Source organism: Novosphingobium sp. BF6, from assembly GCF_058273105.1.
This window is the reverse complement of sequence record NZ_CM177776.1, coordinates 1,903,428-2,018,770: the sequence shown is the minus strand read 5'-3', so window position 1 is coordinate 2,018,770 and position 115,343 is coordinate 1,903,428. Positions and strand designations below refer to the sequence as shown.

The 115,343-nt window shown below is 65.5% G+C and carries 92 protein-coding genes and 1 riboswitch (2 of these 93 cut by a window edge); of the genes, 37 read left to right on the top strand and 55 right to left on the bottom strand.

The window, feature by feature from the left end; translation table 11 throughout:
* From AC4D6D_RS23760 to AC4D6D_RS23745, 4 genes are all read right to left on the bottom strand, one after another.
* A protein-coding gene (locus AC4D6D_RS23760; RefSeq protein ID WP_491327964.1) for a DUF4178 domain-containing protein crosses the window boundary here: on the bottom strand, positions 1-934 show its 5' portion. Its footprint begins 335 nt before the window's first position; 934 of the gene's 1,269 nt are visible here — the first part of the coding sequence; its start codon is at positions 932-934; its stop codon lies off the left edge, out of view.
* The gene (locus tag AC4D6D_RS23755) at positions 931-1,542 is read right to left on the bottom strand and encodes a DUF4178 domain-containing protein (protein ID WP_491327963.1); all 612 of its coding nucleotides are present in this window, start codon (positions 1,540-1,542) and stop codon (positions 931-933) included. The genes AC4D6D_RS23760 and AC4D6D_RS23755 overlap by 4 nt, the downstream gene beginning before the upstream one ends.
* 76 nt (positions 1,543-1,618) lie before the next feature.
* The gene (locus tag AC4D6D_RS23750) at positions 1,619-2,602 is read right to left on the bottom strand and encodes an SPFH domain-containing protein (protein ID WP_491327962.1); all 984 of its coding nucleotides are present in this window, start codon (positions 2,600-2,602) and stop codon (positions 1,619-1,621) included.
* A 107-nt stretch (positions 2,603-2,709) separates the two neighbouring features.
* A complete protein-coding gene (locus AC4D6D_RS23745) occupies positions 2,710-3,906 on the bottom strand; it encodes an MFS transporter (protein WP_491327961.1) in 1,197 nt (398 codons plus the stop codon).
* A 92-nt stretch (positions 3,907-3,998) separates the two neighbouring features.
* Between AC4D6D_RS23745 and AC4D6D_RS23740 the strand changes: the two genes are divergently transcribed.
* Together AC4D6D_RS23740 and AC4D6D_RS23735 are read left to right on the top strand one after the other, a co-directional pair.
* Positions 3,999-4,949, top strand: a complete 951-nt coding sequence (locus AC4D6D_RS23740; RefSeq protein WP_491327960.1) for a LysR family transcriptional regulator — start codon at positions 3,999-4,001, stop codon at positions 4,947-4,949.
* A gap of 71 nt (positions 4,950-5,020) precedes the next feature.
* Entirely contained in the window at positions 5,021-5,677 is a 657-nt protein-coding gene (locus AC4D6D_RS23735) for a homogentisate 1,2-dioxygenase (RefSeq protein ID WP_491327959.1), read from the top strand.
* A 19-nt stretch (positions 5,678-5,696) separates the two neighbouring features.
* On the opposite strand, the gene AC4D6D_RS23730 is transcribed toward AC4D6D_RS23735, so the two are convergent.
* Complete coding sequence (locus tag AC4D6D_RS23730) at positions 5,697-6,077, bottom strand: winged helix-turn-helix domain-containing protein (RefSeq protein WP_491327958.1); 381 nt, start codon at positions 6,075-6,077, stop codon at positions 5,697-5,699.
* Positions 6,078-6,216: 139 nt separating this feature from the next.
* On the opposite strand from AC4D6D_RS23730, the gene AC4D6D_RS23725 reads away from it, so the two are divergent.
* The 4 genes from AC4D6D_RS23725 to AC4D6D_RS23710 all read left to right on the top strand — a co-directional run bounded on the left by AC4D6D_RS23725 (position 6,217) and on the right by AC4D6D_RS23710 (position 10,855).
* Positions 6,217-7,335, top strand: a complete 1,119-nt coding sequence (locus AC4D6D_RS23725; protein WP_491327957.1) for a Rieske 2Fe-2S domain-containing protein — start codon at positions 6,217-6,219, stop codon at positions 7,333-7,335.
* Positions 7,336-7,376: 41 nt separating this feature from the next.
* Positions 7,377-8,105 (top strand): GntR family transcriptional regulator, encoded by a 729-nt coding sequence (locus AC4D6D_RS23720; RefSeq protein ID WP_491327956.1) that lies wholly within the window; start codon positions 7,377-7,379, stop codon positions 8,103-8,105.
* 143 nt (positions 8,106-8,248) lie between these two features.
* The gene (locus AC4D6D_RS23715) at positions 8,249-8,920 is read left to right on the top strand and encodes a YitT family protein (RefSeq protein WP_491327955.1); all 672 of its coding nucleotides are present in this window, start codon (positions 8,249-8,251) and stop codon (positions 8,918-8,920) included.
* A 51-nt stretch (positions 8,921-8,971) separates the two neighbouring features.
* On the top strand, positions 8,972-10,855 hold the full coding sequence (locus AC4D6D_RS23710; protein ID WP_491327954.1) for a potassium transporter Kup: 1,884 nt from the start codon (positions 8,972-8,974) through the stop codon (positions 10,853-10,855).
* 42 nt (positions 10,856-10,897) lie between these two features.
* Here the strand turns inward: AC4D6D_RS23710 and AC4D6D_RS23705 are convergent, their stop codons facing one another.
* Both AC4D6D_RS23705 and AC4D6D_RS23700 read right to left on the bottom strand, forming a co-directional pair.
* Positions 10,898-12,892 carry a TonB-dependent receptor domain-containing protein gene (locus AC4D6D_RS23705; protein ID WP_491327953.1) on the bottom strand — a complete coding sequence of 665 codons (1,995 nt, stop codon included), beginning with the start codon at positions 12,890-12,892 and terminating at the stop codon, positions 10,898-10,900.
* Between the two features lie 105 nt (positions 12,893-12,997).
* Positions 12,998-13,921 carry a LysR family transcriptional regulator gene (locus tag AC4D6D_RS23700; protein WP_491327952.1) on the bottom strand — a complete coding sequence of 308 codons (924 nt, stop codon included), beginning with the start codon at positions 13,919-13,921 and terminating at the stop codon, positions 12,998-13,000.
* Between the two features lie 292 nt (positions 13,922-14,213).
* On the opposite strand from AC4D6D_RS23700, the gene AC4D6D_RS23695 reads away from it, so the two are divergent.
* Complete coding sequence (locus AC4D6D_RS23695) at positions 14,214-14,993, top strand: energy transducer TonB (RefSeq protein ID WP_491327951.1); 780 nt, start codon at positions 14,214-14,216, stop codon at positions 14,991-14,993.
* A 6-nt stretch (positions 14,994-14,999) separates the two neighbouring features.
* Here the strand turns inward: AC4D6D_RS23695 and AC4D6D_RS23690 are convergent, their stop codons facing one another.
* Positions 15,000-15,638 carry a cysteine hydrolase family protein gene (locus AC4D6D_RS23690; RefSeq protein ID WP_491327950.1) on the bottom strand — a complete coding sequence of 213 codons (639 nt, stop codon included), beginning with the start codon at positions 15,636-15,638 and terminating at the stop codon, positions 15,000-15,002.
* 27 nt (positions 15,639-15,665) lie between these two features.
* On the opposite strand from AC4D6D_RS23690, the gene pncB reads away from it, so the two are divergent.
* Positions 15,666-16,970 carry a nicotinate phosphoribosyltransferase gene (gene pncB / locus AC4D6D_RS23685; RefSeq protein WP_491327949.1) on the top strand — a complete coding sequence of 435 codons (1,305 nt, stop codon included), beginning with the start codon at positions 15,666-15,668 and terminating at the stop codon, positions 16,968-16,970.
* A 43-nt stretch (positions 16,971-17,013) separates the two neighbouring features.
* On the opposite strand, the gene AC4D6D_RS23680 is transcribed toward pncB, so the two are convergent.
* From AC4D6D_RS23680 to ku, 7 genes are all read right to left on the bottom strand, one after another.
* The gene (locus tag AC4D6D_RS23680) at positions 17,014-19,107 is read right to left on the bottom strand and encodes an AsmA family protein (protein ID WP_491327948.1); all 2,094 of its coding nucleotides are present in this window, start codon (positions 19,105-19,107) and stop codon (positions 17,014-17,016) included.
* A gap of 95 nt (positions 19,108-19,202) precedes the next feature.
* Positions 19,203-19,769, bottom strand: a complete 567-nt coding sequence (locus tag AC4D6D_RS23675; RefSeq protein ID WP_491327947.1) for a chemotaxis protein CheB — start codon at positions 19,767-19,769, stop codon at positions 19,203-19,205.
* Entirely contained in the window at positions 19,766-20,608 is an 843-nt protein-coding gene (locus AC4D6D_RS23670; RefSeq protein ID WP_491327946.1) for a CheR family methyltransferase, read from the bottom strand. The genes AC4D6D_RS23675 and AC4D6D_RS23670 overlap by 4 nt, the downstream gene beginning before the upstream one ends.
* Before the next feature lie 28 nt (positions 20,609-20,636).
* Entirely contained in the window at positions 20,637-24,122 is a 3,486-nt protein-coding gene (locus AC4D6D_RS23665) for a response regulator (RefSeq protein WP_491327945.1), read from the bottom strand.
* A 273-nt stretch (positions 24,123-24,395) separates the two neighbouring features.
* Entirely contained in the window at positions 24,396-24,629 is a 234-nt protein-coding gene (locus AC4D6D_RS23660; RefSeq protein WP_491327944.1) for a hypothetical protein, read from the bottom strand.
* A gap of 126 nt (positions 24,630-24,755) precedes the next feature.
* Positions 24,756-27,272: a DNA ligase D gene (gene ligD / locus AC4D6D_RS23655; RefSeq protein WP_491327943.1), complete on the bottom strand. Its 2,517-nt coding sequence runs from the start codon at positions 27,270-27,272 to the stop codon at positions 24,756-24,758.
* A gap of 26 nt (positions 27,273-27,298) precedes the next feature.
* The gene (gene ku / locus AC4D6D_RS23650; RefSeq protein WP_491327942.1) at positions 27,299-28,174 is read right to left on the bottom strand and encodes a non-homologous end joining protein Ku; all 876 of its coding nucleotides are present in this window, start codon (positions 28,172-28,174) and stop codon (positions 27,299-27,301) included.
* 250 nt (positions 28,175-28,424) lie between these two features.
* Between ku and AC4D6D_RS23645 the strand changes: the two genes are divergently transcribed.
* Positions 28,425-29,486: a BON domain-containing protein gene (locus AC4D6D_RS23645; protein ID WP_491327941.1), complete on the top strand. Its 1,062-nt coding sequence runs from the start codon at positions 28,425-28,427 to the stop codon at positions 29,484-29,486.
* 208 nt (positions 29,487-29,694) lie between these two features.
* Here the strand turns inward: AC4D6D_RS23645 and AC4D6D_RS23640 are convergent, their stop codons facing one another.
* Genes AC4D6D_RS23640 through coxB form a run of 5 tightly spaced genes read right to left on the bottom strand, consistent with a single transcriptional unit; the run spans position 29,695 to position 35,195 of the window.
* Complete coding sequence (locus AC4D6D_RS23640) at positions 29,695-30,702, bottom strand: c-type cytochrome (protein WP_491327940.1); 1,008 nt, start codon at positions 30,700-30,702, stop codon at positions 29,695-29,697.
* Positions 30,699-31,295 carry a cytochrome c oxidase assembly protein gene (locus AC4D6D_RS23635; RefSeq protein ID WP_491327939.1) on the bottom strand — a complete coding sequence of 199 codons (597 nt, stop codon included), beginning with the start codon at positions 31,293-31,295 and terminating at the stop codon, positions 30,699-30,701. Before AC4D6D_RS23635 ends, AC4D6D_RS23640 begins: the two co-directional genes overlap by 4 nt.
* The gene (locus AC4D6D_RS23630) at positions 31,292-31,672 is read right to left on the bottom strand and encodes a hypothetical protein (protein WP_491327938.1); all 381 of its coding nucleotides are present in this window, start codon (positions 31,670-31,672) and stop codon (positions 31,292-31,294) included. Before AC4D6D_RS23630 ends, AC4D6D_RS23635 begins: the two co-directional genes overlap by 4 nt.
* Entirely contained in the window at positions 31,669-34,191 is a 2,523-nt protein-coding gene (gene ctaD, locus AC4D6D_RS23625; RefSeq protein ID WP_491327937.1) for a cytochrome c oxidase subunit I, read from the bottom strand. Before ctaD ends, AC4D6D_RS23630 begins: the two co-directional genes overlap by 4 nt.
* A complete protein-coding gene (coxB, locus tag AC4D6D_RS23620; RefSeq protein WP_491327936.1) occupies positions 34,188-35,195 on the bottom strand; it encodes a cytochrome c oxidase subunit II in 1,008 nt (335 codons plus the stop codon). The genes ctaD and coxB overlap by 4 nt, the downstream gene beginning before the upstream one ends.
* Positions 35,196-35,624: 429 nt before the next feature.
* Here coxB and AC4D6D_RS23615 point away from each other — a divergent pair, with 429 nt between their 5' ends.
* Both AC4D6D_RS23615 and AC4D6D_RS23610 read left to right on the top strand, forming a co-directional pair.
* Complete coding sequence (locus AC4D6D_RS23615) at positions 35,625-37,793, top strand: TonB-dependent siderophore receptor (protein ID WP_491327935.1); 2,169 nt, start codon at positions 35,625-35,627, stop codon at positions 37,791-37,793.
* 154 nt (positions 37,794-37,947) lie between these two features.
* Complete coding sequence (locus AC4D6D_RS23610; RefSeq protein WP_491327934.1) at positions 37,948-39,009, top strand: class I SAM-dependent methyltransferase; 1,062 nt, start codon at positions 37,948-37,950, stop codon at positions 39,007-39,009.
* 3 nt (positions 39,010-39,012) lie between these two features.
* On the opposite strand, the gene AC4D6D_RS23605 is transcribed toward AC4D6D_RS23610, so the two are convergent.
* The gene (locus AC4D6D_RS23605; protein ID WP_491327933.1) at positions 39,013-40,827 is read right to left on the bottom strand and encodes an ATP-binding protein; all 1,815 of its coding nucleotides are present in this window, start codon (positions 40,825-40,827) and stop codon (positions 39,013-39,015) included.
* Positions 40,828-40,833: 6 nt separating this feature from the next.
* Positions 40,834-41,958 (bottom strand): redoxin domain-containing protein, encoded by a 1,125-nt coding sequence (locus AC4D6D_RS23600; RefSeq protein WP_491327932.1) that lies wholly within the window; start codon positions 41,956-41,958, stop codon positions 40,834-40,836.
* A gap of 203 nt (positions 41,959-42,161) precedes the next feature.
* Here AC4D6D_RS23600 and AC4D6D_RS23595 point away from each other — a divergent pair, with 203 nt between their 5' ends.
* Genes AC4D6D_RS23595 through AC4D6D_RS23585 form a run of 3 tightly spaced genes read left to right on the top strand, consistent with a single transcriptional unit; the run spans position 42,162 to position 44,698 of the window.
* A complete protein-coding gene (locus AC4D6D_RS23595; RefSeq protein WP_491327931.1) occupies positions 42,162-43,445 on the top strand; it encodes an epoxide hydrolase family protein in 1,284 nt (427 codons plus the stop codon).
* 26 nt (positions 43,446-43,471) lie between these two features.
* Positions 43,472-43,885, top strand: coding sequence for an organic hydroperoxide resistance protein (locus AC4D6D_RS23590; protein WP_491327930.1), 414 nt, complete (start codon positions 43,472-43,474; stop codon positions 43,883-43,885).
* A gap of 48 nt (positions 43,886-43,933) precedes the next feature.
* The gene (locus AC4D6D_RS23585) at positions 43,934-44,698 is read left to right on the top strand and encodes an alpha/beta fold hydrolase (RefSeq protein WP_491327929.1); all 765 of its coding nucleotides are present in this window, start codon (positions 43,934-43,936) and stop codon (positions 44,696-44,698) included.
* A gap of 7 nt (positions 44,699-44,705) precedes the next feature.
* Here AC4D6D_RS23585 and AC4D6D_RS23580 read toward each other — a convergent pair whose 3' ends face one another.
* Positions 44,706-45,707, bottom strand: coding sequence for an LLM class flavin-dependent oxidoreductase (locus AC4D6D_RS23580; RefSeq protein WP_491327928.1), 1,002 nt, complete (start codon positions 45,705-45,707; stop codon positions 44,706-44,708).
* Positions 45,708-45,860: 153 nt separating this feature from the next.
* On the bottom strand, positions 45,861-48,218 hold the full coding sequence (locus AC4D6D_RS23575; protein ID WP_491327927.1) for a GH92 family glycosyl hydrolase: 2,358 nt from the start codon (positions 48,216-48,218) through the stop codon (positions 45,861-45,863).
* Positions 48,219-48,490: 272 nt separating this feature from the next.
* On the opposite strand from AC4D6D_RS23575, the gene AC4D6D_RS23570 reads away from it, so the two are divergent.
* Positions 48,491-50,680: a TonB-dependent receptor gene (locus AC4D6D_RS23570; RefSeq protein WP_491327926.1), complete on the top strand. Its 2,190-nt coding sequence runs from the start codon at positions 48,491-48,493 to the stop codon at positions 50,678-50,680.
* Positions 50,681-50,744: 64 nt separating this feature from the next.
* Here AC4D6D_RS23570 and AC4D6D_RS23565 read toward each other — a convergent pair whose 3' ends face one another.
* Together AC4D6D_RS23565 and AC4D6D_RS23560 are read right to left on the bottom strand one after the other, a co-directional pair.
* Positions 50,745-51,365 carry a class GN sortase gene (locus AC4D6D_RS23565; protein WP_491327925.1) on the bottom strand — a complete coding sequence of 207 codons (621 nt, stop codon included), beginning with the start codon at positions 51,363-51,365 and terminating at the stop codon, positions 50,745-50,747.
* Positions 51,362-53,521 carry a marine proteobacterial sortase target protein gene (locus AC4D6D_RS23560; protein ID WP_491327924.1) on the bottom strand — a complete coding sequence of 720 codons (2,160 nt, stop codon included), beginning with the start codon at positions 53,519-53,521 and terminating at the stop codon, positions 51,362-51,364. Before AC4D6D_RS23560 ends, AC4D6D_RS23565 begins: the two co-directional genes overlap by 4 nt.
* Before the next feature lie 158 nt (positions 53,522-53,679).
* Between AC4D6D_RS23560 and AC4D6D_RS23555 the strand changes: the two genes are divergently transcribed.
* Complete coding sequence (locus AC4D6D_RS23555) at positions 53,680-54,459, top strand: helix-turn-helix domain-containing protein (protein ID WP_491327923.1); 780 nt, start codon at positions 53,680-53,682, stop codon at positions 54,457-54,459.
* A 7-nt stretch (positions 54,460-54,466) separates the two neighbouring features.
* Here AC4D6D_RS23555 and AC4D6D_RS23550 read toward each other — a convergent pair whose 3' ends face one another.
* A complete protein-coding gene (locus AC4D6D_RS23550; protein WP_491327922.1) occupies positions 54,467-55,933 on the bottom strand; it encodes a CYTH and CHAD domain-containing protein in 1,467 nt (488 codons plus the stop codon).
* A gap of 199 nt (positions 55,934-56,132) precedes the next feature.
* Here AC4D6D_RS23550 and AC4D6D_RS23545 point away from each other — a divergent pair, with 199 nt between their 5' ends.
* Positions 56,133-56,612, top strand: a complete 480-nt coding sequence (locus AC4D6D_RS23545; protein WP_491327921.1) for a carboxymuconolactone decarboxylase family protein — start codon at positions 56,133-56,135, stop codon at positions 56,610-56,612.
* A gap of 46 nt (positions 56,613-56,658) precedes the next feature.
* On the opposite strand, the gene AC4D6D_RS23540 is transcribed toward AC4D6D_RS23545, so the two are convergent.
* Positions 56,659-57,147: an RrF2 family transcriptional regulator gene (locus AC4D6D_RS23540; RefSeq protein ID WP_491327920.1), complete on the bottom strand. Its 489-nt coding sequence runs from the start codon at positions 57,145-57,147 to the stop codon at positions 56,659-56,661.
* A 72-nt stretch (positions 57,148-57,219) separates the two neighbouring features.
* Positions 57,220-59,508 carry a TonB-dependent receptor gene (locus tag AC4D6D_RS23535; protein WP_491327919.1) on the bottom strand — a complete coding sequence of 763 codons (2,289 nt, stop codon included), beginning with the start codon at positions 59,506-59,508 and terminating at the stop codon, positions 57,220-57,222.
* Positions 59,509-59,762: 254 nt separating this feature from the next.
* Between AC4D6D_RS23535 and AC4D6D_RS23530 the strand changes: the two genes are divergently transcribed.
* Positions 59,763-61,997 carry a TonB-dependent hemoglobin/transferrin/lactoferrin family receptor gene (locus tag AC4D6D_RS23530; protein WP_491327918.1) on the top strand — a complete coding sequence of 745 codons (2,235 nt, stop codon included), beginning with the start codon at positions 59,763-59,765 and terminating at the stop codon, positions 61,995-61,997.
* A 70-nt stretch (positions 61,998-62,067) separates the two neighbouring features.
* Positions 62,068-62,667 carry a biliverdin-producing heme oxygenase gene (locus tag AC4D6D_RS23525; protein ID WP_491327917.1) on the top strand — a complete coding sequence of 200 codons (600 nt, stop codon included), beginning with the start codon at positions 62,068-62,070 and terminating at the stop codon, positions 62,665-62,667.
* Positions 62,668-62,673: 6 nt separating this feature from the next.
* Here AC4D6D_RS23525 and ubiM read toward each other — a convergent pair whose 3' ends face one another.
* The 3 genes from ubiM to AC4D6D_RS23510 all read right to left on the bottom strand — a co-directional run bounded on the left by ubiM (position 62,674) and on the right by AC4D6D_RS23510 (position 65,939).
* The gene (gene ubiM / locus AC4D6D_RS23520; RefSeq protein ID WP_491327916.1) at positions 62,674-63,900 is read right to left on the bottom strand and encodes a 5-demethoxyubiquinol-8 5-hydroxylase UbiM; all 1,227 of its coding nucleotides are present in this window, start codon (positions 63,898-63,900) and stop codon (positions 62,674-62,676) included.
* 13 nt (positions 63,901-63,913) lie between these two features.
* Entirely contained in the window at positions 63,914-65,455 is a 1,542-nt protein-coding gene (locus AC4D6D_RS23515) for an MDR family MFS transporter (protein ID WP_491327915.1), read from the bottom strand.
* 211 nt (positions 65,456-65,666) lie between these two features.
* A complete protein-coding gene (locus tag AC4D6D_RS23510) occupies positions 65,667-65,939 on the bottom strand; it encodes a DUF6356 family protein (RefSeq protein WP_491327914.1) in 273 nt (90 codons plus the stop codon).
* A gap of 152 nt (positions 65,940-66,091) precedes the next feature.
* On the opposite strand from AC4D6D_RS23510, the gene AC4D6D_RS23505 reads away from it, so the two are divergent.
* Entirely contained in the window at positions 66,092-69,226 is a 3,135-nt protein-coding gene (locus AC4D6D_RS23505) for a glycoside hydrolase family 2 TIM barrel-domain containing protein (protein WP_491327913.1), read from the top strand.
* A gap of 247 nt (positions 69,227-69,473) precedes the next feature.
* Here the strand turns inward: AC4D6D_RS23505 and AC4D6D_RS23500 are convergent, their stop codons facing one another.
* From AC4D6D_RS23500 to AC4D6D_RS23485, 4 genes are all read right to left on the bottom strand, one after another.
* Entirely contained in the window at positions 69,474-69,854 is a 381-nt protein-coding gene (locus AC4D6D_RS23500; protein ID WP_491327912.1) for a DUF779 domain-containing protein, read from the bottom strand.
* A gap of 74 nt (positions 69,855-69,928) precedes the next feature.
* Positions 69,929-70,960, bottom strand: a complete 1,032-nt coding sequence (gene adhP / locus AC4D6D_RS23495; protein ID WP_491327911.1) for an alcohol dehydrogenase AdhP — start codon at positions 70,958-70,960, stop codon at positions 69,929-69,931.
* A gap of 97 nt (positions 70,961-71,057) precedes the next feature.
* Positions 71,058-72,578: an aldehyde dehydrogenase gene (gene adh / locus AC4D6D_RS23490; RefSeq protein ID WP_491327910.1), complete on the bottom strand. Its 1,521-nt coding sequence runs from the start codon at positions 72,576-72,578 to the stop codon at positions 71,058-71,060.
* A 147-nt stretch (positions 72,579-72,725) separates the two neighbouring features.
* Positions 72,726-73,697, bottom strand: coding sequence for a GAF domain-containing protein (locus AC4D6D_RS23485; protein WP_491327909.1), 972 nt, complete (start codon positions 73,695-73,697; stop codon positions 72,726-72,728).
* Positions 73,698-73,949: 252 nt separating this feature from the next.
* On the opposite strand from AC4D6D_RS23485, the gene AC4D6D_RS23480 reads away from it, so the two are divergent.
* The 3 genes from AC4D6D_RS23480 to AC4D6D_RS23470 are packed head-to-tail and all read left to right on the top strand — an operon-like array spanning position 73,950 to position 77,529.
* A complete protein-coding gene (locus tag AC4D6D_RS23480; protein ID WP_491327908.1) occupies positions 73,950-75,536 on the top strand; it encodes a toll/interleukin-1 receptor domain-containing protein in 1,587 nt (528 codons plus the stop codon).
* A 9-nt stretch (positions 75,537-75,545) separates the two neighbouring features.
* Positions 75,546-76,040: a nucleotide synthetase gene (locus AC4D6D_RS23475; RefSeq protein WP_491327907.1), complete on the top strand. Its 495-nt coding sequence runs from the start codon at positions 75,546-75,548 to the stop codon at positions 76,038-76,040.
* A gap of 4 nt (positions 76,041-76,044) precedes the next feature.
* Complete coding sequence (locus AC4D6D_RS23470; protein ID WP_491327906.1) at positions 76,045-77,529, top strand: TRAFs-binding domain-containing protein; 1,485 nt, start codon at positions 76,045-76,047, stop codon at positions 77,527-77,529.
* A 22-nt stretch (positions 77,530-77,551) separates the two neighbouring features.
* Here AC4D6D_RS23470 and AC4D6D_RS23465 read toward each other — a convergent pair whose 3' ends face one another.
* Entirely contained in the window at positions 77,552-78,055 is a 504-nt protein-coding gene (locus AC4D6D_RS23465) for a Crp/Fnr family transcriptional regulator (RefSeq protein ID WP_491328805.1), read from the bottom strand.
* 27 nt (positions 78,056-78,082) lie between these two features.
* On the opposite strand from AC4D6D_RS23465, the gene AC4D6D_RS23460 reads away from it, so the two are divergent.
* The gene (locus AC4D6D_RS23460; RefSeq protein WP_491328813.1) at positions 78,083-78,208 is read left to right on the top strand and encodes a hypothetical protein; all 126 of its coding nucleotides are present in this window, start codon (positions 78,083-78,085) and stop codon (positions 78,206-78,208) included.
* 663 nt (positions 78,209-78,871) lie between these two features.
* Here the strand turns inward: AC4D6D_RS23460 and AC4D6D_RS23455 are convergent.
* From AC4D6D_RS23455 to AC4D6D_RS23440, 4 genes are all read right to left on the bottom strand, one after another.
* Positions 78,872-80,539 carry a M28 family metallopeptidase gene (locus AC4D6D_RS23455; RefSeq protein WP_491327905.1) on the bottom strand — a complete coding sequence of 556 codons (1,668 nt, stop codon included), beginning with the start codon at positions 80,537-80,539 and terminating at the stop codon, positions 78,872-78,874.
* Positions 80,540-80,641: 102 nt separating this feature from the next.
* Entirely contained in the window at positions 80,642-81,517 is an 876-nt protein-coding gene (locus tag AC4D6D_RS23450) for a LysR substrate-binding domain-containing protein (RefSeq protein ID WP_491327904.1), read from the bottom strand.
* A gap of 179 nt (positions 81,518-81,696) precedes the next feature.
* Positions 81,697-82,812, bottom strand: a complete 1,116-nt coding sequence (locus tag AC4D6D_RS23445; RefSeq protein WP_491327903.1) for an aminotransferase class V-fold PLP-dependent enzyme — start codon at positions 82,810-82,812, stop codon at positions 81,697-81,699.
* A gap of 4 nt (positions 82,813-82,816) precedes the next feature.
* On the bottom strand, positions 82,817-83,563 hold the full coding sequence (locus tag AC4D6D_RS23440) for a tryptophan 2,3-dioxygenase family protein (RefSeq protein ID WP_491327902.1): 747 nt from the start codon (positions 83,561-83,563) through the stop codon (positions 82,817-82,819).
* Between the two features lie 134 nt (positions 83,564-83,697).
* Between AC4D6D_RS23440 and AC4D6D_RS23435 the strand changes: the two genes are divergently transcribed.
* Complete coding sequence (locus tag AC4D6D_RS23435; protein WP_491327901.1) at positions 83,698-84,180, top strand: Lrp/AsnC family transcriptional regulator; 483 nt, start codon at positions 83,698-83,700, stop codon at positions 84,178-84,180.
* A gap of 3 nt (positions 84,181-84,183) precedes the next feature.
* Here the strand turns inward: AC4D6D_RS23435 and msrB are convergent, their stop codons facing one another.
* From msrB to AC4D6D_RS23420, 3 genes are all read right to left on the bottom strand, one after another.
* Positions 84,184-84,630, bottom strand: coding sequence for a peptide-methionine (R)-S-oxide reductase MsrB (gene msrB / locus AC4D6D_RS23430; protein WP_147220970.1), 447 nt, complete (start codon positions 84,628-84,630; stop codon positions 84,184-84,186).
* Between the two features lie 180 nt (positions 84,631-84,810).
* Positions 84,811-85,113 carry a UBP-type zinc finger domain-containing protein gene (locus AC4D6D_RS23425; protein WP_491327900.1) on the bottom strand — a complete coding sequence of 101 codons (303 nt, stop codon included), beginning with the start codon at positions 85,111-85,113 and terminating at the stop codon, positions 84,811-84,813.
* Positions 85,110-86,741 (bottom strand): FAD-dependent oxidoreductase, encoded by a 1,632-nt coding sequence (locus AC4D6D_RS23420; protein ID WP_491327899.1) that lies wholly within the window; start codon positions 86,739-86,741, stop codon positions 85,110-85,112. Before AC4D6D_RS23420 ends, AC4D6D_RS23425 begins: the two co-directional genes overlap by 4 nt.
* 292 nt (positions 86,742-87,033) lie before the next feature.
* Between AC4D6D_RS23420 and AC4D6D_RS23415 the strand changes: the two genes are divergently transcribed.
* The 3 genes from AC4D6D_RS23415 to AC4D6D_RS23405 all read left to right on the top strand — a co-directional run bounded on the left by AC4D6D_RS23415 (position 87,034) and on the right by AC4D6D_RS23405 (position 90,029).
* Positions 87,034-87,711 (top strand): sensor histidine kinase, encoded by a 678-nt coding sequence (locus AC4D6D_RS23415; protein ID WP_491327898.1) that lies wholly within the window; start codon positions 87,034-87,036, stop codon positions 87,709-87,711.
* A 138-nt stretch (positions 87,712-87,849) separates the two neighbouring features.
* Entirely contained in the window at positions 87,850-89,361 is a 1,512-nt protein-coding gene (locus AC4D6D_RS23410) for a sensor histidine kinase (RefSeq protein WP_491327897.1), read from the top strand.
* 20 nt (positions 89,362-89,381) lie between these two features.
* Positions 89,382-90,029 carry a response regulator transcription factor gene (locus AC4D6D_RS23405; RefSeq protein WP_491327896.1) on the top strand — a complete coding sequence of 216 codons (648 nt, stop codon included), beginning with the start codon at positions 89,382-89,384 and terminating at the stop codon, positions 90,027-90,029.
* Between the two features lie 33 nt (positions 90,030-90,062).
* Here AC4D6D_RS23405 and nhaA read toward each other — a convergent pair whose 3' ends face one another.
* Positions 90,063-91,265 (bottom strand): Na+/H+ antiporter NhaA, encoded by a 1,203-nt coding sequence (gene nhaA / locus AC4D6D_RS23400; RefSeq protein WP_491327895.1) that lies wholly within the window; start codon positions 91,263-91,265, stop codon positions 90,063-90,065.
* 227 nt (positions 91,266-91,492) lie between these two features.
* Between nhaA and AC4D6D_RS23395 the strand changes: the two genes are divergently transcribed.
* A complete protein-coding gene (locus AC4D6D_RS23395) occupies positions 91,493-91,882 on the top strand; it encodes a response regulator transcription factor (RefSeq protein ID WP_491327894.1) in 390 nt (129 codons plus the stop codon).
* A gap of 19 nt (positions 91,883-91,901) precedes the next feature.
* Here the strand turns inward: AC4D6D_RS23395 and AC4D6D_RS23390 are convergent, their stop codons facing one another.
* Positions 91,902-93,032: an MlaA family lipoprotein gene (locus tag AC4D6D_RS23390; RefSeq protein ID WP_491327893.1), complete on the bottom strand. Its 1,131-nt coding sequence runs from the start codon at positions 93,030-93,032 to the stop codon at positions 91,902-91,904.
* Positions 93,033-93,244: 212 nt separating this feature from the next.
* Positions 93,245-93,351, top strand: a riboswitch (SAM-I-IV-variant riboswitch).
* Positions 93,352-93,388: 37 nt separating this feature from the next.
* Here AC4D6D_RS23390 and AC4D6D_RS23385 point away from each other — a divergent pair.
* The 4 genes from AC4D6D_RS23385 (at position 93,389) to AC4D6D_RS23370 (ending at position 98,380) form a co-directional block, all read left to right on the top strand.
* Positions 93,389-94,330 carry a homoserine O-succinyltransferase gene (locus AC4D6D_RS23385; RefSeq protein ID WP_491327892.1) on the top strand — a complete coding sequence of 314 codons (942 nt, stop codon included), beginning with the start codon at positions 93,389-93,391 and terminating at the stop codon, positions 94,328-94,330.
* A 149-nt stretch (positions 94,331-94,479) separates the two neighbouring features.
* Positions 94,480-95,187, top strand: coding sequence for a TorF family putative porin (locus tag AC4D6D_RS23380; protein WP_491327891.1), 708 nt, complete (start codon positions 94,480-94,482; stop codon positions 95,185-95,187).
* A 22-nt stretch (positions 95,188-95,209) separates the two neighbouring features.
* Complete coding sequence (locus tag AC4D6D_RS23375; RefSeq protein ID WP_491327890.1) at positions 95,210-97,357, top strand: methyl-accepting chemotaxis protein; 2,148 nt, start codon at positions 95,210-95,212, stop codon at positions 97,355-97,357.
* A 135-nt stretch (positions 97,358-97,492) separates the two neighbouring features.
* Complete coding sequence (locus AC4D6D_RS23370; RefSeq protein WP_147216873.1) at positions 97,493-98,380, top strand: ROK family protein; 888 nt, start codon at positions 97,493-97,495, stop codon at positions 98,378-98,380.
* A gap of 4 nt (positions 98,381-98,384) precedes the next feature.
* Here AC4D6D_RS23370 and AC4D6D_RS23365 read toward each other — a convergent pair whose 3' ends face one another.
* Positions 98,385-99,011 (bottom strand): LysE family translocator, encoded by a 627-nt coding sequence (locus AC4D6D_RS23365; RefSeq protein ID WP_491327889.1) that lies wholly within the window; start codon positions 99,009-99,011, stop codon positions 98,385-98,387.
* A 96-nt stretch (positions 99,012-99,107) separates the two neighbouring features.
* Complete coding sequence (locus AC4D6D_RS23360; protein ID WP_491327888.1) at positions 99,108-99,881, bottom strand: class I SAM-dependent methyltransferase; 774 nt, start codon at positions 99,879-99,881, stop codon at positions 99,108-99,110.
* A gap of 80 nt (positions 99,882-99,961) precedes the next feature.
* Between AC4D6D_RS23360 and AC4D6D_RS23355 the strand changes: the two genes are divergently transcribed.
* Complete coding sequence (locus tag AC4D6D_RS23355) at positions 99,962-100,744, top strand: helix-turn-helix transcriptional regulator (protein WP_491327887.1); 783 nt, start codon at positions 99,962-99,964, stop codon at positions 100,742-100,744.
* A 49-nt stretch (positions 100,745-100,793) separates the two neighbouring features.
* On the opposite strand, the gene AC4D6D_RS23350 is transcribed toward AC4D6D_RS23355, so the two are convergent.
* The 5 genes from AC4D6D_RS23350 to AC4D6D_RS23330 are packed head-to-tail and all read right to left on the bottom strand — an operon-like array spanning position 100,794 to position 108,036.
* The gene (locus AC4D6D_RS23350; RefSeq protein WP_491327886.1) at positions 100,794-102,251 is read right to left on the bottom strand and encodes a GH1 family beta-glucosidase; all 1,458 of its coding nucleotides are present in this window, start codon (positions 102,249-102,251) and stop codon (positions 100,794-100,796) included.
* Complete coding sequence (locus tag AC4D6D_RS23345) at positions 102,248-104,614, bottom strand: glycoside hydrolase family 31 protein (RefSeq protein ID WP_491327885.1); 2,367 nt, start codon at positions 104,612-104,614, stop codon at positions 102,248-102,250. Before AC4D6D_RS23345 ends, AC4D6D_RS23350 begins: the two co-directional genes overlap by 4 nt.
* A 40-nt stretch (positions 104,615-104,654) precedes the next feature.
* Positions 104,655-106,277 (bottom strand): alpha-L-fucosidase, encoded by a 1,623-nt coding sequence (locus tag AC4D6D_RS23340; protein ID WP_491328804.1) that lies wholly within the window; start codon positions 106,275-106,277, stop codon positions 104,655-104,657.
* Positions 106,277-107,071: a GDSL-type esterase/lipase family protein gene (locus AC4D6D_RS23335; RefSeq protein ID WP_491327884.1), complete on the bottom strand. Its 795-nt coding sequence runs from the start codon at positions 107,069-107,071 to the stop codon at positions 106,277-106,279. The genes AC4D6D_RS23340 and AC4D6D_RS23335 overlap by 1 nt, the downstream gene beginning before the upstream one ends.
* Positions 107,068-108,036 carry an alpha/beta hydrolase gene (locus AC4D6D_RS23330; RefSeq protein WP_491327883.1) on the bottom strand — a complete coding sequence of 323 codons (969 nt, stop codon included), beginning with the start codon at positions 108,034-108,036 and terminating at the stop codon, positions 107,068-107,070. The genes AC4D6D_RS23335 and AC4D6D_RS23330 overlap by 4 nt, the downstream gene beginning before the upstream one ends.
* A gap of 321 nt (positions 108,037-108,357) precedes the next feature.
* Between AC4D6D_RS23330 and AC4D6D_RS23325 the strand changes: the two genes are divergently transcribed.
* From AC4D6D_RS23325 to AC4D6D_RS23315, 3 genes are read left to right on the top strand one after another with little or no spacing between them, the layout of a single operon-like run.
* Positions 108,358-111,162, top strand: coding sequence for a TonB-dependent receptor (locus AC4D6D_RS23325; protein WP_491327882.1), 2,805 nt, complete (start codon positions 108,358-108,360; stop codon positions 111,160-111,162).
* A 27-nt stretch (positions 111,163-111,189) separates the two neighbouring features.
* Positions 111,190-111,534: an L-rhamnose mutarotase gene (locus tag AC4D6D_RS23320; protein WP_147216895.1), complete on the top strand. Its 345-nt coding sequence runs from the start codon at positions 111,190-111,192 to the stop codon at positions 111,532-111,534.
* 15 nt (positions 111,535-111,549) lie between these two features.
* A complete protein-coding gene (locus AC4D6D_RS23315) occupies positions 111,550-113,169 on the top strand; it encodes a DUF5597 domain-containing protein (protein WP_491327881.1) in 1,620 nt (539 codons plus the stop codon).
* Positions 113,170-113,189: 20 nt separating this feature from the next.
* Here the strand turns inward: AC4D6D_RS23315 and AC4D6D_RS23310 are convergent, their stop codons facing one another.
* Positions 113,190-113,957: a ThuA domain-containing protein gene (locus tag AC4D6D_RS23310; RefSeq protein ID WP_491327880.1), complete on the bottom strand. Its 768-nt coding sequence runs from the start codon at positions 113,955-113,957 to the stop codon at positions 113,190-113,192.
* On the bottom strand, positions 113,954-115,343 hold the 3' end of the coding sequence (locus tag AC4D6D_RS23305; protein WP_491327879.1) for a glycosyl hydrolase family 28-related protein. Its footprint extends 1,670 nt past the window's final position; 1,390 of the gene's 3,060 nt are visible here — the last part of the coding sequence; its start codon lies off the right edge, out of view — the gene reads right to left on this strand; its stop codon occupies positions 113,954-113,956. The genes AC4D6D_RS23310 and AC4D6D_RS23305 overlap by 4 nt, the downstream gene beginning before the upstream one ends.

Below are 115,343 nucleotides of genomic sequence, written 5' to 3'. Positions count from 1 at the left end.
TGGTACGGTCTACCAGCCGGTAATCGAGTTCGATCCAGCGATTGTCGAAGTTGTCGCCGCTGGCGGTGACGGTGACGTATTGCCAGGCGCGCCGGACCGTGATCGCGCCGATTTTCTGGCCTTCGCGCGTAGCTCCGAAAGGCGCGGTGACCGTGCCGCTCGCGCGTTCGACAGGCCCGGCGATCACGATCATCGCCAGCAAGGCAAGGATCGCGCTTGCCAGCACGAGCAGGCAGACGCGGCCGAGATCGTCCGGTTTCCGGGTCTCTTCGCCACGCGCGTAGAGCGCGGAACGGCTTTCCCGAGACAGACGGGGAAGTGCGATGCCGAATGCCGTTTCGACATGACCCGGCGAAAGGGCCACGAGCTGGGTCCAGTTGACTTCCCCGTCCGTGTCCTCGCGCGAGAGCGTGAAGTCGCGGGATGTGTAGGACGTGGCGCGCGCGCTGTCGCCCTTGGAGACGCGCCAGTAGAACTCGCCGACCAGCGTGCCGGTCACGGCCTCGCTCTCGTCGTCTTCCTGGCGGAAGCGCTGGCCGCGCCAGAACACGGAATTGCCCTTGGCGTCGGGGCGGCCCAGCAGCGGAGTGCCGAATTGCCACTCGCCATCCCACTCGACCAGCCAGCGATAGCCGACGTAAGGATTGAAAAGCAGATATTCGCGCCAGCGATCCGTCGGGCCGCGCCGGTTCATCGCGCCGACCACTTCCCATTCGTTCTCAAACAGGCTTCCGCGCGCGCCGAGCGGCAGCGAGAACTGCCCGGCGGCGCGCTTGTGGCGCTCGATAATCTGGACCTCGGGGCGCGAGACGTCGAGGATCGAGCCGCAATAGCGGCAGGCCAGATTGACCGACCAGCCTGCCGCGCGCACTTCCAGCGTGCCGCCGCAAGCGGGGCAGGCCAGCGTGCGGGTGCTTGCCTGAGTTCCGGTCATTGCAGCGCTGCCGGGAGCGGCCAGCCCTCGATCTCACGCAAGGCGCGGGGCGAGAGGCCGGAAAGCTCGTGCCAGGTGCCGAGCCAGGCGCTGGTGCCCTCGGCGTCGCGCTGGAGAGAGAGCGCTTCGCCGCCGGGGGCGCGGAAGTCCACATTGGTCATCGACCAGCCCGGCAGGGTTGGAAAGGGCAGATCGCCTTCGCTGCCAAGGCATTCGGCCTGCTTGATGTCGGAAACCTCGAAGGCGATGCCGTCTACCTCAAGGCCCTGTCCGACAAGTGGGTCGCGGCCTTCGGCAAAGGCGCGCGCCAGCGGATCGGCCATCACGTCAAGCCGCTGCGCCGTCAGCATGTACAAGCCCATGGCCTCGCCCAGCCAGCGCCCTTCGCCGCCGGGCGTCGTCAGCAGCCATTCGTTCCAGGAGCCTCCACTCCAGCCCCAGCGCACGCGGCCCGCTGCGGTGTATTCGATGCCCGCAATCGTCAAGCGCGTGCCCAGCCGGATCGGCGAGATGTCGAACGGCACTTCGGCCACTTTGCCGATCTCTTCGAGCGCCTGCCCCTTGCGCAGGATCAGCGACTGGCAATGCGTGCAGGTCGTATAAGGCACCGATAGCCCGCGCACGGGCAGGGCGGCGCCACACGACGGGCAATGAATCACGCTGTCGCTCCCCCCGAAACGCGGATCAGCGAATGCGCGACAGCAGTTCGGCCTTCTTGGCGTCGAACTCCTGCTGGCTGAGCGCGCCGAGCGTCACGAGCTTGTGCAGCTTCTCGATCGTGGCGATCGGGTCTTCTTCCGCTGGTGCCGAAGGTACACCAGCAGCCCCGAGACCCGCCGACATTGCCCCGCCCAGCGCGGTCGCCGCCGCGACGCCCGCGCCGATCCCGGCGACGCCGCCATCGACCCCGGCCGCCCGTTCGATCGCCTCTGCCGTCTGGAAACGGGTATATTGCCCCAGATCGCCGAGCACCCGCATCGACGAACCCTTGTCGAGGTGCGCCTGGACTTCTTCCGGCAGCGACACGCTTTCGACGTAGAAGCTCAGGCATTCCAGGCCCCACTGCGCGAAGGCCTTGTCGACTTCACCCTTGATGCGGTCCGACAGCGCCTGCTGGTTGGCGGCCAGATCGAGGAACGGGATACCGCCGCTGCCCAGCGCTGTTGCGATCGCGGTCTGGATCGCAGCGCGCAGCTGCGGCTCCAGCGCCGAGACGTTCAAGCCCTCCAGCGTGCCGACGACGCGCGACACGAACGGTTCGAGATCGGCGACGCGGAAGGAATAGGACCCGAAGGCGCGAATGCGCAGCGCGCCGAACTCGGCATCGCGCACCGTCACCGGCTGGGCAGTACCCCATTTGAGGCCGTGCTGTTCCTTGCGCGAAAGGAACACGACGTCGGACTTGAACGGCGACTTGAAGCCCTTGTCCCAGTTCATCAGGCTGGTGAGCACCGGCAGGTTCGCGGTGTTCAGCGTGTGCAGCCCGGCCTCGAAGAAATCGGCGACGCAGCCTTCGTTGACGAAGACCGCGACTTGTCCCTCGCGCACCGTCAGCTGGGCGCCGTTCTGGATCTCGCGGTCCTCGAACGGCACGCGCCAGGCGAGTTGGCCCGGCTGTTCGAGCCATTCGATGACGTCCACGAGCTGCTTGCGAAGAAATCCGAACATGACAGACCCCGAAAAGATGGTCTGCCGAGCGTAGAGAGTTTGCCGCTTTCTGAAAAGGACGGAAACAAACTCTCTGCGGTTCGGAGGAACAGGGCTTCGCTCGACTGTCAGGCTTCTGCCAGATGGGGCTGCCCGATCTTCATCGGCCGGGTGCCGAACAATACGAGCAGCAGTCCCGTCATGGCCAGGAGGCTGCCGGTAACGGAGACCGCGCCATAGCCGAGACCGAGCTTGACGACGGCTGCGCCGGCGGCTGCGCCCAGCGCATTGCCGAGATTGAACGCGCCGACATTGATCGAGGAGGCGAGGCCCGGCGCTTCAGAGGCCGCCGCCATGACCCGCATCTGCACGGGCGGCACCAGAGCAAAGGCGGCGGCGCCCCAGACGAGCAGCCCGATCGCGGCGCCGATCTGCGAGGTCAGCGCCAGCGGCAGGACCATCATGACCACGGCCAGCAGCGCGAGGAACAGCTTGGTCGCGCCGTCGAGCGACCAGTCTGCCAGTCGTCCGCCTGCCCAGTTGCCGATGGTGAAGCCGACACCGATCAGCGCGAGGGCGAGGGTCACGAAGGCGTTCGAGGCATGGGCGAGCTGGGTCAGGGCGGGCGCCACATAAGTATAGAGTGTGAACATCGCGCCAGCCCCCATGACCGTCGTGGCCATGGCGAGCAGGACCGGGCCGCGCGTCAGGACCCTGAGTTCGCGTGCGACGTCCGGCCGGGTTCCGTTGCTACCCTTGGGAAGCGCGGCCCAGAGCGCCAGAATCGCGGTGAGGCCGATCAGCGCGGTGCCCCCGAAGGCGGTTCGCCAGCCGACCTGCTGGCCGATCCACGTCGCCGCCGGTACGCCGCCGATATTGGCGATGGTCAGGCCGAGGAACATCGTGGCGACGGCACTGCCCTGCTTGTCCTTCGGAACCACGCTTGCCGCGACCACGGCGCCGAGGCCGAAGAAGGCGCCGTGATTGAGGCTGGTGACAAGTCTCGCCAGCAGCAGCGTATAGTAGCCCGGCGCCATGGCGGACATCAGGTTGCCGAGGGTGAAGATGCCCATGAGCAGCATCAGCGCGGTCCGTTTCCCGAACCGGCTGAAGGCCAGCGTCATGACCGGCGCGCCGAGCATGACGCCGATGGCATAGGCACTGACGAGCAGGCCCGCCGTGGGGATGGAGACCTTGACGCCCTCGGCGATGACCGGGAGCAGGCCCATCGGCGAGAACTCGGTCGTGCCGATGCCGAAGGCCCCGATCGCCAGGGCGAGCAGGACTCGGCGGGGATGGAGTGAGTCTGGGCTGCTGGCCGTCACGGAAAAGTCCTTCGATCGATCGTCATACGGGGATGGGAGTGGTGAATGATGCAAAAATGGACTGTTCCAGCCCGGCGCGGTAGGCTGCCCGGATGCGAAAGATTTTTGAATCAGATGCAAAGGTTCCGCTCGGCGCGGATCGGGCGAGGGCGCTGGAGGTCTTCGCGGCGGTGGTGTCCGAAGGCAGCTTTTCCGCGGCGGGACGGCTGCTCGACCTGACCCCTTCGGCCGTCAGCCGGACGGTCGACCGCATCGAGGCGCGGCTGGGCGTGCGGCTGCTGCTGCGCACCACACGGGCGCTGTCGCTGACGGCCGAAGGGCAGGCCTATCTCGGTGCGGCGCGGCGGATCCTGGCTGACCTCGACGATGCCGAGCAGTCGATCGCCGATCGCGGCGCGCCGCGCGGGCGGCTGCGGGTCAGCGTCTCCCATGCCCATGCCCGCTTGACCGTGGTGCCGCTATTGGGCGAATTCGCGCGGCTCTATCCGCATATTCTGGTCGATGTCGGCGTCAGCGACCGGCTGGTCGACGTGGCGGCGGGAGAGGCCGACGTGGCGATCCGCTTCGGGCCACTGGCGGACAGTTCGCTCACTGCGCGCAAGCTGGGCGAGAACCGCCGCGTCATCGTTGCCGCGCCTGGCTATCTGGCGCTCCGGGGCATGCCGCAAGTGCCGGAGGACCTGCTGGAGCACAATTGCCTGAACTTCAATTTTCGCCGCGCCGAGCCGGTCTGGCCGTTCCGCAAGGACGGACGCGACTATGCGCTGAGCGTGCGCGGCTCGATCGAGGCGAACAATGGCGAGACGCTGGGCCAGCTCGCAGCGGACGGCGTGGGCATCACCCGCGTCGGCCGTTTCAGCGTGGTGGAGGAGATCGCTTCGGGACGGCTGGTTCCGGTGCTCGAAGACTACAACCCCGGCGACGTGGAACTCGTCCACGCGGTCTTCGTTGGAGGGACGAACATGCCTGCGCGGGTGCGGGTCTTCGTGGATTTTCTGAGTGATCGCCTGAACGGCCAGATGAATCGCAGTCCGCATTTTTGACCTGTCGGGCGGGCTGGGATCGGCTATATCGCCAAGCTTGAAGAGACCTCTGCAATGAAGGAACCTAGACGATGACCCGGCCTCTCCTGCCCCGCGCCGCCTCTTTGGCATCGGTGCTGACGCTGGCCGCCGTTCTGCCTGCGGGCATGGCCTTCGCGCAAGTCTCGCCCGAGCAGTTCCCGATGCAGTCGCCGGTCGGCGCGCCCAGCGCGCCGTCGCCGGAGGGCAAGCCCTCAGGCCCTGCGGATCACATGCCCAGCCCTACGGCCTGTCCGTCCGACCCGGTGGACCTGCCGCCCGAACTCGCGGCATGGACATCGCGCAGGCCCTTGCTGGCAGCCCGCGACACGCGCTCGCTGTCGGGCGCAAAAATCGACACCGGTAAGGCGATCGAGGGCGGCCTGCGCCCGACCTCCGAAATGCGCTATGCCCAGCGTCCCGAGAAGCCCGGCGGTTCGGTGAGCTTCGGCGGGCTTTACACATTCTCCGTGGCTGATGCGGGCAGTTACCGCGTGGCGCTTGGCGCGGCGGCCTGGATCGACGTGGTGAAGGCCGGAGCCAAGGCAGGGAACGGTAAGGTCATGCCTTCGACCGCGCATGGCCATGGGCCGGATTGCTCGGGCATCCGCAAGATGGTGGATTTCGCGCTCCAGCCCGGCACCTATCTGCTCCAGATATCGGGCAATGCCGTGGCCCGGCTGCCCCTGCTGGTCACGCGCCTGCCCTGATACCGTTCAGTCGCCCCGTTCAGTCACCTTGTGCGGGGAGCGGCTGCTCGCGCACCGCGCCTTCCAGCGCCCGATATTCGGCGGACCGGCCCAGCGCGCCCATGAGCGCCTGAAGGCCGCGAAACTGCGCGAGCACTAGGCGACCGGTGTCCGTCACTCTGGCACCGCGCTCGCGGCTGCCACCGGCCACGGTTTCCACCAACGGCGCCTGCCAGCAGCGGTTCATCGCATCGACCAGCAACCAGGCGCGGCGATAGCTCATGCCCATCGCCCGCCCGGCGGCGGAGATCGAGCCTTCGCGGTCGATGGCCTCCAGCAGGTCGGCCTTGCCCGGACCCATTGCGATCTCGTCTCCGCAATAGATGCGGGCGTGCAGCTTCAGTTTCGGTTTGGCGGTCATGCTCGATCGGCGGAAGAGAATTCGCGCGATCCTACATCGTGTTGAAGGTTCGGGCGAGCATCATTGTTTGGTCTTGACTGATTGGATCCAATGCGACAAATTGGATCCAATAACGACGCCCCAGAGGCTGGAGAGGACCATGACCGAAGACACCCAAACCTTTACCCGCGATGCATCCGTTCCCGAGGCAGCGCCTTCCAGCGATTCGGAGCGCGCTGCAGCGCCTTGGCCGCGCAATGCCTGGTACGTCGCCTGCACGCCCGACGAGATCGACGGCAAGCCGCTCGGCCGGAAGATCTGCGGCGAACAGATGGTGCTGTTCCGCGGGCAGGACGGTCGCCCGGCGGCCATGGACGATTTCTGCCCCCATCGCGGCGCGCCGCTTTCGCTGGGCTTCATGCGCGAAGGCAATCTGGTCTGCGGCTATCACGGTCTGGCGATGGGCTGCTCGGGCCGCGCTGTGGACATGCCCGGCCAGCGCGTGAAGGGTTTCCCCCCGGTGCGGACTTACGCGGCGGTGGAGCGTTACGGCTTCATCTGGGTCTGGCCAGGGGATCAAGAGGCCGCCGATCCGGCGCTCATGCACCATCTGCCCTGGGCTGAAAGCGCGGAATGGGCTTACGGCGGTGGACTTTACCATATCGCCTGCGACTACCGGCTGATGGTCGACAATCTCATGGACCTCACGCACGAGACTTATGTCCATGCCAGCAGCATCGGCCAGAAGGAAATCGACGAGGCCCCGGTGAAGACCCGCGCCGAAGCCGATGAAGTCGTGACCAGCCGGTTCATGGACGGCGTCCAGGCGCCGCCGTTCTGGCGCATGGCCTTGCGCGGGGCCGGGCTGCCGGAAGATGCCGTGGTGGACCGCTGGCAGATCTGCCGCTTCTCGCTGCCCAGCCATGTCATGATCGAGGTCGGCGTCGCGCTGGCCGGGCAGGGTGGCTACGATGCGGACGATGCGGCGAAGGCCTCCAGCATCGTCGTCGATTTCATCACGCCGGAAACGGAGACCTCGCACCATTACTTCTGGGGCATGGCGCGCAAGTTCGCGGTGGACGATGCCGCGCTCACCGATACCATTCGCGAAGGTCAGGGCAAGATCTTCTCCGAAGACCTGGAAATGCTGGAGCGTCAGCAGGCCAATCTGCTGCGCTATCCCGACCGCAAGCTGCTGAAACTCAATATCGATGCCGGTGGTGCCCGGTCGCGGCTGATGATCGAACGCGCCATCGCGGCGGAAACGGTGCCTGCATAGGCTTCTTCCTCGGTCGGAAAAACACGGCTAGGCTCCCGGCGATGAGTAAAGGAATGAAGCCGGGCCAGCATGTGATCGTCTCGCTGCGGCGCATGATCGCCTCGGGCGAACTGCAGGATGGTGAGCGGATCGCCGAGATTCCGACCGCCGAGGCCCTCGGCGTCTCCCGCATGCCGGTGCGGACGGCGCTGCGGGCGCTCGAACAGGAAGGCCTGGTGGCGAAGCTGGGCAACCGCGGCTATGCGGTGCGTGGGCCTTCCGCCGTGGAGATCGAGGCTGCCGTCGAAGTGCGCGGCGTGCTGGAAGGCCTTGCGGCGCGGCGGCTCGCGCTGCGGGGGCTTTCCCCGCGTGAAGAGCGGACCTTCGAGCAATGCCTGGCGAGCGGCGATGGGCTCTTCGCCAAGGGCTATCTGTCCGATGAGGATCTCGAAGGCTTCCACGCCTATAATCTGGCCTTTCACGAGCAACTGGTGCGGGCCAGCGGCAACGGCGCGATCGAGATCGCGCTGGCCCGCAACAACCTCCTGCCTTTCGCGTCGGCGGCGGCGCTCGCGCTGGACTGGGAGGACGACCGCGAGGCCGAATTCGAGCACTTGCGCAAGGCCCATGTCCAGCACCGGGCAGTCCTTGCCGCGATCCATGCCGGAGATGCCGATCTGGCCGAAAGCATCATGCGCTCCCACGCCCATGCCGCAACCGGAAGCGCACGGGTGTTCGAGGGATTGGGGCTGGGGACCGCGATTATTGCACCTGCGAAAGAATCCCGCTGAGCGGCCGTCCCGGGAAGGGGTCTCATTGCGTTGCAATGCCCCGAAAATAGCGGGTTGTTGCGTGCGTTTTCCGGCTCTCGACAGCGCCTTCGCAACTGCATAAACGGCGGGCGAATCACCCCTCCTGACGAGGATCTTTCGCCATGACCGCCATTCGCCACGGCCGCATCGAGGACATTTACGCGCTTGCGGTGGGCAGCCTGCTGATCGGGCTGGGCCTGACGATCCTCCATTCGGCGGGATTGGTGACGGGCGGCATGGCCGGTCTCGCACTGCTGGTCGGCCATTTCGCGCCGCTCCCGCCGGGCCTGCTGTTCGCGGCGCTCAACCTGCCGTTCCTGTTCCTCGCGCTGCGGGCGATGGGCTCGCTGTTCACCTTGCGCACGGTCGTCGCCAGCGGCGGCATCGCGCTGGCCTCGGTGCTCTCCGAACATGCCCTGACGATCGAGGTCAAGGACCCCTTCGCCGCCGCCGTCGGGGCGGGCACGCTGCTCGGCATGGGAACGCTGGCGGTGGTGCGCCATGGGGCGGGCGTCGGCGGTGTCGGGATCGTCACCGTCTGGCTCCAGCAGAGGCGCGGCTGGAACATCGGCCGCTCGCAGATCCTGATCGATTTCGCGATCCTCGCGGCGTCCTCGATCTTCCTGCCGCTCGACAAGCTGGCGTGGTCGGCGACGAGTGCGATCGGCATGGGCGTGGTGACGGCGCTCTGGCTGCGTCCCGGTCGCTATGCCGGTTTCTCGCCGCTGCGCAAGGTGCGCCCGGTGGAAGCGGTCGCTGCCGGGAATTGCGCCGTTCGCCTAAAAAATTCATAAGCATCGCGGCGCCTATGCGCGCGTGACTTACGTGAGAACAGGCGCCCTTTCATGAGCGAGACTTCCGGGCACCATGCCCCCAATGAAAGCCTCACGGCGCTGTCGATCGGCGCCATCGGCGTCGTGTTCGGCGATATCGGCACGTCTCCGCTCTATGCCCTGAAGGAGAGCTTCATCGGCCATCACCCGCTGGTGGTGGACCGCCTCCACATGTTCGGCGTGATCTCGCTGATGTTCTGGACGATGATGCTCATCGTCACGATCAAGTACGTCTTCATCATCCTGCGCGCCGACAACAACGGCGAGGGCGGCAGCCTGGCCCTGCTGGCGCTGATCGGCCGCACGATCGGCAAGAACCGCTGGACGCCGCTGATCGCCATGCTGGGCGTGACGGCGACTGCATTGTTCTACGGCGACGCCATCATCACCCCGGCAGTCTCGGTGCTTTCGGCGGTGGAGGGGCTGACGGTGGTGAACCCCGGCTTCGCGCGCTTCGTGCTGCCGATCGCGGTGGTGATCCTGATCGCGCTGTTCTCGGTCCAGTCGCACGGCACGGCGATCATGGGGAAGTTCTTCGGCCCGGTCATGATCGTCTATTTCCTGGTGCTGGCCATGCTGGGCATATCGTCGATCCTGCGCGCGCCCGAAGTGATCTCGGCGCTGAGCCCGCATCACGCGGTCGAGTTCTTCGTGGCGAACCCCAAGCTGGCCTTCCTGGCTCTGGGTTCCGTGGTTCTGGCGGTGACCGGGGCCGAGGCGCTCTATGCCGACATGGGGCACTTCGGCCGCAAGGCGATCTCGATCTCGTGGCTCTATGTCGCTTTTCCCTGCCTGCTGCTCAACTACCTCGGGCAGGCCTCGCTGGTGCTGCGCAATCCCGAGGCGATCAGCAATCCGTTCTTCTTCATGGCGCCGGACTGGGCGCGCCTGCCGCTGGTGGCGCTGGCGACGATGGCCACGGTCATCGCCAGCCAGGCGGTGATCTCGGGCGCCTTCTCGGTCTCGCAGCAGGCGGTGCAGCTCGGTTTCCTGCCGCGTATCAAGATCCTGCACACGAGCGCCAAGGCGGCGGGGCAGATCTACGTGCCGCTGGTCAACTGGGGCCTGCTGGTCATGGTGATCCTGCTGGTCTTCGGCTTCCGCAGCTCGGGCAACCTGGCGGCAGCTTACGGCATCGCGGTGACCGGCACGATGGTCATCACCGCCTGCCTGCTCGGCGTGCTGACCTTCACTGTCTGGAAATGGCATCCGGCGCTCGCGGGCGCTGTGACGCTGGGCCTGCTGGTCATCGACGGACTATACTTCGCCTCGAACGTCACCAAGATCCCCGACGGCGGCTGGTTCCCGCTGCTGGTGGCGGCCGTGGTCTTCACCTTGCTCACCACCTGGGCAACCGGCAGGCAGCTGGTACGCACGCGCCTGAAGGAGGATTCGATCCCCTTCGGCGTCTTCCTCAAGTCCGTGGGCGAGCGGGTACGGCGGGTGCCGGGAACGGCGGTGTTCCTGGCCTCCACGATCGAGGGTGTGCCGCCGGGGCTGCTGCACAACCTCAAGCACAACCACATCCTGCACGACCGCGTGGTGATCCTGACGGTGTCCAACCGCGGCGTGCCCCATGTCGCCCCTGAGGACCGCTGCGAGGTCGAGGACATGGGGCAGGGCTTCTACCGCATGGTCCTGCACTACGGCTTCATGGACGAGGCGGACATTCCCGCCGCGCTCGCGGTGGAGGACCGCGCGGGCGGGCCGTTCAAGGCGATGGAGACCAGCTATTTCCTTTCGCGCCAGACGCTGATCCCTTCCGCGCGGCCGGGCATGGCGCTCTGGCGGGAGAAGCTCTTCGCGCTGCTGGTCCGCAACGCCCAGAGTGCGATGGAATTCTTCAAGCTGCCCACCAATCGGGTGATCGAACTGGGCAGCCAGCTGGAGATCTGAAAAAGGCGCTCCCGACTGTCGGGAGCGCCTTTTCTCAGGTCGTCAGAAGCGGGCGGTCACGCCCATCCAGACGCGGGCCGGGTCGATCATGTAGCCGGCCTCGCCGTAGTTCAGGCGCTTGTCTAACAGGTTCTGCACGCCCGCATGGAAAGTGAAGCCGGACGAGACCTTGTACGATCCGCCGAGCTCGACGGTCGTATAGGATTCGACGACGAGGTTGTTGCCGCTGATCTGCGCCTCGGTCACCGCCTCCTCGCCGCGATAGACGGCGCGGGCGTATAGGCTGAGGCGGTCGTCGGGGCGCCAGTTCAGCGAGGCGCTGGCCTGCTGCTTGGGCGTGTCGTTGAGCGCCATGCCCGCGCTGGCGCCGGTCAGCTGCTTGGAATCGGTCAGCGTACCGGTCGCGTTGAGGCGCAGCGTAGGGGTGAGATCGAGGGAGACGGTCGCCTCGATGCCGCGCACTTTCGCCTTGTCGACGTTCACGTAAGTCGTCGGCGGACGGCCGATCGAACTGAGCGGTTCGTTGATGCACCAGGCTCCGGCCTGCTCGCAGGTAAGCCGCGTGATCTTGTCGTTGAAGCGGGTGTCGTAGGCGGTCAGGCTGGCCTCGAAGCCCTTGCCTTCGTACATCGCCACCGCCTCGATCGTGCGTGAGGTTTCCGCTTCGAGGTCGGGGTTGCCGTAGATCGTGCCGCCGCGGCTGGCCTGGCCCCAGTCGGGCAGGGTCTGGCGCAGGTTCGGCGCGCGGAAGCCCTGCGAATAGCCGCCCTTCAGGGTCAGGCGTTCCGTGGTGTTCCAGACGAGGTAAGCCCGTGGGGTCCAGTGGTTGCCGTACTGCTCGTCGTTGTCCATGCGGATGCCGCCGGTCAGGCGCAGGCTGTCGAGGATCGACAGCTCGTTCTCGGCGAACAGCGCCCAGTTGGTGCGGCTGGCGCCGCCGCGGGTCGAGCCCGGCAGCAGATTGCCGACCGTGTCCGTAAGATCTTCCTTGCGGAAGAAACCTCCGAGACTCAGCATGTTGGACGGCAGCTGCACCGACCAGATCGACTGCGCGACGGTGTTCTTGATCCGCTTGGTGGTTTCGAGGTTCTTGGCGTCTTCGTACTGGACGTAGCTTTCCGAATTGGCGAAGCCCCAGCGGCCCGAATGGCTGAGCGCGGCGACGTAGCGCTCCTGGGTCTGGGTATCGAGGGTGCCTTCGGGAACGGTGGCGGTCACTTCCACGGTCTTGCCTGCCGTGGCGGTCACTTCCTGGCGATAGTAGCCGCCCTCGACGAGGAAGTCGTGGTCGGGACCGGCGGAGAAGCCGATCTTGCCGCCCAGGCTCTCGTCCTTGCGCTCGGGCGTGCCGCCGACGACGCGGTCTTCGGTGCGACGGTTGAGCGAGCCTTGCAACTGAAGGCCGACGCCTTTGGTAATGGGGCCGGAAAGATAGAAGTTGCCGTCTTGGAAATTGCCGTAGTCGCTGCCGAGCTGCATCGTGCCGTTGACGCGCACGCTGCCGCGCCATTCGCTGGCGATACGGCGGGTGATGACATTGACGACGCCGCCCATCGCATCGGAACCGTAGAGTGAGGACATCGGCCCGCGCACCACTTCGATGCGCTCGATCGATTCCAGCGGGGGCAGCATGCCGCCCTCGGAGTTGTTGCCGCCGTTGGTACGGGTTTCGCGGCTGTTCAGGCGTTTTCCGTCGACCAGGATCAGCGTGTACTGCGGCGACATGCCGCGGATCGAGATATCGCGGCTATTGCCTTCGCCGGGCGTGACGGTGACGCCGGGAATTTCCATCAGCGCATCGGTCACTTCGCGGTAGGGCAGGCGCTCCAGGTCCTCGCGGGTGATGACGCTGATCGAAGCAGGCGCGTCCTTCACTTCCTGCTCGCGGCTGGTGGCGGTCACGACGATGGTGGAAGCGCCGGTGGTGCTTTCAGCTTCGTCGGCAAGGGCAGGCCGGGCAACCAGCGCGGTGCCGAGCGTGGTAGCGGCAAGGCTCAGGGTGGCCGCGCTCGCGCGCAGCCGGAACTTGTAGATCACGATTACCCCCCTTTGGGACACGAATACAGAGCTAATGCGAATGCTTTGCAGTAGCGCCCTTGGCGTGGGGGTGTTCGCAGGCCAACAATCAAGATCGGATATCGACTATTCAGGCAGCGCGCGCGGCGGCTGTCGCCTGCAGATCTGCGCCAGACGGTCCCGCAGCCATTGCGAGGCGGGATCCCGATGGCTGCGCTCGTGCCAGAGCAGCCAGTATTGCAGAAGGCCCAGTTCCGAAGGTGCCGGGCGCGTGGCCAGTCCATGGCGCGGATCGAAATGCACGGCGGCCCGAGAGGGCAGGACCATGACCAGATCGCCTGCGGACAGCATCGCGGGGGCCAGACCGAAATAGGGCAGACTGGCGACGACCTGGCGCGCGGCGGCGGCGCTGCCCAGCGTCATTGCCACCCGGTCCAGCTCCGCTTCGCTCACCGTGAGGCCGAGGTGCGGATGAGCCAGGAATTCATCGATCGAAACGGGAGCTTCGCCTCGTGCCAGCGGGTGGTCGGCGCGGGTGACGCAGAGGAACTCGTCCTCGAACAGCAGGGCGCGGTGAAGCTGCGAGGGGTCATGGTCGAGACCCGAGATTGCGAGGTCGATATCGCCTTCGGCCAGCGCGCGGTGGGTGGCGTGGCTCAGCGGTACGATGTCGATGGCGATCGCAGGGGCTTCCTCGCGCAAAGTCGCCATGGCCGGAAGCAGCACGGACATGACGCCGAAATCGGTGGAAGCCACGCGGAAGCGGCGTTCGACGCGGGCGGGATCGAAGCGGTCCTCCACCAGCAGGGCGGATGTCGTTGCCATCCAGTCGGCCAGCTTCCCCACCAGTTCGTCACCCCGGCGGGTGCGGGCCATGCCGCTGCCCGAGCGGACCAGCAACGGGTCCTTGAGTGCTGTGCGCAGTTGCGAGAGCGAACGGCTGACGCTCGGCTGGCTTACTCCAAGCGCAAGCGCCGTACCACTGACGCTCTTGGTCTTGAGCAGCAAGGTCAGCGTGAGAAGCAGGTTGGGCGAGATCGGCAGGACCATGGCGCGCGAGTATTGCAACTTCGTCTCAGTCGCAATGACCCCGAATCGGTATGGAAGCGCTTTGTTGCGGTCCGATCATGAGGTGAAGGGGGTGGGAAATAGAGTGGAAACAACACGTTTGCAGTCCGTCGCGCGTTTCGGGAAGCGGCAATAAGCCTGGATCGGAGGAATTGCGCCGGAGCGGTGCCGATTCATACTCGACCGATGTGCCCGTATAGGCTATGCGAATGACTCGCATTAGCCGGGTCGACAGGGCGGCCCTGTGGGTTCGTTGGGGTTAGATCGCTTGACCATGTACGCCACCATTCATCACCCGGACGCACTGGCGCCGGATCTCCCGGCAAGTACCTCGATCCCGCAGTCGCGACCTCCGGCGGAAGTCGTTGCCCTTCATGCGCCCCGGACCGTCTCGCGCTATGGCGAAAGCCGCAAGCCCAATCTTGCGGCCATGCTGGGGGCCACCGCGATTGTCGGCGGCATGATCGCCTCGATGCTGGCGCTCAACATCGTCAACGCGCATCGCGAGACGCACAAGCGGCTGGTCGTCGCCGACCTCCAGCAACTCAAACCGCCGCCGCCTCCCCAGCCGCCCAAGCCTCAGCCGCAGCCGGAAAAGGTGACGGTGCAGCCGGTCTCGCCGGTCGTGGCGCCGCCGCCTCCGATCGTGCTGACGTCCGCCCCGGCAACGATCAGCACTTCGCCCGAGCCGCCGGTCGTGCGCGTCGCGGTGCCCGGTCCACCGGCGCCGCAGACCCAGAGCGTAGCGGTGGCTCCGGCCCCGCGCATCGAGAATGCCGGGGACCTGTCGTCGAAGATGATCTCGGCCGAGCCGCCGCGTTATCCGGTGGAATCGCGGCGCAAGCACGAGCAGGGCACAGTGGTGCTGATGGTGATCCTGGGCACCGACGGCACCGTGGCGGATATCTCGGTTTCGACGAGCAGCGGTTTCGACCGGCTCGACAAGGCTGCGCTTTCCTCGGTACGGCGCTGGAAATGGTCGCCCACCAAGCGTGACGGCGCGCTGGTCATGGTGCGCGGACTGGTGGAGATTCCTTTCGTTTTGCGAACCTGATCGTCGCTATCCGGCGGGAACCTCGCGTTCCTCGCCGCGCAGCTGTGCGACCACGGCGCCGGCGTCCATGCCGATCCCGCGCGTCAAAGAGGCCGGAAGTTCCACGCGGAATCCGCGTGCCAGCAGGCCCTCGATCGCCCATTTCACGCAAAAATCCGCTGCGACGCCGACCACGGTAACATCGCGAAGGCCCTCGGCGGCGAGGTTTGCGAAGAAAGCCTCGCGGTCGATTGCCTCCCCGCCGAGCGGTTTCAGCGAGAGTCCGGACTCCGCCCACATATCGAACACGCCCTTGTCCAGAGTATAGACCGGGATGGACGGTGCGATCGCCCCCGCGTCAAGGACACTTTCCCAGCCTGGCGTGTCGTGAATGCAATGGATCGGGAACTGCGCGCTTTCGGGCGAACCGGCGTAGACTTCGGGAACGTGGGTGTCGAACGTGAGCAGCACGCCCGCCGTGGTTTCCGGGGCGAGCGCGGCGAGCCAGTCCTGCACGGGCGCAACGATCGCCTCGGCATCCGGAACCGGCAGGGCGCCGGAGGCGTGGACGAAGTCGCCCTGCATGTCGACGACGATGACGAAGCGCTTCTTGCTGGAAACCGGAAGCGGAGTTGCCGAAAGTTCGATCGCGGGAAGGTTTGTCATTGGCGCATATCGTCCTAAGACTGGGTCATGGTCTACACGGATATTGCAACCCGCACCTACAATCACAACTGGCGGCTCGATCCGATCGTGCGCAGCCTGCTCGATACGGACTTCTACAAGCTGTTGATGCTGCAGATGGTCCGGCATCTCTATCCGGACGTCCGGGCAACCTTCGAGCTGATCAACCGCACGAAATCGGTGCGGCTGGCAGAAGTGATCGACGAGGCGGAACTGCGCGCCCAGCTCGATCATGCGCGCACGCTGCGGTTCGGCAAGAAGGAGCTGATCTGGCTGGCGGGCAACAGCTTCTACGGCAAGGCGCAGATGTTCAGCCCGGACTTCATCGCCTGGCTTGCCGATTTCCGCCTGCCCGAATACGAGCTGCACAAAGTTGACGGCCAGTACGAGCTGCGTTTCGAAGGGCCGTGGACGCATACGATGATGTGGGAGATTCCCGCGCTGGCCATCGTCAACGAACTGCGTTCGCGGTCGGCGATGAAGGATCGCGGCCGTTTTGCGCTCGACGTGCTCTATGCCCGCGCCAAGGCCAAGCTCTGGGAGAAAGTGGAGCGGCTCGCCCAGCTTCCCGACCTCGTGCTCTCGGACTTCGGCACCCGGCGGCGGCATGGTTTCCTGTGGCAGCGCTGGTGCGTGGAGGCGCTGAAGGAGGGCTTGGGCAGCCGCTTCATCGGCTCGTCCAACGTCCTGCTGGCGATGGATGCCGATCTGGAGGCCATCGGCACCAATGCCCACGAACTGCCGATGGTGCTGGCGGCGCTGGCGGAGAGCGACGAGGAACTGCGCCAGGCGCCCTACCGCGTGCTCAAGGACTGGAGCGATCACTACGGCGGCAACTTGCGGGTGGCGCTGCCCGATGCTTTCGGCACCGCCTCGTTTCTCGAACGCGCGCCGGACTGGGTGGCGGACTGGACCGGTTTTCGCCCCGACAGCGCCCCGCCGATCGAGGGCGGCGAGCAGATCATTCGCTGGTGGCAGGAAAAGGGCCGCGATCCGAAGAGCAAACTGCTGATCTTTTCCGACGGCATGGACATCGACAGCATCGAGGCGACCTATCGCCATTTCCACGGCCGTGTACGGATGAGCTTTGGCTGGGGCACCAACCTCACCAACGACTTCCGAGGCTGCGCGCCGTTCGAGACGGCGGACCTCGACCCGATCTCGCTGGTCTGCAAGGTCGTCTCGGCGAACGGGCGCCCGGCGGTGAAACTCTCGGACAACCCGGCGAAGGCGACAGGCAGGCCGGAGGAGATCCAGCGCTATCTGCGTGTGTTCGGCGAGGCCGGCCGGGTGGCGAGCACGGTTTCGGTCTAGGTATCTGGACCCATCCCCGAACATCGCGGAAGACCAGACTCAACTAACGCTTGTGGGCGGATTTCCCGTGTTCGGAGCGAACGTCGTCGCGAGGCTTGCCCTTGCTGGTACGTTGCGCCGAGGCGGGAGCGGCTGACAGTACCGGACCGCAGGCGGCTGACTTTGCATCGCCGACATCGACGAAGGCCAGAAGCCCGGCGACCGGCGTTGCCGCCACGGCGAGGCCCAGCCCCACTCCGGCACGGCCGAGCAGCTGGGGGCTTACTACGCGGAGCGAGGGCTGGGCAAAGTGGCCGCCGATTCCTACCGGGGACTGGCCCGAGAACAGGCTGAATTTCTTTCCGTCTGCACGGATTGCCAGATCGATCGCTTCTGTTCCGAAGCTGAAGCCGCCGCGTCCGGTAATCACGTTCTTCGAAGTATCGATGAGGATCGGGTCTGCCGCGGCTGTGCCGCTGCGCACGGTGAAGGCGATGAGGCCGCAATTGATCTCGACCGGCTTCTTCAACTTGCCCTCGAACATCTTCGAGGCGAAAGTCCCGAGATCCAGTTCGGCCAGTTGCACGTTGCGCGTCCAGAAGGTGCCTCTGGGCATCACGAAAGCGATGCGCCCGGATGCGGAAGCGAGCGAGTCGTGGATCGTGTCGCCCCTGCCTTCCAGCTTGATACGGCCACTGATGGTCCCCGTGGTGCCGGATTCCGCCACGCCGTATCCTGCCAGGAGGCGGCCCATCGGCGTCGGCGAGAGGCGGATATCGTAGCTCGTCGCGGCGGGTCTCTGTCTGGTGTCGAACATCAGGTTGGACGATACGTCCCCGCGCGCCATGGAGAACGTCAGCGGCGAGAGGGCAAGCCGCCCATGGTCGAGCGAGAGCTTGAGCGCGATGTTCTGCACCGGGACGTTGCGGGAGCGGATGACGCCGATCTTCCAGTCCAGCCCCGCGTCGAAGCGCTGCATCGTCTCGACCGGCAGCGCGGCATCGGGCAGGACCCGGCGCGCTCCGGCGCCCGTCGCGGCGGCGGCGGCAACCGCGCCTTTCGCGGCGACGATGTCAGGATTGTAGCCGATGAACGGCGCCGCATCGACGATGTCGAGCCGTCGCGTCGCGAGTGCGGCATCCATGCGCAGGCGCTCGGCATTGGTGACGGTCAGCTTGCCGGCGATGTCGGATTGGCCGAACGTGCCATGCAGACCGGTGAAGCGGTAGGTCTCGCCGTCCTTCACGAGTTGCGCGGCGAGACCGTAACGGCGGGTTTGCGGAATGGCGACGTCGATGATGGCGAGTAGGTCGGACAAGTCGTCTCCGCGCGCCCGGACCTTGAGGGGAACGTCCTCGAAATCGGCGATCGAGGGCAGCGTGCCGGAAACGTCGATCCGGTTTCCGGCGGCCCAGGCGGTGAGCTCCAGTGCATTGCGTCCGCGATTGACGGTGGCGTCCGGGGACAGCAGGCGCGCGGTCACGCGGAACGGGGTCTTGCGCAGGATGCCGTCGCCCCGAACGCCCACGGCCTTGCCGATCCGGGCATCGGCGGAAGCGATCGGGTCGACCCGGAGATCGGCCAGCAGCGGCATGCGGGGATCGGCATAACGGATGCGGGTGTCCGCCACGACGGCGCGGTCTATGCGGGGAAACTCGAAGGGCTTACCGCCTTCGCCGCTGCCGAACGTCCAGGTGTTGCGGTCATGCCCCTCGTCCCATTCGAGGTCGACGGCGCCGCCTTGAAGATCCAGCGAATGAACGTGCTGCCGGCCGAACAGCAGCGAGAGCGGGGCGATCCGGGCGTCGATGCGCCTTGCCGAGAAGAAGTGAGGGCGAGCGGCCCAGGCCGGATTGGAGACACTGAGCCCTTCGGCCACGAACTTGATCCGCAGCGGTGCGAAGTAGAGCTGGAAGTCCCCGCCGACCTGCACCTGCCGTCCGGCCAGAGACCCTGCCGTGCGCTCGAAAGGGTGCTTCAGGAACCGTCCCTTGGTGATGAAAAGGACGAGCCAGGCGGCGAATACCGCGATTACGATCGCGAGCAGGATGTTGCGCAGGATGTGCAGGCGCCGCCTCGAGCGCCGTTGCGGAGGTTTCGCTTCCGTCGCCGCTGCGCCGGAATCGGTCCGCGCATCGCTTTGCGTCGTTGCATCCATATCGCCCTAAACGACGGGAAGCCGTTTGGTTTCGCAGAAAGGCGCAGACCCGCCACGACCGGACGATAACCTGCTCCAGCCATTGAACGATATCTCTACCCCGCCAGATCCAGCAATCGCTGCGCAAGTGCATCGAGGGGCAGGCTCTCGGCGCCCGGCACGAGGGCCAGGGCGGCGCGCGGCATGACCGGATAGGCGGCGCCTGCGGGATCTTCGACCAGCGCGATGCCTCCTGTCTCGAAGAGGGCGCGCAGGCCCTCGGCACCATCATGGTTGGCGCCGGTCAGCACCGCGCCCACCAGACCGGAGCCATAGGCATCGGCGGCGCTCTCGAACAGCACGTCGATGGACGGGCGGGAGAACTGTACCGGTCCCTCGACCGAAAGCGAGACGGTGCGGTCGGTCTCGACCAGCATGTGGTAGTCGGGAGGGGCGAAGAGGATCGTGCCCGGCGCGATCGGTTCCTTGTCGTCCGGTTCGCGCACCTCGAGGTTGCATTTGGCGGCGAACAGTGAGGCCAGCACGTTCCTGCGGCCGGGCGGTACGTGAACCACGACAAGAACCGGCAGCGGATAATCGCCGGGCAGGATCGGAAGAAGGCGGGAGAGCGCCTGCACGGCGCCCGCCGATGCTCCGATAACGACGGCGCGGGGTCGGGTCACGGATCGCGCCGCTGGTAGATCTTCTCCTCGCGCACGAATTCGCCGAACGACCCGGCATATTGCGAGAAACGCAGGCTTTCCTTCGCCCCGAGGCCGAGGAAGCCCTTGCGTGCCAGCGAGCCGCGAAACAGCCCGACGGCGCGGTCCTGCAAGCCGCGGTCGAAGTAGATCATGACATTGCGACAGGAAATCAGGTGCATTTCCGCGAAGACCGCATCGGTGACGAGGCTGTGGTCGGAAAAGACCGCGCGCTCGCGCAGGCTCTTGTCGAAGGCGGCGTGGCCGTAGGCGGTGGAATAGTAGTCCGAAAGCGAGGACTTTCCGCCCGAGAGCTGGTGGTTCTCGGTGAACGTGCGAAGGCGGTCCAGCGGATAGATGCCCCGCGCCGCGGCATCGAGTGCATCTTGATTGATATCCGTCGCATAGAACAGCGTGCGGTCTTCCAACCCTTCCTCGCGGAACAGGATGACGAAGGAATAGAGTTCCTCGCCGCTGCTGCATCCCGCGATCCAGACCTTGAGCGAAGGATAGGTGCGCAGATGCGGCACGACTTTCTCGCGGATGGCGCGGAAGTAGGCGGGATCGCGGAACAGTTCGCTGACCTGCACGGTCAGGAAACCCAGCAGGCGGGAGACGGTGGCCGGATCGCGCAACAGGCGGTCCTGGAGCGCCGAGAAAGTCGGCAGCCCCATCTGGTCGCGTGCCTGTCGCAACCGCCGCTTCAGCGAGGCCTGGGCGTAATTGCGAAAGTCGTAGTGATAGCGGCGGAAAAGTGCCTCCAGCAGGAGGCGGATCTCGATATCCTCGATCTGCTCCCCATCCATCTTTTCTGTGCCCATTTGCTCCTTGACCATCAGGGCCTCCGCATCATCGCGGCATCCACACGCGGACCAGCGAGAGCAGCTTGTCCACATCGAGCGGCTTCGACATGTAGTCGTTGGCGCCCGCCTCGATGCAGCGCTCCTGATCGTCCGGCATGGCCTTGGCGGTGAGCGTGATGATCGGCAGTTTCGTCCAGCGCGGGTCCTGGCGAATTTCGCGAGTGGCGGTGAGGCCGTCCTTTACCGGCATCATCACGTCCATCAGCACGAGATCGATGTGGCGGGCGTTGTCCTCTGCGAAGCGGTCGAGCGCATCGATGGCCTCCTGCCCGTTGCGGGCGATCTCCACCACCGCGCCCTGCGGTTCGAGGATGTTGGTGAGCGAGTAGACGTTGCGCACGTCGTCCTCGACCACCAGAATGCGGCGGCCTTCGAGGATCGCATCGCGATTGCGGGCCTGCTGGATCATCGTCTGCTGCTCGGCCGGCATTTCGGTGACGACCTGGTGCAGGAACAGCGAGACTTCGTCGAGCAGCCGCTCGGGCGAGCGCGCGCCCTTGATGATGATCGAATCCGAATAGCGGCGCAGGCGCTGCTCGTCGTCGGCAGTGAGGTCGTGGCCGGTATAGACGATCACCGGCGGGAAGGCATAGCCACCCTCGCGGCTCAGGGTTTCGAGGAGTGTAAAGCCGCTGGCGTCGGGCAGGGCGAGGTCCAGAACCATGCAGTCGAAAGACTGGCAGGCCAGCAGTTCGAGGCATTCGGCGGCGGTGGCGGCGGCAACCGTCTCCACGTCGCCCGAAGTCAGCAGCCGTGCCACGGCGTCGCGCTGGACCGGATCGTCCTCGACGATCAGCACCCGGCGCGTGGGGGAATCGAGCCGGGCCGCCAGCGTTTCCAGTACGCCCGAAAGGTCTTCGCGTTTCACCGGCTTCACGAGGTAGCCGACGGCGCCCAGCGACAGCGCCGTCTGGGTATGGTCGCTGCCGGACACGACATGGACGGGGATATGCCGCGTCTCGACATCGCGCTTCAGGCGGTCGAGCAGGGCGAGGCCGGACTGGTCGGGCAGCCCGATGTCGAGCACGACGGCGTGCGGACGGAAGCTGCGGGCAAGCTGGAGGGCTTCCTCGGCGGTTCCGGCAACCAGACACTGGAAGCCCATTTCCCGCGCCATGTCGCGCACGATGCCCGCGAAGGCGGAATCGTCCTCGACCACCAGCAGGACACGCTGGGCGGCGGTGGCCGTATCGCGATCGTCCTCGACCTGCCGAAGCAGCACGGCCGGTTCCGGGGCGGGTTTGGCGCTGGGTGCCGGGGAGGGGATGGTAGCGACGGGCGCGGGACCGTTCGGCTTGATCTGCGCCGATCCGGTCAGGGCGGGATCGTAGGCCAGCGGCAGCCGCAGGGTGAAGCGGCTTCCCTCGCCGGGCACGCTCGCCAACGAGATCGCACCGCCCAGCAGGCGGGCGAGTTCGCGCGAGATCGAGAGGCCGAGGCCGGTGCCGCCGTACTTGCGATTGACCGTGCCGTCGGCCTGCCGGAATGCCTCGAAGATCGCGCGCTGCTGGTCTTCGGGAATGCCGATCCCGGTGTCGGTCACGGAAAGCAGCAAGGTGCTTGTGCTCTCCGGGGCGCCGTCCGGTTCGATCTCCAGCCTTACGCAGCCCGTTTCGGTGAACTTGAAGGCATTGGAGAGCAGGTTCTTGAGCACTTGCTCCAGACGTTGCCGGTCAGTGTCGAGCGTGGCCGGGCAATCCGGCGCGACGCGGATTTCGAAATCCAGCCCCCGATTCCGTGCGACCGGCTGGAAGACTTGCCGCATGTCGCCCGCAAGCCGCTCCAGCAGCACCGTCTCGGGCCGGATCTGCAAGTGTCCCGCCTCGATCTTGGAAAGGTCGAGAATGTCGTTGATCAGTGCCAGCAGGTCGTTGCCGGAGGACTCGATGGTGCGCGCGTATTGCACCTGTTCGTCGGTGAGGTTGGCCTTGGGATTGTCGCTCAGCAGCTTCGACAGGATCAGCAGCGAGTTGAGCGGCGTGCGCAGTTCGTGGCTCATGTTGGCGAGGAAGTCGGACTTGTAGCGGCTGGCCTGCTCCAGCTCCTGCGCCTTGAGTTCGACCGCGGCGTTGGAGCGGGCAAGATCGTCGCGCTGGTGCTCCAGTTGCTGGGCCTGTTCCTCAAGCTGCGAATTGGTCTGCTCCAGTTCGACCTGCTGGTGTTCGAGCCGGACCTGCGATTCCTTGAGGGCGCGGCCCTGTTCTTCCAGCTCCTCGTTGGAGACGCGCAGTTCCTCGCTCTGGACCTGGAGTTCTTCGGCATGGTGCTGCAACTCGGCCCGGTAGCGGGCCGAGCGAAGGGCAACGCCCGCCGCGTTCGAGATTTCGGCAAGGAAGGTCAGGACATGCTCGTCCACCGGTTGAAGGAAACCGAGTTCGATCACCCCGTGGACCGCGCCGTCGGCCATGGCCGGGGCGATCAGCAGGTGGCGCGGCTTGTCGCTGCCGAAGGTGGAGCCGATCGTCAGGTAGCTGTCGGGAATGTCGGCCAGCAGCACCGGTTCACCGTCCGCCGCGACCTGGCCGAGCAAGCCTTCCCGCAGGGCGAAACGCTCGACAATCCCGGCATCGGCGGGCACGCCGTGGGAGGCGATCCGGCGGAACAGGTGGCCGTCGCCCGAGAAGACCGCACCGGCCTGCGCGCCCACGAACTTGACCAGGAAGGCGAGGATGTTCTCGCCCAGTTGCTCGACCGGCTGGTCGCCCAGTATTGCCGAGGCGAGCGCGACCTGTCCCGACTGGAGCCATTGACGGTTCCCGGCGGCGATCGCCGCGCGGCGGATCAGGAAGCCGATCGCCAGCGTGAGGGCGATTCCCAAGAGGCAGGAAGCCATGCCGCTGGCCCAGGCCGAGCGATAGGCCTGCTCCATTTCGGCAAGCCGCTCCGCCCGCAGCCGCGCTTCTTCCTGCTGCATCAGGCCGAGCTGGGCGCGGATCGCGTCCATTTCGGTCTTGCCGCGATCCGAGGCGACCAATGGGAGGGCAGCTTCCAGGCCGCCGCTCTTGCGGGTCTCGATCGTTTCGCGCAGTTCGGCGAGCTTGGCGTCGATATGGCGGCGCAGCGGCAGGAGGCGGTCCTGCTGCTCGGGATTGTCGCTGGTGAGACCGGCAATCGCCTCGAACTGCCCACCGACATCGGCAAGCGCGCTGCGATAGGGATCGAGATAGCTCTCCCGCCCGGTCAGCAGAAACCCGCGCTGCCCGGTTTCGGCATCCTGCACGGCCGAAAGCAGACGGTTCAGCGCGACGATGACTTCATGGGAATGGACGATCTTGCGCGTGTCGTCCCGCAGGACGCGCACGTTGAGATAGGCCACCGTCCCGCTGGCCAGAAAGAACAGGACCGCGATAGCAAGACCGAACGCGGTCTTGGGGTCCAGTCCCGGCGCCGACCGCCGTGCCCCTCCGGAATATTCGTGAGAACCGTCGAGCGTTAGTTTGGCAGGGGCTGCCTGCTTGAAAGGTGAGTGCATGAGCCTGCCAGAAAAGGAGTGCGCCGGGAACCGCCGAGCTTCCCGCATGCGGGGAAATTCACCAGCGATCAAGGCGTTCCATCATGCTCGCACGATCAGGAAAGATTCTTTCCGTGCAGGCCTTGGCCCTCTTTCAGGAAGCGCCGTTTCCGGCCGGCGGCGGAGACGGACTCTGCATGCCGGGTTGCTCCTGCGGCGTTGCATCGCCTTGCTCGACGGCTTGCCGGGTGTCGTTCACCCCGCCGGTATCGCCGGGAGCTTGAACGGCCCGAACTATATGCCGGGTTGCTCCTGCGGCGTTGCATCGCCTTGCTCGACGGCTTGCCGGGTGTCGTTCACCCCGCCGGTATCGCCGGGAGCTTGAACGGCCCGAACTATCCAGATCAGCGAGAGCGCTGCAATTGCCAGTACCAGGCTGATCAGCAGAATGTACCGGACTGTGCCCGGCGTCGAACCGGCGCGGGCTTCATCCTTTTCGAGATGCACTTTCTCGTCGCGGCTATCCATCCTGCACCTTCCAAGCTGAGGGTTCTGAAACCGGGGGTTAGCGGTCAACGCATGCCGACCATCGACGTTCCCCCCTGCGATCCCGAGTCTTCGGCAGCAGCCGGCGATGCGGCGATGGAAACATCGTCACAGGCCGGGCAACGACTGTTCGACGAAACCCCAACCGCGCAGGTCCCGCGCCCTCTCGGTCAGCTTGGACGCGTCGCCGATCGAGAAGGGATGGGCGTCCTTCATGCCGTCCAGTTCGTCCCATGAGATCGGCACCGCGACCGGCGCGCCTTCGCGGGCGCGCGCCGAATAGGGCAGGACGGCAGTGGCGCCGCGCTGGTTGCGCAGCCAATCGATGAAGATGCGCCCCTTTCGCTTCGCTTTGCCCATGGTGGCGACGTAGCGTTTCGGCTGTGCCAGGCTCATGGCCTCGGCAAAGCGACGGGCGAAGTCCTTGTGAGTGTCCCAGTCGTGCCCCCGCTTCAGCGGAACGACGACATGCACGCCCTTGCCGCCGGAGAGCATGGCGAAGCTCACCAGACCGAGATCGGCCAGTCGCGCCCGAATGTCCTTGGCAGCGCGGGCGCACTCGGCGAAGTCCAGGCCCTCGTCGGGATCGAGATCGAAGATCATGCGCTCGGGAAATTCCACCTCGTCGGCGCGCGCACCCCAGCCGTGGAACTCGATCGTGCCCATCTGCACGCAGGCGATCAGCCCTTCCGCATTATCGAGGTAGAGATAGTCCTCCACGCCGCCGTCCTTTTCGCGGATCGGCACGTGATGGACATGGTTGCCGAAAGTGCCGCTGTCGTGTTTCTGGAAGAAGCACTTCTTCGCCCGCCCCTGGGGGCACCGGACCAGGCTGATCGGGCGATTGGCGGCGAAAGGCAGCATGAGGGGGGCTACGGCGGCGTAATAGTCGGCAAGGTCGCCCTTGGTTTCGCCGCTTTCGGGGAATATCACCCGGTCCCGGTTGCTGATCTTCATGTCGATCTCCGCTGCGGGCGCGGGCTGGGCGCGTTCCGGGGTGACGGACTTGGCGTCCTTGTCGGACCTCAGGCCGAGGAAACTGCCATGACGCACGCGCCCTTCGCCGGTGAATTCGGCGAAGGCGACTTCGGCCACCAGCTTCGGCGTGACCCAGCTCGCCCCGCGCGCTTCGGTGCGTTCGACTTCGACAGGCGCCGTCTTGCGTGCAAGCTTCTCCAGCTTCGCGGCCATGGCGGCCAGGCTCTCGGCATCGAAGCCGGTGCCGACCTTGCCGCGATAGACGAGATTCTTGCCTTCGTATTGTCCCAGCAGCAGCGACGAGAAGGGACGCCCCTTCGCGGTCGACCGGGACCAGCCGACGATCACGAACTCCTGCCGCCGCGTGCATTTGACCTTGACCCAGTTCTTCGTGCGTCCGGCGCGATAGGGGGCGTCCACCCGCTTGGCGATGATGCCCTCCTGCCCGGCCGCGCACATGGCATCATGAAGCTTCTCGCCGGAGCCGATCACGTGGTCCGCAAGGAAGACGGGCGGCTGCACTTCGGCGAGCAGGGCTTCCAGCCGTTCCTTGCGTTCGATGTTGGGCATCGGGGCAAGATTCTCGCCATCCAGTTCGATCAGGTCGAAGGCATGGAATTCCAGTGCATCCCGGTCGGACTGGCTGCCTTGGCCGCGTTTGAGCACTGCCTGGAGGCTGGAGAAATCGGGATTGCCGTCCTTGCCGCGCGCGACGATCTCGCCGTCGATCAGACAGGGCGGCAGGTTCAGCGCGGCCAGATGCGCGGCCAGCGGTGCGAACTTGTCCGTCCAGTCGAGGCCGCTGCGGGTATGGACCACGATCTTTCCACCCGCCGCGGCGACAAGCGCCCGGTAGCCGTCGAACTTGATCTCGTGCATCCACAGGTTCCCGGTCGGCACGCTGTCGACCAGTGTTGCGAGTTGCACCGGGCGGAATTTCGGCGGCTTGCCGCTGTTCCGGCGGGCGGGGCGGGACTTGCGCGCATTGCTGGTCGCCGCCGCTTCCATGATCTGCGCAAAGGCATCGCCCTTCTTGCCCTTGAGCGAATGGACGGCGCCCTTGTCGGCCTCGATCTCGGCCATGGTGCGCCCGGTCAGGACACTGGTCAGCGCCTGCTCCACAAGGACATCGCCGTCCTGTGCGAAAGCATCGCCGACCTTGCGCAGGAGCCAGTTCTCGCGCTTTTCGCCGGGACGGGGCTTCATCCGCACGAGCAGCCATTCACCCTTCATCCGCTCGCCGTCGAGCATGAAGTGAAGGTGTCCCTCGTCGATATCCCGCGTACTCTTGCCGGCGACCGGCGCCCAGGTACCGCGGTCCCAGAGCATGACCGTGCCGCCGCCATACTCGCCTTTGGGAATCCCGCCTTCGAAGGTGCCGTAGGATAGGGGATGGTCTTCGGTCCGCACTGCCAGGCGCTTGTCGTCGGGATCGGCGCTCGGTCCTTTCGTCACCGCCCAGGACTTGAGCACGCCGTCTATTTCGAGGCGAAAGTCCCAGTGCAGCCGCGTCGCCGCGTGCTTCTGGACGACGAAGCCGTTTCCGCTCTTCCTGCCGCGCTTTCCGGCAGGTTCGGCGGTCCTGGCGAAATCGCGCTTGCGGTTATATTCGGCAAGCAGGTCGGTGATGGGTTCTTGCTTGCTCACGGGTCATACCTGTTTCGACAAGCCTGTCAGGCGTGCTTGCGGGTGCGGGACGAGGAGGTCGGCTTCTTTGCTGCGGGCTTGCGGGACGAGGAGGGCTTCGCAGCCTTCGTCCCGCTTTCGCCGACCGACTTCTTCAGTGCCGCCATCAGGTCGATCACATTGCCCTTGCCGCTGGAGGGTTCTTCCACGTCTTCGAGAATACGCTTGTTGCCCTTGGACTTGGCCTTCTTGTCGATCAGGCGGTGGAGCGCATCGACGTAGCGATCGTGAAACTCGGCAGGCTTGAACGGGCCGGTCTTCTTCTCGATCAGGGTCGTGGCAAGATCTAGCAGGTCGGCGTCGGGCCTGGCATCTTCGATATCGCGAAAATAGCCCTGCGCCTTCTGGACCTCGTCGGCGTAGCGCAGCACTTCCATGACGAGCCCCCGCCCGCAGGGCTTGATCGAGACCAGCTGCTCGCGTCCGCGCACCGCCAGTTGACCCAGCCCGACCTTGCGGGTCCGGCGCAGGGCTTCGCGCAGCACGGTATAGGCCTCTTCCGCCAAGTCGTCGGCAGGCACGACGAAATAGGGCTTTTCGTAATAGAGCACGTCGATCTCGTCGGCATCGACGAACTGCACGAGTTCCAGCGTCTTGCGGCTTTCGATCTTGACCGCCTCGATCTCCTCCTCCTCAAGCAGGATGTAGTTGCCCTTGGAAACCTCGAAGCCCTTGATGATCTCGTCGCGGTCGACCGGGCCGACGCCGGGCGCGACTTTCTCGTAGCGGATACGCTTGCCGCTGGGTTCGTGGATCTGATGGAACGAGATGGCCGCGCCGGATCGCGTCGCCGGATAGACTTCGATCGGGATCGAGACGAGCGCCAGGCGGATCTGGCCTTTCCAGTATGCGCGTGCAGGCATGGGCGCGTCCTTTCTCGTCTGGAGAAAGACGCGAGGGACCGAGGAGTTCCCCGGCTTTGCGTTCCACCCGGCTGCGGAGGCAACCGAGGTCCAGGCATGGATGAACCCTGCGGCGAATGCCTCCGGATGCGCGCCGGGCAGTGGATCGTCCGGGGCCTTGCATCGTTTCCCTATCAGTCGACGCAAGGACGGCCCGGCAACTCGGTTGGGTCGGTCTCGGCATAAAACAGCGACATCAAGGAGAGCATCGATGAATCGGCGTGATTCAAACCCGGCCAGCCGTCAGTCCGGCGGATATCGTGACGAAAGCTCCGATTGGGAATCGCCGCGTCAGGCGAGCAAGTGGCAGGACGACGCGCCCCGACAGGCCGGCGGTGGTTGGGGCAATGACGAAGGGAGTACGCACCGCGATGACGCGGCGTCCCGAAATTCCCGTTGGGACGAGAACGATAGGCGGTACCGGAGCGACGACCGCGGAGCTTCGGGTTATCGCGAGCGTGGAGGCTATGGCTCGCAGGCGCGTGGTCAAAGCTACCGCGAAGGGCGTTACGGTAACGACCGTCGCGAGGCGGGAAGCGAGCGAGGCTATCGTTTCTCAGGCGAGCGCGACGTCTATCCGATCCGGGAATACGACGCGAGCGGCGGCAACGACTTTGCCGATTTCACCAGCGAGGACTACGGCGGCCGCGATTTCTATGCCCGGCGCGGCGGTGGCGGCGGTTTGAGTCCCAGTTTCAGCTACCGTCCGACATTCGATACTTTTGGTAGAGGCTATTACGGCTCGCGCGATTCCCGGACGGATAACGAGCCTGGTCGGCGCGATTACGGCGACTGGCGTGAATATGGCGAGGAGCGCGGCTTTTTCCAGCGGGCGGGCGACGAGATCGCCAGCTGGTTCGGCGACGAGGATGCGGCGCGTCGCCGTGAGCAGGATCATCGCGGTCGTGGCCCTTCGGATTATACGCGATCGGACGAACGCATCCGCGAAGACGTGAACGATCGCCTCACGCAAGACTGGCGCGTGGATGCTACGAACATTCGGGTGCTTGCCAAGGACGGCGAAATTACGCTGGACGGTACGGTCGGCAGCCGCCATGCCAAGCGCCGCGCCGAGGACCTTGCCGACGATGTCTCCGGGGTGAAGCACGTGCAGAACAATTTGCGCGTGACCGGCGGGACGGGTTGGAGCGATACCGGTCAGGCCAGTTCGACCAGCCCGGCTGCAAGATCGAGCACGACGAGCGGGTCGGTGACCGGCACGAGTACGTCTACTTCTCCAACGACCGGATCGACGACGGGTAGTTCCTCCTGATCCTTGGCAATTAACTGAGAATGGCCGTGGTTCCCTTTGGAAACACGGCCATTTTCGTTTTCGAAAGACTTCGGGCGTCAGGCTTTCCCACTATTTCCTGGTCGGGGCCGAGCATTGCGAAATCGACGACCGTCATCCTGCCGGAAGGCTTCCGAAGAGGGCACGGTTGAAGAGACGACGCGAGATCCATGCATTCGATGCGAGATCGCTAACGGGAAAGGGCTTCGGCGAGGCCGTCGATTTCCGCTTCCGGGATGCGGCGGGCTATGACCGCCATCGGATCGCGCGGTTTTCGGGCGTCGATCACGGCTTCCTCGCCGCGCCATTGGCGCAAGCGCGCGGCGAGGTATTCCGGGCGCTGGCCGGACAGGACCGGAGCCGCCTTCCCCGGCGCGTGACAGGAAAGGCAGGCGGGAAGCTGCTTGCCGGCCAGGCCACGGTCGGCGATCGGATGCGCGGTGGCGAGCGAACCGGAGTGAAGGCCGGGCAGGTTTGCGAAGTATCGTGCTGCCGCGCGCATCTCGGTCTCGGTCATCCCGCTGGCCGCGCCTTGCATGACGGCCCCCCGGCGCTTGCCGGATGCAAAGTCGCGCAAGGCGGAAAGGAGGAATTGTTCTTTCTGCCCGGCAAGGATCGGGATGTCGGTTTGTCCGCGTCCCTTTCCGTCGCCGCCGTGACATCCCGTGCAGCGCGCGAGCGGGCCGGGAGGAGCCGCCGTCAAGGCCCTGTAGTCCTCGGCGCTCATGCCGGGCAGGCGGCGCAGGAAACCGACCATGCGGCGCACTTCGTCGGGACGCTCGACGGCGGGCCAGGCGGGCATGCCGGTGTATTTCACGCCGTGGCGGACGATCCAGAAGAGTTCGCGGTCGCTGTAATCGCCCACCGTCTTCGCAAGATCCGGCGCGGGCGGCGTGGCGGCCTGCATGACCGGCGAAGGCGGCGTGCCGGGTGCGCCATGGCAGACCGCGCAGGACTGGTGGAAATGCCCGGCCGCGCTCACCAGGGCGCCGTCGTCGCGCACCTCTTTCGGGGTCTGGAATGTGCTGTAGGTGCGTGCCGAATTCTGCATGGTCCAGTGCAGGAACCAGTCGGTGATCGCCCAGTGGCCCGACGAGGCGGCGATCGGAAACAATCCCGACCAGGCGAAGCCCATGCCGAACAGGGCAAGAGCGACAAGGCCGAGCACAAGGCGTTTCCAGGTCAGTCTGATCGTCATGTCGAGGTTTCCGGTCGGACCTTGAGCAGCCCGGCGAGCAGGGCGAGGCCGCCGAGAAGGTAACTCGCGCCGCCGATCACCAACATGACCACGCCGCCGAGCTGCTGGTCGGCGAGGGCATCGAGACCGAGGGGTACGGCATGGTGGTGCATGGCATAGAGCGGACGCGGTGCAAGGCCGATCAGCACGCCCAGCAATGTCATGTGCATCGAGGTCAGGAGCAGTGCCCCGATCCCGGCGGCGCGGTTCGGAGCGTGGATCGCCGCGCTCCAGAGCAGGACTCCGGCGGCAAGAAAAGTGGCGTGTTCGGCAGCGGCGATGGCGGGGAAGTCGACGGTCAGGCGGCGCAGCACAGGCAGGTGCCAGGACCAGACCGCTAGAAGTTCGAACAGCATCATCGCCATGGGGGTCACCACGCGGGGCCAGCGCCGCGCGGGATCGAGCGGGCCTCCTGCGAGGCCGAAAGCCAGCAGCGGTGCAGAGACGGCGACCGCGATCATGTGCCCGGTCATATGGCCGGTCATCCCCATCGGCGCGATTGCCCAGCCCGGCGGCAGCAGCGCGAGACCCGCAACGAGCGAGGCCCGCTTCACCGGCAGTCTCCGATGAAGACGACGGGCAGGGCGGTGAACAGCACGCCGACGAAGCTCAGGCCTGCCAGCAGCAGCGTGGATTTTGCGAGGAAGCGCAGGCGGTCGATGTCGGTGCCTTGTTCGTGCGGAGGCGGATCGCCGCGCAGGCGTGTTTGCCGATGGGCGATCCAGCCAGAGAGCGCGATGGCTGCCAGCGCCAGCACGGTCCCGGCCGTGAAGAGCGTGGGGAACTCGGCGAAGAAGCCTGCCTTGGCGCAGGACACGGCGGCCCAGAGGTAGGAAAACAGGAAATGGGCCGCCCAGACCGTCGGTGGGACGATCAGGGTCCAGAGTGTGACCTGCAGCCGCTCGTGCCACTTGCGCTTTTCTTCGCTCATGCCACCTCCGGGAATAGGCCGATGGTCGCGTAGGCGACCACGGCGGTGAGCGCGAAGAAGTGCATGTAGACCGCGACGTTGCGGATATCGGCGTCGTGGCGGGGCGTCATCCGTCCCGCGAGGCTGCGTGCCAGGACATAGGCCAGCATGATCGCGGCGACCGCGGCATGGAGGCAGGTCCAGATCGTCAGGGTCCAGACGATGGCCGGATAGCTGTGCGCGGTGGGGTCCATGCCGGAGATCCACGGCCCGGCAAGGCCTGCCGGAATGCCCGCGAGGCTGGTCGCAAGACCGAATAGCAGGAAGACGCGCGCCAGGCCGACAGCGCCGCGCGCATGGACCTCGCGCGCCGCGATCGTCGTAAGCCAGCCCGCGAGACCGAGGGCGAGCGCCAAGAGGGGCCAGACCATCCCCGGAGCCGAGGCCATTTCTGGCGGGGGAAAGGCCTCGTGCCGGGTCCAGAAGAAGAAGTAGCCGAAGACCAGCCCGGAAAAGGCAGTCGCGTCCGCCATCATGGTGATGAACATCGCCCACCACCCCGGCGAGGCGCTGCCCGAGATGTAGAGCGGTAGCTCCATCCCGTGTCCGATCGGCTTGCAGGGCTTCTCGGGGATTTCCGCCGTACCGGTCCAGAGCCACCAGAGCACCATGGCGAGCGTCGCTGCGCCCGAGAGAAGCGCCGGCCAGTAGAGGTGATAGGTCGTCAGGATGAACACCCCGCCCAGCGCGAGCGCCGTCAGCATCGGTTTCCAGCTCGGCGCGCCGAGGCGGATGACCGAGACCGGGCGTGCATCGAGCACCGAAGTGATGATCGTCTCCCGTCGGCCTTCCTCGGCGTCGGGCAGGAAGTAACGGCCTTCATCCACTTTGCGTACGAAGTCTTCCTGGTCCCAGATGGGATAGCGGCTTTCGATCAGCGGGATCGAGCGGATGCCCCAGTTCTCGTCCTCTGGGTGGGCGAGCCATTCCAGCGTTCCGGCCTGCCACGGATTGCGCGGCGAACGCGGCCGCCAGGGCGAGCGGGCAAGGTCGAGCACGATCACCGCAACCCCGGCAGCGATCACGAAGGAGCCGATGGTGGAGGCGAGATTGAGGCCGCCTAGGCCCAGGTCCGCAGGATAGGTGAAGACCCGGCGCGGCATGCCTTCGAGGCCGGAAAGGTGCATCGGGAAGAAGCACAGGTTCGCGCCGACGAAGATGAGCCAGAAAGCAGTGCGGCCCGCCCGGTCGGACAGTTTCTTGCCGGTCACCAGCGGCCAGTAATAGTAGAGCCCGGCAAAGAGCGGCATCAGCGTGCCGCCGATCAGCACGTAATGCAGGTGCGCGACGACGAAGTACGTGTCGTGGGCCTGCCAGTCGAACGGGGCGAGCGCGACCATTACGCCGGTAAGGCCGCCGATCACGAAGATTGCAAGGCTCCCGGTCGCGTAGAGCAGCGGCGTCGACCAGACCACGCGGCCCGCCCATAGCGTGACGATGAAAACGAAGATCTGCACCGCCGTCGGGATCGCCACGGCCTCCGAGGCAGCCGAGAAGAAGCCGAGGCTGATCTTCGGCAGTCCGGTCGCGAACATGTGGTGGACCCAGAGGCCGAAAGACAGGAACGCGGTCCCGACCGCCGCTAGCACGATCCACGGATAGCCCAGCAGGTGGCGCCGGGCGAAGGTTGGCACCAGCATGGCGAAGAGCGCGATCGAGGGCAGGAAGACGATGTAGACCTCGGGATGGCCGAAAATCCAGAACAGGTGCTGCCAGAGCAGCGGATCGCCGCCGCGCGAGGCGTCGAAGAAGGGCCAGTCCAGCAGGCGCTCCATTTCGAACAGCACGTCTCCGGCGATCAGCGGCGGGAAGGCGAACAGAATCATCACCGCCACCACCAGGATGTACCAGGCATAGAGCGGCATGAGATTGAGCCGCATGCCGGGCGGACGGCACTTGAGCACGCCGACGATCAGTTCGACGGCGGCGGCGACCGAGGAAACCTCGATGAAGGACAGGCCAAGCATCCAGATGTCGGCGCCGAGGCCGGAGAGGTCGGTCCGCGTCGTCAGCGGCGGGTACATGAACCAGCCGCCGTCCGGCGCCGCATCGAAGAAGATCGAGCCGGACACGAACACCCCGCCGAGCAGGAACGACCAGTAGCCGAAAGCCGAAAGACGCGGAAACGGCAAGTCGCGTGCGCCCAGAAGCTGGGGCAGCAGGATGATCGAGACCGCCTCGAACATCGGCACAGCGAAGAGGAACATCATCACCGAGCCGTGCAGGGTGAAGAGCTGGTTGAAGGTGCCGGGGCCGACGAGGTCGTTGTCGGGAACAGCCAGTTGCGTCCGCATGATCAGCGCCAGCACGCCCGCGAAGAGCATGAAGGCGAAGGCTGTGAGCACGTACCAGTTGCCGACCTGGTTGTTGTTGGTGTCCGTCCAGCGCAGGAACAGGCCTTTCGGCGGCGCCCAGACTTCGCGCAGGCGCTGCTCCTGCGCGGCGCGGAGGGTTGGGTCGTCCTGATCGTGGAGGCTCATCGTTCCGGTTCCTGCGTTTCCGGAGTTCCGGCTCGCTTGAGCCAGCCAGCCAGGGCCAGGGCCTCGTCCTGCCGCAAGTGGCGATAGGCGGGCATGCGGGCGCCGGGCTTGAAGCGATGCGGATCGCGGATGAAGGCGGCGGTGTTCCCGGTCGTCGGCGCGAGGATGCCGGCGCCGAGCGTCAGTCTCTCGCCGTAGCGGGTGAGATCGGGGCCGATTTCGCCGGACGGAACGCCACTTGCGGAATGACAGCTCCCGCAGCCTTCGCGGGCGAAGAGCAGCGCCCCCCGGTCGCGGATGGCGCTATCGGTTTGGTGCGGCGGAACGCGGGCAGCCGCCAGCCAGGCGTCGAAGGCAGCCGGTTCCATGGCGATGACGTCGAAAGCCATGAGGGCGTGGCTCAACCCGCAGAATTCGGCGCAAACCCCGCGATAGGTGCCCGGCTTTTCGGCTTTCACGACCAACCGGTTAGTGCGGCCGGGGATCATGTCCATCTTGCCGGCGAGGCCGGGTATCCAGAGGCTGTGGACCACGTCGGCTGCGGCGAGTTCGAATACCACTGTGCGTCCCACCGGCAGACGAATCTCGTTGGCGGAAAGGAGCGGTTCGGATCCTGCCTGCCGATAGGCGACGCGCCACCAGAACTGTTCGCCTTCCACCCGGATGTGCAAGTCCTTCTCGGTGGCGGGCAGGGGGCGCATGGCGGGCAGCGACCAGATCAGCAATGCGGCCAATACCACGGTGGGAAGAACCGCGCCAAGCCACAGCACCAGACGCATTCCGCGTTCGTGCGTGAGCCTCCCTTCCGGCGCGCGGGCAGCAATCCCGTAAATCACCGCGACGCCCAGCGCTATGACCAGACCCCCGGCGGCGAGTACGATCGTAAGCCACAGCGTTGAGCGCGCTTCCAGTCCGAATGGGGCCAGCGCCGACTGGTGGCGGTTGCAGCCAGCCAGCATCAGCGGCCACAGGGCCAGGAATTTTCCGGCAACCGATCTTCGCAAGAGGCTTCTTCCCTGAGGCGTTCGGGAGCAACGCGTCAAGAACAGGACGGTTCGCCGTTATCGATCGATTGCCGCGTTACAAATAGTTGCTGCGCTTCTGCAACGGGAGCGACTTTCAGGGGCAGGCCAGCCCATCAACTGAGTCAACCAATGACCGCAGCGCGGCGGGCACACCAAAAATGCGGGGACACGGCTCGATGTCAGCGCGCTCGTTCCTGAAGGCGGGTGAGCAGCCTTCTGAGCGCCGGGAGCAGGGCGCCCCTGCTCGAATTCATCCTCGGTCAGGGGCCAACGCCGATCGTTGCGCGCATAATGACTGTTGGAATGCGAAACGTTTCTGCGATGTTGCATATGATATTCATTCGCATTAGCTGCCGCGTGAAGTCGGTGCCCGATTCTCCGAAAGCACCATCATGAGGGGGCCAGAGAATGTCCGTCAGAATGAATATCCGTGCACGCCATTCCGTTTCGTCGGTGTTGGCGTTCAGCTTGTTATCCGCCGCCGGTCTGATCGCCCCCGTCGCCCATGCGAAGGCCGCGTCGGAGGATCCCGATCCCGACGCCATCGTCGTGACGGGCGCAACGGAGGCGACCGGTCTCAGCCTTTCCTCCCGCGAAACGCCGCAGTCGGTCACCGTGCTCGACAGCACGCGGATCCAGGAGCAGGGGCTCTTTGACATTTCCCAGGTGATGGAACAGATCGTCGGCGTCCAGACCAACCGGACCAGCGCCCTGGGAACGGATGGCACGAACTACACTTCGCGCGGGTTTCAGATAAAGAACTATCTGGTGGACGGCATTGCCCGCCCGGCGAATATCTATGGCTTCACCGAGGATACCGCCGATCTCATCGCTTATGAGCGCGTGGAGGTGATCCGCGGCTCGGCAGGCATGATGACCGGCACCGGCCAGCCTTCCGCGGCGATCAATATGATCCGCAAGCGTCCGGGCGCCGAGACCCACGCCAGCCTTTCGGCCACGGCGGGATCCTGGGACATGTACCGCCTTGAAGGCGATCTGGGCGGCGCGCTGACGTCCGACGGGCGGATCCGCGCGCGGGTCGCCGGGGCCTGGCAGGAGAACGATACCTTCATCGACCGCGAGCACGTCAAGCGCCATGCCCTCTACGGCGTCGTCGAGGCGGACCTCACGTCCGATACCCTGCTGACGGCGGGCGTGGAATATCAGAACTTCAAGAACACCGGCGCTTCGCGCGGGGGCCTGCCGATCTACTTCACCGACGGTACGGAGACGAACTTCGCCCGCTCGACCAACGGCGGCGCAGACTGGTCGGACTTCCGCCGGAAGAGTACCAATGTGTTCGCCTCGCTCAAGCACGCCTTCAGCCCGAACTGGAATCTGGAGATTGATGCCGAGCACAAGTCCGGCTACTACGACGAAACCATCGGCTATTTCTTCGGGAATGCGATCGACAAGCAGACGGGCCTTGGCGGCACGCTCTATTCCACCCGCTGGGCATCCAACCTGAAGCTTGACGCGATCTATGCCAACTTGCGGGGCAGCTTCGAAGCGCTCGGACAGGAGCAGCATGTCGCGCTGACGCTCAGCCATACGCGGTTCGACGACAAGGGACCGCTCTATCCGGGCTGGTGGGATGGCCCGGACTACATGAAGTCGATCAACGCGCTCGAATTCTTCGAGACGGGTCAGACCCTCAAGCCCGATCTGGAGGCGACCGGGGGCGGCACCGGCAAGCGCATCGAGACCAGCTCCGCCGCCGGTGTCGCGCGGCTGAAGCCGATCGCGCCGCTGTCGGTGATCGTCGGCGGGCGGCTTACCTGGTGGAAGCAGGAGACCTATTCCAGGGATACCGCCGGGGTCGGAACCTATACACCCGAACTCAACGAGAAGGCAGTGGTGACGCCCTATGCCGGTCTGGTGTTCGACTTCAACAAGGTCATCTCGGCCTATGTCAGCTATGCCAGCGTCTTCGAGCCGCAGACCTATCGCGACCGGAACAACAAGATGCTGGCGCCGCTGGAAGGCAATACTTACGAAGCCGGTCTGAAGGCGGACTTCTTCGACGGCAAGCTGAGCGCCAGCGCGGCGGTTTTCCGCATGAAGCAGGACAACTATGCCGACGCCGACGAAGGCCCGATCACCCTGCCGAACGGCAGCACCGCCTATCATGCGGTGTCGGGCATGAAGTCGTCCGGCTTCGAGGTGGAGGTCAACGGCGAAGTCCTGCCCGGCTGGCGCGTGGCAGGCGGCTTCGCCAATGCCCGGGCGGAAGACCGCGACGGCCTGCGGCAGTTTCCGCAAGTGCCGAAGAACAGCTTCAAGATGTTCACGACCTATCGCCTTCCGGGCGATCTCGACGGGCTGACGCTGGGCGGAAACCTGCAATGGCAGGGCAAGACCCGCGCCGAATATGCCGGACCGAACGGCGTGTTCTACACCCAGGACAGTCTCGCCACGCTCGATCTGATGGCCAGCTATCGGTTCTCGGAGCGCCTGTCGCTGACCGCCCATCTGGATAATGTCTTCGACGCGACCTATTACTCCGGGCTGGCTACCGGCAGCGCCCGCTATGCGACGCCGCGCAATGTCTCGGTAACGCTGCGCGGCACCTTGTAGGGATCGCGACCGGGAGTCGCCCGCCGATGTGTGTGTGGCTCCCGGCCTACCTCGGAATAGTTAGGGTCGTGGGCTCGCCGCTGTCCCGCTGTCGGTCCCGATATGCTATGTCCTCCGGCCGGGGGTTTTCTGCGAAATCGACGCGGAGGATGCCATGACGGAACCCATCGACGAAGCGAGGCTTCATGCCTTCGTCGGCAAGATGCTGGGCGATCTCGGGGGAGCGCTGGCCGTTCCCACGGTTCGGATAGGATTGCGGCTCGGTCTGTTCGACGCCCTGTCGCAGGGGCCTGCCACGGCGCCGGAACTGGCCGCGCGTGCCGGTGGGCTGCACGAACGCTATGTCCGCGAATGGGCGATGGCGCAGGCGGCGAACGGCTATGCCGACTATGACGCGGCGGCGGGGGCTTTCAGCCTTTCGCCTGAGCAGGCGATGGTCTTCGTCGTGAAGGACAGCCCGGTCTATCTGGCCGGAGCCTTTGAACTGGCCGCCGCGATGATCGAGGCGGAAGCCAAAGTCGAGCATTGCTTCCGCACCGGCGAGGGGGTGCGCTGGGGCGACCATGCCGGTTGCCTGTTTTGCGCGACCGGCGCGTTCTTCCGCCCCGGCTACGCCAACAATATCGTCCAGAACTGGATACCCGCGCTGGAGGGCATGGAGGACAGGCTGCGCAGCGGGGCGAGGGTGGCGGACGTCGGTTGCGGGGTCGGCTTCTCGACCTTGCTGATGGCCGAGGCCTATCCGCAGAGCCGCTTCACCGGCTACGATTTCCACGAACCCTCGATCGCGGAGGCGCGCCGTCACGCCGCCGAGCACGGGCTTGGCGACCGCGTCGATTTCCAGGTGGCGACGGCCAAGGACATTGCCGAGCGCGGTTTCGATCTCGTCACCATGTACGATTGCCTGCACGACATGGGCGATCCGCGCGGCTGCGCAGCGCACATGCGCGAGATCCTGGGGGACGGCGGCAGCTGGATGATCGTCGAGCCGATCGCCGGGGATTCTCCGCAGGACAACCTCAACCCGGTCGGGCGGCTCTACTACAATGCCTCGACGATGATCTGCGTGCCGACTTCGCTGGACCAGGAAGTGGGCGAAGGGCTCGGTGCGCAGGCGGGGGAAGCGCGGCTTGCCGGGATCGTGCGGGAAGGCGGCTTCGCCCATGTCAGGCGCGCGACCGAGGGGCCGTTCAACATGGTGCTGGAGGCGCGCTGAAGTTCAGGCCAGCATGTCCTCCGCCGCGCCGAGGGCGTCGCTGAGCGTGCGCTCGACCATGCCGCCCTGCTGTTTTGCATCGAGGCCGGAGAGCGCCTTCATGCACCATTTCCGGCACTCGATCACATGCGACATCGCGAGGAAGACCGGCGCGCTGGCGGCTGCGAGGCGCACGCCGGTCGCGATCTCGCCGTCGGCGCCGAAGCACCAGTCGAGCGCGCTGCGGATATTGCCGAGTTGGGGGCGCAGGGTCTTGAGGTCCCGCAGGGCCTCGGCATCGCGCTCTGCCGCCGTTTCCAGTTCGCCGAGGAAGAATCCGGCGTGGCGCCGGGCCGCCGCGCGATAGTACGCCGGGCCGCGCGTGCGCAGCTTCTCGCGCGAATAGGAACGGGTCATTTCGAGCAGGCGATAGGCGCCGGTATCGAGCGCGCGATTGGTCGAGACCAGTGATTTCGTGACGAGTTCGTCGAGTGCGAGCGCAACGTCGTCGAACCCGATTTCGGCATCCGCGCCGACGTCCAGCGCCGCATCTATAGAGAACGGGCCGACGAAGATCGCCAGCCGTTCGAGCACGGCCTGCTCGGTTGGCGAGAGGAGGTCGTAGCTCCAGTCCAGCGTCGATTGCAGCGTCTGCTGGCGCGGGCTGGCGGTGCGCCTGCCGGGCCATGCGAGGCTGAAGCGTTCTCCGAGTTGCCGCGCGGTGGCGGCGATGCCGTGGGTGGCGATGCGCACCGCGGCCAGTTCGATGGGCAGGGCCATGCCGTCGAGACGGCGGCACATGTCGGCGATGAGCCGGGCGGCCTCCTCGTCGATCTCCAGCGCGCTGTCCGCCGCACCGGCCCGCTCGCAGAACAGGTCCACCGCCGGATAGGCGAGCAGTTCGGCGCGGCTCAGCGTCTCGGGATGCTCGGGATAGTCGAGGGCTTCCAGGCGATGGACGTTTTCGTCGCGGATGCGCAGCGGCTCGCGCGAGGTCACGAGGATATGGGCGTTCGGCGCCTGCTCGACGATCCGCTCGACGATTTCAGCGGTGGAATCGACCAGATGCTCGCAATTGTCGAGCACCAGCAGCACCTGCCGGTCGCCGATGTGGCGCAGGATGACCGAGAGCGGGTCCTCGGTGGGCACGGCAAGACCCATGGCGCCCGCGATCATCGAAGGCACGATCGCCGGATTCTCCAGCATGGCGAAGTCCACGAAGGCGACCCGGTTCTCGAAGTGAGGCGCAAGTTCGTGGCCGAGCGCGACAGCGAGCGCGGTCTTGCCGACGCCGCCCGGCCCGGCGATCGTGAACAGCGGCGACTGCGCCACCCGGTCGGCGAGCCGTTGCAGCTCCTTGTCGCGCCCGATCAGCCGGGCGAGCCGGGGCGGAAGGTTGGTGGGACTGGGCACCGTCGGGGCCGGGGGCGCATCAGGCACGATAGCCATCCCGGTCCGTTCGAACGGCGCGACGAAAGCATAGCCGACGCCGACTTGCGTGGCGATGTAGCGGGCGCCATCCTCGCCGTCGCCCAGCAGCTTGCGCAGTCCTGCCATGTGGAAGCGCAGGCTGCCGTCCTCCACGACGACATCGGGCCAGACCCGCTTGAGCAGGTCGCGCTTGGACAGGACCTGCCCCGGCCGGTCGGTCAGGGCGACGAGCAGATCGAACGAGCGCCCGCCGATGTCGACCGGCTGGCCGTGCTTCAGGAGCAGCCTTTCGGCGGGGGCGAGGCTGAACGGCCCGAAGGAAATGCGGTCGCCCGGTCCCCGATTGTCGCTGGTCGTATCCGCCAAGAGTTCGTCGTCCCGTTGATCGATGTCGTTGCAATCGCTCATACACGGTCAGCCGAAGGTGAACACATAGGCGCGCACGCCGGGGCGGGAAAACTCGATGGTGACGGTGCGGTCCCCGATCGGGCCGGACTGGCGGATGAGCTGGTAGAGCCGGTCTTCCCCGACTTCGCCCCAGCCCTGCGCGTCGATGTCGCTGCCGTGGTTCGCACCGGGCGCATCGCCGTCGAGCAGGACGCGGAAACGCACGGGCTTGCCGTCCGGCGCGCCGCCCAGCACGAGATGGGCATCGCGGGCATGGAAGCGGAAACGGATCGACCCGCCCGGCGTGTCGAGAGTGGTGAACTCGCGACCTGCCGTCCAGTCGCCCGACAGGTCCCAGCGATTGAGCGGCAACCGGTCTGCCGGGCTATAGATGCCGGGCGCATCCCTGACGAGACCGCCGGGGGACGAGAAGCCCTGCGCCTTGGCATAGCCGAGATAGGCCTCGGGCGAGCGCAGGTCGGCCCAGTCCGCTTCGGCCTCGATGCCCTGTCCCGTGATCGGCGTGACGGGGATATCGGCAGGATCGTGTCCGGCTTCGGCGAGAAGCTTGCGGATCAGTTGCTCGCTCTGGGCATAGTCGCCTTCGCCGATCCGGTAGCCGCGCACCCGGCCCTTGGCATCGATGAAATAGAACCCCGGCCAGCCCTCGTTCGCGAAGTCCTGCCAGACGGCATAGTCGTTGTCCTGAAGGTTGGGATAGCGCACGCCGAGGCGCCTTGAGGCGAGGCGGATATTGGCCGCCTCATGCTCGAACTGGAACTCGGGGGCATGGACGCCGACGACGACCAGACCCTTGTCGGCGTAACGCTCGCTCCAGGCTCGCAGGTAGGGCAGTGCCCGGATCGAGTTGATGCACGAATAGGTCCAGAAATTGACGATCACCACTTTGCCGCGCAGCGACTGCGGGCCGCCGGGGACGGGGGTGATCCAGGGCGTGGCATTTTCCAGCATGTCGATGGGCCTCGTTATGGCGCCGAAAGGGGGAGAGGGCAGGGCGACGACGTCCCGCAGGTCGAAGATCTCGGACCCGGCGGGGGCCAGTCCCAGCGCTTCGGCGCAGCAGAAGGCGGTCGTTGCCATGGCGACGAGGATCGACGTGGCGATGACGCCGGTGGAGCGGAGTTTGGGCATGTCTTCGAACCTTCCGATGCGGATGAGCGGACTCGTCTTCATCTAGGCCTGCCGCGCGGAGGATCACGTTAGGGCTCGCTGTGCGGCGTTAGCTCCCGTGAGCACCGTCTAACGCCGCATAACCCCACCTAACGAGCGTCGCCGAAAGGCCTCCGCTATCTCCCTGGCAACCCGATGAGGACATCCGGTCGAGGAGTAATAGCGTGATCCCAACCCTTTCCAGTTCCCGCAGGCAGTTCTTTGCCGGTGCCGCCGCGAGCGCGGCAGTCGCCGGTGCGCTTGGCGCGATGCCCGGCATTGCGAATGCCCTGACCGGTTCCACCGCCATCCGTCCGTTCAAGGTCGCGATCCCCGCTGCGGACATCGCCGCGATGAAGCGCCGTGTCGCTGAAACCCGCTGGGCCGACGCCCAGCCCGCACCGGACGACAGCCAGGGCGTGCGCCGCGAGACACTGGAAATGCTGACGCGTTATTGGGTGAAGGACTACGACTGGCGCAAGGTCGAGGCCCGGCTCAACGCGCTGCCGATGTTCATGACCGAGATCGACGGTCTCGACATCCACTTCATCCATGTCCGCTCGCGCCATGAGAACGCCCTGCCGATGATCCTGACCCACGGCTGGCCCGGCTCGATCCTGGAGTTCCTCAAGGCGATCGATCCGCTGACCAATCCGACCGCTTACGGCGGCAAGGCGGAAGATGCGTTCCACCTTGTCATCCCCTCGATTCCGGGCTTCGGCTTCTCGGCCAAGCCGACGAGCGTGGGCTGGGGGTCCGACCGCATCGGCCGGGCCTGGTCGGCATTGATGCTGCGGCTCGGTTACGACCGCTACGTCTCGCAGGGCGGCGACTGCGGGTCGGTGATCTCGCAGCGCATGGCGCTTCAGAAAGTGCCGGGCCTGATCGGCATCCACCTCAACATGCCCGCGACGGTTCCGGCCGATGTCGTCAAGATCCTCGCGGCCGGAGACCCGGCGCCTGCCGGCCTCTCGCCCAGGGAGCGCGCGGCTTTCGACCAACTCGAAGCCTTCTACCGCGACAATTCCGCCTATGCCGCGATGATGAACACCCGGCCGCAGACGATCGGCTATTCGCTGGTGGACTCGCCCGTCGGCATGGCCGCCTGGATGTACGAGAAGATCGCGCAGTGGGTTCAGGCCGACGGCCATCCCGAGCGCGTGCTCGGCGTGGATGCGATCCTCGACGACATCTCGCTCTACTGGCTGACCGGCACCGGGGCTTCGTCCGCCCGGATCTACTGGGAAGACCATACGAACAACTTCAACGCGCGCGGCGTGATCGATCTGCCGGTCGCCGTGAGCGTGTTCCCCGGCGAGATCTACCGCGCGCCGAAGTCTTGGGCGGAGCGTTGCTACACCGACCTCATCTACTTCAACGAAGCCGGTACCGGCGGCCATTTCGCTGCCTGGGAACAGCCCCGCATCTTCGCCGAGGAGGTCCGTGCGGGCTTCCGTTCGCTGCGCTGACCCTCATTCATAAACGGAGAGATATCATGTCCGACATCAAGACCCTCTATACCGCCAATGTCCATGTCACCGGAGGCCGCGAAGGCCAGGCCCGCAGTTCGGACGGACGCCTCGACGTGAAGCTCTCGCCGCCGGGTACGCCGGGCGAGGGGACCAATCCGGAACAGCTCTTCGCCGCCGGCTGGTCCGCCTGTTTCGAGGGCGCCATGGCCATTGCCGCGAGGGCGAAGGGGATCACCCTTCCGGCGGACCTCGCCATCGATGCCGAAGTGAGCCTGCGTCACGGTCCGGACGGCTATTCGCTCTCCGCGGAACTCCATGTGAGCCTGCCGGACGTGCCGGAGGACGTTGCCCGCAGTCTCATCGAGACCGCCCATCGCACCTGCCCTTATTCGAAGGCCGTCAGGAACAACATCGAAGTGCTGGTGGCGCTGGCCTGAGCCGCGTTCCTTTTTCGGAGACACATCATGAAAACATTGCTTGCAAGCATGCTTGCTCTTTCCGCAGGGCTTCTCGCACCGGCCGCACAGGCTCAATCTGAAGCGTCCGGAAAACCCACCGTCGTCCTCGTCCATGGCGCCTTTGCGGATTCGTCCAGCTGGAACGGCGTCATCACCGTCCTCGAACGCGACGGCTACAAGGTCGTGGCAGCGGCCAATCCCCTGCGCGGCGTCCGTTCGGATGCCGACGAAGTGGCCGACATCGTGAAAAGCATCGACGGGCCGGTGGTGCTCGTCGGCCATTCCTACGGCGGATCGGTCATCAGCGAAGCCGCCGAAGGGCAGGGCAATGTGAAAGCGCTCGTCTACGTTTCGGCGTTCGCACCGGAAGCCGGGGAGACGGCGCTGGGCCTCACCGGCAAGTTCTCTGGCAGCACGCTCGGCCCGACGCTGGCGCCGCCGGTCCATCTGAGCGGCGGCGGCGACGACCTCTATATCCAGCAGAGCCGGTTTCCCGCCCAGTTCGCCGCCGACGTGCCGCTGGCCGCCGCCCGGCTGATGGCGGCCGGACAGCGGCCGATCGCCCAGGCGGCGCTTTCGGAACCCTCGACCGCGCCTGCCTGGAAGCAGGTTCCCGCATGGTTCGTCTATGGCGACAAGGATCGCAACATCCCGCCTGCGGCCATGGACTTCATGGCCGAGAGGGCGCATTCCCGCGAGACCGTGGTGGTCAAAGGCGCCTCGCACGTCGTGATGGTGTCCAACGCGCCGGTGGTCGCCGCGCTGATCGAGCGAGCGGCCAAGGCAGGCTAAGGCACTGTCAGGCCGCGATCGCCTCGCGCAGAGCGGGCATCGTCGCTTCCAGCAACCGCAGGCTCTTCCAGCCCTCCTCGGGAGAAAGACCCCCGAGCAAGGGCTGGAAGCCGATATTGCCGCCTTCCGTCTCGCGCACCCGGTCGAGCAGCATCCGCGGTGTCCAGGCGGCGAACATCCCGGCATGGCGCAGGGTGGCCGGATCGGTGAGACCCTTGAACGGCGAGTTCGAACCGTCGCCTTCCGCTTCGGCCCATTTGGCATATTCGGTGATGACGTGGACGGCATGGGGGGCGATGGCCTCCCATCCCTGATCGGGATCCTCGCACAAGTGGACGGCCTGCGGCATGCCGGGACGCGGGCGGAAATACTTGCGCGGCGCGTGGCCCAGACGTTCGCATTCGGAAAGATAGATATCGACGAGTTCGCCCTTCATCGGCCCGAACCCGACGCCGAATTTCGCCGCGCGCTTCGCCGAAGCCGGAACGCCGCCGCCGACGAGAACGATGTCTTCCGGTTCCTGCACCGGCAGCGGGCGCACGAACAGCGGCCGTCCGTCGTGCTCGAAGCGCTCTCCCTTCAGCGTGCGCAGGATGATCTCCAGCCCTTCGTCCATCAGCCGCGCCCGGTCCTTGAGCGACTTGCCGAACATCGCGAACTCGTGCGGCACGTAACCGGCCCCGAAGATCACCCCGAGCCGTCCGTTCGACAGGTTGTCGACCACCGCGATCTGTTCGGCGAGTTCGAGCGGATCGTGCAGCGGCAAAATCACCGCGCCGAGCAGGAAGCGGATGCGGCTTGTGACGGCCGCCATGCCTCCGGCCAGCACGAAAGGTTGCGGCAGATAGCCGTCTTCGGAGCCGTGATGCTGCATCAGCCCGATCTGGTCCGTGCCGATCCGGTCCGCGAAGGCCGCCATCTCGATCGCCGCACGGTAGAGCTGCGGCGTCGGCGCCGCCCATTCGGGAGAGCGCATGTCGAACGAGACGGAAATCGTGAAGTCCTTCATCGGCATCTCCCCGTGCGGACGGCTTGGCGCGGCGGGGGCTATGCTCCCGCCGTCAACCGGCCTCCATCGATCGCGTTCAGTAGAAGCGGAAGCGGACCGGCAACAAGCCGTCACCGCAGTTTGCCGCCCCGGCGATGCCGATCCGGATAGCCGTCAGCTATCGGGGGCGGACATCGAATAGGGCCTCGCCGCCCGCGGGGTTCCCCACGCCTTGTCGGGCACGGCCTGCATGGTGAAGCGCAAGGTTCCGCCGCCGCGCACTTCGGCATCGGAAATCCATGTGCGGTCCAGCGCCCTGCCGTTCAGTTCCACTTTGCCGACATAGCGGTTCGCCTCCGACAGGCCTTCGGTTTCGACGGTGAACGTCTTGCCGCCGGGCAGCGTGATTGCCGCGTGGCGCACGAAAGGACGGCCGATCACGTACTGGTTGGAGCCGGGCGTCACCGGGTAGAAGCCGAGCGCGGTGAAGACCAGCCAGGCCGACATCTGGCCAAGGTCGTCGTTGCCCGAAAGCCCGTCCGGCGTCGGTTTGTACTGGCTCTCGACGATCTGCTTCAGCCGTTCCTGCGTCCGCCAGGGCGCTCCGGCATAGGCATAAAGATAGGCGACGTGGTGGCTTGGCTCGTTGCCGTGGATGTACTGGCCGATCAGGCCGGAAATGTCCTCGGCATGGCTGTAGTCCAGCTTCGAGTTGTCGAAATCGAACATCGCATCGAGCCGGCGGACGACCTTTGCGTCGCCGCCGAGCATGTGGAACAGACCTGCCTGGTCCTGCGGCACGAACCAGCTGTATTGCCAGGCATTGCCCTCGGTATAGTCCGATCCGTAGTTGATTGCGGTGGGATCGAACGGCGTCCGGAACGTGCTGTCGCTCTTGCGCGCGCGCAGCCAGCCTGTCTTCGCATCGAAGGAATTGCGCCAGTTTCCCGCGCGCCGCTCGAACCGGGCGGCGATGTCCTTGCGGCCCATGGTCTCGGCCATGCGCGCGATGGTCCAGTCGTCATAGGCATATTCGACCGTCTTGGAGGCCGCTTCCGGTTCCTTGTCGATCGGCACGTAGCCGCGTGTCATGTATTCGCCGAGGCCGCCGTAGGGCGCATAGTCGGCGCTGGCGACCATCGCATCCAGCGCCTCGGCCGGATCGAAGCCGCCAAGGCCCTTGAGATAGGCGTCGGCCATCACCGGCACGGCGTGATAGCCGATCATCGTCCAGGTCTCGCGCCCGGCGAACTGCCAGACCGGCAGGATGCCCCAGGGGCTGTGCTCGCGGCTGGCGATCAGCGAATTGACGATGTCCGAGGTGGTCCGTTCGGGCTGGACCAGCGTGAGCAGGGGATGCTCGGCGCGGAAGGTGTCCCAGAGCGAGAAGGTGGAGCGGAAGGTGAAATCTCTGGCGAGATGAACCTGATCGTCGGGGCCGCGATAGCGCCCGTCGGCATCGCTCCATACGCTCGGGGCGAGCAGGCTGTGGTAGAGCGCGGTATAGAGATTGGTGCGCATCGGTGCGGGCGCGTCCATCTTCACGCGACCCAGCGCTTCCCGCCACTGTCCCTCCGTGCGGCGGCGCACGGTGTCGAAGTCCGCGCCTTCGGCATCGAGGTTGGCGATGGCTCCTTGCTCGTCCACGCCCGAAAGCGCGACCCGCACTTCCAGCGGCCGATCCAGCACGCCGAAGTCGAGCCGCGCTTCCAACGCCTTGCCCAGTTTCTCGGCCATGCCATCGGCGCCGCGGCCCGGCAGGGCCTGCGGGGCGCGGAAGCCCTTGTAGGCGACATGTTCGTCGCGGTCGAAAAAGGCATGGTCCTTCAGTGGCGCGGAGAAACGCATGGCGAAGAACAGTTTGCGCCCCGGCGCCCAGCCGCGCGTCTCGCGAAAGCCGGTGAGGGTGCCGTCCTCGTGCAGGTGCAGGCCGGACCACAGGATCTTGCCGGGATAATCGTAGAGACTGCTGCGCAGATCCAGCACAAGGTGCACTTCGCTGCCTTCGGGGAAGGCGTAGCGATGGATGCCGACGCGGGTTCCGGCAGTCAGTTCGGCGCGCACACCGCTATCGGCCAGGGTCACGGCGTAGTAACCTGCGCTCGCCATCTCGGTCTCGTGCGAGAAACGCTGGCGATAGCCGGAACCGGGCTGCTCGGCGCTGCCGGGGTCGAGCTTCACCGCGCCTGCCGGGCCGATGGCGGGCATCACCAGGATATCGCCGAGATCGGAATGTCCGGCGCCCGAGAAATGGGTATGGCTGAAGCCCTGGATCGTGCTGTCGTGGTAGCTGTACCCGGCGGCGTGGGCATAACAGTCGCGAATCTGGCAGGTGGCATCCGTGTCGGGCGAGAGCTGGACCATGCCGAAGGGAGCGCTGGCGCCGGGGAACGTATGGCCTTCCGGTCCGGTGCCGATCATCGGGTCGACCCAACGCAGCGGATCGTCGGCTGGAAGCGGGGCCGAAGGCGCAGCGTCGAGAGGTTGGATCAGCAGGGAGGCGAGCAGCGCCGTCGTCGCGAGCAGTCTCATCGCGTCAGGATGGCCGCTAATCTTCCCTCTGTCCAATGGCTTGCCGGAGATCGTGCGGTTCGGAACAGGGACGCTGGTTCCGACCATATGGATGATGCGGTGCAAAATGGACGGCACTTGGCGCGGCGCCTGACCTTGTTGTAATTCAGCAACAACTCCGGGCTATCTGATTTTTGCAATGCAACATGGAGAACATTGCGTTTGCTACAACTGTCCAAAGCCCCTAAGCGCCCGCGCCATCAGGTCCAGGGTAATCAGGGTTTCATAAAAACATGCACCAGAGCCGATTCCGCCGCAGCGCCGCCGTTTCGCTTCTTGCGATCGCCTTCGCCACTCCGCTCGCCGCTGAGGCCCAGAGCGCGGCCGCTTCGGCCGGTGACAGCGCCAGCAGCACCGACATTGTCGTCACCGCGACTCGCCGTGAGGAACGCGCGGTCGACGTGCCGATCGCGGTTTCGGCGCTGAGCGGAGAGAAGCTCGCCGCGATCAATTCCAGTGGTCAGGACATCCGCTTCCTCTCGGGCCGCGTGCCCAGCCTGCTGGCGGAATCGTCGTTCGGCCGCACCTTCCCGCGCTTCTACATTCGCGGTCTGGGCAATACCGACTTCTCGTCGGACGCCGCGCAGCCGGTTTCGGTGGTCTATGACAACATCGCGCTGGAAAGCCCGTTCTTGAAGGCGTTTCCGGCCTTCGATCTTGAGAACATCGAAGTGCTCAAGGGCCCGCAGGGCACGCTGTTCGGTCGCAACACGCCCGCAGGCGTCATCAAGCTGACCTCGGCCCGCCCGACCGACCACTATACCGGCCACGCCAGCGCCTCGTGGGGCACCTACAACACGGTGAACAGCGAAGTCGCGCTGAGCGGACCGATCACCGAAACCCTGCGCTTCCGCGTTGCCGGCAACCTCCAGCACCGCGACGACTGGGTGAAGAACGACTACGCCGCGACGCTCAACGAGCACAGCTTCGACGGCTACGACGATCTCGCCGGCCGCGCCCTGCTCGAATACGATAACGGCCCGCTCAACATTCTCGCCAATGTCCACGTCCGCCACTTGCGCGGTTCGGCCCGCGTGTTCCGCGGCAACTCGATCAAGCCGGGCACCAACGATTTCGTGGACGGCTTCGATGTCGAGCACACCGCGCAGAACGGCTCGAACCCGCAGCGCCTCGACGGCTGGGGCGCCAATATCCAGGCCAGCTACGACTTCGACGGCCTCGGCACCCTGTTCTCGGTGACCGGCTGGGAGAAGGTCAACGTCTTCTCGCGCGGCGACACCGACGGCAGCTATCCCGCCGCCGTGCCGTTCTCGGTCGAGACCGGCAGCAAGGCCCGCCCGCGCGAATTCACGCAGGAACTGCGCTTCGCTTCGGAGAAGTTCGGCGATGTCAGCTTCCAGGCCGGCGCCTACTACTTCAACCAGAACCTCAACACCGCGGCGGTGAGCTGGGGGACCGACAATACCCGGACCAACGGCAATACCGCCCATCTCGACAACGAGACTTACGCGGTGTTCGGCTCGGTCGAATATACCCCGATCGAACAGCTGATCCTGCGCGGCGGCCTGCGCTGGTCGCATGACCGCAAGTACAGCGTCCTCAACGATGTCAACGGCGTTCAGCTGTCGGACGGTCGCGCCAAGGGTTCGAAGGTTTCGTGGGACGCCAGCGCGACCTACAAGCTGGACGACGATCACTCGCTCTATGCCCGCGCGGCATCGGGCTATCTCGGCGCCTCGCTGAAGAACGACGTCGTCGCCGGTGTCGCCACAGTCGCCAAGCCGCAGACGACCACGTCGTTCGAAGCCGGTTTCAAGGGCGAAGAGCGCGGCCTGGTCAGCTATTCGGCCGACGTGTTCTATATGAACACCCGCAATATCCAGCTGACCGCCGTCGGCGGTGCCTCGAACACCACCACGCTGATCAATGCCCGCAAGGCGATCGGCTGGGGTGTGGAGAGCGAAGTCACGCTGACCCCGGTCGACGGCCTCGTGCTGACGGCGGGCGGCAGCTACAACTTCACCAAGCTCAAGGATCGCAACCTGGCGGTCGCGCCCTGCTCGGGCGGCTGCACCGTGCTCGATCCGATCGTGGCCGGGACTTCGTTCGTCTCGATCGACGGCAACCGCCTGCCGCAGGCGCCGCGCTGGATCGCCAACTGGACGGCGGGCTACACCTACCCCGTGTCCGAGAACCAGGAAGTCTTCGCCTATACCGACTGGGCCTATCGCAGCTCGGTGAACCTGTTCCTCTACGATTCGATCGAGTTCACCGGCAAGCCGTCGCTCGAAGGCGGCCTGCGTGCCGGTTGGCGCGACAACAAGGTGGGTGTGGAAGTGGCGGCCTTCGCTCGCAACATCACCAACCAGATCCGCATCGTCGGCGCGATCGACTTCAACAACCTGACCAGCATGGTCAACGAGCCGCGCATCATCGGCGGCGAAGTGAAGTTCCACTTCTGATCGAATGGTCTCGCCGGTCCGGTTTTTTGAACCGGGTCGGCGAGGCTGGCGATTGTCCGCGGGTTTACCGCGTGACCGCCTCGGCGTGAACGACGTAGCGCCACGGCCCGCGCCGGATAGCGTCGAACGGGAAGCAGGTCACCAGATCGAGCCGCTCCCCCACGGGCGCATCGGCCACCGCATAGCCATCCCACCTTACCACTTCCATGCCGGTCACCCGGTAGCGCCGTTCCACGCCTTCGCGGGTCTGGACGAACAGCAGGTCGCCCTCCTTCAAATCGCGCAGGAAGCGGAAATGCGTGTCGCGGTGGGCCGCGATCACGGCGGTTCCGGACTGGCCGAGCCGCGCCCCGCCGGGCAGGAGCGTCGGGCCGAATGCCAGCGCCTGACCCGATCCGCTGTCCAGTACGATACTCGAAGCCCCGAGGCCCGGCACCACCAGTCGCGCCATCGGCGTCATGTCGGCCCAGGGCCAGGGCTTGCGGGGGGCATGGTCGATACGGCTGCGGTCGAAGGCCCGGTCGAGCAGGACTTGCGCCACCGCCGCCTTCGCCGGGATATAGAGCCCGCGTCCGATCTCCGCCGCGCCGGACAAACACAGGGCCAGCGCCAGCAGGGCGAGGAGGCCGCGCTTATGCGCGACCTCCCGGATGCGGAGCGGCATCCGCAGGGTCGCCGCGTTCATGCCGCCCTCCGGCGCAGGACCAGCGCGAGGCCGGTCATGCCCGCTAGCAGCAGGGCGAGGCCCTTTCCGACGACCCCGAGAAAGCCGGTGGCGGTCTGCGGCAGTTCCAGCGCCTGGGCCTGCATCGCGGCAAGGTCGCCGGAGCCGTCCTTCGGTGCTTGCTGGACGGCATCCTGCCCGAACAGCGTGTCGAAATCCCAACCGGCGGGCAGGTTGATCGGCAGTTCCTCGCGCGTCAGCCGTGCGCCGGCGGGACGGGAGGGGGTCTCGTCCACCGCGACGAGGCTGGTGCGGCTGGTGACGATGCCGCTCTCCATGCCGATCCGCTCGACTTCGGCATCGGCGCGGTCGTCCTCCAGCTTGCCGAGCGCGCGGTCGGCTTCGACATCGGTGATCTTGCGATGCGCCCAGAGCTTCTCGATGGCCGGGCTGGGCAGGGCAGAGGCCAGATCGACCCGGCGCTCCCACGGCTTGTTGCCGATCCTGCCGCTGACGGTCAGCGTGCCCGCCAGCTTGTCGCTACGGCCGACCAGCACCAGCGGGCGTCCTGCGTAGACATCGGGCAGGCGCGAGGGCGTCAGGTCGAGCGAGCCGCCTTCGACCCGCACCGAGAGATCGCGCACCGCCGGATGGCTGAGCACGTCGAGCAGCGGCATCATCTTGGCCGCGACTTCGCCCGGCGCGCCGACATGGGTGTAGACCCCGCCGCCGATCGTCGACATCCGCTCCATCAGGAAATCGTTCGGCGCGGAGCCGATGCCGACCATGAAGACGTGGCTGCGCCCGCCGTCGGTGCCGATCGCGGCCATCATCTCGCGCTCGTTGGAGATCTCGCCGTCGGTCAGGAACACGATCTGGCGCAGGATGTCGGGATTATCGCCGCCGCCGGTTCCGGCATCTTCCAGCGCCGACTTGAGCGCGGGCAGCATCTCGGTGCCGCCCCGGGCCTCCAGCGATTCCGCGAAGCGGGTGGCCAGCGCCACCTGGTCCGGCGTGGCGGCGACGCTGTGTTCGAACAGGCGGGTCATCGTGTCGTCGAAGCGGATCACGTTGAAGTGGTCCTGCGGGCGCAGGGTGCCGAGCGCGTGGATCAGGCTGGCCTTGGCCTCGTCCATCGAATCCCCGCCCATCGAGCCGCTGTTGTCGATCACGAAGACCATTTCGCGCGGAGGGCGGGGCAGGCCGTCGAGATTGGCAGGCGGGGTGATCGAGGCCATCACGTAGTCGCCCTTGGCGGTCTTCTGCGCGAAGAGGCCGAGCGTGGGATCGGCCGAAGCGGAACGCCATTCCAGCACGAAGTCACGGTTGGCGGGGACGGTTGTATCCGCCAGGCTGACGGTGCGGTCGTCGGTCGCGCCGGTCACGTTGATCTTGTGGTAGCGGCTGACGAGGTTGGCAACGTTAAAGCCCGGCGCGAGGTGGACCGCGATCGACGTGGGGTTGAGGCCGCTTCCGAGCCTCGGATCGAGCACCGGCGCGGCGGTGACGGCATCGGCGTCTTCCACGGCGGCGGCGGAAGTAAGGGTTTGGGGCGGCGTGTAGCGCGGGCCGACGACCAGCGGCAGGCGCAGCGAGAAGGTGCCGTTCGCCTGGGAAACCGGCGCCTGATATTCGATCGAGATCAGCACGGTCTCGCCGGGGCCGACATTGGCGACCGACGTGCTGAACATGTTGGGCCGCTGCTGTTCGACGAGGCCCGCCTTGCGGCCGCTGGCCTTGGCCGCCTCGTAAGTCTGGCGGGCCTTCTCGCGTGGTTCGATATGGCCGACGATGACGCGCTGGCCGACGACCATCTTCAGCGAGTCCACCGCACCGTCTTGCGGCAGCGGGTAGAGATAGCTCGCCTCCATCCACTTGTCGGACGTGTTGCGGAAGGCCTGCGTGACCCGCACCCGCGCGACCTGCCCGGTCACGGTGACGTCCATGTCCGTGCCGAGGCGCACGGCGGGGAGGCTCTTGGCGATACCCTGTCCGCGCAGCATCAGCGTGCCTGCCGCCGGACCGTCATCCGAGGCGGCATCCTCGGAAGCGGCTTCGTCGGCGACCGCGGTGGTGGCGTGAACGGCGATGGCGACAGGGGCGCCCAGCGCCAGAACGATCGCGGGGATCAGGGCGCCGCGCAGCAGGGGCGGACGGAAAGCGGGGGAAAGCGGCATGGCGAGGCTCCAGTTCAATCGGGAGCCTTTCCTCTATGCGCAGGCCGTACCGTACAGCCACGAGCAGTCCTGGCCGGTTTTCGCCATGCTTGTGCGCAAATGCGCGGGCCTACGAAGCTATTGACGAAATGTGCGCATTTGTGCGGAAAGAGGCGGTGATGACATTGCCCCAAACCGACCCGACCGATTCCGAAGCGCTTTCGCCCGAAGGCGCCGAAACCGCGCGCCTCGTGCGCGAGGAGATCGCCCGCCGCCGCATCTCGCGTCAGGCGCTGGCGGACATGGCGCGGATCAGCCTTTCGACGCTGGAAAAGGCGCTGGCGGGCAAGCGCTCCTTCACGCTGGCGACCTTGCTGCGCATCGAGGAGGCATTGGGCGTCAATCTGCGCACGAACGGCGGCGCGCCCGCTGCCACCGCGACGGCAAGCGATGTCGCACCGGAAACGATGGGCGCCTATGCCCGTTCGGCGGTGACGTGGATGGAAGGGCGCTACCTGACCTTGCGCCCCAGCTTCGGCACGCCGGGCAGCCTCTTCGCCTATCTCACCACGATCCGCTGGGTCTCGGAGAAGGCCTGCCTCGGCTTCGCGGAATCCGGCCGCTCGGATTCCCGCTTCGAGCAGGCCGGGCACGTCTCCATGCCCAACCTGTCAGGCCACATCTATCTGGTGACGAACGAGCAGGGCCAGTACCGCCTCGCCATCCTGTCGCGGCCGACCATCGACGGGCAGCTCTTCGGTATCCTGACCACGCTGGAAGTCGGCAGCGGATCGCAGCTCGTGCCCGCCGCGGCTCCCGTGGCCCTGCGCAAGCTGGCGGAAGCGGAGGAAGCGCCGCTGGGTCTGGTCACGGCGGACATGCCGCATTTCGAGACGTACCGCGAGATGCTCGCCCGCTCGACCGGGAGCGACTTCGCCCGACTGCACCTTCCCTGCTGAAAGTGGCTCAGCGCCAGAAGCGCTTGGCATCCACGAAGTTCTCATAGGCTTCGGCGGCCTGCTCCAGCAGCTTCGCCTTGTGCGCCTTTCCGAACAGGTCCGACGCTTCCGGCATGTCGAGCAGGTCGAGTGAGGCCAGCAACCTGGGCGCTCCGGCGAGATCGTTGAGGGTGCCGAGCCGGTCCTGTAGTTCTTCCAGCGCCGCGACGAAGCGTTTGCGCCGCCGCTTTTCGCGCTTCTCGGGAAAGAGCGCGGCGAAGAAATCCACCGCATAGCGCAGCTTCTTCGCGGTTTTGCGGACCTCGTGCCGGGCGTGATCGTCGAGCTTTTCGAGCTTGCGGCCGCTCTTCTTCGCCTTGCGGCGGAAGCGATCGAGCACTTCTGCTGCGAACTCGCGGGCGGGCATCTCGCGGATGTTGCGGTTGTCCGCGTCCGAGCGCCAGTCTCCGGTCGAGGTCCATTCCGCGATGCTGAGCAGGAGCACGCGGGTACGGGGCGAGTCCAGTGCCTCGATGGCGGTTGCATAGGCGCGGTCCTGCGCGGCGAAGAGGCGGTCGCGCAGCATACCCGGCGCGGCCCGCCCGATCAGCACGTCGAGTTCGCGGGCCTGCCCGAGCCGTCCGGCGAGCCAGCGCAGTTCCCTGTTGAGCGCGTGGCGCGTGCCTTCGTCCAGCATGGGCTTGAACAAGGTCATGGCGGAGCGCAGGCGCCGGATGGCAACGCGGACCTGATGCAGCGCCGCGCCGTCGCGATGGTCGAGGACGAGCGGCTCGTTGCGCCGGAAATGGTGGAGACAGTCCGCCACTACCGCCTGAAAGGCTTCGGCTGCGGTCATCTTGCTGTCGAGCGCGATGCGGTGGGCCTTGGAAGCTGACGCAACCGGCGCGAGCAGGCGGTAGCCGCGCTCCGCCTTGCTGGCGATGCCGAGACGTACCGGCACGATATCGGCGATGCGGTGGGCAAGGGCGAAGAGGGCGGCGGCGTCTCCGTGCTTCAGTTCCAGTTCGATCTCGCAGAACGCGATCTCGCGTTCCGACGCAGCGATCCTGCTGCGGTCGAGGGTGATCTCGATCCCCTCGTGGAGCCAGACAAGACGCTCGTTCTCGACCGTGAAGACAGGCGCGATGTCGTCCGGTGTCTCGCCCAGCAGGGCCGGGATCGGTGTCGTATGGTCGATCACCGGGGTGTCGTCCGCAACCGTTCGCTCCCATTCCGGGCGGATGAAGAGACCTGCGGCCTTGCCGTCCGCCTTGACGGTCTGCACGCGCCGGATGGCGTCTCCTTCGCCTGCCTTGCGGATGCGCAGCGAGAGACCGGCCTCCGACAGGGCGCGGCCCGGCGTATCGAAGTAGATGGAATGCTGGCGGATCACGCGTGGTTCGCCCGGGAACAGTCCGGCAGCTTCAAGCCGGTCGGCATCCTCGTGCGCGAGGTCCAGCTTCAGTTCGGCTTCCTGATCGGCACTTGCCGTCATCTCGATATCTACTCCGATGCAAGATTGCGAACACGCCGCGCTGCGATTTGTTCGCGAAGGATAATTCTTCTGCAGCCGTTGTGCACGAGAGGAATGACCGGGGCGCTACAAAGGGCGGCGAAAGTTTGACGCTTTACAGCACCGTTAATTACGGATAAAAAATATCCGCATAAAGAGTCGGTAATGAGGACGAAGCGAAATGACCCAGCGTATCGATTATGCGAAGCAGTCCCCCGAACTGGTCCGCAAGATGAACGAGCTTTCCATGGCCGTGAAGAACAGCACGATCGAGCAGAGCACGCTCACGCTGGTTGATATCCGATCCTCGCAGATCAACGGCTGCGCCTTCTGTCTCGACATGCACGTCAAGGAGGCGAAGATTCACGGCGAGCGCGAACTGCGCGTCCACCACGTCGCCATCTGGCGGGAATCGGGGCTGTTCAGCCCGCGCGAGCGGGCGGCGCTGGCCTGGACCGAGGCCCTGACGACGCTGGCACCCGGCGGGGTGCCCGACGAAATCTACGCCCGCGTCCGCGAGGAGTTCTCGGAAAAGGAACTGGTCGACCTGACTTTCGCGGTGATGACGATCAATGCGTGGAACCGTCTGTCCATCTCGTTTCAGGCAGTCCCGGGTTCTGCGGACAAGCTCTACGGTCTTGAAAAGGCCGGGCTCGCCTGAACCCGCGGCAATGACGAAAAGGGTGGCTCCATAGGGAGCCGCCCTTTCAGCCTGCGCGCTCCAGAAGCCAGTCGAAACTGCGCTTCAACATGTCCGGCGCGAGATCTTCCGCAAGCATCTCCTGAAGATCGGCGAGCGTGACTTCCGCCAGCGACCGGCGCCACGCTTCGTCTGCTCGCCACATGATCCTGGCGACCGCGCAGGGCCTGTCGTCACAGGCGTCGGACGGGCGGCAGGGGTTGTTGGCGCGGATTTCGCTACACTGGAACGTGGACTTGCGTCCCTCCACGGCCTCGACGATGTCCAGGAACGTGATCTGCCCGGCCTCGCGCGCCAGCCGGTAGCCGCCGCTCGGTCCCAGCGTCGTGAGCACCAGCCCCGCTTTGGAGAGGCCCTGAAGCGCCTTGCCCAGATATTCCTTTGGCACACCGTGGAACTCGGACAGGCTGCGCGTTGAAAGATAGCGCCCTTCCGGCAAGGAACTCATTAACGAGCAGCAGTGCAGCGCCCATTCGACTTGGTTCCTGAACTTCATGCGTGGGGCGCGCCAATCATGGACATTCCATATCCTAGATTGGCGCAGCCCCGTCGGCAACGGTGAAAGCGCTCAGTATTTCATCCCCAGCGTCAGGCCATAAGTGATCGGCTCGGCCCAGACGCTGCCGATCCCGAGCGAAGCATAGTTCACGGCGGAGCGATAGCGATGGTTGGTGACGTTCTCGCTGAACAGGGCGATCGAGATTGTCTCCGAGGGATCGACCCATTCCGCGCGCAAGCCCAGCAGGGCGTATTGGCGCTGCCTGAACTGCTCGGCGATGCCGAAGTAGAACGAGGACGTGTAATAGAGATTGCTGGAAAGGTTCAGCCGTCCGCCGCCCATGTCGATCCCGTAGGAGACCGCGATATTGCCGGTCAGTTCGGGCGTGCGCTGCATCTTGAAGCCGCTGGCGTCGGTGACGGTCTCGACGAGCGCGCCCGGCCCGAGGCCGCCGAGGCTGGTGGGCGTGCAGGCCACCGGCGAGGCGCCGAACACGGCGCCGGGATCGCAGAACTGGTAGAACGGCGCGTTGGGGAACGACTTGTAGCGGGCATGGGTCCAGGCGAGGCCGCCGCTGACCGTCAGGTCGCTGGTGATCCGGGCGCTCGCCTGGCCCTCGATGCCGTAGATTTCCGAGCTGGCGGCATTGGTGATGCGCGCGGTCCCGGCCTGGAAGCTGGAGACCTGAAGGTTGCTGTAGTCGTAGTAGAACCCGGAAAGCTCGGCGGTGAAGCGTCCGTCGCCGTACTTGTAGCCGAGTTCGTAGGCATTGATCTTCTCCGGCTTGACCGGCCGGTAAGAATAGCCGCCAACATTGAGCAGCCCGGCCTTGTAGCCTTGCGTGAACGAGGCGTAGAGGCTCGATTGCTCGCTCGGCTTGTAGCGCAGCACGACGCGCGGCGTGACGCGGTTGTTGGTCAGCTTGGGGACGTCGAAGCGCGTATAGAGCGGCGTCGCCGGGTCGAAGGGCACCGGATTGCCGTTCGCATCCTCATAGACCGAAGCGGTGAGGGCGCGCTGGAAATAGGCCTTATCGACCCAGTCGCGGCTGTAGCGCGCACCGGCGGTGAGGAAGAGTTGCGGCGTCACTTCGTACGTCGCATCGCCGAATACCGCGATCGATTGCGACAGGGTACCGGATGCGCCGTTGCGCACGAAGGGCGCGGTGCCGAGCTTGGCTGCGGTCGGCCAGGTGTCGCGGTTGCGGAAATAATAGACGCCGGTGGTCCATTGGAGCAGCGATCCGGCCTTGGAGTTCAGCAGGACTTCCTGCGTGAAGGTCTTCGAGTTCGATCCGATGCCGATGGTGAAGATCGGCAGGGCGGTGGCGTCGAGGTCCTGAATGCTGGTGACGCGCTCATCGCGGAACTGGGTGTAGGACGTGAGGTCGGCAAAGCCGAGATCGGCCTTGATCGTGCCCTGGATAACATCCGTATTGGTGCGCGCGCCGACGCCGTCACCCGGATTGAGAGCGACCTCGTTGGGTCTGGTGGCATAGAAGCCGGGCGGCGTGAACTGGTAGATCCAGCGCGTGCCGTTCCCGTCGACGAAAGCATTGTGCATCAGCGCGGAAGGATCGTCGGTCTTCGAATGGGTGTAGCGCAGCAGCACGCTGACGTCCGGCGTGACGTCTACCTTCAAGCCGGTGCGGATCGACCAGCGGTTGTACTTGCCGACCTGATCGTTGCCATCGACGATGTTGCGCTGGAAGTTGTCGCTGCGGCGGTAGAGGCCCTCGATATCGAAGGCCATGCCCTCGGTCAGGCGCGAGGTCGCATAGGACTGGACTTCGACAGTGTCGAAGCGGCCATAGGAAATCCGCAGTTCGCCGGAAGGGTCTTCGCTGGGTTCCGCCGTCGAGACCAGGATCGCGCCGCCCGTGGTGTTGCGGCCGAACAAGGTCCCCTGCGGACCTTTGAGCACCTGGATGTTCCGGACTTTCAGAAGCTGGAAATCGGTGGCCGCCGCGCTCGGCAGGAAGAAGCCGTCGACGTAAGTGGCGACATTGGGGCCGCCGCCGGAGGTGGCGATCGCGGTGCCCACGCCGCGGATCGTCGGCTGGGTATAGACGCCCGACTTGTCGAAGCGCAGCGCGGGCACGACTTTCGACATGTCCGAAAGCTGGCGCACGCCGGCATCGGTCAGGGTATCCTCGCTCAGCGTAGTGACCGTGATCGGCACGTCGAGCGAGCGTTCGGCGCGGCGCTGGGCGGTGACGATGATCTCGCCCGTCTCGGCAGGTGCTGCGGAGATTGGCCAATTCCCTTCCTGCGCGGCGGCCTGACCACCGAGCAGGGCCGATGCCAGCGCTCCCGCTCCGGCGCCTGCCGAAATCAGGCCTTTCATCGATTTGCGCATTGCGTTCCTCCCCTTGCCCTACCGATCCGGCTTGACCGCCGGTTGGCGCCATTTTCCATGAACGGGCTGGCGGCGAAATCGCCGTGGACGCGATATCGCGGAGGCGTTGAGGCACCGCCCCGGCGACCGGCGCGACGGCTTCGAACGGACGAAAATCCCATCTCCAAAGGAAATTTTCGAGGCAGGTTGAAATCCAGGTGCGACATTGTGCAGATAGCGCTTCTGCGAATCATTAGCATCAAGGCGATTCATTCATGACTTTCCCCACTCGGCGCGCGTTTTCCCGAATGCTGCGACACTCATCCGCTCTCGGCACGGCAGCGATCTTCTGCGCGGGCGTGCAGGCCCATGCGGCAGACGGCGCGGCAGCGTCCGGTGACGAGGCGGTGAAGCTCGGCTCGGTAAAGGTCGAGGATACCGCGCTCGGCGAACAGCAGCAGGGCGTCGATCGCAATGCCGCGGGCAAGCCCGCCGTGCTCACCACGACGACCTCGGGCGAGACCCTGCGCGAGCGGATGGTCGACAACATCGCCGAATATGCCCGCCGCGTCGACGCCGGGGTGAACTTCAGCAGCAACAACCAGAGCATCAATATCCGCGGTCTCGATTCCAATCGCGTGCTGACCACCGTGGACGGCATTCGCCTCCCGTGGATGACCGACGGAGCGCGGGGGGTGCAGGGCGGTGTCGCGGCTTTCGATTTCAACTCGCTCAGTGCCATCGACGTGGTGAAGAGCGGCGATTCCAGCTACTTCGGCCAAGGCGCGCTGGGCGGCGTCTTCGCGGTGCGCACGCTCGATCCCGAAGACCTGCTGACCGACGGCAAGAAGCAGGGTGCGCTCGGCAAGGCGACGTATGACAGTGCCAGCGACAGCGTCTACCTGAACCAGGCGGCGGCTTTCCGCACCGGCGAAACGCTGGTGCTGATCCAGGGCGGCTACCAGAACGGCCACGAGACCGAGAACCAGGGCAATACCTATGGCACCGGCGCAACGCGGACCGCGAAGAACCCCGCCTCCTACGATCAGGAAAACCTGCTGGTCAAAGTCCACCAGTACCTCGGCGGAGGCCACCGCATCGGCTTGACCGGGGAGACCTTCAAGCGCAGCTACGATGAGGATACCCTCACGAGCGTCAACGCCACCTATTCTTCTTATGCGACCCTTGAGCAGAACAGGCGCAAGCGCGTGGCGGGAACATACGACTATCAGGCCGAAGGCGACGGCTTCGTGCAGGAAGCCCATCTCGTCGGCTATTGGCAGCGCCTGAACCTGCGCACGTACACGCGGGCGATGCGCACGACCGCGCCGATCGGCCAGTACGACCGCGACAGCGACCTCCAGGACGAGTCCTGGGGAGCCAACGGCTCGATCGTCGGACGCTTGACGACGGGGGCGGTGAGCCACGCGATCAGCCTGGGCGGCGAAGTCTATACGACCAAGACCACCCAATATGCGGCCGGTGCCGACAATTGCACGGCGGCGATCCGGGCCTGCTCGTTCCTCCATGTAAACCAGTCCGACATGCCGGACGTCGACGGCATCGACCTGGGCCTGTTTACTCAGGACCGCATGACCTTCGGCAACTTCCACCTGACGCCGGGCCTGCGCTTCGACTGGTATCGCCGCACGCCGCAGGACACGCCGACCTACACCGTGAACGCAGCTTATGAGGGTCTCCCGGCGCGATCGAGCGATTCCCAGTTCTCGCCGAAGATCATGGCCGAATACGACATCGTTCCGAACCTGACGGCCTATGCGCAGTATGCCCAGGCCTTCCGCGCGCCCTCGGCTACCGAACTCTACCTGACCTATGGCGGCACCGGCAGCTACGTCAGCATCGGCAATCCGGACCTCAAGCCGGAAACCAGCAAGGGCTACGAACTGGGCCTGAAGTTCGGCGATGCCAAGCGCGGGGCGAAGGTCAGCTTCTACGATAACTACTACCGGAACTTCATCGACACGATCACCACGACCGCGTTCGAAGCGGGTCTCCGCGGGAGCTATCCCTTCGGCGTGTTCAAGTACGTCAACCGCGCCCATGTCCGCATCTACGGCATTGAGGCGAGCGCGCAGTGGGCGCTGACCGACAACTGGCGGGTCTGGGGCTCGATCGCCTATGCGCACGGCAAGGACACGGATGAGGACGTCTACCTTAATTCGATCCCGCCGCTGCGTGGTATAGCCGGCTTCGGTTACAGCCAGGAACGCTTCGGTGCCGACCTTTCCGCCACCGTCGCGGCAAAGCGGAACAAGGTGGAGGACCCGACCTCGACGATCAACAAGACGCCGGGCTACGGCATCGTCGATTTCACGGCATGGGTCAAACCGGGCCTGTTCGAGGGTCTGCGCCTTCAGGGCGGCGTGTACAACCTGCTCGACAAGACCTATTACAACGCGCTCGACATTTCCGACAGCGCCACCGTCTCGCAGCGCTATTACAGCCAGCCGGGACGGACCTACAAGGCGTCGATGATACTGGCGTTCTGACGTGCAGGGCCGGGGCGGCGCATTTCCGCTTCCCCGGCAACCGCGTGAAGCAAGCGAAGAAGGAATACCGATGGATACGACACTTCAGACTCCGGCCGAAACCGGGCGCGCGAAGCGTCTCAAGGCGGCCACGACGGAAACGCACGACCGGCTCGACAAGCGGATCATGGCCGGTGAGCCTTTCGCGGCGGTTTCAAACTATGCCCGCTTCCTGGCAGTACAATATCAGTTCCACCGCGACATCGAGGCGCTCTACGGCGATGCGGATCTTGCCGCGCTGGTGCCCGACCTCGCCGGGCGCAGACGGTTCGATGAGATCGGGCAGGACATGGCGGATCTCGCCGCGCCGCACCCAGAACCCGCCGAAGCGCCCCGCTTCGCCGCCGGAGAGATCGACGTGCCGACCGCACTCGGCTGGCTCTATGTCGCGGAAGGGTCCAATCTCGGGGCGGCGTTCCTGTTCAAGATGGCCCGCGCGCTGGGGCTCGACGAGAACCACGGTGCGCGCCACCTCGCCGGGCATCCGGATGGCCGCGCGCAGCACTGGCGCTCGTTCACCGGCGCGCTCGATCAGGTTTCGCTGGATGAGGCGGAAGAGATGCGCGTGATCGACGGTGCCAATGCCGCCTTCCGCCGCGTTCATGCGCTGGTGGAGCAGGAATACCGTTGACGAAGTTTACGGCTGCATCAGCATCCGACTGACGCTGCGTGACACGAAGGGCACCTTTGCCGCTGCCCGCAGTCCGGCATGACGTGCCGCGCGGGCTGCGGGATGCTCGGCGGTATAGAGGCCGACGATCATGTTCGTGGCCGTGTAGATCGGGCGGCTCCCCAGGCGGTGGGTCGCCTCGTAGCGGCGCAGCAACAGGGAGGCGGCAATGTCGCCGCCTTGCCGTGCCGCATCCGAGACCAGCTTGCCGAGCAAGCGGGCGCTCGCCAGACCGAGATTGAAGCCATGCGCCGTCACCGGGTGCATGCCGACCGCTGCATCGCCGATAAGCGCCACGCGCCGGGCTGCGAAGTGGCGGGCGTAAGTGGTGGCGAGTGGATAGACATGCGCCTTGCCCACAAGGTTCATCCGGCCCAGCCGTCCTTCGTACCGGCGGGTCAGTTCCGCCCCCAGCGCCTCGGCATCCAAGGCGGCGAGCCGCGCGACATCCTCGCTCGGCAGCGTTAGAACGGCGGAGGAGCGACGGCCGTTCAGCGGCAGCATCGCGATCGTTTGGCCATGGTCGAACCACTCGGTTGCCACGCCCTCGTGGTCGCCGTCATGCTCGACCCGGCAGACGAGCATTGAGCGGCCGAGCCGGTTCACTTCCGCACCGATGCCGAGTTGCTCGCGGACCCATGAGAAGCGCGAGTCCGCGCCCACCAGCAGGCGCGCTTTCAGGCGGGTGCCATCGTCGAGCGCAATGTTCATGCCCCCGCTGTCGTTGCGGAAGCTGGAGATGGAACGGCCCGCGAGAATCTCGATGCCCGGCAGTGCGTCCACGAGTTCAAAAAGTGCGCGTCGGATCAGGTGGTTGGACACGAGGTGGCCGAGCTGCTCCTCGCCGCTCGCGCCGGTTCCGAAAGCCAGCGCGAAAGGCGAGCCGCCGTTCAGCACGCGGGCTTCGCGCAAGGGGGCGATACCGTCTGCATCGATGCGGTCCCAAGCGCCGAGGGCCTGAAGTTCACGCACCGAGCGAAGGGTGAGCGCGATCTCGCGCCCGTCTACCGGCGGGGCCGCAAGCACGGCGGCAGGCTGGCGCTCGATCACCGCCACGCGCAGCCCCGATCCGGCCAGCGAGGCGGCAAAGGCAAGCCCTGCCGGGCCAGCGCCCACTATGGCAACGTCATGCGTCATCGTCGGTCGTTCCATCATCGTGGTGCGATAATGGCCGGCCGTTTCGGCGAGCGCCATGATCCGCGTCAATTCAGGCGGCTTCCTTGCGCGGTTCGTCGTCCTCGGCAGGGGCGTGGCCGCTGATTTCCGATCCGGCGTCCGGCGCGAAACGCAGGTTCCACAGCGTGGCGGTCAGCGAGATCGCCGTCACCACCCAGAAGGCGATCGAGAAATCGGCGAGCGTCGGCGCCGCGTGGCCGCCCGCCATCATCGCCAGATGGAGCGCCATGGCCGCGACGCAGATGCCCAGCGAGAGCATGAGCTGCTGGAAGGTAGAATAGAAGGCCGTGGCGCGGCTCATCTGCTTCTTGTCGATGCCGTCATAAGCGATGGTATTGTAGGCGGTGAACTGGAACGACATGAAGAAGCCGGACAGTGCCAGCACGCAGAACATCGTCCAGACCGGCCAGCTCGGGCTGAACAGTCCGCAGCTCGCATAACCCGCCGTGGCGATCACCCCGTTCCACACGAGCGCGCGGCGGAAACCGAAGCGGCGCAGCACGCGCGGGGCGAAGCTCTTCATGGCGAGCGAGCCGATCGCCGTCGCCACGGTGATGGTGCCGCTGCGCGCGGCGGAGAAGCCGAAGCCCACCTGCATCATCAGCGGCAGCAGGAACGGCTGCGCGCCCTGGGTGATGCGCGTGATCGAACCGGCAATGACCGAGAGGCGGAAGGTGTTGTCGCGCATGAGCGAGAGGTCGAGGATCGCGCTCTCGCCCTTGTTCTCGCGCTTGCGGGCGTGGAGCACGTAGAACAGGCCGGTCACGAGGCCGATCGCGATGAGTGACGAGGCGGCCAGGCCCTCGCCGGGGCGGCTCACCATCTCGAAACCGAATAGCAGGCAGCCGAGCGACAACCCGCTCAGCACGAAGCCGGGCGTGTCGAAGCGGCCGGGATCGTCCTCGCGGATATTGGCGATGAAGCGGCCGACCAGATAGAAGCCCAGCACGCCCATCGGCAGGTTGATGTAGAAAATCCAGCGCCAGTCCAGATAGGTCACGATCAACCCGCCGAGCGGCGGGCCGATGATCGGGCCGATCAGCGCGGGCACCAGCAGCCAGGACATGGCATTGACCATGTCCTGCTTGGCGACCGAGCGCAGCAGCACCAGCCGCCCCACCGGGATCATCATCGCGCCGCCCATGCCCTGAAGGAAGCGCGAGACGACCATCATCTCCAGCGAAAGCGCCTGTCCGCAGGCCAGGCTGCCGAGCACGAAGAGCAGGATGGCGGTGCGGAACACGGTGCGCGATCCGAAGCGGTCGGCGATCATGCCGGAGGCGGGAATGAAGATTGCCAGCGCCAGAAGATAGGACGTCAGCGCGACGCTCATCTCCTGCGGACGGACGCCGAAATCGCGCGCCATCGTCGGCAGCGCGGTGGCGAGCACCGTCGAGTCCACGAATTCCATGAAGAGGGCGGAGGCGATGATGAGCGCCACCAGCCGGTAGTTGGCGCCCGATGTCGCAGGTCCTTCGTCGCGTGTCTTGGCGAGCGAACCGGCGGCGGGCACGATGCCGTCACGAACTTCCGCATTGACCGAAGCCATGCCGCGACGACGCGGCCTCAACATGGGGCCTGCGTAGTGGGGAGGGGGGAGGACATGGGCAACTTTCGAATGCGCGGAGGGGTAAAATCCCCTCCGTCAAAAGGCCGTCCATCTGTCATGCGGGCGTGCCGACTGAAGGGGATATAGGCGCATTGGTGCAAAAAAGAAACCTGCCGACCCGACGGAAATGGCGGTCGGGGCGGGATTTGCAGTTGCAAAAACTGCGCAGTGACGTTCAGATTTCGTATTCGAGCTGCCATTCGGCGCGCGGCTGTGGCGATGGTTTTGCCGGTGCGGGAACGCGCGGCTGGCGGTTCGTCATCTCGCCATGGAGCTTGCGGATCATGTTGCTGCCGGTGCGGGTCATCAGGCCGGGAATGAAGCCGTGAAGGATCGCGCCCAGTCCCGCGAGGATCATCAGCACGCCGAAGCGATTGGCGACGAGCCAGTGCTCGCCGTAAGTCTCGTTCACGGCGCGGGGATGATCGACGAACAGTTTGCGGAACACGGGTTTCTCCTGATCTTCACCCCGGACTGAGTCCGAGGGAGCGATAGCGAAGGGTTACATCGCAGGGGAAGACCGTTGCAATCTCACACTTTAAGTATACGATATATGAAATGGATGTGGCGCCAAGGCCCATCATCAAGGGGCTGAGACAAGTGCGACACATTCTGGGTAGCTGCGCGATCGGCGCTCTCGTGGCCGGTGTTCTTCTGGCGGTGCCCGCGCGTGCCGAGAATACCCCTGCCGAATGGGAGCAGCCGGAAGTGCTGCGTCAGGGCGCCGAGCCCATGCACACGACCTTCGACGGCTTCGAGACCCGCGGCGGTGCCTTATCCCGCGACGTGGCGAAATCGCGTTATCACCTCTCGCTGGACGGGGAGTGGAAGTTCCACCTCTCGCCCACGCCGGAAAGCCGCCCGGTGGACTTCTTCAAGCCCCAATTCGACGTGAGCGGCTGGGGCACGATGAAAGTGCCCGGCATTCTCCAGGCCGAAGGGCATGGCCGTCCGGTCTTCGTCGGCAGCGGCTATCCCTTCCCGCGCAACCAGCCGTGGATCGATCATAGCCTCAACGAAGTCGGCTCCTACCGCCGCGAATTCACGGTTCCGGCCAGCTGGTCGGGCCGCAAGCTGCTGCTGACAGTCGGCGCGGCGGGCGCGGCCTATTACATCTGGGTCAACGGCCAGCGCGTGGGTTACTCCGAGGACTCCAAGCTGCCCGCCGAATTCGACGTGACGCGCTTTGCCCATGCCGGAACCAACACCGTCGCCATCGAACTCTACCGCTTTGCCGACGGCAGCTATCTGGAAGATCAGGACTTCTGGCGCGTCAACGGCATCGAGCGCAGCGTGACGCTCTATGCTGCGCCCGCCACGCATATCCGCGACCTCACCGTCGATGCCGGGTTGGAGAACGACTACCGCGATGGCAAGCTCGGCCTGAAGGTCGACCTCGGCGGCCAGCCTGCTGCCATGCGCGTGCGGGCGACCGTGCTTGATGGCAAGCGCGAGATCCTGACACGCGAGGGGGCTGCGCAAGGCGGCGCGGTGGCGCTGGCCGCCTCCATTCCCGCCGTGCGCACATGGTCCGCCGAAGACCCGCAGCTCTACACGCTGCTGGTCGAACTGCTGGACGACAAGGGCAAGCTGGTCGAGGCGACCAGCCGCCGCATCGGCTTCCGCACCGTGGAGATCGCGGGCGGCGAAGTGCGCGTGAACGGCAAGCGCATCATGATCCGCGGCGTCAACCGCCACGAACACGATCCCAAGACCTTCCACGTCATGTCCGAAGCGACGATGCGCCGCGATATCGAACTGATGAAGGCGGCCAACGTCAACGCCGTGCGGACCTCGCACTACCCCAACGACCCGCGATGGTACGATCTCGCCGACGAATACGGCCTCTACGTCATGGACGAGGCCAATATCGAGAGCCACGGCTATCTCAGCCTTTCGCAGGAACACGGCAACGATCCCAAATACCTCCTTGGCAACGATCCCAAGTGGAAGGCGGCGCATCTCGACCGCGTCGAGCGCATGGTCCGGCGCGACCGCAACCACCCCTCGATCATCTTCTGGTCGCTGGGCAACGAGACCGGCATCGGCACCAGTTTCGAGGCGGCGGGCAAGTGGGTGCGGGAAAACGATCCTACGCGGCTCATCAATTTCCTCGGCTGGAGCATGAGCAACTGGCGCCATCCGACCAATAGCTACGTCGATATCTTCGCGCCGATGTATGACGACGTGCCGAAGATGATCGACTACGCCAAGGACCCGAATTTCACCCAGCCGTTGATCCTTTGCGAATATGCGCACGCGATGGGCAACAGCCTCGGCGATCTTCAGGGCTACTGGGATGCCATGCGCGCCTACCCCAAGCTGCAGGGCGGCTTCATCTGGGACTGGGTGGACCAGACCATGGAGCTGAAGGACAAGGACGGGCGGACTTATTGGGGGCAAGGCCTCGACTACGATTCCGATCCGAAGGCACCCGGCGTCCATGGCGACGACAGCCCGGTGGGCGACGGCGTGATCCAGTCCGACCGCACGCCCGATCCCGAATATTACGAACTCGCCAAAGTGCAGGCGCCGATCGCCTTCACGCAGGACGCTAGCGGCTACCGCGTGCTCAACCGGCACGACCATATCGATCTCTCCCGCTTCACGCTCGACTGGACGTTGATGGAGAACGGCAAGGACGTGGCGCATGGCGCGCTGACGATGCCCGATGTGGCGGCGGGAGCATCGGCGGCGCTCACCGTGCCGGTTCCGGCGGCCAGGGACGCGGCTGCCGAGCGCATCCTCGTGCTGCGCGCCCGCGCCAAGGCCGGCGCGGTGCCGACCCAGCCTGCCGGGCATGTCGTCGGCTGGGAGCAGTTCGCACTTTCCGCGCCTGCCGTGGTCCCGGTCGCTGCCGGTGCCGTCGCCCCGAGCGAGACCGGATCGTCCTTGCGCTTCGCCACGGGCGATGCGGTGCTGGAGATCGAAAAGGCCACCGGCCTCGTCACCCGCTACGAACGCGGCGGCAAGCTGCTGCTGACCGGCGGTGCGCCGAACTTCTGGCGCTCGCCCACAGACAACGATCTCGGCTCGGGCGTGCCCAAGAGCCATGCCATGTGGCAGTATTTCTCCGAGCACCGCAGGGTCGAGGCGATCGAGCGCGACGGCAACGCCATCGTCGTTCACCACGACATGGGCGTCGGCTCGGTGAAGACCGCGACGCGCTGGACGATGGCGGCGGACGGCAGCGTGGGCGTCACCGTCCACTTCGAACCGCTGCGCGATACGCTGCCCGATCCGCTGCGCGTGGGTCTGGCCTTCGAGACGCCGGGCATGCTCGATCAGGTCCGCTGGTTCGGGCGCGGGCCGCAGGAGACGTATGCTGACCGCAAGACGGGCGGCCTGATCGCCCAGTGGCAGGGCGCGCTGGCGGACCAGTTCCACGACTATGCCCGGCCGCAGGAATCCGGCAACAAGACCGACGTGCGCTGGATCGAACTGACCGGTGGGAAGACGGGCCCCAAAACGGGATTGCGCGTCACGGGTGCCCAGCCGCTCTCGGTCAACGCGCTGGCGTTTCCTTATGCCGATCTGGCGACCAAGCCGCCGTCGCAGGCGCATAGCTCGGACATTCGTCCGCATGGCAACGGCACGCTGCTGATCGATGCGGCGCAGGCGGGTGTGGGCGGCGATACCGGCTGGAACCTCGATGGCCGGGCGCATATGCCCTATCGCATTGCGCTCAAGCCGCTGACTTATTCGTTTACGATCGGGGCGACGGGTTTTCGCTGAGGATTTGATAGGCAGGTTGGCAACGCATACCTTCAGTTTACCGCACTCGTCATCCTGAACTTGTTTCAGGATCCATTGTTGGGCCTCCTCCGATCGCTTGCGGGAAGAGAGCGGAGATGGGGGATTGCCGATCGGACGGCGGGGCAGGCGGCAAGATGGATCCTGAAACGAGTTCAGGATGACGTGGTGTGTTTTGAATGACGTGGTGAGCGTTCGGGGCGTTAGGCGGAATGGGGAGCGGCGGCTCTTAGGGCAAACCCGATCCATCCGCCAGAAACCGCAACTCGTCTTCGCTGAAGACGCGGCCGCGCGTCAGGAACCGCTGCTCGCGGCCGTTGTCGAGGCTGAACATGCCGCCCCGGCCGGGCACGACGTCGAGGATCAACTGGGTATGCGCCCAAGCCTCGCCCTGCGCTCGGCCGATATAAACCGGCGCGCCGCCTACTTCGCCCAGCAGGATGTCGCCCTCGCCGATACGAAACTCGCCCTGCGGATAGCACATCGGCGACGAGCCGTCGCAGCAGCCACCGGACTGGTGGAACAGCACCGGGCCGTACTCGGCGGTCAGTTCCGCTATCAGGGCAAGTGCCGCCGGGGTGGCGGCGACCCGTTCTACCTCATTCGTCACCCCGGCGGTCTCCTTTCAAATCCGTGACGCCAACCTCGTGCTGGAGGAATGGAGTCGGCGCCACTTCGTTGAACCTAGCTTGCCATGTCGAGGACGATACGCCCTTCGATCTGGCCCTTGTGCATGCGTTCGAAGATCGCGTTGATGTCCTCGATCCTTGCGGTCTCGACGGTCGCCTTGACCTTGCCCTGCGCGGCGAAATCGATCGATTCCTGCAAGTCGAGCCGGGTGCCGACGATCGAGCCGCGCACGGTGATGCCGTTCAGCACCATGCCGAAGATGTTGAGCGGGAAATCGCCCGGCGGCAAGCCGTTGAGCGCCACGGTGCCGCCGCGCGCGACCACGCCGACCGCCTGCGCGAACGCCTTTTCGCTCACCGCCGTCACCAACGCGCCGTTGACCCCGCCGCCGGTCTCGCGCTTGATGATCGTGGCCGGATCTTCGTTGCGGGCGTTGACGGTGATCGTCGCGCCAAGCCTGCGGGCAAGGTCGAGCTTGGCATCGTCGATGTCGATGGCCGCGACGTTCAGGCCCATGGCGACGGCATATTGCACCGCCATGTGGCCAAGCCCGCCGATGCCGCTGATCGCCACATAGTCGCCGGGCTTGGTGTCGGTCATCTTCAGGCCCTTGTAGACCGTGACGCCTGCGCAGAGCACCGGCGCGATCTCGGTGAAGCTGATATTGCCGGGCAAGTGGCCGACGTAATTGGGATCGGCGATCACGTAGTCGGCAAAACCGCCGTTGACCGAGTAGCCGGTGTTCTCCTGCGTCTCGCAGAGCGTTTCCCATCCGCCGAGGCAGTGCACGCAGTGGCCGCAGGCGCTGTAGAGCCAGGGCACGCCCACGCGGTCGCCTTCCTTGAGATGGGTGACGCCCGCGCCGACCTGGCTGACATAGCCCACGCCCTCGTGGCCCGGAATGAACGGCGGATTGGGCTTGACCGGCCAGTCGCCTTCGGCGGCGTGGAGGTCGGTGTGGCAGACGCCGGAGGCCTGGATCGCCACCTGGATCTGGCCGGGGCCGACTTCGGGCACCGGCACTTCGTCGATGGTCAGCGGCTTGCCGAATTCACGCACGACGGCAGCCTTCATGGTCTTGGCCATTGCAACATTCCTCTCAGGGATGGTCAGGTGGTCGGGATGAGGAGGGCGCGCCCCGCTTACGGGAGAGAGCGGAGCGGGGCGCGCCGGGGAACGAAGCTCAGAAAAATCCGAGCTTCTTGGGACTGTAGCTCACCAGCATGTTCTTGGTCTGCTGGTAGTGATCGAGCATCATCTTGTGGGTCTCGCGGCCGATGCCGGACTGCTTGTAGCCGCCGAAGGCCGCATGGGCCGGATAGGCGTGATAGCAGTTGGTCCAGACGCGCCCGGCCTTGATCTCGCGGCCGAAGCGGTAGCAGGTGTTCGCATCGCGGCTCCAGACACCGGCGCCGAGGCCGTAGAGCGTGTCGTTGGCGATCGCGAGCGCCTCGTCGGCGTCCTTGAAAGTGGTGACGGAAACGACCGGGCCGAAGATCTCCTCCTGGAAGATCCGCATCTTGTTGTGGCCCTTGAACACGGTTGGCTTGACGTAATAGCCGCCCGCAAGTTCCCCCTCCAGTTCCGCTGCCTCGCCGCCGATCAGCACTTCCGCGCCTTCCTGGCGGCCGATGTCGAAGTAGGAGAGGATCTTCTCGCGCTGCTCGGAAGAGGCCTGCGCGCCGATCATCGTTGCGGGATCGAGCGGGTTGCCCTGGACGATCGCGGCGACGCGCTGAAGCGCGCGCTCCATGAAGCGCTCGTAGATACTTTCCTGGATTAGCGCGCGGCTGGGACAGGTGCAGACTTCGCCCTGGTTGAGCGCGAACATCACGAAGCCCTCGATCGCCTTGTCGAAGAAATCGTCGTCCTTTTCGGCAACGTCCTCGAAGAAGATGTTGGGCGACTTGCCGCCGAGTTCCAGCGTGACCGGGATCAGGTTCTCGCTGGCATATTGCATGATGAGGCGGCCGGTGGTCGTCTCGCCGGTGAAGGCGATCTTGGCGATGCGGCTGGACGAGGCGAGCGGCTTGCCCGCTTCGAGGCCGAAACCGTTGACGATGTTGAGCGTACCGGCGGGCAGCAGGTCGCCGACGATCTCGGCCCAGACCATGATCGAGGCGGGGGTCTGCTCGGCGGGCTTGAGCACCACGCAGTTGCCTGCCGCCAGCGCCGGGGCAAGCTTCCAGGCGGCCATCAGCAGCGGGAAGTTCCAGGGAATGATCTGCCCGACGACGCCGAGCGGCTCATGGAAGTGGTAGGCGACGGTGTCCTGGTCGATCTCGCTGATCGAGCCTTCCTGGCCGCGGATCACGCCTGCGTAGTAGCGGAAGTGGTCGATGGCGAGCGGCACGTCGGCGGCCAGCGTCTCGCGGATCGGCTTGCCGTTGTCCCAGGTCTCGGCGGCGGCGAGGCGTTCGAGGTTCTCCTCCATGCGGTCGGCGATGAGATTGAGCACGCGGGAGCGCTCTGCGACCGAGGTCTTGCCCCAGCCGTCCTTCGCCGCATGGGCGGCATCCAGCGCGGCCTCGACGTCGGAGGCGTCCGAGCGGGCGATCTGGCCGACCACCTTGCCGGTGATGGGGGAGGTGTTGTCGAAGTAGCGACCGGCCTTTGGCGCAACCCAGGCACCGCCGATGAAGTTGTCGTAGCGGGCGGCGAAGGGAGCCTTGAGTGCGGCCCGGTCCTGAACAGGTGCGTCCACGGATGTCTATCCTCTCTTGCGGCGCCTGATTGGCGTCTCGTCGGAGAGGAGTGTTGCGCACCGGAATGGATTGCGAAAGCCGGGGGCGAGGGCTGGTTGCCCCCCGTTGTCTCACCCGCGAGACAGTTTTCTTCGCATTCGGCGGAACTAGCGGGAAAGCCCGGCCTTGGCCATGCGGCGATAGAGCGTCGCGCGGCCGACGCCGAGGATGCGTGCTGCCTCGCTGGCATTGCCGCCCGCCTGCGCCAGTGCTTGTCGCAGCACGCTGCGGTCGCTGTCCTCGAACGAGGGGCCGGGGGAGTCCGCGCCAAGCACCTGATCGAGCGGGCGAGGGCGGGCGAGCAGCGCATCGGTCAGCCGCAGGCGGGTACGCGCGCCCCGGCTGGCGCCGATGACGAGATCGTCGCGGTCGGTCGCGAGCAGGGCGGTGCCGTGGACCGGATCGTCGGCCAGGAACACAATTCGCGATCCGGCAAAGTGATGGCAGAAATAGTCGCGCTCGATCCGCCGCGCCGCGTCGCGCACGAGGGCCGAGACCAGTTCGGCCATGGCCGATCCATGGTCCTGCCGGTAGCTCGACACGTCGAGCGCACCGGCCAGCCGTCCGAAGGGGTCGTGGAGCGGGGCGTCCATGCAGCTTATGCCGACATTGCGGCTGGCGAAGTGCTGGTCGCGGTGGATGACGACCGGCTGGTCCTCGAACAGGCAGGTGCCGATGCCGTTGGTACCTTCCTCCGCCTCGCTCCAGCGCCCGCCCTCGACCAGGCCGACGGCGTCGAATTCGGGCGCATCGCCGTCGCTGACACGGCGGTCGAGTACGATCCCGGTCGGATCGCTGAGGATCACGCCGCAGCCGGACCGTCCGACCGAGCGGAACATCTGGTCGAGTACGGGGGCGGCGACGGCGAGGAGCGTTTCGTGTTCGGCGCGGTGATGACCGAGGGTGGAAAAATCGACGCGTGCGCGCTTGGCGCCGGTGCCGGGATCGAGGCCGTGGTGCAGCAGCGAGCGGCACCACGAAGCGGTGACTGAGGAAAACCCGGCGCTGCTCGGCGAGCGCACCGCATCCATAACCACATCGATGTGGCGCAAACCTGCGCTGTTGCCGTTTCGACTCATCACATCTCCTGGGCAGGAAGATCACCCTGAAAGGCGGATGAAGTCAAACACGGCCTTTTCTGGCCAATCCCGTCATGGTCGCAATCTGGCGACCAGCGCCGAAATTCGCCGCGCTTTTCGGACGTTGCGCTTGATAACGCATCTGGTAGGGATGACGCGCGGCGGGCATTCGGGGCGACGAACGGGTTTTGCGCTGCTGTCGAAGCCGCAAGAGTGCGTTCAGGGGCGTTAGCAGATGGTCGTTGGTCGCCGATGACGGCGGAAGAGGATATCGCAGGGATCGAGGAGACGCGCCGTTACCGCGCGTTTCTGAGCTATAGCCATGTCGACGAGCGCTTCGCCGGCAAGCTGCATCGCTGGCTGGAATCCTACCGTATCCCGGCGCGCCTTGTCGGCTCCGTCACCCGCTCGGGCGTCGTTCCGCGTCGGTTGACGCCGATCTTCCGCGACCGCGCCGAGCTTGCCGCCGCTTCCAGCCTCGATCAGGAAGTACGGCAGGCGCTCTCGCAGTCGGATGTTCTGCTGGTGCTCTGTTCTCCGGCTGCAAAGAATTCGCGCTGGGTCGATGCCGAGATCGAGCTGTTCCGCAGCCTCCATCCCGACCGCCCGGTCATCGCCGCGCTGCTGGAGGGCGAGCCGGAGGAGAGCTTCCCGGCCTCGCTGGTCGGCCCCGATGCCCAAGGCGTCACCCATGAGCCGATCGCAGCGGACTTCCGCGCCGATCACGACGGACCGAAGCTCGCCCGCCTGAAGATCGTCGCCGGGCTGACCGGAATCGCGCTCGACCAGATCATCCAGCGTGACGCGCAGCGACAATTGCGCCGCGTGATCGCCATCACGCTCCTTACCGTTCTGCTTACTCTATCGATGGCCCTGATGCTGATCTTTGCGCTGCGCGCGCAAATGGAAGCCGAGCACCAGAGACGGCAGGCCGAAGGATTGATCGAGTTCATGTTGACGGACCTCAGGCAGAGGCTGGAAGGCGTCGGCCGTCTCGATGTGCTGCGATCCGTGAACGAGCGGGCGCTCGGCTATTATGCGGACCAGTCCGATCTCGACGGGCTGCCGGTGGACTCGCTGGAACGTCGCGCCCGCATTCTCCATGCCATGGGCGAGGACGATCACAAGCGCGGCGACTACGCCGGTGCCGTGGCCAAGTTCGCCGAGGCGCACCGCGTCACCGGAACGCTGCTGGCCGCCGATCCCGGCGATCCTTCGCGCATATTCGCCCATGCCCAGAGCGAATTCTGGCTTGGTTACGTGGACTTCATCGCCGGGCGCTATGACAAGGCTCAACCGCGCTTCATCGCCTATCGCGCGCTGGCCGAGCATCTGGTCCGCCTTGTGCCGGGCAACCAGGCCTACTGGCGAGAACTGGCTTATGCGGAGGGCAATATCTGCACCATCGCCGTCACGCGGAAGGGGCCACCGGACCAGCTTGCCGAGTGCGGCAATGCGCTGCGCACGATGGAGCGCGTCGCCCGGCTGGCGCCGCAGGACCGCAGCGTCGATGCCGACATCGCCAACCGCCATGCCTGGATGGCCGATGCCCTGCGCGCGCAGGGCCGCGATGCCGAAGCCCTGCAGGAGCGGGCGCAGCAGGCGGCGATCATCCAGCGGCTCATCAGGGAAGACCCGAAGAACGTGACCTACCAGCAGGATTGGATGCTGGCGCGTTATTCGAACTCGCAATTGCTCTATAGTATAGGCGAGAAGGCGCAGGCCCGAAACATGAGAGAGGAAGCCCGGCAGGACGTCGCCCGGCTCATCGAATCCGATCCGGAAAACAACGATTGGCGTATGTGGCAGAGCAAACTGGCACGACCCTTCGAAAATTGAGGTAAAGGCATGTCTACACTCAACTATACGCAATACGGTCTCTCACCTTCCATCGAACTCGGGCTTTCAGACGATGCCGAAGCGATCCCGTTCAAGGTCACGCTGGAGGTCGATGGCGGCCAGATCTCGCTGAACTACGGCGTCGTCGGCGAGGACGTGGACTACATCCCGGTCACCTGCAACACGAAGGTCGAAATTGAACTGGTCGGCGAGCAACTCTATTTCTCGAAGGAGTGGGATGCGATCACCACCAAGGAAGCCCTGTCTTCCTATTACGGCGGACTTGAATACAGCAACTACGACAAGGAATTGGATCGTTACAAGACGGTGACCTTCCAGGCACGCTACAACCAGGGCGGCAAGCTGGGCACAAACCATCGTTTCAACATCAACGTGGACTTGCTGCAGGGCACCCGGTGCGAACCGAGGTGGATCGGCCTGACGATCGATCCCGACATCAAGAACCCGCCGCCGAACGGTTCTGGCATCCAGAATCAAAGGTGAATTTGTGACTCTTCCTGCTCTTGCCAGAATCCGGCAGATCGCGCGTGCGGGGGATACCTGGCGAGCGTGGCGGATGTTCGAGGATGCCGGGCTTTCGGCATCCTCGATGCCGGAGGCCTTGAGCCTCAAGGGCAGGATTCTGAAGGACCGGGGCCTTCAGGCGCAAGGCCGCGAGCGGGGGCAGCTGCTGGGAGAAGCGCAAAAGGCTTATCTCCAGGCGGCGGGCGATCGTCCGGCGACATATCCGCTCATCAACGCGGCCACGATCGCCTTCCTGAACGATCGGTCCGAGGAAGCACGGGGTATCGCTCGTCGCATTCTCGACATCCTTTCCAGCGGCGAGCACGAAGCGGAAACCCGCTACTGGCTCGCCGCCACCGAGGCCGAGGCACGACTTCTGCTCGATGACAGGCAAGGAAGCCGTGCGGCTCTGGAACGGGCGATGCTGGCTGCGCCGCAGGCCTGGGAGGACCACGCCGTCACTCTGCGGCAGTTCCGCCGGATACTGGATGGGCTAGGCCATGCGGCGGATTACTTCGATCACCTGCAACCACCGCCAAGCCTCTATTTTTCGGGAATCATCGGCCTTCCGCAGGACGAGACCGAAGTGCGGGCGCGGCTCGACGAAGCGCTGGACGAAATCCGGCCGTGCGCGGTCTTCGGGGCCCTGGCTGCCGGAACCGATATTCTCGTGGCGGAAATGGCGCACGCACGGGGCGCGCATCTTCACGTCGTCCTGCCGACACGGCTCGCTCGTTTTCGCGAAGTTTCGGTGGCGGACTATGGTGCCTCCTGGGCCGAACGCTTCGATCGGCTGATCGAGGAGGCGGACGTAGTGGAAGCGCTCGATACCAATGCCGATCTTTCCGAAGCAGCGATCATGAATGGTTCGCGGGTGGCCATGGGTCTTGCCCTGCGGCATGCTCGCAATCTGGCGACCCGTGCGGTCGCTCTGCACGTCTCGCGCTCGACGGATGCGGCGGGCTGTCCGGAAGCTGAATGGCGGGCGCGGGGCTTGCCGGTTCGGGAAGTGGTTCTGACGGAATCGTTGCCTGCACGCGGTGGCTGTCTCAATCCCGCCCTGAACCGCGCGATCATCGCATCGACGGAAATACTTCCGGTCATCCCCGGTAGCCGATCCGTTGCTGAAATCGCCGTGGAAGGGGCGAGTATGCTGGCCTTCGACGACCTCGCGGCCGCATTGGAACATGCGATTTCGCTGTCGCAAGCGATACCGGACGTCCGGCTGGGCCTCGATCATCGTGCCGTGACGCCAGGCGAAGACCTGGACCTTTCGGGTGAATTGGCGATCCTGCTGGCCCGAGCGGCTCCGCCGGGAAGTATTTGCGCATCCTGGCCGCAGATCGCGGCTCTCGACCTGATTGCGCCGGATCATCGTTTCGAATCGGCGGGAGAGATCGTCACCACCCTGGGTGACGTTCCGATCGGGCTTTACTGCCCGCAATCCTCCTGCCCGCAATCCTCCTGATCGCGTTCCTGACAGTTCTTCTTCAGCAGATCATTTCGGCCAGCATACGCGGGGCGTGAATGGTCAACTGCTCCTCGTCCCGGCTGATGATTCCGCGGCGGATAAGCGCGGCGATGGCGCGGGATGCGGTCTCGCGGGTGGTGTTGGCGCCCAGGGCCAGCGTCGTGACGCGCGGCGGAGGGGCGATACGCTCGCATCCGTTGGCGAGCGCCACGAGTTCGGCATAAACCCGCCCGGCCGCGCTATAGGTCATCCGGGTGACCATGCGGTCGAGCGCACGGTCGAGCTGCCGGGCAAGCAGGCGCGCCATGCCTGCGGCGATCTGCACGTTTTCCGCCACCAGTTCGGCAATCTTGCCCGCCTCGGCGCAGAGCAACTGGCAGTCGAGCAAGGCGTTGATCTCGGCGCGATGGACGGTCGGGGCCGGGTAGGCGCCGAAAAATTCGCCGGGACCGAACTGGGCGACTTGCTGGCGCTGCCCTTCCAGTCCGTAAGTCTCGACTCGCAGGGCGCCGTCGATCACCAGCCAGCAATAATGCGAAGGCTCTCCCTGGTGGGCGAGAACGTCCTTTGCGGAAAGGCGTTGGGGGATGAGGACGCGCGCGAGCGCTTCGGCGGAATGCCGATCGCAACGAAAAATCGCGGTTATCGCTTCGATCTGAACCTCGAAATCCAATGACTCTGCCCCCGAGCCGAGCGTTCACCTCGACAGGCCGCCAATCGCCGGACCGTCCCCATAACGGCCATCGTCGATGATGCGACGGCAACCAACCTAGCCAATTCTGGCATGGGATGGAATGCCGGGGTAGTCAAATCGAGGCGGGTGTGATCCCGGTCACACGATCTCGCCATTTCGAAGACTACAACCAAAGTGCGACCCGAAGGCGGCTCGTAACAGAGCAGCCCCATTCCTGGCCCGGAGGTCTTATGACCTTCGGGCCATTTTTAATGGTACTTTCCGGCTGTCATCCTTCAATCGAGGATTCTTCAGTCAAAGTGCGACCCGCAGGGGGGCGGGAGGGACGGGTTCTTTTTCGTCGCCCCGAAAAATTGCCGCAGACTGCCGGGGGCGACAAGTGAAAATAAAGTCATTGCGGTGATAACCCGCGCGTAACGGTCGCGACCGGGCGGACTGTAATGACCTCTTCGTTCTTGTCGGTGTGCAGACGAAAATACAACGAAGTCATTCTGTTGCTTTCAGGGAGAAATTCGGCGCAATCGATAGGCTTTCGTCAGCGGAAAGAAGACCGGATCGGTCCTATCTTGGCTATGTTCCCTGTAGAAAGCCCTGTCCTGAAACGATTGCATCGCTTCAGGACAGGAACGTTACCAGAGCTTGATTTTATTTACGCAATGCCGCCGATGCGTCGCGCGTGGCGCGGAATTCGCTGTCCTGCGACCAGTTCGGCCAAACGTGGCTGTTCGCGATGCGGTCGCCGAGGTTGTAGAGCAGGGTCAGGTCGCCGGTCCAGCTGCTGGTGTTCCAGGAGGCGTCGTATTCGTCGGCGGGCTGGTGATAGCGGTCGCGGGTGTAGATGTCGGCCAGTTCCTTGCCGCGCGCCGCGCCGCCGTTCACCAGTTCGCTGCCCGCATCGTAGGAAATCGCGGGAACGCCGCGCTTGGCCATCGGGAAGTGGTCGGAGCGGTAGAAGCTGCCCGCTTCCGGCCTTGCGTCCGGTGTGTAATGGCGCCCGAGCTTGCCGCCTTCCTCGGTCAGCAGGGTCAGCAGGTCCAGCTTGGCGGCGCCGGAAATGCTGAAGTCCAGGGTCTTTTCAGCCGCGAAGGGGCCGTCCATATTGATGACCCCGGCGGTGGTCGCCAGCGGGCGGAGCGGATTATCGGCATAGAATTCCGAGCCGAGCAGGCCCTTTTCCTCGGCCGTTACCGCCAGGAACAGTACAGAACGCTCGGGCTTCGCCTTTGCATAGGCGCGGGCGAGTTCGAGCAGGGCGGCGGTGCCGGAGGCATTGTCGAGCGCGCCGTTGTAGATGCGGTCGCCCTTGGCGTCGGGCAGGCCGATGCCGAGGTGGTCCCAGTGCGCCGAGTAGATCACCGTCTCGTCGGGATACTTCGAACCGCGCACGAGGCCCGCCACGTTGTGCGAGGTGATGATTTCCGACTTCACGCCGTAGTTCGCGCTCATCGTCGCCTTGAGCGGGATGGGCTGGAAGTCCTTCTTGCGCGCGGCGGCCTTGGCGGCTTCGAAATCGACGCCCGAGGCCTTGAGCAACTGGGCGGCGAGGTCCTTCTGGATCCAGCCTTCCATCTGGGTATGCGCGGCCTTGGGATCGGCACGGACGATGTCGAACATCGTGTTGGTGTTGGAGTTCTTGACGGTGGCCCAGCCGTAGGAGGCAGGTTCGCTTTCGTGAACGACCAGCACGCCCGCGGCGCCCTGGCGTGCGGCTTCCTCGTACTTGTAGGTCCAGCGGCCGTAATAGGTCATCAGCTTGCCGCCGAAATCCCCCTCACCGCCCTCGAAGTCGGGATCGTTGACGAGGACGACCATGATCTTGCCCTTGAGGTCCACGCCCTTGAAGTCGTCCCAGCCGCGTTCCGGGGCTTTCACGCCGTAACCGACGAAGACCAGCGGCAGGTCCTTGAAATCGACTGCGGTCTGGCCGGTCTCGGCGGCGCGCACGGCGATCTGCTCGCCCTGCGACAGCGGGGTGGCGGCGGTGCCGATCGTCATCGAGAGGGTGGGCGTGCCGACGATGTTCGACATGCGCAGGGGCACGTCCTGGAACCACGCGCCTTTCTCTCCGGCGGGCTGGAGACCGGCGGCCTTCATCTGCGCGGCGATGTAGTCGATGGTCTTCTTCTCGGCCGGCGTGGCGGGGCCGCGTCCTTCGAATTCGTCGCTTGCCAGCGTCTTGATGTCGTTCGAGACACGCGCGATGTCGAACTTGGGCGCGGGGGCGGCGAGTGCCGCGGCGGAAGCGGAAAGCAAGCCGCCAAGGGCCAGCGCGCGCAGCGTCTGGCGCGCAAAACGGGAGGTCGGGGAAGTCATCGGTGCTCCTTTGCCGGTCGGCCGGAAGTTTATGGCATGCTGAATCGGTGCGATCCGCTGCCGCCGATGATGACGATCCCCGTCCGCTTGTCGATATGTATGCTACGTGATTTCGACAGGTACGCGCGTTATGGGGACTTCAGGTTGCAGGGAAGCAACGACCTCTCGGGCCAGTTTCGCCAGTTGTCCGGTCGGTCCCTCCAGTCCCGGCGCGGTCTGGAGGATGCAGGAGACGTTGGGAAGGTCGGGAAGGCCATCCTCCACCAGCGGAGAATCGCGCAGGAACAGCGGGGTGCGGCAGGTCAAGCCGAGACCGGCATCGACGGCGGCGCGCAGGGCCGTAAGATTGGGCGTTTCCACCGAGATCCGGTAAGGCCGCCCGGCATCTTCCAGCGCCCGGATCGCGGCTTCGCGAAAGCGGCAGGGCGGTTCCAGAACGGCGAGCTGGATCGTCTCCTGTTGCGCTAGTTCAGACTTGCCGTACCAGGCCATCGGCGTGCTGGCGATGGCGTTGGGATCGTTGTTGGCCGAAAAACCCAGCACGATGTCGAGCTGGCGGGTTTCGAGCTGGCCGAGCAGTTCGGCGGTCCCGGCGACGCGCGAATAGAGCTGGGCTTCGGGGTGCAACTCGGCGAAACGGGCGAGCAGGCCGGAAAGCATCATTTCGGCGAAGTCCTGCACCATGCCGATCCGCGCGGGGCCGGTGAACTGCCCGGCGGTGACGGCAGCAACGGCCTCGTCGTGCAGGTTGAGGACCTTGCGGGCATAGTCGAGCATGAGGTCGCCCGAGGGCGTCAAGGTCAGTCGCCGCCCTTCGCGGTGGAACAGGGTCTGCTGAAGCAGTTCCTCTAGTCGCTTGATCTGCAGGCTGAGCGCCGACTGGCTCACGAAGACCCGCTCCGAGGCATGAAGCATCGATCCGGTGTCAACGATCGCCACGAAACTTCGCAGGAGATTGGTGGGCAGATTGACGGGCATGACAGGATCTCTCGGAACGGCGGGCGAGGGAGGTATATGAAGCTTTCTCAACTGAAACAGTAGAGAATATGTTTGTCCCTGCAAACCTCGTATGTGCTTGCCGCGCGCGTTTCGCCGTGCGCCGAGGGAGTTTCGGCGCACGGGGAGGTCTTTTCCGAAGGTTTTCCGGGGATTCGTCGTCAGGAGGCGAGTTGGAACGTCAAGCCCGCTTCGGCAAGGGTACGGCCCAGCAGGGCAGCCTGTTCGGTCGTGTTCCAAGCGTGGAACGAGGCGCGCAGGCAATTTCCGCGCAAGTCGTAATGGAAGGCGCCGGGGGCAAGGGCCGCGCGCAGGCCGTCGATGTCCTCGAACGTGAGGCACAGCGTGCCGCCGCGACCGTCCATGGCAACGGGGCGGCCTACCGCTTCGGCAAAAGCGTCGATACAGGCGCGGTTGTGGCGCAGGATATCGCTCTGGCCGATGCGCATGACGGTCTCGATTCCGGCGCGGGCGAGCGCGAAGGGGGCGATCGAGGGACTGCCACTCTGGAAGCGGCGGGCATCGGGTGCATGGCGGAAATGGCGGATGTCGAACTCGTAGGGATTCTCGTGCCCGAACCAGCCGAGATCGAGCGGTTCGAGCGTCGCGGTGAGGTTGCCGCGCAGCCAAAGCCAGGCCGCGCCGGGGCCGCCGCAGAGCCATTTCACGCTCGATCCGATCACCGCGTCGATACCCCATGCGCGCGGGGCTACCGGCAGGATGCCCGACGACTGGGCGGCATCGACGATGGACAGCGCGCCGTGGCGGCGGGCCATCTCCGCGATCTCCGCAATGGGCGAGGTGACGCTCGTGTTCGAATGGACATGCATGGCGACGACGGCGGCGACGCTGTCGTCGAAGTGCCGTTCCCAGTTTTCCGCGTCTCCGGGGGACTGCGCGGCGGGGATGAAGCGGGTTTCGAAGCCTAGCCGTTCCAGCCCTTGCGCGACGTAGCCGACGGTCGGGAAGGCCTGCTCGGACATCAGTACCCGGTTTCGGCCCGGCGCCGGACGCAGCCCCGACAGCAGCGAGAACAGCGCGGAGGATACGCTCTGCTGGGGCGCGACTTCGGCGGCATCGGTGCCGATCAGCACGGCGACGACAGCACGGAACCGCTCGATCTCGTCCAGCCACGGCCCCCAGGCCGCACCGCCGGTCGATTGCCATGGCGCGAGATAGCTGGCCTCCAGCACCTCCCGCGCCTTGCGGGGCAGGCAGCCGACCGAATGGGTCAAAAGGTAGGGGCCGCCCTCGGGCACATGAAACAGGTCATGCATGAATTCAGTGTTCCGCCTTTTCCGCAATGCTGTCGCGAACGCGGCCATAGTCATGCCCCCATTCGTCGGTCATTTCCACGCGCACGTCCCAAAGTTCCGGGAAAAAGCGATGTTTTGCACCGGCTTGCAGAAGATCGACCGAACGCCCCTTGAGCGAGGCCGAACCCATGCCGATCGAGCGGTGGATCAGGAACAGGTGGTGCCAGCGGAACTTGCCGAAAAGCTCGTCCAGTTCGATCAGCGCCTCGGCCACGGCATAGGCTTCGTCGTGGGCATAGCCATGGTCGTAGATGTCGCGCAGGGTCCGCCCGGCGCCGGTGACATAGGCCTGATCGAAAGCCTCCCAGAGATCGGGAATGATCCGCAGCAGCACGCGGAAGCCCGGTGATTCCTGGCCGCTACCGTTGCCGAGTTGCAGGCGGATCTGTTGGTACTCCTTGGGCGACATCGTTTCCAGCAGGTCGAGCTGGTCGGTCATCATCCGCATGATGCGATGGCAGCGGCCGAGCAGCGTAACCACCCGGAAGGCCTGCTTCTCGCGCAAGTATTCGTCCACCGCGACGACCGTGTAGGCCATCAGCTTCATCCAGAGTTCCTCGACCTGATGGACGATCTGGAACTGGAGTTCGTCGGCATTGGCGAGGTCGTCGAAGGGCTTCTGGCAGGTCAGCAGCTTTTCGGTGTTGAGATAGAGCTCGTAGTCGAGCGCGGCGGGCGCTTCGAGCAGTTCGTAGACCTTGCGGCGTTCCATGTTGTCTCCCCGGGGATTGTGTGGGAGGACAATAGCACCGATAATACGGGACATTGGTCCCAATCGGTGGTCGATAGGCGCCTCATAGAGAACATATGGCGCGTGGAACGAATTTTTAGGGAACGATCGTTTCAATGTCCAGAGACCTGCCACTCGACGCCGCCGACAAGCGCATTCTCGCGGCGCTGGAGCATGATGCGCGGCTCAGTTTCGCGGGGCTGGGCGATGCGGCGGGGCTGTCCAAGACGCCGAGCTGGAAGCGGGTCCAGGCGATGGAGAAGGCCGGGGTCATCACCGGCTACCGGGCAGTGATCGATCCGGCGGCGATCGGTCTCGGCACGAGCGCTTTCGTCCATGTCTCGATCGAGTTCGACCGGCACGAGGCCTTCGAGCGCGCGGTCGCGGCGGAAGCGGCAGTGCTGACCTGCCATGCCGTCGTCGGCGATTTCGACTATATGCTCCACGTCATGACCGGCGGTGTGCCCGATCTCGACGACTTCCTGCGCAATCGCCTGCGCCGCCTTCCCGGCGTGCGCCATTTCAACACGACACTGGCGATGCGCGACGTGAAGCCGCGCGCCTACCTCACCGATGCGGCGAGACAGGCGCGCGATTGAGCGTCAGGCGTCCTCGACCTGATCGAGATAGGAGGCGTAACCTTCTGCCTCCATGTCCTCGCGCGGGACGAAGCGCAGCGAGGCGGAATTGATGCAATAGCGCAGCCCGCCGCGATCGCGCGGGCCGTCCTCGAAGACATGGCCGAGGTGGCTGTCACCGTGCGCCGAGCGGACTTCGGTGCGGATCATGCCGTGGCTGCGGTCGACGATGTCGTTCACGTTGGCCGGTTCGATCGGCTTAGTGAAGCTGGGCCAGCCGCAGCCGGATTCGTACTTGTCCGAGGAGGCGAAGAGCGGCTCGCCCGAGACGATGTCGACGTAGATGCCGGGCTTCTTGTTGTAGAGGTATTCGCCGGTGCCGGGGCGTTCGGTGCCGCTGTTCTGGGTGACGTGGAACTGTTCGGGCGTCAGGCGGGCGATGGCCTCTTCGGTCTTTTCGTAAGTCGGCATGGTGTTCTCCTTGAGCGCGAACATGGGGATCGTTTCGCGCGGAGGAAAGAGCGGGGAGCCGCTTTCGGTGGATTTCAGCAACGGGAAGGACCGGGCAGCGCAGGCGGGGTCGGGGGAGGGGAATGACCTGCGCTGCCCGGCAAGGTGGAACCGGACTGATCCGGTTCGCGGCCGAAGTTCCTAGAAGAACCGCGGAATAGGTCCCCACTGCGGGGTCTGGTCGGGAAGATCGATCTCCACATCGTCGACATAGCACCAGCCCCAGCCCTCGGGCGGGTCGTAGCCTTCGATGATCGGGTGGTGCGTCTGGTGGAAATGGGCGCGCGCGTGGCGGTGCGGGCTGTCGTCGCAGCAGCCGACATGGCCGCAGCTTCGGCACAGGCGCAAGTGGACCCAGGGGCTGCCGATCTTCAGGCATTCCTCGCAGCCGCGCGCGCTGGGCGTGACTTCGTTGATCGTCGAACTGTGGCGGCAGGAATTCATGGTGCATCCTTCCGGGCGAAGAGGGCGTGGATTTGCGAGACGACGGCGGCGCCTTCGCCGACGGCGGCGGCGACCCGCTTGGTGGAACCGGCGCGCACGTCGCCGATGGCGAAGACGCCGGGCATGGCGGTTTCCAGCGGCCGATCCGTGCCGCCGGTGACGACAAAGCCCTTGGGGTCCTTCTCGACCGGGTCCGGGAGCCAGTCGGAATTGGGATCGGCGCCGATGAACAGGAACATGTGGCGCAGGGGGCGCTGCGTCACCTTGCCGTCACCGCTGCGGATGCCGACGGTGGAAAGCGTGCCGTCCTCGTGCCCCTCCAGCGCGACGACTTCCGCGCCGACATGGATCTCGACATTGGGCAGTTCGGCGATACGCTCGATCAGGTAGCGCGACATCGTTTCCTCGAGGCCGCGCCGCACGATAAGGTGGAGCTTCTTTACTTGCGGGGCGAGATAGACCACCGCCTGCCCGGCGGAATTGCCGCCGCCGACCAGCGCCACTTCCTCGCCCGCGCAGAGCCGCGCCTCGATGGGCGAGACCCAGTAGGAGATGCCCGCCCCCTCGAAGCGTTCGAGGCCTTCGATCGCCAGGCGGCGATAGCGCGCGCCGGAGGCGATCACCACGCTCCGGGCTTTCACATGGCCTTCGCGGGCGAGGTCGATGCGCAAGTGATCGTCCTCGGGTTCGAGTGCGGTGACGGTGACCGGGATGGCGATCCGCGCGCCGAACTTGAGCGCCTGGTTGAAGGCGCGCCCGGCCAGCGCCTGTCCGGAAATGCCGGTGGGAAAGCCGAGGTAGTTTTCGATCCGCGCCGAAGCGCCCGCTTGCCCGCCCATGCTGCGCGCGTCGAGCACGACGACCGACAGCCCTTCCGAGGCCGCATAGACCGCCGCCGCCAGCCCGGCCGGACCGGCACCGACGATCGCCACGTCGTGGAGCATGTCGGGATCGAGATGCGAAGTGAGACCGAGGCAGGCGGCCAGTTCCTCTTCGCGCGGTCGCCGCAGGATGGAGCCGCTGGGGCAGACCACCAGCGGATACTGCGCAGGTTCGACGCCGAGCCGCTCGACGAGGGCCTTGCCTTCCTCGTCGCTGCTCACGTCGAGCACCAGCGAGGGATAGCCGCTGCGGCGCAGGAATTCCTGAAGGCGCACGACATCGGCGCTTTGCGGCACGCCGATGATGATCGGTCCGGCGCCGCCTTCCTCGATCAGGCCGACGCGGCGCAGGATCAGCGCGCGCATGACTTTCTCGCCGAGTTCGGCGGCGCCGATCATCAGGGCGCGCAGATGGGCGGCGTCGATGGGGAGCGCAGTGCAGCCTTCCGCTCCGGCGGTTCCGCCCGCGATCGAGGGACGGCCGGCAAGCTGGTTGATCTCGCCGCTGAACTGGCCGGGGCCGTGGGTGGTGATCCGGGCTTCGCGGCTGAGGCCGTCACGCCGCTCGACTTCGATCGATCCTTCCAGCACAAGCCAGGTCGGGGCCTCGCGGTCGCCGATGGCATAGACGCTTTCGCCGGGAGCGAAGCGGCGCTGCGGCCCGCTGGCAAAGCGCCGGGCAAGCGCGAGTTCCGGCGCCGAAAGCACCGGGAACATCTGGTATTGGCGCGTCTCGATCGTCGTCATGATGCCTCGTCTGGTGTGCCCGTTGCGCCAGGTGCCGCTTGTCGGAACCATCCCGCCCCTGTCCGGCCTCCTTCATGTGATCGCTTCGGCGCGTCACCGCCATCATACGCTGGTTTGGGGGGGCATGATCGCCGGAACCCCCAACCCGAGCCTGTGAGAACCAAACCAGCGTATGATGGAAAAGCGTGAAGCGCGGGGCGAAAAGACGGCATTGCAAATGCTCCGCCCTCAGCTTGTCCCGGTCCGCCGAAAGCGACGGTTCCGGGCAGGGCCGATCCAGAAGGAATGCACGATGTCGATGGTCCAACGCTTGTCGAACCGGGAAGGTCCCGGCAATCGCGCCGTCCAGTCATTCGGCTCGCTGGTGTGCGGCGAGGAAATCGAGCGCGAAAGCGATCACCGCATCGCCAACAACCTGCAATTGCTCATGGCCATGGTCGCGGCGGAAAAACGCGAGCTGTCGGACCCTGCCGCCGGTCTGGTGTTCGACCGCATGCTGGGCCGGATCGGTGCGATCGCGGGAGTGCACCGCCAGCTTACCCGGCAGCAGCAGACCGGCTTTGTCGACGCGGGCGGCTACCTCCGGACTCTGGTGAACCAGATCGAAACGGGATGCTGCGACGTGGCGGGGGGAAGGAGGCTGACGGTGAGCGCCGACCTCGTTTCCGTGTCCGCGCATCTGGCGGGAGCGATGGGGCTGATCGTCTCGGAATGCGTCCTCAATGCCTGCAAATATGCTTATCCCGCGCAGAGGCCTGGTGAGGTCCGGATCGAACTGCGACTGGCAGGTCCTCACGCCCTGCGGTTGAGCGTGGAGGACGACGGCACCGGGCAATCGCACGGTGAAGGCGGCTCCGGCGGCTTCGGTACGCATTTGATGAAAGCCCTTGCAGCAAGGATCGATGCGACGCTGGTCTGGGAAAACCTGCATCCAGGAACGCGTATCGTGCTGGCCGTGCCGCTCGCCTGAGCGCCGGAGCATGCGGTTTACCTAAACGAAGGTTGTGGTTGCGTGCCACTCAACTCGGCGGCAGTTTGCCTCGCCGGTGTCGGGATCGGTTCCCGGCACGAGGAGACAATGCGCGGCGAAGCCGGGGCAGGGGTGTTGGTGAACAGATTCTATGCCCTGGCGGGGGCGATACTGGCGCTGGGTATCTTCGCACTGGATGTCCTGAGCCCACTTCAAGGTGCGGTGGCGGTGCTCTACACCACCGTCGTCGTGCTGGCGGGGCGGACTCATTCGCGCGGCGTGGTCCTTGCCGCTTCCGCTTATTGTGCGCTGCTTGTCTTTGCCGGCTACTGCCTGTCTCACTGGAATGCGCCGATGGGCGGGCCGGCCATGCGTCTCGGCGTCAGCCTCGTTGCTCTGCTCGTCACGACGGTGTTGATCCTGCGCCAGCTTGCCGAAAGCGCCGAGCGCGAGCGGGCCGATGCACGATACCGGACGATCTTCGCGGCAGCGGGCTTTCCGATATGGGAATCCGATTGGTCGGGCGCCTGGCGCCTGCTGCAGAACATGGGCGAGATCGACGAGCGCATGGTAGAGATGGCATTCGGCTCCGCGCGGGTGCGCAATGCCAACCATGCCGCCGCCCGGTTGTTCGGCCTGCGCGAGCGAGGCGAACTGGTGGGCCGTACGATCGGCGATTTCGCCACGCCTGCGGTTTTCGAATCTCTTGCCCGCGTTTATGCCGGATTGCTTCGGGGCGAGGAGGCGGTCGAGGAAGAAACGCGGTTCTTCACCCGATCGGGGACGGAAGTCGATGTGCTGCTTCAGGTCTCGCTTCCGCCCGATCATGGCGGTTGGAAGCGTGTGCTGGTCATGGCCATCGATGTCACCGAGCGGAACCGCTCGCAGACCCGGCTGGCGCAGTCGCAGGCGGATCTGACGCACATGTCCCGCGTGACGACACTCGGCCAGCTTGCCGCATCCATCGCGCATGAAGTGAACCAGCCGCTCTCGGCGATCATCACTTATGCGCGCTCGGGGCGGCGGTGGCTTGAAAAGGGGCTGGATCAGGGCCTCGACCGCAATGCTCCGGCGGCGAAGGAAGTTGCCGATTGCCTCGAACACATCACCAGCAACGGCACCCGCGCGGCGGATGTGATTGCGCGCATCCGCGAACTGGCGCGCAAGGCCGATCCCAAGCGGGAGGCGATTGCCTTCGCGCCGCTCGTGGAGGAAACCCTGGCACTGCTGCGGCGCGATCTCCAGACCCACGGCGTGAACCTGCACGTCGCGATCGAGCCGGACTTTCCCGATCTGCTGGGAGACCGCGTGCAACTGCAACAGGTGCTGATGAACCTGCTCATGAACGGCGAGCAGGCCATGGCGGCTATTCCGCCGGACGAACGGGAACTGCACTTGCGGGCGACGCGCCGCTCGGGAGAGGAAGTGATGATCGAGATCAGCGACCGGGGCAGCGGGATCGCGGGCGACCCGGAGGACCTGTTCCTGCCGTTCTTCACCACCAAGGGCGAGGGCATGGGCATGGGGCTGGCGATCTGCCGCTCCATCGTCGAACAGCACGGCGGAACCTTGACCGCCGCGAACGTACCGGGGGGCGGGGCGGCTTTCCGGTTCTGCCTGCCGGTGCCGGTGACAATGGTGCCGGCATGATGTCCTCGGAGACGAATTTCATGACCGGCGAGGAACCGGAAGGCTGCGTCTGCGTGTTGGACGACGATGCCGACGTGCGCGACAGCATCGGCAGCCTGTTGCGTGCAAGCGGCTTCGAGGTGGCCCTATTCGCGACGACCGAAGCTTTCCTCGCCGCCGAATGGCCCGAGCAGGCCCGCTGTCTCGTGCTGGATATTCGCCTTGCGGGCGAAAGCGGACTCGATTTCCAGGAGCGGCTTGCCGCCGAAGGTATCGCGGTCCCGGTGATCCTGATCACCGGCCATGGCGATATTCCGATGACCGTTCGCGCGATGAAGGCGGGTGCCGTCGATTTCCTGCCCAAGCCGTTCGAGGAGGAACAGTTGCTGGCCGCCGTGCGAACGGGGCTGGAAGCGGATCGGGCGCGCAGGTCGGTCCATGCCGACAATGCCGCCTTGCGGCTTGCCTTCGCGACGCTGACTCCGCGCGAACGCGAAGTCATGGCATTGGTCGTGACCGGGCTGATGAACAAGCAGGTCGCCGCGCGGCTGGACTTGTCCGAGATCACCGTGAAGATCCATCGCGGCAATGTGATGCGCAAGATGGCGGCGCAGTCGCTGGCCGACCTCGTGCGCATGGCGGAGCAACTCGGCGTGCGGGACGAGAGCATCACCCGCTACCGGAACTGACACTTCAGTGACCGGGCCAGTGCTCCAGGCCGCTCAGCCTTGCGCAGCCGTTTTTGCGTCTTTTCGCGATGCGGTCAGGCGGAGCACTGCATATCCCGCCAGCGCCGAAAGCATCGAGCCGCCGAGGACGCCGATCTTGACCTCGTCGATCAGCACCGGATCGCTGAAGGCAAGGCCGCCCACGAACAGGCTCATCGTGAAGCCGATACCGCAGAGCAGGCACATCCCGTAAGTCTGGAGCCAGGTCGCGCCGCTCGGACGCCGGGCGATGCCGAAGCGCGCGCAGAGCCAGAGCGCCAGGAACACGCCGATCTGCTTGCCGAGGAACAGCCCCCCGGCCACGCCCATCGGCAGCGGTGCGAGCAGTTGCTCCATGCCAAGCCCTGCCAGTGAGACCCCGGCATTGGCGAAGCCGAACAGCGGAACCACGCCATAGGCGACCCATCCGTGAAGGCCGTGTTCCAGCCGGTGGAGCGGCGATTCCCCGCTGTCCGGTGCGCCGGGAGTAGCGCGGATCGGGATCAGGCTGGCGGCCAGTACACCGGCGATGGTGGCATGAATTCCCGACAGAAGGACCGCCAGCCAGAGCGCGGCGGCGAGCACGAGATAGGGCAAGAGCCGCTTCACGCCGATCCGGTTGAGCACGAACATCACACCCATGACGATCCCGGCGGCGAGCAGGGCGGCGCCCTTTATCTGGCTGGTATAGGCCAGCGCGATCACCGCGACCGCGCCCATGTCGTCGACGATGGCCACCGTCGTCAGGAACAGCTTGAGCGAGGCGGGCACCCGCTTGCCGAGAATGGCCATGACGCCGATCGCGAAGGCAATGTCGGTGGCAGCAGGAATGGCCCAGCCGCGTGCGAGGCCGGGTGTCGAGCCGGCGATGGCGAGGTAGATCAGCGCCGGGAAAATCATGCCTGAGGTGGCGGCTATCGCGGGAAGCGCGCGGTCGGGCCAGTTCGACAAGTGGCCGTCGACGAACTCGCGTTTGATCTCCAGGCCGACGAGCAGGAAGAACAGCGCCATCAGGCCGTCGTTGATCCAGTGCGTCAGCGACAGGGAAAACCACGGGGGGCCGACCCAGAGGTGCAGGGCGTGAAAATAGCCTTCGGCCAGCGGACTGTTGGCCACGATCAGCGCCAGCGCCGCCGCGCCCATCAGCAGGATACCGCCGGAAGCTTCGCTGCGCAGGAAGGCGCGAAGGGCGGAACGGGGGCGCTTGGAAAGGATCATCGATCGGTTGCGGTCGCTCGGTAAGGCACTGGGTTCACGGCGGGAAGGTGCGAGGATACGGCTATGCTTAGCCTAGACGCAATGGCAGGGCGATGCCACACGGACCGGCCTCTCCCTTAACACCTGAGTATGATGGCATTGGCCTGCCGGCCTTGCCAATTGGAGTGAGGGTTGAATGGAACCACGGCCCTGTCCGAAGGTTTCGCCTGAGATAACTGGAGTATGCATTGGTCGCCCCCCTAAATAACAGCCCGCTGACGCGGCCGCTCGTGGCCGTGGTGGATGATGATGCCGGGGTGCGCGGCAGTCTCGACAGTCTGCTTCGTTCGGAGGGGCTGACGAGCATCGGTTTCGCCCGCGCGGAGGACCTGCTGGCCAGCGAACTGCTGCGGCATGTCACTTCGATCGTCACCGACCTGCACATGCCGGGCATGACCGGGCTGGCGATGCAGGCGGAACTGCGGCGTCGCAATTGTCCGCAGCCGGTGATCGTGATGACCGGCTATCCAACCGACGCGGCGAGGGAGCAGGCCATGTCGGCCGGTGCCAGCGCCTTTCTCACCAAGCCGATCGACCCGGATGTCCTGCTTGCCGCAATCGGGGTGGGGCTGAACTGACGCGGATGGAAGACGCCCGTCAGGGCGTCGTTACGGCAGGCGCTGCGACTTGGGCGGGCGCGGGTTGCGCCGTTGCGTCAGCGGTCGGCCCGGTCGGAGCCGGAACCGCGCCAGTCGGTTCTACACCAGCCGGCTCTACGGGCGCGGCTTCGTTGCCTTCCGGCGTCTTGGTCCCATCGGTCTTGCCGGGTGTCTTCAGGCCGGGGCCGTAGACCGGCACTACGTCCGGCACGGTGCGCCCATGAAGCGCTTCGATCTCCGCCTCGCGTTGCTTGAGATAGAGATCACGGTAGGCGGCATAGGGCCGATCTTCCTCTCGGATCTTGTTGATCTGTTCGTCGAAGGCGGCGCGTTCGCCAAGCTGGTTCATGATCGTCATCGGCAGTACGACGGCGGGCTTGGTGAAGGGTTTGCCGACGGCAGCGGGCAGCAGGAGCTTGTCCACCGTGTCGCCGATGATATCGCGCAGCGTCGTCGGGCCGACGATCGGCAGGTAGAAGTAGGGTCCCGGGCCGACGCCGTAATAGCCCAGTACATTGGCAAGGCCGTTGGGGCGATAGGGCAGGTTGAACGGCTTCTTCTTCGCCACATCGACGAAACCGGCGACGCCCAGCGTGGTGTTGATGACGAAGCGGCCCGCGGTTTCGGCGGCCTTGCCCGGCTTGAACTGGAGCAGATAGGCGGCGAACACCACCGGCTCGCCGAGGTTGCTGAAGAAGTTGCGCAGCCCCTTGCGGACGGGGCGGGGCAGGCCCTTGTTGTAGGCCTTGGCCACGGGTTCGAGCACGGCCTTGTCGACCGCTTGCACGGCCTTGAAGGATTCGACGTTGAGGTGTTGCAGCGGGTCGCCGGGCGGTGCCGGTTCCGGGCGCGTGACGACGATGACCGACTCGGGGCCAGCGGCCGGATCGTTCGCTTCTGGCGTCGCGGCGCTTGGTGCCGTCGCGGTCGTGTTATCTTCCGGAGCGGAGGGTGTCGGAACGGCGGGAGCGTCCGTCTGCGGAGCCGGAGCCGCCTGCGGATCCGGCGTCGTCGCGGTGATTCCAGCCGTCGTGGTTCCGACGACATCCTGTACCGCCATGTAGGCGGGGGCGTCGGGAACCGGCTGGCCCGTCATCAGGATCACGACGGCAGCGGCCGGCAAACTCATTCCAATGTCCTTAGCATAGCGCGGCCTTGGCTGCGAAGTCGATTTCGCGGAGGCGCAATATTTGGTATTCCTCCCCGGCGGCTAGGCCCGATTTCCCTATTCGTCAATTGTACCGGTGGGCCGATCGCCCGCTTCAGGCCACCCGTGCGGCGGGCCGGATAGCCAAATGGGGGCAGGGCGTTGCCAGAGCGCGCCAAACCGCCTATGGCCCTTTCCAGCATCAAGAGTTGGGGCGACGCCCAACGCCAACCTGCCGATCCGGGCAAGGTGGCACTCCGTGAAGGAGGATGTGGCCGACCGGGCAATCGAACGGATCAAGCCACCAGCGTCATCCCGGAATTGAGGACCGACGCGAAGTGCCGATCAAGATACCCGACGACCTGCCCGCCCGCTCCATTCTGGAGAACGAAGGCGTGGCCGTCATGCGCGAAAGCGATGCGGTGCGGCAGGATATCCGCCCGCTGCGGATCGGACTGCTCAACCTCATGCCCGACAAGGTCAGCACCGAGACCCAGCTCGCCCGCCTGCTCGGTGCGACGCCGCTCCAGATCGAGCTGACCCTGGTGCGGATCAGCGATCACGTCGCCCGCAATACCTCGGCCGAGCACCTCGAGGCCTTCTACCGCCCCTGGCGCGATGTCGAGCACGAGCGGTTCGACGGTTTCATCATCACCGGCGCTCCGGTCGAGCGTCTCGCCTTCGACGAAGTGCGCTACTGGCCCGAACTGCGCCGCATCTTCGACTGGACGCGCACCCACGTCCATAGCTGCCTGACGATCTGCTGGGCGGCGCAGGCCTTTCTTCACCACTTCCACGGTGTGCCGAAGCACGAACTGCCGGCCAAGGCCTTCGGGGTCTATCCCCACCGCAACCTTGCGCCGAACTCGCCGTTCCTGCGCGGGATTTCCGACAGTTTCGCGGTGCCGGTTTCGCGCTGGACCCAGGTGCGCAAGGCGGATCTGCCGGAGAGCGGCAGTCTCCAGGTCCTGGCCGAAAGCGACGCGGCGGGCCTCTGCCTGCTCCACGACCCCGCCGACCGGGCAGTGCTGATGTTCAACCACCTCGAATACGACGTCGATACGCTCGGCAACGAATACCGCCGCGACGGCGGCCCGGTTCCGGTGAACTATTATCCCGAGGACGATCCCGCGCAGCCACCCGTCAACGCCTGGCGTAGTCATGGGCACTTGTTTTTCGGCAACTGGATCAACGAGATCTATCAGACCACGCCGTTCGACGCCGCACGGATCGGTGGCGGACAGCGCCAGGAACGCGCGGTGGAACTCGATCCGGCCTGAGCCTCAGGTTTATTTTTTTCTAAATAATATGAACGTCTTGTAAGTTTCTGTTGGGGAGATCGGCGGAGCGCGGCTTGCGCTCCCGCCGATGGGTGTCGGGTCGTCCTATAATGGCACTGCCCCCCCCTTTGTCCCAAAACAGGACTTTCATGCACTTCCTCCCTTCCGCCGGGCTTGCCCTGGCGCTGTTGCTTCTGCCTGTTGCCACCCACGCCGCTGACGATACCCCCGAGTTCACGGTCTCCGGCGCGGCGACGATCATCAGCGACTATCGCTTTCGCGGCATTTCGCAGACCGGCAAGGACCCTGCCGTACAGGCGACGATCAATGTCGGCCACAGCAGCGGCGTCTATATCGGCACCTGGGCGTCCGCGCTGGACACGAGTGATCGCTACGGCCACACCGAAGTCGATCTCTACGGCGGTTGGGCAGGGGCAGTTGCGCCCCGAACGACGCTCGACGTCATGCTGGCCTATTACAGCTATCCCGGCGGGGAAGGCTCGGGGAAGATCGAATATCTCGAAACGACCACGAAGCTGACCCACGATTTCGGCCCGCTCAGCGCTACGCTGAGCGCGGCCTACAGCTGGAACCAGGCCGCGATCGGCGGCGATCACCTCTATCTTTCCGGCGATACCGCCGCGCCGATCCCCGGCACGCCGCTGACCCTGCGCGCCCATGGCGGCCGCAGCAGGGGGGCGATCAGTCCGAAGCCGGGCGGCTACTACGACTGGTCGCTTGGCGGCGATGCCGTGCTGGGGCCGATCACGCTGGGCCTGTCCTATATCGACACCAATCTGCGCCACAATCCGGCCGCTACTGCCGCCGCGCTCTTCTCGATCACCGCAGCCTTTTGATCTACCTTCCAGGAGCTGGAAAATGAGAGACTTGTTCAGTCGCATGCATATCGCGGGCAAGCTGATGACGGTCGCCGGTCTGGCGATCGCCGTTCTGCTGCTGCTCGGCTTCACCGCCGTCGTCTTTGAAACGGGTTCGGAGGTCGGCAAGCTGTCCGACCAGTCTGCGATCGCCCAGGCCGATGCCGAGGGCAACCAGGTGAAGGCCGATATCGCCGCCTTCGAGGCCACTGCCAGTACGCTGGCCTCCTCCCTGGGCAACATGCATGCCAGCGGTTCGCGCGATCGCGGCACGGCGACGAACGTCCTCAAGGCGGACCTGCTCAAGTCCAAGGTGGCGCTGGGCTCCTGGGTCATGATCGCACCGAACCAGTGGGACGGCGACGACGCGGGCAAGGGCGGCCAGCCCGGATCGAGCGGCAACGGCAACTTCACGCCTTATTGGGTCAAGAGCAACGGCGTGCTGACCCAGTCGCCGAACAACGAGAGCGATGCTTACGAGAAGCCCTACTACCGCAAGGCCTTCGAAAGCGGGGCGGGCGCCATCGTCGATCCTTACGCTTATGACGTGAACGGCACGACTGTCCTGATGACCTCCATCACCCATGCGGTCCGTTCCGGCGACCGCGTCATCGGTGCCGCCGGTGTGGACATGGAACTGGGCGGTCTGTCCGAGCGTCTGTCGAAGTTGAAGCCGTTCGGCACCGGTCGCGTCATGCTGCTGTCCGCAGGTGCGACCTGGGTGGCCAATCCCGATCCCGCCCAGCTCGGCAAGACCTACGACGATCCCGGTCTCGACGACGTGAAGGCGGCGCTGGCCAGCGGTGAAACCCGCGTGCTGTCCGACATCGAGGTGGACGGCGTCCCGACCCGCCGCGTGATCCGCCCCATCACCCTGCAAGGCCTCAACGCCACCTGGGCGCTCGTGCTCGACGTGCCCGAGGCGACCATCGCCGCGCCCGCCCGCAGCATGGCCTGGCAACTGGTGATCGGCGGCCTGGTCATCGTCGCCGCCGTTCTTGCCAGCCTGTTCTACGCCGCTGGCGGCATCATCGGTCGTCCCATGACCAAGCTGAGCGGCGCCGTCGATCGCCTCGCCAAGGGCGAGAACTGCGCGATCCCCGAACTCGATCGTCAGGACGAGATCGGCACGATGGCCCGCGCCGCCGACGTGTTCCGCCAGGCCGCCGCCGACCGCGCCGAAGCCGACCACCGTGCCACCGAGGTGCAGAAGGTCGTCACCACGGCCATCGGCGACGGCCTCGACGCACTGCGCCAGGGCGACCTCACCCGCGAGATCGCCGTGACCTTCCCGGCCGGTTATGCCGCGCTCAAGGACAACTTCAACGCCGCGCTGGGCGAACTGCGCCGCATGATCGGCGCCGTTGCCAGCAGCGCGGGCGGCATCCAGACCGGCTCGGCGGAAATCGCCCAGGCCTCCGAGGACCTCGCCCGCCGCACCGAGGCCAATGCCGCCAGCCTCGAAGAAACCTCCGCCGCGCTCGTCCAGATCGACCAGCGCCTGAAAGCTTCGGCCACGGCATCCTCGCAGACGGTGCGCCGCGCCGATGAAGCGCTCTCGACCGTCTCGGGCGGGCGGGCGGTTGCCGGAGAGGCCGTTGCGGCGATGGACCGCGTCAGCCTCAGCGCCAAGGGCATCGACTCGGTGATCGAGGGCGTCGACAAGATCGCCTTCCAGACCCGCGTCCTTGCGATGAACGCTGCCGTCGAGGCGGGCCGGGCAGGCGATGCCGGTCGCGGCTTCGCGGTCGTCGCCGACCTCGTCTCGGCGCTCGCCATGCGCTCGGAAGAAGAAGCCAAGCGGGCCCGCGAACAGCTCACCGCGACGCAGGCCGACATCGGCACGGCGGTCGATGCGGTCCAGCGCGTCGATGGCGCCTTCGAGAACATCTCGGGCGACATGACCGAAGTGCACACGCTGCTCGGCCAGATGGCCGAGGACAACCAGGCCCAGTCCACCGCGATCACCCAGATCAGCGTGGCGGTCTCGACGATGGACCACTCGACCCAGCAGAACGCGGCGATGGTGGAGGAAACCTCCGCCGCCGCCCGCAACCTGACGGCCGAGGCCGCCTCGCTCAACGACCAGGCCGCACGCTTCGATACCGGCGGGCAGAGGCAGACCTTCCGTCTCTCCTCGGTAGCCTGACGGAAAGGCAGTTCCCCGACTGCCATACCGTCTGCGCCCGCGGGTCGTTTTCGACCCGCGGGCGCAATCGCTTGTAGGCCTTGGCTTGCGGTGGCAGAGGCTTGGGGGAATCAGCGGTCAGGAAGAGGGCAGGGCATGACGATCTACGGGGCAATAGAGGCAGGCGGCACCAAGTTCGTCTGCGCCGTCGGCAGCGCTGCGACGGGATCGCTGCGCACCGCGACGATCCCCACCCGTGATCCGGACACGACCTTTACCGAAGTCGCGGCGTTCTTCCGCGATGCGGCGGACCTCGGCCCGGTGGCCGGGATCGGCGTGGCCAGCTTCGGACCGGTCGGGGTGGACCCGGCCGCGCCGGATTACGGGAAAATCCTAGCGACGCCCAAGCCGGGCTGGGAAGGCACCGACCTGCTCGCCCGCATCCGGTCCTTCCTGGACGTGCCCATGGCGATCGATACCGACGTCAATGCGGCGGCCCTGGCCGAAGTTCGTGCGGCAGGGACGGAGATGCGCCAGCTTGCCTATGTCACGGTCGGCACCGGCATCGGCGTCGGGCTGGTCAGCGAGGGCAGGCCGGTCCACGGCATCGGCCATCCCGAAGCCGGGCACATTCTCGTCCGTCGCCATCCGGCGCATGAGGGTTTTGCCGGGACCTGCCCGTTCCACGGCGATTGCCTCGAAGGTCTTGCCGCCGGTCCCGCCGTGAGCAGTGCTTGGGGGGCACCGGCTTCCGAACTGGCGGCCGACCATCCGTTCTGGGAGATCGAGGCCGATTATCTGGCGCAGCTCTGCATGACGCTGTTTCTGACGATGGCACCGCAGCGCATCGTGCTCGGCGGCGGGGTCATGAAGCAGGCGCGGCTGATCCCGCTCATCCGCGCGCGCACGGCGGCCTTGCTCGGCGGCTACGTGCAGGCCGCGCGGGATGAGGCGGCGATGGAGCGGCTGATCGTGCCGCCTGCCTGCACCGAACCTTCGGGTCTGGTCGGGGCCTTCCTCCTGGCCGAACAGGCGGCAGGCTGAGCGTTCAGGCGCCGCGAGACGTCAGCAGCGCGGCGCCGAAGCCGACGAAGATCGATCCGGCGATGCGGTTGAACAGCCGCTTCACCGAAGGACGGCGCAAGTGGTTCGAAAGCGAGCCGCCCGCCAGCGCATACGTGCAGTACCAGAGCATTTCGATCTCCGCGAACGTCCCCACGAGAATGGCGAACTGCGGGGCTTTCGGCTCGGCTGGATTGATGAACTGGGGGAAGAAGGCGGCGGCGAAAAGCAGCAGCTTGGGATTGCTGATCGCGATCGTGAAGCCGCCCCGGAACAGCGCCATGGGCGATGAGCGGCGGTCCAGCCGCTCGTCCGCCGCGTCGTCGGAGACCGGCGCCCGCCACGACTTGATGCCGAGATAGACCAGATAGGCCACGCCGAGATAGCGGAGAACCTCGAAGGCGCCCGGGATCGCCTTGAGCAGGGCGGTCAGCCCTGCCGCCGAGGCCGCCAGAACCAGCGTGATCGCCATCATGCAGCCCGCCATGGCCGGTACGCTGCGGCGGAAACCGAACTCGACGCTGCGCGCCATGACATGGAGCATGTTCGGGCCGGGCGTTCCCGAAAGCAGGAACACCGCGAAAGCGTAGAGCCACCAGGTCTGAAGCGTCATCGATCGTCTCTATCGGGAAAAGCGTCCTGCGATTACGCGCTGCCGGGCGAGACCGCAATGCCCTTGCCGTTTGCTGCGCCGAGGCGCTCCGTTCCTTTAAACGACTTCCACGAGGATCGTGTCGATCGTGAAAGAGCCGTCCGGTTCGATCTCGAAATGTGCGGCGACGTCCCGGCTCGCGGCCTTCTGCAAGGCGCGGATCGCCGCGACCTGTTCGGGCGGTGTGCGCATCCGTCCGGTCCAGTCGGCAAAGTCCATGCGCAGGCGGGCGGTAGTCACGCGGGTCGCGGCGAAACCGGTCCGGCCCAGCATCGCGAGCCACTCGGCCGCCGTATAGTCTCGGACATGCGAAAGATCGCGCAGCAGTTCGACCGCCTGCAGATGGGTGTCGGCTGCGGCATCGCCGGGTGCGATCACGTCGATGAAGAGCGCCGGAGCGCCCGGCGTGAGCACGCGGCGTGCCTCGCGCAGGCCCGCTTCGGCATCGCGCCAGTGGTGCACCGAGAAGCGGCAGGCGAGGAAGTCGAAGGTCCGGTCCGCAAAGGGCAGGGCTTCCGCGGCAGCGGCCTGCGTCGTCAAATGGGCGATTCCGCGCCGCGCCGCTTCGGCGGATACCACTTCCAGCATGCGCGGCGAGAGGTCGCAGGCGGTTACGGCAGCGGCGCCGTCTGCCATGGCGTAGCCTGCATGCCCGCCTCCCGCGCCGAGATCGAGCGCATGGGCGGGCCGAGCTTCCCGGGCCCGCTCGGCGATACGGTCGAGATCGGCGCCCGAAGCATGGACCTGGCTGGTGACATAGGCGGCGGCGGTAGTGCCGAACTGCTGGTCGACCAAGGCGTGGCGGTCCGGTTCGCGGGTATCTTCTGTCATGAGTTTCTCCTTGCGAAGCCCCGATCGGCGCTAATATAGCCTGTTACAATGAACATTGTTATCCTGTTATAACTGACACCATGCAGACCGATGAACAGAGAAGGCTGCTCGGCGCCTTCGTACGCATACGGCGCGAGAGTATGGCGCCTGAAGGCCATGATCGCCGTCGCCGCACGCCGGGGCTGCGCAGAGAGGAACTCGCCGCCCGTGCCGCGATCGGCGCGACCTGGGTGGCGTGGATAGAGCAGGGACGCGAGGTCCGACCTTCCGGCGAGACGCTTTCGCGGCTGGCCCGTGGCCTCAGTCTTTCACCCGCTGAGCGCGACTACATGTTCTCGCTCGCAGGACGGCTCGATCCGTCCGGCCCTTCCGCGAATGCGCCGGATGCCGCGCCGCCTGCGATTGCGGCGCTGGTGGAACGGATGGACTGGCCATGCTACGCGCTCGACCCGGCGTGGACGCTCTGCGCCGCGAACCCGGCCGCGCGAGACCTGTTCGTCGGTCTCTTCGAAGAGGGTGGCGCCCCGAACCTGCTGCGCTACGTGTTCACGCATCCCGCCGCCCGCGCGCTTTTGCCGGACTGGCAGGAGCGCGCAGGGCGCTTGCTTGCCGAGTTCCGCCGTGATTACAGTCATGCCATGGCCGACCCACGGGTGCGCGGCGTGGTCGAACGGCTCCGGGCGGAAAACGAGGATTTTCTCGCTTCGTGGGAAGGGCAGACGGTGTTGGCGCGCGAAGGCGGCGAACGCGTCTTCTGCCACCCGGAGCAAGGTTTGATCCACTTCGTCCAGCACACTTTGGCCGATGTGGAGCGCGGCGATTTCCGGGTCGTGTTCCTGGAACCCGCAGAAGCAGGCGCCTGATCGACGGGTCCGCAATTTCGGCTCCGCCTGAACGCACTCCCCACAGGCCTTACACCAGTCGATTGGTTCGGATCAGCTCCCGATACCAGTCGGCGCTCAGTTTGGGCGTGCGTTTCTGGGTCTTGAAGTCGACGTGATGGATACCGAACAGCTTGGTATAGCCGTCTTCCCACTCGAAATTGTCCATCAGGCTCCAGAGGAAATAGCCGGCGATGGGATAGCCCTCGCGTGCGGCACGGTGCAGGTGGGTGATATAGTTGCGCAAGTACATCACGCGGTCGGCATCGTAGACTTTGCCGTCCTGCGCCACCGGATCGTCGGCCGAGCATCCGTTTTCGGAAATGAAGAGCTTTTTGGGCTTCCACAGTTCGCTGGTCAGGCGGATCGACCAGTAGAGCGCTTCAGGGACCACATGCAGCCACGGCGAGGCCATGCGCGGCGAGTTGGCGAGATGCGGCAGGACCTCGTAGCCGCTCGCCGTGTCGGCGGCGCGCACGGTGTTGGCGGTGTAGACGTTGAGCGAGACGAAATCGAGCGGACTGCCGATCGCCTTCATGTCGCCCGCTTGCACCTTGGGCGCATCCTTGCCCTGCGCGGCGAGGTAGCTTTCGATATAGCGCCCTTCCATGATCGCGGTGAGGAACATGGCGTTCTCCTCGCGCATGGCCTTCTTGGTTGCTGCGATATGCTCTGCGGTCTCGATGGCAGGAACGAAGATCGTGGCATTGTCGGCCAGACCGACCTGGGTTCCCGCCCCGGCATGGGCGCGGATCGCCTGAACGCCGAGCCCGTGCGCGAGCACGCCGTGATGCCGCACCTGGTTGACCTGATCCATCGGCAGTCGAAGCGCGGGTGCCTTGTTGCCGTTCCAGTAGGCAAGGTCGGTGAAGCACCGCAGTTCGTTTACCGTCATGAAGTGCTTCACGCGGTCGGACGTCCTGCCCGCCATGAAACCGGCATAGTCGGCGAAGGCATAGGCGGTATCGCGCGATTGCCAGCCACCCTGGAGGCCGGTGGGCAGGTCCCAGTGGAACAGCGTCATGTGCGGCTCGATGCCTGCCGCCAGCAGGCCGTCGATCAGGCGGTTGTAATAGTCCAGGCCCTTCTGGTTCGGCTTGCCCCTGCCGCTGGGGAAGATGCGCGACCAAGCGACCGAGAAGCGGTAGGCCTTGACGCCGAGCGCCTTCAGCAAGGCGATGTCTTCCGGGTAGCGGTGATAGCTGTCGCAGGCGACGTCGCCCGTGCCGCCGTCGGTGGTCTTGCCGGGGGTGTGGGCATAGACGTCCCAGATGGTTTCGCCGCGCCCGTCCTCCTTTACCGCGCCCTCGATCTGGTAGGATGCCGTGGCGCAGCCCCAGAGGAAATCGGCCGGGAAGGACAGGGCCCCGGCGGTCGTCGAGACGGCCGGGGCAACTCCCTGCGCCGAGGCTGCCCGACCGCCCAGCGCCGTGCCGAGCGCGACGGCGCCCAGTCCAAGCCCCAGTTCGCGGCGATTGATTCCGGTCATTGTCCTGCTCCCTTTGCGCCCATCACGCGGACCAGCCCGGCCACCGACTGGCCGGTCGGCAGCTTGCTTCTGCTGGTCAGCGTTCCCGCAGCCTGATTCCACACGAGTTCGGCCTTGCGGCCGTCGTTCCTGCGATAGGCATTGGTGATGCCGTCGTCATCATAAAGCGTGAAGCGGGCATCCGCGCCCGGATAGACCCGGATGCTCTCGATCGCCTGGGCTTCCGCCGTGCTCTTCACCGCCGTGCCCATCGGGATGATCGAACCCGCCTTCACGAACAGCGGAATCCGCGCGATGGAGGCATCGACATCCACGCTCTGCCCGCCTTCATAGCGCTGGTCGGTCCAGTAATCGTACCAGGCGGTTCCGGCGGGCAGGTAGACCGATTTGCGGGTCTGCCCCTGCTCGGTCACCGGGGCGACGAGGAAGGCCGGGCCGAACATATATTCATCGCCCAGCGTCGCGGCTTTCGGGTCGTTCGGGAAGTCCATGAACAGTGCGCGCATGAACGGTGCTCCGGTCTCATAAGTGTGCCGTCCCAGCGAATAGATATAGGGCATCAGAGCATAGCGCAGGCGCAGGTAATCGGCGAGGATCGGCTCGGCCGCCGTGCCGTATTCCCAGATCGCGGTGGCCGGGCGCTGGCCGTGGATACGCAGCGTCGGCGTGAAGACGCTGTACTGGAACCAGCGGACGAACAGCTCGGGGTAGTCCGGGTAGTCGGGCGCCATGGCCGTCGCGCCGGCGGGATCGACGAGCACGGGATGTTCGGCCTTGGGGCCGCTCGGCCACTGCCAGCCGCCGATGTCGCTACCCCAATAGGCCAGGCCCGAGGCCGTGAAGTTCAGGCCGGTCGGCACCTGCCGCCGCAAAGCTTCCCAGGTGGACTTGATGTCGGACGACCAGAACAGGCTGCCCGTCCGCTGCGAGCCGAGATAGGCCGCGCGCGAGAGGATCATGTTGCGCAGATCGGGCCGGTCCCGCGCCGAACCTTCAGCGGCTCCGGAGGTGTGCACCAGCGGGAAGAGATTGTGATAGCGGTCGCCCGAGCCGATGGAGTAGAAATAGCCGTCCGGGACGAGATCGGGCTCGGTCTCGTCCAGCCAGAGCCAGTCGAAGCCCTGGTTCAGGATATTGTCGCGTACCGTGTTCCAGAACCAGCCGCGCGCTTCGGGATTGGTGCTGTCGATGAGCGCACCGGCCCGGTCGAACCGCATGGGCAACCCGTCGACCGGCTTGCCGTCCTTGTCCTTCAGCAGCCAACCCTTGCTCTCCAGCATGTCGAAATAACGCGATTCCCGTTCGAACCGGGGCCAGACGCTGATGATCGAGCGCATGCCCAGCGACTTGAGCCTGTCGTTCATGCCCTTGGGATCGGGGAAGAAGGTCCGGTCGATGTCGATCTGGCCCATCCGGGTCCAGTAGAACCAGTCCAGCACCATGACATCGAGCGGATAACCGCGCTGGCGATAGCCGTCGGCGACGGAGAGCAGTTCCTGCTGGGTTTCGTAGCGCGCTTTGCTCTGGATCAGGCCGAATCCGGCCTTGGGGGGTAGCGGGGTGGGACCGGTCAGCCTGGCGTAGCCGGCATAGAGTTCGTCGCTGGTCCTGCCGGTGATGACGAAGAACGACACGCGCTCGCCCACTTGCGACTGGAAGCGGGTGGTGGAATGCAGACCCGGCCAGACCAGGGTCCGGGCCGGGTTGTCCCAGACTATGCCGAACAGCTTGCCGTCGCCCTTGTCGGTGACGAGGAAAGGCACGCAGACCGTCTCGCCGGCGGGGGCATCGTAGTAGTGTGAGCAGTCGATCTGGCGGCCCTTGAGATCGAGCGTGCCTTCCTGGTTCTGGCCGAGGCCGAAATAGTGCTCGCCCGCTGCCGCGTCGAAAGTGGCGCCGACCTTGAAGGTCTTTTCGCCGTTGACCGTGACGGGCGCCATTTCCCAGCCCGTCATCTTCGTCAGCAGATTGCCTTGCGCATCGCGGATGGAAAGGCTCACCGGGGGCAGGGCGGGCGCGAAGTAGCGCTGCATCTGGCTGGGCGCCTTGGGCCAGGGCTTGGCATCGACGGTGAGGCTGATCGCGGAGGAGGTGAAGATATCGCCCTCGGCGACGGCCTGATGGCTCCACCCGGAGGAATCCGGCGCGGCGTTCGGACCTTCGCCCGGCGCGGCTTCGGCCAGTTCGGGGTCGAGCGCGATGGTCACCCGCACGATATTGGGTGCATAGGGTTCGACGGCGACGCGGCTGCCGTTGCGGTCGAGCAGGGCCATGGGCGCCGCCAGCGCGGGCATGGCCAGGCAGAGGCACGACACGCCTGCCGCACCGCCCAGGAAGCGGGCCTTTATCATTGCTGCGATCATTCCTCTTGTCCCCTGCTCGTTTCGGTTGTGCCTCTTGGCGTCAGATCAGTCCGCGCCCGTCGATCCGGATCGTGGGCACGAACCCGGTGTCTCGCGGTAGTTTCAGATGAAGTCCCCGGTCATCGCGGCGATGTGCCAACGGGCCGCCGCCAAGCAGCGTGACCCGCTCGATCGGGCCCGGCGCAGACCCTGTGGCAAGCGAGGAAATCGTCACTTCGCCCTCCGGCCGTCCCAGCACCAGCGCATAGAGCGCACCCTTGTTGGTGGTGAAGCGAATGTCGCGGGCGGTGAAGGGTTTGGCCTTGTCCTCGCTCTGCATGCCGAGGGCGGGCCGGTTCGGGCCTTCGCCGAAGCGCCGCCAGGGGCGCGAGCCGAAGATCGCCTCGCCGCCGGTTTTCATCCACTCCGCCATCTGGTCGAGGATTTTCTCTTCCTCGCTGTCGATCGAACCGTCGCCCGGCTGCGGGAGCGACAGCAGCAGGTTGCCGTTCTTGGAGACGACATCGGCCAGCCGCTGGACCACTTCCTCGGCAGTCTTGTAGCTTTTGTCGTTGAGGCGGGCGACGTTGTAGAACCAGTCGCCGATGCAGGTATCGGTCTGCCAGGGCTCGTCCCAGATATGATCGGTATAGCCGCGCTCGACATCCTGCACGACGCCGAAGCGCGCTTCGGGTGAGAGTTGCTTGGCGGTGAGCACCACGTCGATCTTGCCGTGCCACTGGATCGAGCGATTGTAGTAGTCGGCAGCAGCCTCCAGCCCGACGGGGCCGAAAGGCAGGCCGTAGTCGTCGAAATAGACGAGGTCGGGGCGGTACTTGTCGATCAGGTCGGTCTGGCGCAGCAGCCAGCGGGTGACGTAGGCGGGATCGTCCTTAGGACCGCTCTCGATCCACTGGCCGTTGTTGGCATCGTGCCAGGCGTTCATCGCCTCGATGCTGTCGATCCCGTCCGGCAGCACGGCATGGCCGCCGGTGTAGAGTTCCTGCGGGTCTAGCCCGTTCCACCACTGGCCCTTGCCATCGGCTTTGCGCAGACCGAATGCGTCGTAGCGGAGGCCCTTGCGCGGGCCGGTCGGGTCGTAGCCATAGGCGGTCTGATACCAGTGCCAGGCATGGGCGGCGTGGTTGGAGACGCCGAAGCGCAGACCGGCACCGCGCGCCGCCTTTTCCCAGATGCCGACCACGTCCTTGCGCGGGCCGACGCGCAGGCTGTTCCAGGCGTGGTAACGGCTATCGTAGCAGTCGAGATTGTCATGATGACAGGCGAGGGCGACGAAATACTTGGCGCCGGCTTTCTTGTAGCGCTCGACAAGCGCTTCCGGCTGCCAGCGCTCGCCCGTCCAGCGGTTCTGGATGTCCTTCATCCCCTCGACCGACGGGTGGCCGTATGTCCTGAGGTGATGCTCGTACATCGGGTGGCCCTGCATGTACATGAAGCGGCCGTACCAGTCGCCCTGCTCGGGCACCGACTGCGGCCCCCAATGCGCCCAGAGACCGAGCTTGGCATCCCGAAACCAGTCCGGATAGCGGTAGTTGGTGACCAGTGAGGGCCAGTTGGCCTGCACTGGCCCTGCCGCGCTGCCCATTGCGCTGGCGGCACGGGCGGTCCGGGCAAGGCCCAGCGCGGCGGCACCGGCCAGGAACGAGCGGCGTTTGAAGTCCATCACGGTCGGTCTCCCAGTGCCTGTTCGATGGCCTTTTGCGCGACGGGCGCCATTGCGGCGTAGCCGTTGTCGAGCGGATGGACGCCGTCCTCAGTGAAGGGAGCCGCCATCAGCCCCTTCGCATCGACCAGCGGCGTGTAATAGTCGGCAAAGGCATATCCGCGCCGCGCGCATAAGGCGCGAAGCCATGCGTTCAGCGCGCGGATTTCTTCGGGCTTGCGCTCCTTCACGACGTCTTTCGCCGCAGGCATATAGTCGTTGACGGGCAGGATCGCGCCGAACACCACCTTGATGCCGTGCGCATCGGCGAGATCGGCCATGGCCTCCCAGTTCGTCTCGATCTGTTCGGGCGTCTCCTGCTGGAGGAAGCCCTGGATGTCGTTGATGCCCGCCAGAATGACGACGGCGGAAGGCTTCAGCGCGATCACGTCTTGATGGAACCGCAGGATCATCTGCGCCGTCACCTGGCTGCCTATGCCGCGATTGACATAGCTCTTGCCGGGAAAGCTGACCGCGAGGTTCCAGCGATCGGTAATGGAATCGCCGAGGAACACCACGCGCCGTTCTCCGGGGCGCGGGGCGGGCAGGGCGGCGTTCGCCTCGGCATAAAGATAGCGCTCGCCGAAGTCCTGCATCAGGCTGGGCACGAGCTTGGCGCGGAACGGCCCGAGCCATGGCCCCCAGTCCTTTTCCGCGACGGTGCGGCGCTCGGGCGAGCTTTGGTACTCCCGTGCATCCACCTGCACCGAGTTCAGGCCTGCGAGCAAAGCGAGGACGGCGATGCCATGGTTCACGATGCCATCACTCCATGCGATCCAGCAAAGGTCGCGAAAAGCGAGGGCCACGCCGCCGCCTGCATCGTCGCGGGCAGGCGCACGCCGAAGCCGTGGCCACCGTTTTCGAACACATGGAGTGCCGCCGGGCGTCCGGCAGCCAGCAGCGCCTGGAACAGGGCGATGCTGTTGGCCGGCGGAACCAGTCCGTCGTCAGCGGCATGGGCGAGGAAGGTGGGGCATGTCGCGTCGTCCACCCGCGCCTCCACCGAGCGGCGTTTTTGTGCGGCGGATGTCGATCCCGGTCCCAGCAGGTTGTCCCGCGAACCGGCATGCGTGTACGAGGCCGCGAGGCTGACGACCGGGTAGACCAGACCTGCGACTTGCGGCGCGGCGCTTTGACGGTCGGCCTGATCGACCGGCTGGTAGACGCTCTCGGAATGACGCGTCGCCAGCGATCCCGCCAGGTGACCGCCCGCGGAGAAGCCGAGCACACCGACTTTGGCGGGATCGATCCCGAACCGCTCCGCACCTGCCCGGATCAGGCGCATGGCGCGCTGGGCGTCCTGAAAGGGAACGTCCTCGCGCCCGGTCCAGCCTTCGCCGGGAAGACGATAGAGCAGGATGAAGGCGGTGATGCCTCGGGCATTGAGCCAGGCGGCTTGGCTGATACCTTCGTTATCATAGGACAGGAACCCGTAGCCGCCACCGGGTACGACCAGCATGGCACTGCCGTTCGGCCGGGCCGGGCGCTTCACCACCATGACCGGGCGGTCGATGCCGGTGATCCAGCGATCCGGCCGTGCGGCTTCCTTCGACTGGTCGGTGATCTTGCGGTGGATCGGTGTATCGCTCGTTCCCGGCGGCGAGCCGGACCAGAGCGGCACCACTTCGTCTTCGGAATTCGTCTGCGCTCCGGCAAAGCGCGGCAGCATGGCGAGCGCAGCGGCGGCAACCAGGGTCGAGCGGCGAGTGATGCGGGTCAAGCGGACTGCTCCCGAGATTTGCAGAGCGTCATGCAGGCATGCATCCGCTCGGGCATTCGGCGACGTGTCTTACCACTCATGATCCTCTCCAATCCCGCTGCCGACGCTCTTCGGCGTTTCTTGCCATCTATCATCGATCATAATCCACCCGTGAAAGCAATTTTTATATTTCACAATGTGTCGATTGAGAGTAATGAGTCGCGTGTCGGCGCATCGATACTGCGCATGAAGGCGAAGCAAGGCCGCTCGATGAGCCATGCGGCCCGACGACAAGACTTGTGAGGATGTGCTCCGATCAGGAGCCAGGGAGAGGATAGTCCAATGAGGACGATTGTTCAGGCATCGCGCCGCGCGCGTCTGCTTACTGGCATTTCGGCGGTTACGATGGCGTGCGGTGCGATCGCGCCGGTGAGCGCGCAGGAGGCCGATAGCGGCACTTCTCAGGTGAGCGAGGTGGAAGCCAACGACATAATCGTCACCGGCGTGCGCGCCAGTCTCAGCAGTGCGCAGTCGATCAAGCGCAATTCCGACGTCATCGTCGATTCCATCGTGGCCGAAGATATCGGCAAGCTTCCGGACCGCAATGTCGCCGAGGCGCTTCAGCGGATTACCGGCATCCAGATCCAGCGTAGCTTCGGCGAAGGCAGTTCGGTCTCGATCCGCGGTCTCAGCCAGGTCCGCACCGAAGTGAACGGGCGCGACGTGTTCACCGCCAACGGCGGCCGCACTTTGAGCCTGGAAGATGTGCCGTCCGAACTGCTTGCGGGCGTGGATGTCTACAAGAACCCCTCGGCGGACCAGATCGAGGGCGGCATCGGCGGCCTCATCAACTTGCGCACGCGCAAGCCTTTCGACTTCGACGGCTTCAAGGCTTCGGCCAGTGCCAGCATCAACTATTACGATCTTTACGGAAAGTCGAAGCCCCAAGCCAACCTGCTGCTGTCCGACCGCTGGAATACCGGCATCGGCGAGATCGGCATCATGGTCGACGTCGCCTATCAGAAGACCGCCTTCCGGCAGGACCAGATTTCCAGCCAGCCTTTCTACGAATTGAACCAGTCGCTGGATGCCAACGGCAATCCCAACAATTCCGCAGACTATGCGGTGGCGGCGGGGCTGGGGCGTCTCGGGAAGGCGACCTATCTGCCGCACGGCGTCGGCATCGGTCAGTATCTGGGCGATCGCCGCCGCTTCGGCGTCGACGCGGCGATACAGTGGAAGCCCACGGAAAACCTGCTGTTCACCGGCGAATACGTTCGCTCGGACTACAAGTTCCAGTACGGCGACTACAGCTTCTTCGCCTATACCGGCGACAATCCCATCACTCCGGACTATACGCAGCCGTTCACCTTCGACGACGACGGCAATTTCCGCAGCGGCACTTTCGCCAATGTGCCGATCGATTCCAACACCAGCCTGGAACGTCGCAAGTCGGTCACCAACGACTTCTCGCTCAACATGAAGTGGAATCCGACCGACAACCTGACAATAAACGGCGATTTCCAGTACATCCGCGGTACGACGGACGGCCAGCGCTCGATCGTCATTCTCCATTCCAACGCGGAGCGGCTCCATCAGGTCGTCGGCAGCGGCGTGCCGACGATGGATATCCTGCCGGACAACGATCCGACCAACGGCAACGGCTCGGTCACCGATGTGGCGAACTATGCGCCGCTCGGCGGCGGTTATCTCGACCACATCGAGCATTCGGTAGGCAAGGAATATGCCGGGCGCCTCGACGCCGAATACAAGTTCGACGGCGGCTTTCTGCGCTCGATCTCGGCGGGGCTGCGCTACACCGACCGTTCCGCCGTTACCGATAGCAGCACTTACGCCTATTACGGAACCACCGCGCTGGCCGACGACCTCTACGAGGTTCACCCGTTCCAGGGCGATCTCTATCGCGGCTATCAGGGCGTGCCGGACGGCGGGGTCTTCTTCAGCCGCGGGATCGTGCTGGACTATGACGCCACGCGCCGGGCGCTGGCGCCCTATGTCAGCGATTCCCAGCGCCAGGCCCTGCTCGACGGCGTGAGCTACGTCCCCAGCGACCGCAACACCCAGGGCGAGAAGACCTATACCGCCTACGGCCTTGCCAAGTTTGACTTCGAGGATGCCGGCTTCCCGCTGGACGGCAACATCGGCGTGCGCGTGATCAAGACGAAAGTCTCGACCGACGGGTTCATCGTCCAGACGCCGCAAGTCATCATCGGCGGCCAGCCGGGCAACGGGCCGATCTCCTACGTCGCGCTGGGCGTGAACTCCAGCTATACCAAGGCCTTGCCCAGCCTGAACCTGCGTTATCACTTCAACGACAAGCTGCAATTGCGCCTGGCTGCGTCGAAGGGGCTGACCCGGCCCGACTTCTCGCAGCTTAATCCCAACATCAATATCGTCGAATTCAATTCGGGCAGCGGATTGCGCACGGCCTCCAGCGGCAATCCGTTCCTGCGTCCGCTGGAAGCCAAGCAGTTCGACGCATCGCTGGAATGGTACTTCTCGCAGACCGGATCGCTCTATGGCGCGGCGTTCTACAAGAAGGTGGACGGCTTCATCGCCAATATCACCAGCACCGAGACTTACGATTTCGGCAACGGTCCGTTCAATGTCGACGTTACTCGCCCGCTCAACGGCGACAACGGCAAGATCAAGGGCTTCGAGATCGGCGGCAATACCTTCTTCGACTTCCTGCCCGGTTTGCTTTCCGGCTTCGGCGTCCAGGCGAACTTCACCTATGTCGACAGCAAGGCGCCCAGTCCCGATGCCGCCGACAACGAAGGCAACAAGCTGACGGTGCCGCTCGAACTGCTGTCCAAGTACAGTTACAATCTGATCGGCTTCTACGACAAGGGACCGCTCTCGGCGCGCGTGGCCTATAACTGGCGCAGCAAGTACGTGGTTACGACGCGCGGAAATGGTAGCGGTAACCTGCCAATCTTCAACGATGCACGCGGCCAGCTGGATGCGTCGATCACCTACACCGTGACGCCGAATTTCGCGCTCACCGTGGATGGGGTAAACCTGACCAATACCGAGAACCGGACGTATTACGGCATTCCCAGCAGGCCGCAGTCCAACGTGCTCAACGATCGCCGTATCAGCCTGACTGCGCGTCTGACCTACTGACAGGACAAGCGGCGAAAAGGAGAGCCCATGCGACAGGTTTTGCTCATCGATCTTGCGGAGGAAGCCGAAGCCATTGCGCGATACGAGGCCTGGCACGCGGCGGGCGCGGTTCCCGGCGCGGTAGTGAACGGCATTCGTGCCGCGCAGGTCCGCGACATGGAAATCTATCGAACGGGGAACCGGCTGGTCATGATCATGGAAACCGATCCCGGTTTCGATCCTGCCGAAAAGGCTTCGGCAGACGCAGCGAATGTGGACGTTCAGGCATGGGAGAGCCTGATGGACAGCGTACAGCGTCCGCTCGCCTGGGCCTCCGCCGACTGCAAGTGGACTCCGGCCGCCCGCATCTTTTCCCTCCAAGACCAGCCCTGAGGATAAACCCGCACGATGCGTTCCGCTCCATTGCTCCTGGCCTGCGCCACGCTCTCCCTGAATACCGCGGCAGTGAAGGCGCAGGCCGATGTGCCGCATGTCGAAAGTCGTGGCGGGCGTCATGCCCTGATCGTCGACGGCGCACCGTTCCTGATGTTGGCGGGGCAGGTCAACAACAGCTCCAGTTATCCGCAGCCGCTGCAATCCGCGTGGCCGGTTCTGGACCGGATCGGGGCGAATACGATCGAGGTGCCGATCGCCTGGGAGCAACTCGAACCGCGCGAGGGCACGTTCGACTTCAGCTTCGTGCAGACCCTGCTCGATGAGGCGCGCCGCCATGACAAGCGCGTCGTTCTCTTGTGGTTTGGCGCCTGGAAGAACACCGGACTTGCCTACACGCCCGATTGGGTCAAGCTCGACAACCGCCGCTTTCCGCGCATGAAAAAGCCGGATGGCAGCGATCACGATGTGCTTTCCCCCCACGGCGCCGAAACGTTGCGGGCGGACAAACGGGCTTTCCTCGCGCTCATGACCTATTTGCGCGACCACGATCGGCAGAACACCGTGATCCTGGTGCAGCCCGAGAACGAGGTGGGGAGCTACCGCAACCCCCGCGATTACGGGCCGGCGGCACAGAAACTCTTTACAGGGCAGGTGCCCCCGGCCCTGTTGCGCAAGCTCGGCGGAAGTTCGGGCACCTGGAGCCAGGTCTTCGGCAGCAAGGCGGACCGGGCCTTCAACACCTGGTTCACGGCCCGCTACGTCGAGGAACTCGCCGCCGCGGGCAAGGCGATCAAGCCGCTGCCGATGTACGTCAATGCCGCGCTTTCCGATCCCTTCAAGGAGCCGGACCCGCAAGGCGTGGCGAGCGGTGGGCCGCAGGGCGACGTGCTCGATATCTGGAAGGCGGCGGCGCCCTCGCTCGATTTCGCGGCGCCGGACATCTACGACCGCAAGAGCCGCAATGTGCTCAAGCATCTCGATCTCTACACCCGGCCTGACAATGCCCTGATGGTGCCGGAGATCGGCAATGCGCGGGAATATGCGCGCTACTTCTGGCCCGCTCTCGGACGCGGCGCGATCGGCTTTTCGCCCTTCGGCATGGATGGCAGCGACTATTTCAACTACCCGCTCGGTGCCAAGAGCTTCGATGAGGCCACGCTCGACGCCTTCGCCGCGAAGTACCGCGTGCTTTCGGGTGCGATGCGGGCCTGGGCGAAGATCGCGTTCGAAAACCCGACCTGGGGCGCCGCCAGGCCCGATGACGGTGCGGCACAGGAAACCACGATGGGGTGCTGGAAGATTACCGCCGCCTTCGGTCAATGGCAGTTCGGCCAGCGCGAGTGGTTTCCCGAAGCCGATCTTCCCGCCTGGGCTGCCGAGCCGGTCGGCGGGCTGGCGGTCGCGCAACTGTCGGCTGACACGTTCCTGTTGACCGGAGACCATGTGCGGGTGTCGTTCGCATCGGCCGCGGGCAGTCCGCCGAACGGGCTTATCGTCAAGGTCGAGGAAGGCCATTTCGACAAGGATCAATGGATCATGGATCGCGTGTGGAACGGCGACCAGACCGACTATGGCCTCAATCTCCCGGCGCGGCCGGTCTGGCTCAAGGTGACTATGGGGCGTTACCACTAGCTAGGGTCTATTGGGACCGGTCAGTACTGTCGGCCAAGTCCGGTCGCGGCCCAATAGATTCCGCCCAGCAAGTGGGAGAGATAGGCCGGATCACGGTAGGCATCGCCGTTATGTCCGAGCGTGGTAACGAAAACGCGACCCTTTTCGTAACGATGAGACCAGGCGACGGGATGATCCTTGCCCATCGGCCTGGCCACCTGTCCGGGCCAGATGCGGGTGGGATCGTAGCTTGTCTCGTCGACCTTGAGCACCGGTTCGATCTTCACGCTGTGGGGGTTCGCCGTCACGTAGAATTCGTCGCTCCAGATCCAGCGCGAGGGGAGGCCGAACGTTGCCGGAAATCCCGGATCGGCCGGTGTGACGACGCCGGTCTGGAACATTGGGTGGATGACGAAGCTGCGGCCGACCAGTTTCTCGTACCAGGGCCAGTTGTCCGGTTGCATGATGAGGGCGCGGTGGACGATCACGGCGTTGCCGCCGCCGCGCATGTAGTTCTCGAAGTTCTGCCGCTGGGCCGGGTTCAGCTCTTCGCCGGGCGTGTTCAGGAATAGGACGGCGGCGTATCGCTGCAAGTCGCCTTCGAAGACTTTCGGGTCGTTGGTGAAAGTCAGGTCGAAATCGTGGAGCCGGGCAAGGCGCTCCAGGCTCTCGCGCGCTATGGGAATGTACTCGTAGTGGTACTTGTTCGGGATGGCGAGGACGAGCAGCCGATACTGCGCCTCGGCCCAGGCGCTTGCGGGCATGGCCAGGGCGAGAAGAAGCAGAAGCGCCCGGATCATGCGCGTCATTGCACCAGCCTCGCGGCATAGAGCGCATGATGGCCGAGCATGTAGAGCGTCCGCCGATCGGGGCCGCCGAACAGGAGTTGCAGGGGGCGCTCCGGCACGTCGATCCGTCCGATTTCACGGCCTTCGGGCGAGTAGACGAAGACCTGGCCATTGGCGACATAGACGCGGCCTTCGGCATCCTTGGTCACGCCTTCTCCGCCGCGTTCGGCGAAAGGCTTCAGACCGGTGACCGTCCCGCCTGCGCCTACCGTGCCGCTGTAGGTGCGGTTTTCCGAAGCATTGGTCAGGAACACCCGCTCACCCGGCCTGGCTTGAATGAAGCCGTAAGTGTCCAGCGAGTCCGAGAAGCGCAAGCCCCTGTGGTCGGACGGTCCCTGCGCGAAGACACGCCAGGCGGGCAGCACCACGCTCCCGTCCGGCGAGGCATATTCCTGCGCCTGTTGCCGTGCCATGTTGCGCGTGAACATCTCGGCAAGCGTGGTGAACCGGTAAGACTTCGGATCTATCTGGTCCTTGAACTCGCCGTTGATCCACCAGTTGACCGGCAGTATCGTTGCGGCGGTGGTGGAGGGTTTGACGGGGCGCGGTGCGATGACCGTCAGTTCGGCGTCGGGCGATCCCGGCCTCAGACCGTAGACGGTGCCGTTGCGCCCGAACGAGGACAAGACCAGCAGGTTGCCCGAGCGGTCGACCGTCAGGTTGACGGGATCGAGGGCGGCGTCGCGCACGATTTCCAGCTTGCGATCGTCCGACCAGCTCCAGATGCGCTGGAACTGGCGGTCGATGAAGTAGAGCTTGCCCGCCGCATCCACCGCGCCGCCGCCGATGGAGTGGAAGCCGTCCGCCAACCTCTCGACGCGGGCGCCTTCGAATGTCGCGGGAGTCACCGGGGCGGGCGAGGCCGTCACGTCCAGCACCGCGAATTCGCGTTCGCGCACGTCGAGGCCGTGGGTCACGTCGCGCAGGGCGTTCTCGAAGGGGAACTTGGTGAGGCGCAGGAACGTGGCGCAGCCGTTCTCGTCGCAGGTGCCGAGACCGCTCTCGGCATTCACATGGACATTGCGGAAGCGGATGTCGTGCGAATTGTAGAGCGTGACGGCGGCAGGGGCCGCCTTGCGGGTGCGGGTCACGCGATAGGCGTGGAGGTTGGCGACCAGGATATTGCTGGAATCGCGGATCTCCAATGCGACGGCATCGCCGCTTTCGCCCGCCTCGCCTTCGGTCTGCGGGGCGAGCAGTTCCCAGTTGGAGACGCGGTTGAGACCGATCTCTGTGCGGACGTGGTGCTCGACCGAGGCCTGGATCAGGCGGCCGGGGGTCTGAGTATCGGAGATCAGGATGCCGGGATTGCCGAAAGTGCTGGGGCTCCAGATATTGGCGAAAGTG

Bases quoted from the DNA above. Each gene is read 5' to 3' on its own strand.
- AC4D6D_RS23750 (WP_491327962.1), bottom strand. From the start codon at position 2,602: ATGTTCGGATTTCTTCGCAAGCAGCTCGTGGACGTCATCGAATGGCTC.
- AC4D6D_RS23740 (WP_491327960.1), top strand. From the start codon at position 3,999: ATGCGAAAGATTTTTGAATCAGATGCAAAGGTTCCGCTCGGCGCGGAT.
- AC4D6D_RS23735 (WP_491327959.1), top strand. From the start codon at position 5,021: ATGACCCGGCCTCTCCTGCCCCGCGCCGCCTCTTTGGCATCGGTGCTG.
- AC4D6D_RS23730 (WP_491327958.1), bottom strand. From the start codon at position 6,077: ATGACCGCCAAACCGAAACTGAAGCTGCACGCCCGCATCTATTGCGGA.
- AC4D6D_RS23725 (WP_491327957.1), top strand. From the start codon at position 6,217: ATGACCGAAGACACCCAAACCTTTACCCGCGATGCATCCGTTCCCGAG.
- AC4D6D_RS23720 (WP_491327956.1), top strand. From the start codon at position 7,377: ATGAGTAAAGGAATGAAGCCGGGCCAGCATGTGATCGTCTCGCTGCGG.
- AC4D6D_RS23715 (WP_491327955.1), top strand. From the start codon at position 8,249: ATGACCGCCATTCGCCACGGCCGCATCGAGGACATTTACGCGCTTGCG.
- AC4D6D_RS23710 (WP_491327954.1), top strand. From the start codon at position 8,972: ATGAGCGAGACTTCCGGGCACCATGCCCCCAATGAAAGCCTCACGGCG.
- AC4D6D_RS23700 (WP_491327952.1), bottom strand. From the start codon at position 13,921: ATGGTCCTGCCGATCTCGCCCAACCTGCTTCTCACGCTGACCTTGCTG.
- AC4D6D_RS23695 (WP_491327951.1), top strand. From the start codon at position 14,214: ATGTACGCCACCATTCATCACCCGGACGCACTGGCGCCGGATCTCCCG.
- AC4D6D_RS23690 (WP_491327950.1), bottom strand. From the start codon at position 15,638: ATGACAAACCTTCCCGCGATCGAACTTTCGGCAACTCCGCTTCCGGTT.
- pncB (WP_491327949.1), top strand. From the start codon at position 15,666: ATGGTCTACACGGATATTGCAACCCGCACCTACAATCACAACTGGCGG.
- AC4D6D_RS23680 (WP_491327948.1), bottom strand. From the start codon at position 19,107: ATGGATGCAACGACGCAAAGCGATGCGCGGACCGATTCCGGCGCAGCG.
- AC4D6D_RS23670 (WP_491327946.1), bottom strand. From the start codon at position 20,608: ATGGGCACAGAAAAGATGGATGGGGAGCAGATCGAGGATATCGAGATC.
- AC4D6D_RS23665 (WP_491327945.1), bottom strand. From the start codon at position 24,122: ATGCACTCACCTTTCAAGCAGGCAGCCCCTGCCAAACTAACGCTCGAC.
- AC4D6D_RS23660 (WP_491327944.1), bottom strand. From the start codon at position 24,629: ATGGATAGCCGCGACGAGAAAGTGCATCTCGAAAAGGATGAAGCCCGC.
- ku (WP_491327942.1), bottom strand. From the start codon at position 28,174: ATGCCTGCACGCGCATACTGGAAAGGCCAGATCCGCCTGGCGCTCGTC.
- AC4D6D_RS23645 (WP_491327941.1), top strand. From the start codon at position 28,425: ATGAATCGGCGTGATTCAAACCCGGCCAGCCGTCAGTCCGGCGGATAT.
- AC4D6D_RS23640 (WP_491327940.1), bottom strand. From the start codon at position 30,702: ATGACGATCAGACTGACCTGGAAACGCCTTGTGCTCGGCCTTGTCGCT.
- AC4D6D_RS23630 (WP_491327938.1), bottom strand. From the start codon at position 31,672: ATGAGCGAAGAAAAGCGCAAGTGGCACGAGCGGCTGCAGGTCACACTC.
- ctaD (WP_491327937.1), bottom strand. From the start codon at position 34,191: ATGAGCCTCCACGATCAGGACGACCCAACCCTCCGCGCCGCGCAGGAG.
- AC4D6D_RS23615 (WP_491327935.1), top strand. From the start codon at position 35,625: ATGTCCGTCAGAATGAATATCCGTGCACGCCATTCCGTTTCGTCGGTG.
- AC4D6D_RS23610 (WP_491327934.1), top strand. From the start codon at position 37,948: ATGACGGAACCCATCGACGAAGCGAGGCTTCATGCCTTCGTCGGCAAG.
- AC4D6D_RS23605 (WP_491327933.1), bottom strand. From the start codon at position 40,827: ATGAGCGATTGCAACGACATCGATCAACGGGACGACGAACTCTTGGCG.
- AC4D6D_RS23600 (WP_491327932.1), bottom strand. From the start codon at position 41,958: ATGCCCAAACTCCGCTCCACCGGCGTCATCGCCACGTCGATCCTCGTC.
- AC4D6D_RS23590 (WP_491327930.1), top strand. From the start codon at position 43,472: ATGTCCGACATCAAGACCCTCTATACCGCCAATGTCCATGTCACCGGA.
- AC4D6D_RS23585 (WP_491327929.1), top strand. From the start codon at position 43,934: ATGCTTGCTCTTTCCGCAGGGCTTCTCGCACCGGCCGCACAGGCTCAA.
- AC4D6D_RS23580 (WP_491327928.1), bottom strand. From the start codon at position 45,707: ATGAAGGACTTCACGATTTCCGTCTCGTTCGACATGCGCTCTCCCGAA.
- AC4D6D_RS23575 (WP_491327927.1), bottom strand. From the start codon at position 48,218: ATGAGACTGCTCGCGACGACGGCGCTGCTCGCCTCCCTGCTGATCCAA.
- AC4D6D_RS23570 (WP_491327926.1), top strand. From the start codon at position 48,491: ATGCACCAGAGCCGATTCCGCCGCAGCGCCGCCGTTTCGCTTCTTGCG.
- AC4D6D_RS23565 (WP_491327925.1), bottom strand. From the start codon at position 51,365: ATGAACGCGGCGACCCTGCGGATGCCGCTCCGCATCCGGGAGGTCGCG.
- AC4D6D_RS23560 (WP_491327924.1), bottom strand. From the start codon at position 53,521: ATGCCGCTTTCCCCCGCTTTCCGTCCGCCCCTGCTGCGCGGCGCCCTG.
- AC4D6D_RS23555 (WP_491327923.1), top strand. From the start codon at position 53,680: ATGACATTGCCCCAAACCGACCCGACCGATTCCGAAGCGCTTTCGCCC.
- AC4D6D_RS23550 (WP_491327922.1), bottom strand. From the start codon at position 55,933: ATGACGGCAAGTGCCGATCAGGAAGCCGAACTGAAGCTGGACCTCGCG.
- AC4D6D_RS23545 (WP_491327921.1), top strand. From the start codon at position 56,133: ATGACCCAGCGTATCGATTATGCGAAGCAGTCCCCCGAACTGGTCCGC.
- AC4D6D_RS23540 (WP_491327920.1), bottom strand. From the start codon at position 57,147: ATGAAGTTCAGGAACCAAGTCGAATGGGCGCTGCACTGCTGCTCGTTA.
- AC4D6D_RS23535 (WP_491327919.1), bottom strand. From the start codon at position 59,508: ATGCGCAAATCGATGAAAGGCCTGATTTCGGCAGGCGCCGGAGCGGGA.
- AC4D6D_RS23530 (WP_491327918.1), top strand. From the start codon at position 59,763: ATGACTTTCCCCACTCGGCGCGCGTTTTCCCGAATGCTGCGACACTCA.
- AC4D6D_RS23525 (WP_491327917.1), top strand. From the start codon at position 62,068: ATGGATACGACACTTCAGACTCCGGCCGAAACCGGGCGCGCGAAGCGT.
- ubiM (WP_491327916.1), bottom strand. From the start codon at position 63,900: ATGGCGCTCGCCGAAACGGCCGGCCATTATCGCACCACGATGATGGAA.
- AC4D6D_RS23515 (WP_491327915.1), bottom strand. From the start codon at position 65,455: ATGTTGAGGCCGCGTCGTCGCGGCATGGCTTCGGTCAATGCGGAAGTT.
- adhP (WP_491327911.1), bottom strand. From the start codon at position 70,960: ATGGCCAAGACCATGAAGGCTGCCGTCGTGCGTGAATTCGGCAAGCCG.
- AC4D6D_RS23485 (WP_491327909.1), bottom strand. From the start codon at position 73,697: ATGAGTCGAAACGGCAACAGCGCAGGTTTGCGCCACATCGATGTGGTT.
- AC4D6D_RS23480 (WP_491327908.1), top strand. From the start codon at position 73,950: ATGACGGCGGAAGAGGATATCGCAGGGATCGAGGAGACGCGCCGTTAC.
- AC4D6D_RS23475 (WP_491327907.1), top strand. From the start codon at position 75,546: ATGTCTACACTCAACTATACGCAATACGGTCTCTCACCTTCCATCGAA.
- AC4D6D_RS23455 (WP_491327905.1), bottom strand. From the start codon at position 80,539: ATGACTTCCCCGACCTCCCGTTTTGCGCGCCAGACGCTGCGCGCGCTG.
- AC4D6D_RS23450 (WP_491327904.1), bottom strand. From the start codon at position 81,517: ATGCCCGTCAATCTGCCCACCAATCTCCTGCGAAGTTTCGTGGCGATC.
- AC4D6D_RS23445 (WP_491327903.1), bottom strand. From the start codon at position 82,812: ATGCATGACCTGTTTCATGTGCCCGAGGGCGGCCCCTACCTTTTGACC.
- AC4D6D_RS23440 (WP_491327902.1), bottom strand. From the start codon at position 83,563: ATGGAACGCCGCAAGGTCTACGAACTGCTCGAAGCGCCCGCCGCGCTC.
- AC4D6D_RS23435 (WP_491327901.1), top strand. From the start codon at position 83,698: ATGTCCAGAGACCTGCCACTCGACGCCGCCGACAAGCGCATTCTCGCG.
- msrB (WP_147220970.1), bottom strand. From the start codon at position 84,630: ATGCCGACTTACGAAAAGACCGAAGAGGCCATCGCCCGCCTGACGCCC.
- AC4D6D_RS23425 (WP_491327900.1), bottom strand. From the start codon at position 85,113: ATGAATTCCTGCCGCCACAGTTCGACGATCAACGAAGTCACGCCCAGC.
- AC4D6D_RS23420 (WP_491327899.1), bottom strand. From the start codon at position 86,741: ATGACGACGATCGAGACGCGCCAATACCAGATGTTCCCGGTGCTTTCG.
- AC4D6D_RS23415 (WP_491327898.1), top strand. From the start codon at position 87,034: ATGTCGATGGTCCAACGCTTGTCGAACCGGGAAGGTCCCGGCAATCGC.
- AC4D6D_RS23405 (WP_491327896.1), top strand. From the start codon at position 89,382: ATGACCGGCGAGGAACCGGAAGGCTGCGTCTGCGTGTTGGACGACGAT.
- nhaA (WP_491327895.1), bottom strand. From the start codon at position 91,265: ATGATCCTTTCCAAGCGCCCCCGTTCCGCCCTTCGCGCCTTCCTGCGC.
- AC4D6D_RS23390 (WP_491327893.1), bottom strand. From the start codon at position 93,032: ATGAGTTTGCCGGCCGCTGCCGTCGTGATCCTGATGACGGGCCAGCCG.
- AC4D6D_RS23380 (WP_491327891.1), top strand. From the start codon at position 94,480: ATGCACTTCCTCCCTTCCGCCGGGCTTGCCCTGGCGCTGTTGCTTCTG.
- AC4D6D_RS23375 (WP_491327890.1), top strand. From the start codon at position 95,210: ATGAGAGACTTGTTCAGTCGCATGCATATCGCGGGCAAGCTGATGACG.
- AC4D6D_RS23370 (WP_147216873.1), top strand. From the start codon at position 97,493: ATGACGATCTACGGGGCAATAGAGGCAGGCGGCACCAAGTTCGTCTGC.
- AC4D6D_RS23365 (WP_491327889.1), bottom strand. From the start codon at position 99,011: ATGACGCTTCAGACCTGGTGGCTCTACGCTTTCGCGGTGTTCCTGCTT.
- AC4D6D_RS23360 (WP_491327888.1), bottom strand. From the start codon at position 99,881: ATGACAGAAGATACCCGCGAACCGGACCGCCACGCCTTGGTCGACCAG.
- AC4D6D_RS23355 (WP_491327887.1), top strand. From the start codon at position 99,962: ATGCAGACCGATGAACAGAGAAGGCTGCTCGGCGCCTTCGTACGCATA.
- AC4D6D_RS23350 (WP_491327886.1), bottom strand. From the start codon at position 102,251: ATGACCGGAATCAATCGCCGCGAACTGGGGCTTGGACTGGGCGCCGTC.
- AC4D6D_RS23345 (WP_491327885.1), bottom strand. From the start codon at position 104,614: ATGATCGCAGCAATGATAAAGGCCCGCTTCCTGGGCGGTGCGGCAGGC.
- AC4D6D_RS23340 (WP_491328804.1), bottom strand. From the start codon at position 106,277: ATGGACTTCAAACGCCGCTCGTTCCTGGCCGGTGCCGCCGCGCTGGGC.
- AC4D6D_RS23325 (WP_491327882.1), top strand. From the start codon at position 108,358: ATGAGGACGATTGTTCAGGCATCGCGCCGCGCGCGTCTGCTTACTGGC.
- AC4D6D_RS23320 (WP_147216895.1), top strand. From the start codon at position 111,190: ATGCGACAGGTTTTGCTCATCGATCTTGCGGAGGAAGCCGAAGCCATT.
- AC4D6D_RS23315 (WP_491327881.1), top strand. From the start codon at position 111,550: ATGCGTTCCGCTCCATTGCTCCTGGCCTGCGCCACGCTCTCCCTGAAT.
- AC4D6D_RS23310 (WP_491327880.1), bottom strand. From the start codon at position 113,957: ATGACGCGCATGATCCGGGCGCTTCTGCTTCTTCTCGCCCTGGCCATG.